Source organism: Paraburkholderia silvatlantica, assembly GCF_003096715.1.
GTDB lineage: Bacteria > Pseudomonadota > Gammaproteobacteria > Burkholderiales > Burkholderiaceae > Paraburkholderia > Paraburkholderia silvatlantica.
On the sequence record NZ_QEOL01000010.1, the window covers coordinates 1 to 115,343 of the forward strand.

The window sequence follows — 115,343 nt, forward strand, 5'->3', positions numbered from 1 at the left end:
GCACGCGTGTTGTAGTGCTTTTCGTAATACAGATAGAAGAGCGCGGTGATGAGGCTGAACAGCACGAACACTTCATAGAGGTTCGAAATGGGTATATGCCCGACGTCCGCGCCGATGAGGTAGGACTCGTACCACCGCACCATCAGGCCGACAAAGCCCATGAGCACCGCCGCCCACGCGAGCTTCGAGCCGATCGAGCCACCCGAGGGCGAGCGAGAGAGCAGGCCGATCCAGTAGAACAGCGTGGCGAGCACGAAGAGCGTGCTCATCCACAGGATGGCCGATTGGCTGGAGAGGAAATACTTCAGGAAAAACGTGCTGTCGGCGCGCTGCAAATCGCCCTGATACAGCTGGATGGTGAATAACGACAGCGGCGCGATCCAGACGATCAATAACCGCGCCGGCTTCCAGCGCCAGCCCAGCACGACAAGCGCCGGCGTCGCGCCGCCGAGCACGAGCTTGTCGTAGTCGTTCATGTACGCGTTGTAGCGCGACAAGGCCAGGCCCGCGCCCGCAACCATGGCAAGGGCAAACAGCCAGTCAAAGGCGTCGAGGCGACTCGGGAACGGGCGCCCGTCGTCCAGCACGCTCCTTTGATCCGCGCCGCGCGTGAGCCGAGGCCGACGCCGTGCCGCTGCTGGAGAGGGCACTGCGGCATCTGGAGAGCATGAGCCTGGTTTCATGGCATTCCCCATTCAGGAAGGACGTAGACGGAATGGCGTAGTGCATCCCGCCGGGCATAAAAAGGGTGCGCGCCCCGGGGGAGACGGCGCACCATGAAAGATGCCCGTTGAGGAGGCGGGCACCGAAGCCGTTGAGCGCAGCCGCGCCAGATTCAATTCCCTGCTCATTGATTGCCTGCCGGGCTGGCAGACACCTCCTCTTCCGGCGGAAACACCTCGACGTACGCCGCCACTGCGCGCATGTCCCGGTCCGACATGTTGGCGCACACGGCCTTCATGGGCGCGCCGCGAGGCCGAGTGTCGGTTTGCTGGAACACCTCGAGCTGTTTCACGACGTAGTCCGCGTGCTGGCCCGCGAGCCGGGGAAACTGATTCATCCCCTCGCCATGCGGTCCGTGGCACGCAATGCACGCCGCAACGCCCTTGTCAGGCAGGCCCGAATGATAGATTGCCTTGCCTTCACTGATGAGCGCGAGATCGCTCGCTTCGCCCAGAACCGCGGATTGCCCCGAGAAATACGTGGCAAGCTCGTCGATCTGTGTGTCGGTCAAATGCGTGAAGCCCCACATGAAACGCTGCGCATTCGGGTCGGTGCGCGAATGGCTCTTGAAGTCCGTCAGTTGATCGACCAGGTATTCCTTTCGCTGCCCGGCGAGCTTCGGAAAGGTAGGCGATACGGAAACGCCGTTCACGCCGTGACAGTTCGAGCACACCTGCAACGCGATGGTCTTGCCCGAAACCATCGGGTTGTCAACCTGCCGCGAATGCTCCAGATCCTGGCAGGCCGACCCGGCCAGCAGCATCCCTATGGAGACGATTTGCGCCATTTTTTTCATGTTGCCAACCTCCTTACTGCCATTTCTGTCGTGCTTGCGATCAGCGCAGAAACGCAGCCGCTTCGGCACGGCGCACCGGAAACAGCGCCCGGGACATCACCATGAAGCGGCCCACAGATAAATGAAGAGCGTGTCGTTGTCTCTCGCGTTACGCCCGGTGCCGTCGTAGTTGGACGTGGCGCCGAAGAACTTCGTGTAGTGCGTGTACTGCAAGCCTATTCGAATACGTTGATTCGGTATCCAGAATATTTCCGGCATCCAGCCCTGCGTGTTGGGGTGGAAGTTCGCACTGCCCGAGTAGGCCGCGCTGTCGGGACTACCTGTCGTATTGAAAAACGAAAGGCTGATGCCGTACTTGGCCTGATAGACGTACGATGCCTTGAGTCTCAGCGAATCGAGATTCCCCGACGTGCTGTCACTGAGCACGAAATTGTTCGGGTCGTGGATGTTCTCACGCACATAGCGCGCCTGTGCTGTGATCGTGTGCGGTTCGAGCAGGTACTCGTACTGCGCGTCCATGCCGTAATCCCGGTAGCGCGTCACGCCCTGCGTAAAGATCGGGAACTGGCTGGAGTCGTTCGGATAGATGTTCACGTTCAACAGGAACGCGCCAACCATCGCGCTATGCGGCCCCCAGTCTCGCGTCAGCGCAATGCGCGCGTACGGGTTGTAGCCGCGCAGATAGGTTTGTGGGTGAGCCGCATTCCCTTGCGCGTTGCCGTGACTCATGAACGACCAGATGCCGTCGGCCGTGCTGTACGCGGTCAGTTCGGCATAGACCGTCTTGTTCCAGTACAGGTATCCGCCGACGCCTGCCACCTGCGACGCCAGACTGCCTTCGATGACGGGCAGGTTGGGGATTTTGGCAACCGGACTGATCGTCGATGAAATGTACGGATAACCCCATGCCGGCGCGGAATTCCAGACGTCCTGCACGGTCGGATTGTTGTGCACCGTCACGCCGAGGATGAGATCGTTCGCCTCCCCGATGATCCGGTCCACAAACCGGAAGTCGGTATTGTCGGATCCCCAGTGGCCTTCCCATTTGTTCGTCACGCCATTCTGATGGTCATAGTTCGTATAGGTGAACTGCGCGAAGGCGCCGATCTTGTCGGTGATCTTGCCGGCGAGGAAAATGCTCGCAAAGTCGAATATAGGCAGACCGTTCTTCGTGTTGATGGGGTTGCCGCTCGAGTCGTTGTTGACCCTCGTCTGGCTCAGATCGCCAATTGCCATGGCTGCGATCGGGATCGTGCGTTCGCCGAGCGTGTAGCCGGTGAGCTTGAACATTCGCCCATATGGCGTGAGTTCCGGAAATTGCCCGCCGGCGTGGCAAGCCACACAACTTTGTCCGGTTTGGCGCGCGAAGATCGGCAGCGCGTATGCGGTGGTCGCCTGCAGCAATACCAGCATTGCGAAGGCGAGTATCCAGCCGCCGCGCAGCAAGCTGTGAAAGGCTGCATGGCCGACAAGGGCTCTTGTCATGGCGGCGTTCACGATGAACCTCTCGAACCTCACGCGATGACTTCATTGTGCAAACGCCCATTCGGGATCGGGATGGGTCAAGGTCCTCCTCTTGGGGTAGGCGTTTCGCTAGATGTCGCAGTGTGTCAATTGCCCGTTTGCCGTTCTCGCACAGCATTGAGCGACGCGGCTTTTTCGAAACGAAGCCGCGCATTTCAATCAATTCGGCATACTATTTAATTGGGTGAGCGTGTGAATGCGTGCGCTTGAGTGATACGCGCCAGCATCACGCAATTGACCTCACGGCACGATCCAGTCCCCATCGGCCACGAGCTTGATGTGATCCGGCCCGGCAAAGCGGACAATATAGCCGCCCTTGGACGCGAATGTCTGTCCCGGCGCCAACGTCAGGCGCGGATAGTACCCCGTCAGGATGCGGCGTTCGAGCATGTCCTGAATGCGCTCCACCAGGTAGTCCCTCACGAACGCATCGACCATATGGCTCAGCGTCTCAGCGAGCAGGCCGCAGGCAAGATAGGTGTCTGCCTGCACCTGGGGCGCCACCATCGGAATCTGCCTGATCGAAAACCAGCCGAACGCATAGTCGACGCGCACGCGCCGCCCTTCCGGCAAATCGAACGGGTACGCGAGGCGCGTGACGTCGCGCCAGTTTGCCGGCAAGGGGATGCTATCCAGCCCGCCCATGAGGCCCGACATGAACACGGTATGCGTCGCTGGAGGGATTCGCGCGAGCGCCGCGACGTCCGGTGGACGCAGCCATAGCACCAGCACGTCCGGCCGCGGTATCCCCTGCATGGCGTGCGCAACGCTCTCGCCGGGGGCAAGCGCGTGCTCCGACACCGCGATGCCGTGCGCCTTCAGTGCGGTGGCAAGCGCTTGCGCGCCGCGCTCGCCGTTGTCTCCGGCGCGATAGACCTGCCAGACGTGCGTTGGCGCACCCGCCTCTTTCGCGCCCGCCTCCTCGACAATGCGCGCCGCAATCAGGCCGCTTTCGAGCAGCACGCCTTTGGAGAAGTACACGGAATAGAAATCGTGATCGGCTTCGACCGGCACTTCCACGTTGGGAAAGAGGCACGGTAGAGCCTCCTGCTCGCAAAAGTCGTGAACCGGCGCCCAGTTCTTGCCTCCGATACCCGACACCACTGCGAACACAGGCTGCTGGGCGAGAAACCGCGTAAGCTGTTCACGCCAGGTGTCCGGCGGACCTTTGAGCTCCCACACGTGCAGTTCCCAGCGGCGATTCACCATGAACATCATCTTGCGCGACGAACGCAACGGCGGCACCGCGCCGAGTGGAAAGACGTTCTTGTCAGCGAAGTAGTGCGTGAGCACGTCGAGCATGCCCGCGCGCTTCACGGGGTCGGCATCGGGCGTGATGATGGTCGCGAAGTGCAGCACGGTATCGGTGATGCCCGGCGGCCTGCGCCGATCGAGGTGTTTCAGATAACCGATCAGCGCCTGCATATCGGTGTCGTTCAGCGCGTACTGCGGCATCAGGCTGCTCAGCGGCTTGCCTTCCGAGTCGATTCCCTCGCGAATGGCGCGCGCGATCGTCGCGTCCGTGTACGGTTCGCGTTCGGCGCGCATCCCTGGAACGTACGGCAAATCGACCTCTTCCGGGTTTTGTGCGCGCGGCTCGACGAGATAGCGCCAGGTGATCGGGGGGATGCTGCTGTTGCCTTCTTTGGAGCCCAGGCCACTGCGGCGATGGCAGTTCATACAGGCCGCGGCTGCGCCTTGCAGGTGCACGCCCCCGTCGTGCATTGCCTCGAGCGGTTCGCCCGAACTCAGGATGCCCTGCTGGTAGAGGGCCTCTCCCGCGCTGCCTGCTGTGGCCTGATGCGTGGCCTGCTGCGCCGCCGGTGCGCAACGCCCTTCGCCCACAGGCACGATCAGCGCGGCGAGCGACAGGGCGAGCGGCGCGCATGGAGCAAACCATCGCGCCGCAAGCGATGGTGCCCATGCGCGGCCTCCTGGCCCGCTTCCCGCGCGCTTCATGGTCAGGGCGACGGATGCCCGGGGCCAGGCAGCGCCGGCGAGGCATCGACATCGATTGAAACCGATTTGTGGTGCATCTGCGGCGGCGCGGGTCTCGTGAAGATTCCATCGTCCAGCGACGGATTGAGCGACACCTTGTCGATCGTCAGCTTGTCCCTCTTGTCGGACGCCACCGCGCCGCTCTCGATCTCGAGCGGTATTTGCAGCCCCTCGACGCTCCTGAAGCCGCTGTAACTCACCAGCACCACGACCGTTTGCCCGAGCGGGGTGCGCACCTGGTGGTCGATCTGTACGTCGAGAAATGTTTTAGCGTCGATCCACACATGGCGGGTCACGCCGGAAGGCAGCTTCGCGGCAAGACGATACGCATCGCGCCCGCCCACTTGATCCATGCCCTCCAGCGTGACGCTGACGCCCTTCGCTGCATGGTCGATCAAGAGCCCGTCGATCACCTGCTCGTCGCGCGCGGACGTCGCCTCATCCATCGAGTACGGCCGCGGCGTGGCGCTGCCCATGCCGTTCGGGCCCAGTTTCCACCCCTGCTTGCCGTCGAATACGCGCACGGACTTCTGGTTGTACACCGTGACCTCGAAGCGGGTCTTGTTCGGGCGCTTCATGGCAAGGACGAAAGGCAGATCGGGTGCGGGCGCATTGGCGCTATCCGCGTGGCCGGACCAGATCATGGTCTGGACTTTACGCCAGGCTTCGAGGCCGCCTCTCGCTTCGACGTTCTTCTCGACGATCTGATCCACGCTCAGATCCTGCGCGGGCATCTGCTCGCCCGCGAACACGGCCGCCGCAACACTGGCGGCGAGCACCCATACTGCGACTGGTTTCATGGCCGTCAACCTCATCGGGGCACCCAGCGGCTAGTGGCTTGCGCTTTGGCGTGGGCTCGGGTGCGCAGCGGCGTTCGCACTTGCATTGGGACGTGTGCCAGTGCTCGCAGCCGGGTGCGTCCCCGGGCTCAAGACCGGGTTCACGCCGACGACCGGCGCCGGGTGCGTCACTTTCGTCACCGTAAGCTGCGGCTTGGCAAAGAGCGTGTCGTCCGCCGGCTGGTTCACCGTGACCTTATCGACGATCAGCTTGTGCGTGCCTCGCGCGCCGACGACAACCGTCTCGAGCGTATGCGGCATGACGAGGCCGCCCTCCTTCCGGTAGTCGCGATAGAAGATGGCGACGTTGTGCATCTTGCCGTCGAGCTTGCGCGCGTCCCCGTCGCTCTTCAGTTCGAGAAAGCTGGACGCATCGATCCATATGCGGCGCGTCGTGTTGTCTTTCATCGTCAGCTTCAGCACATAGGCGCGGTGCCCTTCGACCATTTCCATGCCGAGCACGTCGATGCGCGTGCCCTTCGCCGCGTAGTCCACGAGCGGGCCATCCAGTTCGGCCCACGATGCGGCCGCCCTGGCCTCCGCGGGGCTGTAGGGCTCCACTTCGTTGCGGCCGAGGAACGGCCTGACCTTCCAGCCCTGCGCGCCGTCGTAGACCTGGAATGCCGTCTGGTCGTTGAAGCGGACCTCGATACGGCTCTTGCGCGGGCGCTTGAGCGTCATCGTGAAGGGCAGCTTCGTGTTCTTCGTGCCGCCCGCCTCGAGCTGCCCCGACATCGTCATCGTGTTGACCGCGTGCCACGCCTGCTGGCCGCCGCGCGCCGCGACGTTGCGGTCGACGATCTGTGCCGCGCTCATATGCGCCGCTCCCGCGGTCTGCGCGCTTGCCGCAGAAGACCCCGCAAGCGCTGCCGGAGCGCTTGCCAGAAGCGTCACCACCGACGCGCCCTGGATTGCCAGCGAAAGAAAGCGGTTCATCAGTCATCTCCTCAATATCTACGCCCCAAGAGCGGTTGCGCAATCATTGGACTATCAGCCCGTCAACGTGAAACGACCCCACGAAAACGTCAACGCGCTCTCCGGCCTTGATCACTCCGCCCTTGTTAGAAAACACCATCCAGTACTCCTGACCGGTTTCCAGCGGACCGCTCTGGCGCAGCGCGCCGACCTTGTCCATCACCGGGATCTCGAGCAACGCATGGCTCGTTCGCCCGAACATCACCGCCGTTGCGGTCTTTTCGCCAAGCGGCCGTGCCGCCACCGGGTCCGTCACGCGATAGCTGAAACGGATCAGGTTGCCCGACGCCGTGCGGCGCACGCTCAGGTGGTCGATGCCCTGCGCCAACTCGTAGTAGCCCTTCGCGCGCTGCGGCAGGTTCGCCGGCGAGTAGGGCGACTGCTTCACCGCGGCCGCGGCGGGCTTGTGCGCCGCGCTCGCGCTTTCCTCGGCCGCGGCCGGTTGAAGCCGGGCCACGGCGAGGCAGACACCACTGGCAATCAGCAGCGCCCGCGGCCACCGATGGCAACACCCGCTCATGGCAACGCCCCCAGCGTCTTCGGAGCCAGCGGTGCCGCCGGGGCGGTCGGCAGTGCAGGCGTACCTCCAGCGCCGCCGCTAGTCGCGGCGGCCGGCAAGATCCCCTGCAGCAAGCCGAGCAGCGTCGCCGGATTGTTCACCCCCAGCGCAAGCGGGTACGGCTGCGATGCAAGCACGCCAGGCCGCACGAACTCCACCGCGCCGATGTCGTAGCCACCCAGCTGCGGCCGCGGCGTGCCGAAGATGTCGTGGTTCGGCGAACCCGCCGCGGTGGCGTGGTTGACCGCCGGCGAGGTCCCCGGGATCGTGTAGTTGCCGAGCAGCACGTCGAGTTGCGCTCCTGTGCTCGCCTCGTTGAACAGCGACAGCGGACCGTATGACATGTTGATCCAGTTGTTGCCCTCGTCCGGCGTGGCCGACGGCAGCAGGCTGAACAACGGATTCGGCAGCACCGTGTCCGCAATGCCCGGGGGCACCGTGATGCCGATGCCGCCCGCTTCCGGCGGCACACGCGCACCGTTGCAGTACTGATGCACGACGGCCGGATTCGATCCGCTGTTGTTCGCGTTCGGATAGTCGCCGGCGTCGGTCAGGATCGAGTACCGCGGGTTCATCGTCAGACCGGACCCATGGTTCGAGGCTCCGGTATCGCCGAACGCGCCGATGTCCCAGTAGACCGCCTTCGGGTCGCAGTAGCCGGTGCCGTGTCCGGCCTGATTCAGCGACGGATTCAGCGTGACCACGTTCTGCAGCCCCGCGATGCCCGGATCCAGTCCTCCCACGGTGATGTAGAAGGTGCGGTTCTGCCAGAACAGGTCATTCGTCAGCACCGGGTTCGAGAACGTCGTGCAGCTCGGGTTGCCTGCCGGACACCTCACGTTCGGGCTCGTGAATGCCGCCACCAGGTTCTGCGTATGGCGCGCGGTCTCGAGCCCGGCCGGCTCGTACTGCGATGTCGTGGTCGGCTGGCACGTCGTTTCCGCTCCTGAAGTCGTGCAGTTCGGCGGTCCGACGTTGGCCTGGGTCGCAGCGGACGTATTGAACAGCACGCCGGCCGTAGCGGTCGTGTCGTTGGAGATGACCGTGTTGTTGATGAAGCTCACGGCCACCGCATCCTGCAGCGACACGCCACCGCCAGCCCAACCCGCCACGTTGTTCGCGATGATGTTGTTGGTGACCTTCACGCGATACCACCCGGAGCTGTTGTTCGGACTGCGTTGCACGTCGGTGCCGTTGACGCCCTGCAGACGCAGGCCGCCGCCCTTGCCGCTTTCCGCCGTGTTGCCGACGATCAGGTTGCCGTCGATCGTGATGTCCGGGCCCGCGCCGTCCGAAAGCTGCGGCGCGCAGTCGACGTCCGTGGTCGCGTTTTCGCAGAAGGTGCCGTCGGGCGGCACACCCTGAACGATCAGCCCGCCGCCGTACGTCGGCAGCGTCGGGTTGTTGCTCTGATTGAACAGGATCCAGTTGTGCGACAGGTCGCCGTTGTAGCTGAAGCCGAAGTGCGCGACACCGCCGCCATCTCCACTGCTGATGTTGCCGCAGACCCAGTTGTAGTTGAACCGGTAGTAGTCGGCGCCCGAGCAGAACGTCACCCCTCCGGCCGAAGACGGCGTGGTCGAATTGATCTCGTCGCCGTACGACGCGTTCGACGTGACCTGGTTGTTGTGCACGTTCACGTGGACGTTGTACTGGAACGGCAGCTGGGTCACGTTGTTCGCCGCGATGGTGCCGTCGGGCACTTCGACCTGGCCGATGATGATGCCGCCTGTGAGCGTCCCCGCGTTCGAGAAGACGCGGTTGTTCGACACCTCCGTATAGTGGTTCCAGCCATGCAGGTAGATGCCGCCGCCGCCTTGCGAGCTGTTCGTGAACGACATGCCGTCGATGCGCGACGGGTTGCACAGGAAGTTGCTCGGATAGTTATTGCAGTCCGCAGCACTGTTGGTGAGCGGCGTGCAGATACCATTCGCCACGCAGTTCTGGTCCTGTGTGAGCACACCGCCCACGAGCACGTCCTTCACACCCTTGCCGAGCACGGTGATCGCCGCGCCTTCGTACGCGCCCATCAGCGTCGGCTCGATCAGCGTCTCAGCGAGGTTGCCGTTGAGGTTGAAATCCCAGCCCGAAGTCGGCTCGAACGGGATCCCGTCGATCTTGCGCTGCATCGAGGCAAGGCAACTGTACGCGCCGGTCGGATCGTACGGATTGCTCGCCGAGATCAGCCCGCCGTTCAGCGCGTCGCCGAACAGGCACCCTACCTGCCGGCGCCACGGATCGAGCTTGCCCGACGGATGCGGGTTCGCATCCACCGTCACGGACGTTGCACCCACGCCTTGCAGCCGCACCGGCTTCCACATGAGGAGCATCTCCTTATAGGTGCCCGGCCCGACGACGATCATGTCGCCCGCTGTGGCATGATCGATCGCAGTCTGGATCGCATTGCCCGCCGTGTTCTCGCCGACCACGTAGGTCGGCGCCTTGCCGCCGATCGTAACGGTGACCGCGTCGATCGAACGCTTGCCGCTGGCCGCGGTGACGACGAGCTGGCCGCACTGGGTCGGCGTCGCCACGCCGCGCTGCTGGATCGTGCAGGCCGCATCGGGACCGAGCAGAGGCGGCACGATCACCGTGATCTTCGCGTCGCTCCACGATGTCACCGGCGCCGGGATGCCCGCGATCGTCACGACACCCCGTTGCTGGCCGAAACCGTAGTTGCGCGTGATGAACTTCTGGTTGAACGGCGCCTTGGCGGCACTCGGTCCCGTGTATGCGTGGTTCGGCACCTGCTGCGTGCCGACCGATGTGATCGTCAACGTCTTCAACGGCCCGCTGACCCACGGGCCCGCGCCGCCGTTGCTGCCCGCGGACGTGTTGCCGGGAATCGGGTCGCCCGTCACGGAGGCAATGCCCGGCGTGCCGTCCGGATAGGCGCAGTCCACCTGGTTATACCCGTCCGCGAAGGCCGCGACGGGCACCACCGGCGTATCCATGTACTGCGTCTGACCGGGCATGAAGGGAATCTCGTAGCAGAACTGGCTGTATGCCGGGTTGTAGAGGGGATCCTTGATGGTCTGGCCGGAATGCGCCGGGTCGGGCATGTACGGGTCGTTCATGCAAGCGACCATCATCGTCGGCGCGTAGCCCGTCGGGTTCGGCGGATTGACTTGCCAGGTCGAGTAGGTCAGCCCGTTGAAGATGCCCCACTGGTCCGAATAGGTGCGCGAGATTTCGTTGCCCGCGAAGTCCTTGAACGACACCGGAACGTTCGGTACAGCGAACTTCTCACCGAACTGCGGCGAATACGGATCGAACTCGGAGGAGAAGTCGTCCAGCATGAAGCCGGTGTAGTGCGCGGCCACGTGCGTCGAGCTGAAGATCCAGAACTTCGCGAGCACCGCGCTCTGGTCGGTGAGCTCCACCTCCTTGCGGTCGCACAGATTCCTCGATGCCCCCGCGAACGGCGCGACTTCCTGCGAGCCCGGGAACAGGCTGATGTAGTCCGGCACGATCCGCAGTTCGCCCACACAAGGCCAGAAGCGTTCGATGGACCCGGTGTCGCCTTCGCCGTGTGGGGTCGAGCCAAGATCCGTGGTCGGATTCTGGGCGTTGTTGCGGTTGTAAGTGGCGTTCATCGCGGCCTGGTCGGGCAGGATGAAGATGTCGCCGATCCCGCCGAACTGCTGCGTGACCGGCGCGATGTAGTTATCGCCGATCAGGATGTTCTTGTCCTCCTCCTTCACGAGTTCATAGCCCGGCGGCACGATGATCTCGACCACATACTTGCCCGGCGGCAGCATCTGCGTGCCGTCCTTCGTGGGATTCGCCTGGCAAATCGTGCAGTTGGTGCCGGTCGGCAGGCCGCTATGCGGGTCACGGCTCGTCACGCTCGGGAACTGGTACATGCCGTCGAACGGCGCCGGCTGAACCTGGTTGAACACGTGCATGCCGTCATAGCACTTGAACTGCGAATTGTTCGGCAGCGTCCGCTGCTGCGGGTCGAGCCACATCCTGGTGTTCTGCAGCGTGAAGAAGAACGGATCGCTGGTGCTCTGGCCCGGGCAGTTCATGTTCGGCACGCCGTCCGGACGGAAGCCCTGGGCCCAGTCGTCCCAGCTCGCGGTCTTCGTCGTGTCGACGAGCCTCAGGCTCGTGGAACCGTCCGCGGCGACGCCTTCCTGATACAGGTTCACCGTGACGTTCGGCACGTCGGGCGTCCACTTCGTATGAACCAGCAACGTTGGGTCATCGAACGGGCGCGTCGACGCATAGATGACTTCGCCCCGAATGCCGCCATTCTCGTTCGCCGCGTACTGCGTCTTGCCGAACTCGATGAACGAGCTCTGGCCCGAGAAGCCCTGCCAGCCCATGGTGGTCACCCACGGCGGATCGACCCTGCCGGTCGAAGGATTCGAGCCGGAGCGGTCGTTGCAGTCCGCGTCGTTGCAGTACACCGCGCCCGGCACTCGCAGGTTAGTTGGCAGATGGACCGATTCCAGCGTGTTCGCGTAGTTCGCGGCGATCGTCGATTTGCCGCCTCCCGGCGTGCCGTCGGGCGGACCGCCAGCATCGTAGACAACGTGCACACCGGTCTGCTTGAAGCGGGTCAGGTCGGTATCGACGACGTACCAGTTGAACAACGGGAACTCTTCGTTGAACGACGCATAGCCGTTCATGTCCGTGTTGTTGAAATCCGAATAGCTGCCGTCGCGGAACCGGATGTTGGTCGGCAGCAGCGCGAGGCCGGGCTTGCCCGGATCTCCCACGCCGTTGCCGTTCGTGTCGAGGAACGTGCGCGTGTACAGATTCGTCTGCCACTGCAGCACCGCGATATCGCCGGCATCCGTCACCGTGCCGCCTCCGAGCGTCACGGCCGATGCGAGCCCGTCGACGATCTGGTCGTTCCACTGGTCGAACACCGTGATGCGGGTAATGCCCGCGGGCAGCCCCGTGAAGCTGAACGTGCCGTCCGCGTTGCACTTCGTGAACGCGTAGTCTTCGCCGTCCGGATCGCCCACGCTCACATAGCACTGCGTGAAGCTCAACGGCTTGCGCGACTGGCTGCCGTAGAGATGCTCGTCAGGCGGACGACTATAGTGCAGGTTCGTCACCCGGCCCTTGAGCCCGTTGTTGCAGGTCGAGGTGGCGCACAGCAACGGCAGCCGTGCGTTGATGATCTTCGGGTTCGCAAACCCGATCGAGACATGGAAACCCGCGGGCCCGAACTCCTGGAAGTACGCCGGGCCACCGATCTTGATGAACGAGTCGTGGGCCTTCTGACCGTCCAGCGTGTTCGTCTGCAGCCACTCCTCGCCACGCGCGATACGGTCGGCAGCGGGCGTCGCGATAATGCCGTACCTACCCGGCATCAGGTTGGCGACGATGGCCTGGCCGACGAGCGGCGACAGCGTCTTGCCGTCCGACTCGTATTTCGGGCAGGTCGGAATCATGCCGACAAGGCCGTCCGGGTTCGTCGAAATCGGGCACGCATTGAGGTTGGTGACCGGATCGATCGTGCCCGCCAACGAATTGGACAGCGGCATATTGAACATATCGTAGGTCATCTGTCCGGTCGGGCTGCCGCTGCCGCCGGCGTCGTCCCACAGCTTGATCTCGAAGCCGCCGAGGCCCGGCTCGCGGGCCGAGCCGAACGTGTCGGTGCCGCCGCTCACGTCCACTTCGCCGTTCAGCGGTGCGTCGTCCTCGAACACGAACACCGAAACCTTCGCGGTCGGGAAGGGCGATTCCTCCAGCAACACATTGACCGAAGTCTGTCCGGCCGAGATCGGCGCGCCGCCCATGCCGTTGCCGCACTTGCCCGTGCCCGGCGCGAAATTCGCGACCGTCGGACAGTCTTTGGAAATATCGAACTGCCGTTGCGGACCGGAGGGGTTGGTCGGATCGACCGGCTGCGGAGCGCCGCCGCCGTTCGTGAACGAGTTGTAGGCGTTGCCCGGCAGGATCGAAATGTAATAGCGCTTCTTCGGATCGAGCGCCACCTGCGACGGATCCACCGGCACCTGTTGCGCGGCCGTTGTCCGGCACACGCCGTTGCCGATGTCGCACACAGCCGGTTTGTGGGTCTGGCTCGCCGGATCGTAAACCGTCTGGCCCGCTTCGCACGCGGCGACGCCGACACAGCCCGCGGCCACCACCGGCATGTAGCTCGTGTGGAAATTCGCGCCGAGACTCGGCACCGGCAGCGGCAGCGGCGGACACGTCGCCGGACGCGTAGGCGAGTTCACCTGGCAGGCCGGATCGATCTGGAAGGTACGGTCTTCCTCGATGATCCAGCGGTAGTCGCTGATCTTCACGGGGGTTTTACCCGGCTGCGTGCTGGGTGCATCCAGCACGTTGACGACGAGTCCGCTGCCGCCCTTGAACGTCACCGTCACGGTCGCCGTGTTGCTTGCCGTGTTCTGCGCATTCACCGCCTGGTACTGGAACGTCACGTTGGCGGACGCAGCGCTGCCCATTGGCGCCGTTGCCGGGCTGGCCGTGAACGAGCCGTCCGGATTCAGCGTGACGGAACCGCCCGTCGGCGTGCCGACCAGCGTCGCGGTGAGTTGGAGTCCATTCGGATCGCTGGCGTACGTGAGCACACCGGGCTCCGCGATCTGCAGCCGCGAGGCGATGTTGCTCGTATAGGCGGCATTGCCGGCCGTGGGCGGCCCGGACTGACACCCGTTGCCGGTCGTGCACGCCGTGAGCGTCACCGTCGCCGCGGCGTTCGGATTGCCGTTCGCCTGGTACTGGAAGCTGTCAGCCGTCGTGCCTGCATTCGGCGTGTACACGAACGTGCCGTCTGGGTTGAGCGTCAGCGCGCCGCCAGTGGGCGGGGTCTTCACCTGCACGCCATAGACATTGGAGTCCTTCGCTGCCACGCCTCTCGCCGGGTCGGACACGGTCAGCGTCTTGCCGGGAACGAAGAAGTACGTGGAACCGGTGACCGTCGCACTCGCTACGGCTGCCTGTGACGCCGCAGTAGCGTTGTTGATGCTGATGTAGCCCTGCATGCCGCCATCGCGCGCGTTGTTGGTCGATAGACTCAACTCGCGGTCGAACACCGGCAGCGCGGAGGTGCTTGCCGCCGGCATGTTGACCAGCGCGTCGTAAGTCTTGCCCGCCGCCATGAACACTTCCGACTGGATCCGCGGATTGCCGGGCAGCAAGTTACCGTCCTCGGCGATCAGCGCGAAGCCGGAAACCGGCGAGGTGCCGGTTTGTGCGCCGACCACCGCCGGCACGTGCATGCGCAGACCCGCATTGACAAAGCGAAGCATCACCGGACCGGTAGTCGCGGCGCTCGTCGCAGCGAACGTCGAAGCGCCCGGATTGGTGCGGTCGAACGAGACGCCGTTGATGAGGTAGTAACGCGGATCGTAGTTCACCGTGGGCGGATAGCAGGTGCCGAACGCGGTCGACTTCGAATCGCCACAGCCGCCCGGCTGGCCGGACCAGGCCATGGTTTCGCTAAAGCCCGGGGTCGCCACAGCCGCCGCGACCGCCGTGTTCTGCACCGGATCGATTTCGCTCAGCACGAGCGGCACGTCGGTGTCGTAGCTGACGCCGGGATACGCTTGCGCCGGCGTCGTGCCGTTGGCCGCCGTTCTCACCACCAGCACGCCATACAACCCCATCGGCCCCTGGATCGACGGATGCGTGCCCGACTCGATCAGGTAGGTGCCGGGGTTCAGGTTGTTCCACGAGAGCGGCGTGGTGCTCCCGTGCGCGACTTCAGTCGCGAACGACTGCACGCGGGCCACTTGTGTCGGCGGTGTGAAGGACGCGCCGCCGGGCGCGGCAGCGGCCGTTGGCCACGTGGTCGCGGTCTGCGTGGGGTGCGTCGGGCTCGGCATGCTCGTCGCCGTCGTGCCCAGACCCGCGCCCAGTTGCCCGACGATCACGAGCGAAGTCGGCACAGAGCCCGGCAAGTTGTTCGTGAGATTGATCGTGAGCTGCCCTGGCGGCACCGTGATCACCACGGGCGACCAGTTCGTTCCCGCCCCAGGGTTCGCGGCCGCGCACGCAGCAGGCGCAACTACCGCCGACGAGCACGTGTAGCCCCACATCGGCACGCTCTGCCCGTCAGGCATCACGGCAGTGGTGGCCTTCGCAGTCAGATTGACGGTCGCCTGGGCGCATGCCATTTCGCTTGCGCTCAACAGTACGAAAGCCGCAATCGATACCTTAAGCATACCTAACAGGTTTGCCGTGAGTATGGTGGATCTCATCGCCGTTCTCCCCGCCTCTAATTCGATTCGTCGATCAGGAACGCTTGTGGATCAACGAGCATCATCATCATCATTCCGCCAGGGAAGATGTTGTTCGTGGTGATCTCGCGCTCGTTGTGCGAGTGCCACATGAATGCAAAGCCGGCTTCCGTTTGCGGCGGATTCACCACTGTGCCGCTTGGCGGTGTCGTGCCCGTGGGCGCGGTCGCGCGGATCGTCGCATCCGGTCCCAGATAAGGGCTGCCGCCATACCAGAAGCCGTTGGTCAGCACGTGCGAGTCGGGCAATGTCACCGGGCCGCCGCTCCCCACCTTGCCGAACGGATGCGCTTCGAGCGCCTTGTTGTGATCCGCGCACCACTCGTAGTAGTTCGGCGCTGTGGGGTCTGCCGTGTAGTAGCCGTTTGCATCCGGGATGCAAACGCTGCCGTCGCCGGGATAATGCCCGTACACGTCCCAGTTCAGGCCCTTGCCCGTCCAGTAGAAGATCCCGTCCATCGCAAGGCCCGGCGTCGTGGTGGTCGTGAACAGCAGCGGGCCCGCGACCTTGGTTGCGTCCGTCTTCGCGAGCAGCATGTTGCCGTCGCGCGCGAGCACGCGCACGTGGTTGCCGTGCTCGTGGAACGGATGCTGCCATCGGCCCGTGCCGATAATACGCAGCAGGACCAGCTCGCCGGGGTGCATGTGCGGGTTGCCGTTGTACGGCTGATTCGGATACTGCGCCGCGTAGTTCGGGTCCATGTCGTCCGGCATCGAGCGTCCGTTCACCATGAAGTACGCCGGGTGATAGGGCTCCGTCTCCACGGTCATGCAGCCGGTCGGGCTCGTGCACGCGTTGCCTGCCTGCTGCTCCGCCTGGGCGTGAATGCGCGGATCCACTTCGGAAAACTGAAACAGATATTCGCGGTCGTAGCACGCTGCGCTGTGGTTGTAGGCTGCGGCGGCGTGGCGGAAATCGGGCTGGCCGTCCAGCAGCTTGCGCGTCCCCTGGATCGGGTTGCAGCCGGTCGGCACGGCGAGCGTGCCGGGCGACGAAGTCGGCAGCACGATGATCGCGCCATACAGGCCCATCTCGATCTGCAGATCGCCCTGCGTGCCGCTGTAGTAGGCGTGCGTGCCGGCTGTGGCGGCGACGAAGCTGTAGGTGACCGTGACGGTATGGGACGCCTCGCGCGTGAGCAGCCCCTGCACGCCGGTCGGCGTGCCGGAGCAGACCTTCGTTGTCGGATCGATGGCGCCCATGCAGACGTCGAAACCCGGAAAGAGAATCGACGTATTGCCCGCCGCCGCCGGCAGATTGTTGGTGAGCGTCACCGTGACGATGTCGCCCTGGTTGACGATCAGCGTGGGGCCGGGAATCTGCATGGTGGGACAGTTCGCACCGGCAATATTAGGCGGCGAAAATCCGGCCGGCGCGGTATTGCAGCCGTAGCCCCACGAATAAACGCTATTGCCGTCCGGCTGCGTGATGCGGTTCGCCTCGGCGCGCAGGTCGAAATGCGTGCCCGTGATGCCGGGCGCGGCCGCATGCACCTGCATGCAGAAGAGCGCAGCGAGCGCCGCCACGCCGAACCGTGCAAGCCGTCCGAGGCGCGCGAGGGTCGCGGTTCCTATGCGGTAAGTGATGTGTCCCACGGCTCTTCTCCTAAGTGCAGGACTTTCTGGCCGAGTCCATGGCGGGTCAGCCGTGAACGGTTTTCATCGAGTGCAAGAGGCGTCTCATAGCGTGCAGACCTTCGTCTTCGGGTCCACTGACCTGCAGATGTGCACCTCAGTCATCAGGCCTCCGAAGTTTTCCTGATCGTTCGCCAGATGATCCAGATTCGGCGTGTACAGGTAGAAGACCTGCCCTGACTGATACTTCGTCGTGTCGCTGGCGTCGAGAATCAGATCGAGCGACTCCCCGCCACCGAGCGTGATCGAGTTCGTGTAGTAGGTCATGTCGTTGCCAGCCATGTCCCGCAGCAGCCGTGCATTGACGGCAACCACGTGCATCGGAATGCCTAGCGACGCGAGCGTCTGATATTCGGTGACGTCGAGGTCGGAGATCCGCAGCAGTACCTTGCCCCCGACTGGAATATTGATCAGCGACGGCAGCGGTTGCGAGAAACGCGGCACGCCGTCCGACGCCGGCGTCGAAAGCGGACTCGGATTCACGGTGTCGGGATAGCTGCGGCCATTGAGCATGAAGAACTTGTCTTTCATGTCGGTGAACGGCTCCGGATTGAACGTCATGCCTACGAAGTGGAAGTTCGGATCGAAGCCATGAATCTGCACCGGATACTCGACGTCGTAGGCGGTCGAGCCGTCGCCGTCGTTGTAGGCGTAAAGCGTGGGCGTTCCGCTCAGGTTGTTCGCGTGCAGCACGCCGTTCTGCGCCGGCAGCGGCGTCGAGCACAGAATGTCGGTGCCGCACCGCGTGCGCAGATCCTGTTGCTGCAACACCAGCGACTGGTACAGCGACTGGCCTGCAGGCACCCGGTTCTGGCGCGGCCGCACGAAGATCTGGCCGACCATGCCCATCTGCAGGTGCTCCGGCGGCGTGATGTGGCAGTGCCAGAAGTAGGTGCCCGCATCCGGCGCGAGGTAGTAGTACGTGAAGCTCGCGCCGATGTTGATCGCAACCGACGCGTCCGGCACACCGTCATAGAACGACGAGGCATTCGGATAGCCGTGAAAGTGCACCGTGTGCTTCTCGAACAGGTCGGGACGCATGATCATGCCGACGTTGGTCAGCGTGAGGAAAAACTCGTCGTCCTCGTCGATCGCCATCATCGGCGCGGGCTCGTTGCCGTTCATCACGCCGATATCCATGATCGGCCGCGGGTCCACATGGCCGGTGAGCTGACCGGGCGGAACGGATTCCGGATCGGGCGTGAGACCGACCGCGCCGTTATAGGTCGGATCTGTTCTGGGGTCGCCGACGGTGTTGAACACCGAGGCGAACTGCGTGCCGGGCAGGCCCGCCTTGATATCGGCGAGACCGGACAGCGGCCCGAAAGCGAACAGATAGGTCTGCACGCCATTGGCCATCGTCGCGTAACCGTCGCCACCCGAGATCTGCTGGCACTTGATCGCACCGTTGACGACACCCGTCGATGCCGAAGTCTGGCCTGTGAAGGACGGTCCCGTGTAGGGCGGTTCGCCGGCGCCCGCTGCCAGCGCCGTCGGATGGGATGGCGTGGTCGGTGGGCATTGAACCATGAACGACTGGGAGAATGAGGGAATCGCAAACATCATGCATAGCACTGCTGCCATGCTGTTGCGACACATGCGGATGCTGAACATATGACCTCCGTCCTTGGGGTCAACCAGCGCGTTACGCGCTGTACGGCGCGTTCTACTGCCAATGCGGGCTCATGCAACCGTCACACTGGCCCGTATCAGGATTTTGGATTTGGGCAGCGGGACCTGCGATGGGTCACCTCCCTACACTTGCAGTAGGGCAAACCCAGCGCGTTGTGCAGTCGCGGTCCTGACGAACGATGGAGTGTGTCCTCGCCCACACAAGCGGTGTGTCACGCGGCGCTCGCGCGCTGAAAAGCGGTGCATGGTGCAGCGCAATTGCTTTCATTGATATTTCAATGGCGGCAATGCTTCGGCGCGTTACGGCGAGCGCGAGAGCGACCGGGCGTGGCCCGTTGAATAAATCTGAGGATTGAATCGTCGTTCTTATGTGCTCTTTGGCATATAGGGCGAACTTGCAGATGGGTACAATCCCGCGTATTCACGTCCGGCGCGAAAATGCGAAAACCGCAGACGCTCCCCGATTCCCGCGCTCAAACGGACGACACTCACCTCCTGGTTTCTTTACCGGCGAGGGACTTGGCGTGCCTGGCGTACTTGGCGGCGGGAGTAGGTCATGGATTATCTGGAAAAAAGGGCCGTGCTGAATCTCGTTGAGCGGAAAGATCACGCCCTTGAATTCGTCGGGCGCGACAACGAGAAGCGCACGTATCACCCGGCCATGTCGATGTGGTTGAAGCTGGGGCAGCTTCAGGTGGCGCAACAACTTGTCGAGCCCCTAGACGGAGACCGGCAACCGATACTATCCACTACGCTACACGGCGTGGCACACCTTGACGGGCAGGAGCTCTCGATCATTGGCGCCCCTGAGCAAGCGACGCGCACGCTCCAGGTGTCGTTCGAGGCCCGCGACGTCAGCACGGCTGACCGGCTTGGTTTGCGCGCGCTGGAAGACGAACTGGGTAATTCGTTGTCCGATGTGGCGCTCGGTACTGCCCGCCTGGGTTTCAATTCCGCCGACGACGAAACCGGAGAACTCGAGCAGTGGTGGCTCGCCTGCCACATCCCCCCCGCCTGTCTGCAAGTGCTTGCGCAGGCGATCTCGGAAGGCCAGCTCGGCGCGGTAGAGTTGGGGCTGGCAATGCGCCATATCTACACGGCCGAAAGTCCAGCGGCTAACCCAGCACGCCAGCCTCGGCTCTTTCTCCGGCCCAACGACAGCGACGACACGATCGAATGGCCGAATATCGCAACCGGCTTTGTCACCAACCTTCGGATCGACTTTGCAACGGCATCATTGCGCGGCACAGCGGCGAGTGGCGGCGAGGCCGCGGCGAAGCTCGTTGCGGATGCCGTGAACTCACTGGGACCGACGCTCCTTAATCTGCGGCTCACTGTGAGATGGATTGGCATCCTCATTGCCGTGTTGCTGTTCCTCGAGGTGCTCGAGCGGCTGCAGATCTGATCCAGTGAGTGTCTGGAGATCGCCCGCGATAACCGGCTCGGGCCTAGGGGTCAGAATGGCCCGGAAGGCCCATAGGGCGGAAGGCAGCCAGAGTCGAACTGACCCGGGAGCGGCTGACGCCCCCAACCAGGTTTGAAGCCTGGCCGTACCACCGGATACGAATGCCTTCCTTCGTCAAACCCAACCACCTGCAACCGCACGCACATATCGGTGTGTCTACAACCATTCGCGCATCCGGCTATCGTGCCGCAGCAGATGCGTATTGCGCTGAAAGCGAGTATATCCAACGCGGTCGAAGTACTCCAGAATCTGGATCGCGCGTTTGCGGCCCAATGCCGTGGCGTCGCGAAACGCCGCGGCATTCACCACGCCGCCCTGCTCCCCGGCAATCTGCGCGACAACACGCGCGAGCGCCTGCACCACGTCGCGATCGTAAAAGAGATCGCGCACGACCTGATACACCATACCAAGGCGCGCGAGCTTGCGCAGCAGCGCGCGCACCTTCTCCTCCGGCTGCCGTGTCTCGCGCGCGAGGTCCCGCACCCACGGCGGATCAAAACGCCCTTGCGCGAGCAGCGGCATGAGGCGCGCGGCTAGCGCTTCGTCATCGGCGTCGAGCGTCACCGCATGCGACGGCAAATGCAGCCACGGGCCACTGCGTGCCACGCGCCTCTCGCGCTCGAGCGCTTCAATCGCGGCGCGCCACACCGCATCGCTCACGAGCGGCGCCGCCATGCGGCGCAACCGTGCCGCGTCCGGCCCCTGCTCATCGGGCAAGCGTGCATGAAACTCGGCGAGCGCTTCGACAATGCGCTCGGTGAGCCGCGTCCAGTGCGCTTGTGCGATCACGGCGCCTTCGTCGCCGCGTCCTTGCGGTGCGATGGAAATCGCATCGGCGGGCAAAGCGAGCGCGGCATCGTCGTAACCGGTCAACTGCACCAAGACCGCGCGCGCAATGCCGCGCGGCGCTTCGTCGATTAGCGGTGCCAGGCTCGCTTCGTCGAGCCACGTGCGCAACGCGTCGAGCCATGCACGCCGTTCTGGCGTCCGGCGCCGCCGCGACGGGCCGAACGGATCGAGCACACGCCCGCCACCCACGGTATGGTTCGCCTGCGCGTTACGGACAATGAAGCGGTCTCCCGGCAACGCGTGCAACGGCGCATCGAACACGAGCTGTACGCGGGCAACCGCGCCCGGCGCGAGCGTTTCGCCTTCGAGCAACGCGACGTTCGCAACGCGATGCGTCGTGCCAAGATGCACATGAAGCGGCGCCCAGTGCTGCAACGTGATGCCCGCGTCGTCGAGCAACTGCAGTTCGACGTCGAGACGCACGGCCGGCTCGGCCAGCCGCGTATCGACGATCCAGTCGCCGCGCGCAATCTGCTCCTTGTCGATGCCCGCAAGATTGAGCGCGCAACGCTGACCTGCGTGCCCCGCGTCGCCGGCATGCACCGCGCGATTCTGCGCATGCAGGCCGCGCACGCGCACTGACGTGCCGGCGGGTGCGAGCACGAGCGTGTCACCCGCCTGTACGCGCCCGGCGAATACGGTGCCCGTCACCACCGTCCCCTGGCCCGTCAGCGTAAATACGCGATCCACTGCCAGGCGAAAGAGCCCGTCGTCTCTTCGCGCCCGCCATGTACTCGCGCGCTCGCGCAACCACGCGTCGAGGCGCGCCACGCCTTCGTCATGCGGCCGCGTGGCATGGGTCTCGAATACAGGCGCATCCGCAAGCATCGTGTTGGCAAGCCAGGCAGCGATTCCGGCACGCACGGCGGCAAGCCGCGCCGCATCCACGCGATCGCACTTGGTCAGCGCTATGGCGCCTTGCTGCACGCCCAGCAGTTGCAGAATGGCAAGATGCTCGCGCGTTTGCGGCATCACGCCGTCGTCGGCAGCAATCACGAGCAACGCGAAGTCGATGCCGCACGCACCCGCCGCCATCGTATGGACGAGCTTTTCGTGGCCGGGCACATCAATGAAGCCAAGCACGTCGCCGTTGGCGAGCGGCAGGTACGCGTAGCCCAGTTCGATCGAAATGCCGCGCGCCTTCTCTTCTTTCAGGCGGTCGGTGTCCACGCCGGTCAACGCGCGGACCAGCGTGGTCTTGCCGTGGTCGATGTGCCCCGCCGTGCCGACGATCACAGACGCAGCTCCGCGAATTGCGCCGCGAACGCCGCTTCGTCCGCGGGTTCGAGGCAGCGCAGGTCCAGACGCAGCGCGTCGTCGGCGATGCGGCCGATCACGGGCCGCGGCAGTTCGCGCAAGGCACGCTCGAGCTTGAGCAGCGCACGGCCACTGCCGCCCTTACCCGTATGGCGCACGACCAGCCCGCTGCTCGGCAGCACGTCCACGGGCAGCGCGCCACTGCCGATCTGGCTGAACATCGGCTCGACGCTCGCAGCATACGCTTCGCCTATGGCGCGCTGGAACGCGGGCAGCGCGCGCTCGGCAGCCTCTTGCATTTGCAAGGCCGGCCGTGTGAGAAGGCGCAGCGTAGTGAGCCGCTCCCGCAAGAACTCAGGCGCCTGATAGAGCCGCAACACCGGCTCCAGTGCAGCAAGCGTGAGCTTGCCGACCCGCAACGCGCGTTTGAGCGGATGCTTCTTGATCTTCGCGATGAATTCCTTGCGTCCGACGATCAGCCCTGCCTGCGGGCCGCCGAGCAGCTTGTCGCCGCTGAAGGTCACGAGGTCCGCGCCCGCTTCCACGGTCGCACGCACCGTGGGCTCTGCCGGCAAGCCCCACTGCGCGAGATCGACGAGCGTTCCGCTGCCCAGATCGACCGCTACGGGCAGACCGTGCTGACGCGCCAGCGGCGCGAGTTCATCGAGTTCGACAGTCTTTGTAAAGCCGCTGATCGCGTAGTTGCTGCAATGTACCTTCATCAGGAGCGCGGTGCGCGCGTTGATGGCCGCTTCGTAATCCTTGAGATGCGTGCGGTTCGTCGTGCCGATCTCGCGCAAGCGTGCGCCCGCCCGGCTCATGATGTCGGGAATGCGAAACGCGCCGCCGATCTCGACCAGTTCGCCGCGCGAAACGACGACTTCCTTGCGATTGGCGAGTGCGCTCAACAGCAGCAGCACGGCCGCCGCGTTGTTGTTCACGACGGTCGCGGCTTCGGCTCCCGTCAATTCGCAAATCAGCGAGTCGATCAGGTCGTCGCGGTCCCCGCGCTTGCCGCTGGCGAGATCGAATTCGAGATTTGCGGGTTGCGTGAGCGCCTGCGCCACGGCTTTGACGGCTTCTTCGGGCAGCAGCGCGCGGCCGAGATTCGTATGCAGCACGGTACCCGTGAGATTGAAGACCGGACGCAAGCGGCTCTGCGCGCGCGCGGACAACCGTTGCGTGGTCGCCGCGATGACGCGTTCGAGCGAAAATGGTTCGGCATCCTTGTTTTCATGCGCCAGCACGCCAGTTCGCACATCGCGGCGCCAGCCGTCCTGCGTGGCGCGTATCGCGTCGAGCACCTGGGTGCGTCCATATTGCGCTATCAGCGGCTGCGCTTGCTCCGAGGCAATCACGCGCTCGACCGCCGGCATTTTCGCGAGCAGCGCATGAAGGGCGTGCGCGTCGCGCTCCGCTGCTTGACCCACGGTTGCACTCATGGCGTACGCGGCTCCTTACTGGTCGCCAGGCACTTCGGGCCATAGCAACGGATTCGGGCTCGCGCGACGGTAGCCCGCATCGCTCATCAGCAGATCGAGCGTGAGGCTCGCCAGATCGTCGGCCAGCGGCTCGAAATCGAGCGCCTTCTCCTGATAGCCGATCTTGCGGTACGTATGGCATTCGTCGCACGATTCGGCCTTGAGTGCGGCATTGCCTCCCTCGATGCCGTGATACGCAATGCCCTTGGTCGAATTGCAGTTCGTGCACTTCACGCGCACCACATGCGCCTCGGTACCGCACAGGCCGCATTGTGCAAACCGATAGCCCTGATACACGCCGCCAATGCGCACGATGCTGGCAACGGGCGGCGACCCGCACACGGGGCATACGCCCGGTGCGTCGACATAGGGCACGTCGCGCACGTCGATACGGCTCGCGAGGTCGGTCCACACCACCTGCAGCGCGGCCATGATGAACGGGGCGGTGGCGGGCGCGACTTCTGTGTAGCGCTGTGCGAGAAGCGCATCGGCCTGGGCTTCCAGTTGCCCTTCGGTCATGGCGCGCAAGTCGCCAAGCACTTTGGCGAGCGCAGGCGCGACCGTTCCGGCCGCTTCGACCCGATCGGCGAGACGCAACAGCACGGCGTGCCATTGCGGATCACGCTCGCCGGAGAGCGCGGGCAGTATCGGCATGGAGTGATGCTGCGCGTTCGCAATGGCTTCGCGCGAAGGCATGGATGCGCTGCAATGTTCGAGCGCTTCCTGCTGCGCATCGACGAGCGCCGCCATGAGCCGCACGTAGCCGCCAATGGGATTGTGGTCCGCGAGATGCCGCAGGCGCACGGCGCGCGTACTGAAAAAGGCGACGCGCTCGGGTAGACGAATGCGCGGAATGGCCGAAGGATCGAGCGATTCGATTTGCTGCGGATCGAGAATGCGTTGCGTCACGACGGGTCTGCTCCAGAACGGCTTCACAAAGGAAAAAACCGCCGTGCCCTCACGGGCGCCGGCGGTTTGCCGCTCGCGCCGTCACTGCCTTAGCCACACGGCGCGGCAGGCGGCGCGCAGCCTGTGCGTTACTTGATGCTCTCGCGGAACCAGCGCGGATGATGCTTTCTCGCCCAGCCCCAGGTGACGTAACCGCGCGTCATCGCACCGATCGACCCCTTCACCCATATGGCGGCATAAATATGAATGATGATGCCGCAGATCAGCACGAATGCCGCTATCGCATGCACCAACGAAGAGAGCCGGATAATTTCGATCGGAAAGTAGATCGAAAAATATCGCCGCCAGATCACGATGCCGCTCAAGAGCAACAGCACGAGGCAAACCACCATCGCAAAGAATAACAGCTTCTGGCCCGCATTGTAGCGGCCGATTTCGGGCAGCCTGTCTTCGCGGTTGTTGAGCACGTCGCCCATCTGTTTCATCCACTGGATGTCGTCTTTGTCCAGATAGTTGTGATGCCAGAAGCGCAGCGCAAGGATCAGGAACGAGACGAACATCACCACGCCGATGAACGGGTGGAGAACGCGCGTCCACTGGCCGCCGCCGAGCACCGCGTACAAAAATGCCATGGCCGGGTGAAACATCGCGAGGCCCGATAGCGCGAGCAGAATGAAACAGATTGCAGTGATCCAGTGGTTGCTGCGCTCGTTGGGCGTGTAGCGCTCGATCAATTGCGGTTCATCGTCTTTCATCGCCGCGCTCCTCGGGTGGTTCGCCACGCATGCGCCGCGCCTCATCGCGCGCCGCGGCTTCGTCTTCAGCCGTCACTTCGTTCGGGCCAACCCGCGTGTAATGGAAGAAGCCGGCCAGTGCGGTGAACGCCATGATGGCGAGCCCAATCGGCTTGGCCACGCCCTTCCAGAGCCGCACCATCGGGCTGATGTGCGGATCCTGCGGCAGTCCGGCATAAAGCTGCGGCCGGTCTGCGTGATGCAGCACGTACATCACGTGCGTGCCGCTCACGCCCGGCGGGTCATAAAGCCCGGCGTTCTCGAAGCCGCGCTCCTTGAGGTCCACGATGCGCTCGGCCGCATGCTGCTTCATGTCTTCCTTGGTACCGAAGACGATCGCGCCGGTCGGACAGGTCTTCACGCACGCGGGCTCCTGTCCCACGGCCACGCGGTCCGAGCAGAGCGTGCACTTGTATACGCGGCGCTCGCTCGACATGCGAGGAATATTGAACGGGCAGCCGGTAATGCAATTGCCGCAGCCGATGCAGTTTTCCTGGTGGAAGTCGACGATGCCGTTCGTATACTGCACGATCGCGCCCGGCGCGGGACACGCCTTCAAACAACCCGGGTCTTCGCAATGCATGCAGCCGTCCTTGCGGATCAGCCATTCGAGGTTGCCCTGTTCGTTTTCGTATTCCGTGAAGCGCATCACGGTCCACGAGTGCTCGGTGAGATCGTGCGGATTGTCGTAGACGCCCGTATTGACGCCGATTTCGTCACGCAGATCGTTCCACTCCATGCACGCGGTCTGACACGCCTTGCAGCCGATGCATTTAGACACGTCGATGAGCTTCGCGACCGTGCCGGTAACCGGCTCGCGCACGCCGGGCGGCTCCGAGGTGGTCGCGGAAAGGCGTTTGACGTCAAGTGATTGCCATGCCATGTCGTCGTCCCCCTATGCCTTTTCGACCTTCACGAGGAACGACTTGAACTCGGGCGTCTGCGAATTGCCGTCGCCCACGGGCGGCGTGAGCGTATTCGTCAGATAGCCCGGGTGCGTGAGCCCCTTGAAGCCCCAGTGCAGCGGAACGCCAACCTGATGCACGGTCTTGCCTTCGATGGTCAGCGGTTTGATGCGCTTGGTGACCACCGCCACCGCGACCAGATAGCCACGATTGCTCGACACCTTCACGCGCTCGCCCGCCACCACGCCTACCTCCTTCGCGAGCGCCTCGCCAATCTCGACGAACTGCTGCGGCTGAATGATCGCGTTCAGCCGGGCGTGTTTCGTCCAGAAGTGGAAGTGCTCGGTGAGCCGGTACGTGGTCGCCACATGCGGGAACTGCTGCGCGGTTCCAAACGTCTTGCGGTCGTCGGGGAACACGCGCGCCGCCGGATTGCTCGTGGCGAGCGGGTTGTTCGGGTGGAACGGGTTATAGCCGAGCGGGTTCTCGAACGGTTCGTAATGCTCAGGGAACGGACCTTCGTTCATGCCGTCGCGGGCGAAGAAACGCGCCACGCCCTCGGGGTTCATGATGAACGGCCCCATGCCCTGATCGGGCGCTTCATCGACCTTGTAGTCGGGTATGTCCGCGCCCGTCCATGCGCTGCCGTTCCACGCAATCAGCTTGCGGGTGGGATCGAAGGGCTTGCCCGCCACGTCGCACGAGGCGCGGTTGTACAGCACGCGCCGGTTCGCGGGCCACGCCCAGGCCCAGTTGAGCGTCTGTCCGATGCCCGTGGGGTCGTCGTTGTCGCGCCGGCCCATCTGGTTGCCCGACTGGGTCCACGCGCCGCAGAAGATCCAGCAGCCGCTCGCGGTCGTGCCATCGTCCTTCAACTGGGCGAAGGCCGAGAGCTGCTCGCCCTTCTTCACGAGCACCCTGGTGGGATCTTTCGCGTCGGTCTGATCGGCGAGTGCGCGGCCGTTGTACTCCTTCGCCAGTTCTTCCGGCGTGGGACTCGCAGGATCCGAATACGGCCAGTCGAGCTTGACGATCGGATCTGGCAGCTTGCCGCCGTCCTTCTGATACGCGGCGCGCATGCGCAGGAACAGGCCCGACATGATCTCGAGGTCGCTCTTCGCCTCGCCCGGCGGCTCCGCGCCCTTCCAGTGCCATTGCAGCACACGGCTCGAACTCACGAGCGAGCCGTTTTCTTCCGCAAAGCACGTAGTGGGCAAACGGAACACTTCGGTTTGAATCGAAGTCGGATCGACGTCGTTATAGTCGCCATACTTCTTCCAGAACTCGGCAGTCTCGATGGCGAGCGGGTCCATGATGACGAGCCACTTGAGCTTGCTGAGCGCCGAGACGGTCTTGGCCTTGTTCGGGGAGGACGCCATGACGTTGAAGCCCTGGCAGATATAGCCGTTGACCTTGCCCTGATTCATCAACTCGATGGTCTGCAGCAGGTCGTACGGCTTGTCGAGCTTGGGCAGCCAGTCGTAGCCCCAGTTGTTGTCCTTGGTGGCCGCGTCGCCCCACCACGACTTCATGAAGCTCACGAAGAACGCGCCGTAATGCTGCCAGTAGCTGAGCTGGTTCGGCCGCATGGGCTGCGAGGCGCGCTTCTTGATGTAGTCGTCGTAGTCCTGCTCCGCTTCGAACGGCAGCGTCATGTAGCCCGTGAGCAGGTTCGACATGAGCCCGAGGTCGGTCAGCCCCTGGATGTTCGAGTGGCCGCGCAGCGCGTTCATGCCGCCGCCCGCAATGCCGATGTTGCCGAGCAGGAGCTGCACCATCGCGCCGGTGCGGATATTCTGCGAGCCGATCGAGTGATGGGTCCAGCCGAGCGCATACATGATCGTGGCCGCGCGGCCCGGCACGGCCGTGCTCGCCAGCATTTCGCATACCTTGAGGAATTTGTCCTTCGGCGTGCCGCACACTTTCTCGACCATCTCGGGCGTGTAGCGCGAGTAATGCTGCTTGAGCAACTGGTACACGCAGCGCGGATTCTGCAGCGTGTCGTCGGTCTTCACGAAGCCGTCGTCGCCAAGCTCGTAGTTCCACGACGACTTGTCCGGGTACGAATGCTTTTGCGCATCGTAGCCCGAAAAAATGCCGTCGTTGAATGCGAAGTCTTCGCGCACGATGAACGAGAAGTCCGTGTAGTTCTTCACGTACTCATGCTGGATCTTGTCGTTGGTGAGCAAATAGTTGATCACCGCGCCGAGGAAGGCGATGTCCGTGCCGGTGCGGATCGGCGCGTAGAAGTCCGCGACCGATGCCGTGCGCGTGAAGCGCGGGTCCACCACGATGAGCCGCGCACCACGGTGCGCCTTCGCCTCCGTGACCCACTTGAAGCCGCATGGGTGCGCCTCGGCTGCATTGCCGCCCATCACCAGAATCACGTCCGCATTGCGAATGTCGACCCAATGGTTCGTCATCGCTCCACGGCCAAACGTCGGGGCAAGACCTGCCACCGTCGGGCCGTGTCAGACACGCGCCTGGTTGTCGAATGCGAGCAGGCCCATGCTGCGGGCCACTTTGTGCGTGAGATAGCCGACTTCGTTGCTGCTTGCCGATGCAGCCAGCATGCCCGTGGTCAGCCAGCGGTTCACTGTCTTGCCGTCGGCGGTTTTCTCGACGAAGTTCGCATCGCGATCTTCCTTCATCAGCTTCGCGATACGGTCGAGCGCCTCATCCCACGACATGCGTTTCCACTCGTTCGAGCCGGCCGCCCGGTACTCGGGATATTTGAGGCGGCTCTCGCTATGAATGAAATCGATCAGGCTCGCGCCCTTCGGGCACAGCGTGCCGCGATTGACGGGGTGATCGGGATCGCCCTCGATATGGATGATGCTCGTCGTAGCATTCTTCGCGCCATCGCCGAGACCGTACATGAGGATCCCGCAACCAACCGAGCAGTACGGGCAGGTATTGCGGGTTTCAGTGGTGCGCGCCAGTTTGTATTGTCGGACCTCGGCAAGTGCGTTGTCGGGCGCGAAACCCATCAATGCAAGGCTGGAACCCGCCAGCGACGTTGCCGTGATCTTGAGGAACTGACGCCGGGACATCTGCAGCATGATTCGTCCTCGGCCTGGTTGTGAGTTTTTTCAGTATAAGACGTTTTGGGAGACGGATCGCACTGGATGCTCGCAAGCGCAACGCGCGGGCAGTGCGAGGCCGCCCGGGAACCACGCTTGCTAATATTGACTGGCGAATGCGCCATCTGTGTGACGAAAACGAACCACTGAAGCACCACTCCCGCGGGGCACTCCATCATGTCAACGCTTTCCACCGAACGACTGCAGTCCGCCGCGCGCAAGGAAGCTTCGTGGGTGGTGGGCGCGTTGCGCCAGTTCATCGCCAATCGCTGCCCGTCGCTCGCGGCGAGCATCGCGTTCTACTCGGCGTTTTCGCTCGCGCCCACCCTCGTGATGGTGATTGCCGTGGCCGGCTGGTTCTTCGGCGACGATGCCGCGCGCGGCGAACTCTTCCGCCAGGTCCACAACGTGCTCGGCGACGACGCGGCCGCGGGCATCACCACCATCGTGCAGAACGCGCACCGGGCGGGCGGCAAGGGCGGCGTCGCGGCGATCATCTCGCTCGCCCTGCTCGTGATCGGCGCGTCCGCAACCTTCTCCTCGCTCAATTCCGCGCTGAATATCGTCTGGCCGCCGGACGGGCAGCGTCCCTCCAGCGTGATGGCGCTCGTACGCGTGCGCCTCATTTCGTTCAGCCTCGTGCTGGGGGTCGCGTTCCTGCTGATCGTCTCGCTCGTGCTCGACACGGCCATTACGTTCGTCGGCCAGTGGCTCTGGGGCAATTCTCCTTATGTGATCATCGGCAACCTGATGCAGCTTGGCGTAGGGCTCGTGGTACTGGCCGTCGCATTCGGCGCCCTGCTGCGCTTCCTGCCCGACGCCAACGTGCGCTGGCGCGACGCGATGGTGGGCGGCGTCGTCGCGGCGGTGCTGTTTTCGGCGGGCAAAAAGCTGTTCGCGCTCTATCTCGCGCACGCAGGCATGGCAACGGCCTTCGGCGCAGCCGGCTCGCTCGCCGTGCTGCTCATGTGGCTCTATTTTTCAGCGGCGGTGCTCCTGCTCGGCGCGGAGTTCTCGGCCGCGCGCGGACGCCTGCACGACCCGCGCGGCGCGTGGGGTTTCCTTGAGGAAACGCCGCCCGGCAGCCGCGCCAAGCTGGCCTCGGTGCTCGCCGCCTCCACCATCGTCGCGCGACACGACACGAAGCGTGCGGAACGTCCCGCCGCAGCCCTGGCGCCATCGGCTGCGCCGATCGGAAACGGCGGCGCAGCCGCCACAGCAATGCCCGCGGCCTTGGCGGCCGCCGTTACGGCAGACAGATCGACACTATCGGAAACTCCGCTCGGCGCGATCGGGCGCGCGAGCGCGCATGGCGGCGCGTTCGGGAGGCTGAAATCGGGGCTACAGATCCGCCGTTCGGTCGTGCGCGTGGAGGACAGCGCCACCTACGCGGCCGCGCTCACGCTGGTCCACGCGGGCCGCACGGTCGCCGCCGCCGACCGCTATGTGAAGCGCCATCCCTGGCGTTCGGTGCTGTTCGTCGCGAGCGCGGCGCTCGCCATGACGGCCGCAGGCAGGCGTCGTCACTCCACCGCCGCCACGCCCATTGAAGCTGCTACCGAAGGTCGCAGCAAGGCGAAGAAATAACGGCTGTTTACGGAACTTTTATCAAAAACAACAATAATGCTCGATCAACAATCCAATATTTCCTAAAACGGCATAATGGACGGAGGCCCCGTCTGACAACGGATTCTGGCCGGTGTCAGGTTTTCGCTACAATCTTTATTTTTTCATTTCAGGTCGCCTGGCCTGCTGCGTTATTCTCCAACGCGCAACAACTACACAATCTTTGCGTGGAGAAAACAGAATGAAACGAGTCGCTCTCTCGACCCTCTCGCTGGCCCTCCTGGCCGCAGCCGGCACCGCGCACGCTCAAAGCAGCGTGACCCTCTATGGTGTGATCGACGAATCGATCCAGTGGGCCCACAACACGATGGACGCCAGCGGCAAGAACTCGAATCTGGTCGGCCTCGCCGGCGGCAACCTGTCGGGCAACCGCTGGGGCTTGAAGGGTACGGAAGATCTGGGCGGCGGCCTGAAGGCGATTTTCCAATTGGAAAACGGCTTTGACATCAACAACGGCACGCTCGGTCAGGGTGGCCTGATGTTCGGCCGTCAGGCATACGTCGGCCTGACGCACGAGCAATTTGGCACGGTGACGCTCGGCCGTCAGTACGACCCGCTCGTCGACATGGTTCAGCCGCTGACCGCCGACAACTACTTCGGCAGCACGTTTGCAACGCCGGGTGACGTCGACAACAACGACAACAGCTCGCGTACGAACAGCGGCATCAAGTACGTTTCGCCGGTTCTGCAAGGCTTCCAGTTCGAAGGCATGTATGCACTGGGCGGCGTTGCTGGCGCGACCGGTTCCGGCCAGAGCTGGGGCGGTGCAGCCACGTACGGCATCGGCTCGTTCAATGTTGCCGCAGGCTATTACAAGATGGACAACGGCTCGACGCTGGCGTCCCGCACGACGACGAAGGACGGCGTGAGCTCGGTGGGCTGGGCTTCGGGCGCAACGTCTGGCGCTGTGTTCGACAACCAGATTACGGCAGGCTACGCTTCGGCCAAATCGATCGGCACCGCTTCGATCGCCGCTCAGTACGTCGCAGGTCCGTTCACGTTCGGCGCACGTTACAGCAATGTCCAGTTCAAGTCGGACGGCTACTCGCAGTTTGAATCGACCCAGAAGTACAACATTGCTGCCGGCTTCCTCGGCTATCAGCTGAACCCGGCGCTGCTGCTCGGCCTCGGCTACACCTGGACGCACGGCTCGGGCGACACGTCGAACACCTACAACCAGGTTTCGCTCGGCGCAGACTACAACCTGTCGAAGCGCACCGACCTGTACGCTGTCGCGGCATGGCAGCACGCCAACGGCACGCAGCGCAACCCGGGCGACAGCACGACGCCCAGCACCACGTCGACCGCTGGCGCAGCCATCGGCTCGTACGGCTTCAACTCGGCTTCGAGCTCGCAGACCCTGGTCAGCCTGGGCATCCGCCACAAGTTCTAAGCAACGCTTTACTCCGGGCTTCGGCCCGGCGCCGGGACCGGCTGACGAGCCGTTCCGGCGAAGCGGGCGAGACCAGGCAGCTAAAAACTGCACGCTGCACAAACCAGCCTCGGGCGCATGTCCTGGCTGGTTTTTTTATGCCCATGGGGTTTTTGAAGCGATCCTCCACAGCTGTTCACGCAAGGCCGTCTGTGCGCACGGCCTTGCGCTCTTTACCGGCCTTTTCCACGCGTGAAAAGCTCAGCGCAGCCGTGCCAGCGCGGCTGTTGCATGCCACACGAATGCGTCGCTCAATGCCGTCGCCGCGCGCTGCGTGCTGCGCACGACATGGAGCGCGCTCGACAGCGCAGGCGTAAAGCGCTTCACGCTCACCCGCGCGCTCGCGTGCTGGGCCGTCAACGCGTCGACGAGCGCGATGCCCATTCCCGCTTCCACCATCGCCACGACGGATTGCGCGAGCGCCGCTTCGACGCCGGGCTCGCGCGCCACCCCGCATTCGGCAAAATGCCGGTCGATGGAGAGACGCGCCTCGCTCGCCGCGGCAAACGAAATAAAGCGTTCGCCCCCGCAGTCTTGCGCATGTATCACACGCTTGCGCGCGAGCCGGTGTCCGCGCGGCACGATGCAGCGCAGCGGCCATTCGCCCAGATACTCGAGACGCGCGCCGGGATGCGCGACGGCTTGCGCGGCAAAACCGAGATCGCAACGCTGTGCCGCCACGCGCTCGGCAATCCCGGCGGCTTCGCCAGTCAGCAGTTCGAAATCGACGCCTTCGTGCTCGCTCGCAAACGCCGCGGCCACGCGCGGCAGAAAGTCGGCGCAAAGATCCGCTGAAGCAGCGACACGCACGACACCGCGCCGTTGCGCGCGAATCTGCGCGGCCGCCTGAGCCACGCGCTCGAAACCGAAGAACGCGCGCTCGACTTCGTCTTGCAGCGTATGGGCCTCGACGGTCGGCAGCAAACGCCCCTGGCGCCGCTCGAAAAGCGCGAACCCCACCTTCGCTTCGAAGTCGGCAAGCAAGCGGCTCACCGCGGGCTGCGAAATGCCGAGCACCTGTGCCGCGCGCGTGACCGTGCGCCACTGCATCAACGCGCGAAACGCTTCCACCTGGCGCAAACTGAGGTCGGATACAAGCATAATACTTTGCTATGGATGTATGAATGGCCTGGTCTATACCACCCTACATGACGATAACTATGCCGTCATCCAAGGGATATCATACCGAATATCATCCATAACATTAGAACATAGCTGGTCAACACCATGGTGCATTGCATGCACCAAATGAAAAATCCCCGAGGGCTCGACGCCAACGGGGATTTTTTGGTACTGACGGGTAGCCGCTACCCGAAGGCCGCGGCTTCAAGCGCAATCAGCGCAATCAGGCTGCTGCTGCGTCCTTCAGCTTCTTCAGGGCGCGCGCCTTGATGCGGACCGATGCGGGCTTCGCCGGGAACCAGCGTTCTTCGCCCGTGAACGGATCCTTGCCGAAGCGCTTCTTCTTCGCCGGCACGGCCTGGACGACGATCTTCAGAAGGCCCGACAGCGTGAATTCGCCAGCGCCCTTCTTGTGGACCGAACCGAGGATCGTGTCTTCCAGCGCGGCGAGCACGGCCTTGGCAGCCTTCGGCTCGACGCCTGCACGCTCAGCGACGTGGGTAGCCAGCGAGGCCTTCGTGAAGGTGTCCTTGATCGGCGTCGGTGCGCCGGACGCCTTCACGGCGACCTTCTTAGCTGCGGCCGTCTTGGTGGCGGGCGCTTTCTTTGCGGCAACCTTCTTGGCCGGGGCAGCTGCCTTTTTTGCGGCCACTTTCTTTGCGGAAGTCGGCATGTTTCTCCTACCAGTGTTGGTCAGTGAATCGAAGAAGCACTGCGGAATGCACGTGCTTCAACGGCGGATTCTACATACGCGCAAGCGTTTTGCGTGAAGCTTTTGCATTGTCGTTACGATTTTGTTGCGCGGCGCTGACTCTCGATCACATTTTGACGCCTGTTTACAGGGGTAAACGTGCACCTGGCGCACCCGGATCACTGACGCACGGGGCGCTTCGGCCGGCACGATGCACCGGCCCGTTCGTCAGGAAAACGCCATACGTATCGCGTTTTTGCGTGATTTCGGCTGCCATGCCGGTGTCGCTGCGACGGCAAGATGCAGTCAAAGCGTGCGCAGCAGCGTGGCGAGCGACGTCAGCGCGGCGTCGATACGCTCGGCGTCGACCCCGCCGTAACCGAATAGAAAACCGCTCTGCACGGGCGCTTCGAGATGAAACGGCGCGAGCGGATGCAGGCCGATCGACGCGCGGCGCGCGGCCTGCGCCACGGCCGCGGCATCGAGCGGCGCGACGAGCCGCGCCGCGAGGTGCAACCCCGCCGTGTTTGGCGTGACAGGTTCGAGCCACGGCGCAAGCGGCCCGCATAGATGCGCGAGCAGCACGTCGCGGCGCTGCGCGTAGGTCTGATGCATGCGCCGCAAATGGCGCGCGAAATGGCCGTTGAGCATGAAGTCGGCGAGCGCCGTCTGCGTGAGCACGCAGCCGTGCGCATCGCCAATCTGCCGCGCGCGGGCGAGCGGCGCCGCCAGCGCGGCAGGCGGCACCATGTAGCCCACCCGCAACTCGGGGAACATGGTCTTCGAAAACGTGCCGACGTAGGCCACGAGGCCGGCGTTGTCGAGGCTTTTGAGCGGCTCCATCGAGCGGCCCTCGAAGCGGTATTCGCAGTCGTAGTCGTCTTCGATCACGAGCGCGCCGCTCGCCTGCGCCCATTCGAGCAGCGCGACGCGCCGCTCGAGACTCAGCGGCATGCCGAGCGGAAACTGGTGCGAGGGCGTCACGTAGACGAGCCGCGCCGCCTTAGGCAGCCGTGCGACGACGAGCCCGTCGCGATCCACCGGCACCGGCACGACCTTCGCGCCGAGCGCGGCAAAGACATCGCGCGCGGGCGGATAGCCCGGGTCCTCCACGACGACGACGTCGCCCGGTGTGAGCGTGACGCGCGCGAGCAGATCGAGCGCCTGCTGAGCGCCTTGCGTGACGATCACGTCCTGCCAGTTACCCTGCACCGCCCGGTTGAAAGCGAGATAGCGCGACACCGCAAGGCGCAGCTTCTCCTCGCCCGCCGGATCGCGATACATGCCGTAACCGCGCGCCTGCACGCGCAGCGCGTCGTTGATGCAGCGCCGCCAGATGTCGAACGGAAAACGCGACTTGTCGGTGACGCCGCCCGCGAAGTCGCAGGCGAGCCGCGTGTCGAGGCGCGGCAGCGAACCGTGCAACACCTCGGCTTGCGCCTGCCACCACGGCGTGGCCCGCGCCGCGCGCGGCGCCCCACCGGCACGCGCGATAGCGATGGCGGCGGTGGCCGCGCGTATCTGCGGATTCGGATGACCATGCTCGCGCGCGGGCAGGCGTTCGAGCGTTTCGGCCACGAATGTGCCCGAGCCGCGCCGCGAGTTCAGATAGCCTTCGGCGAGCAGCCGTTCGAATACGTCGAGCGTAGTCTTGCGCGAAACGCCGAGCTGCAAGGCGAGGTCGCGCGTGGACGGCAGGCGGGTGCCCCCGGCCAGGCGGCCATCGACGATGCTGTCGCGCAACTGGCGATAGATCTGGCCCGCGAGGTCGCGGCGGCCCGACACGGTGACGTGGAGTTCCATGATGACGCTGCAGGTAGCGCTCGACGGGGGTGAAAGTGGTCACCCGAAATATTGCCAGAATGGCTATGTGAACGCGCCAGCGTAACGCCTAAAGTGCCCCTGTGGTTACGCAATTCGCAAGTCCAAAGCATCGTTGTCGACCTCGCTGTCGACGACAGCGCCACGATATTCAACTCGACAGGTGAACGCTCATGCAGGCACGTCTGGATTTCTACAAGGCCAGCCCGGAAGGCACGAAGGCCATGATTGCGCTCGAAGAGCGCGCGAGCAAAAGCTCGATCGAAAAGCCACTCGCGGAACTGGTGCGTCTGCGTGCTTCGCAGATCAACGGCTGCGCATATTGCGTGGACATGCACACCGCGGATGCCCGCAAAGGCGGCGAAACCGATCGCCGGCTCGCCACCGTATCGGTGTGGCGCGAGACGCCGTTCTTCACCGAGCGCGAGCGCGCGGCGCTCGAATGGACCGAATCGGTCACGCTGCTCGCGCAAACGCACGTGCCCGACGAGGTTTGGGAACGCGTGAAGCCGCATTTCAGCGATCAGGAGATCGCCGACCTCACGTTGCTGATCATCGCGATCAACGGCTGGAACCGCATCGCGGTCACGTTCCGCAAGCTGCCGGCCTGAGTTCGAAGCAGCCAATCTGAAGCGGTAAACGCGCTGCTTCAGCTGCCGGAAATTAAGCGGCGGCTGCACGCGGCGCGTGTCCTGATCGATGAATGCTTTCCGATTGCGGCTCGCGCGTGCGCCGCTGGCAGTTTTTGCGCGGTTTTTGGCATGGTTGCGGGCCGCGGCGAGAATACAGTGATTTCCGCATCATCGGCACACCGTCGGCCCTTTTCGACAGTCCAACCTTGACCGGGAACACCACATGGCACTGCAGATCGGATTCCTCTCATTTCCGAACGTTCAACAGCTCGACCTGACGGGCCCGTACGACGTACTCGCCTCGATGCCGGACACCCGGGCGCGGCTCATCTGGAAGACGCTCGATCCGGTGCGCTCGAGCACCGGCCTCATGCTCACGCCCGACACGACCTTCGAGGACTGCCCGCCGCTCGACGTGATCTGCGTGCCTGGCGGCAGCGGCGTCTCCCAGCTGATTCCCGACGACGAGACGCTCGCGTTCCTGCGCCGCCAGGCGAGCACCGCGCGCTACGTCACCTCGGTTTGCACGGGTGCGCTCGTGCTCGGCGCGGCCGGGCTGCTGCGCGGGCGCCGCGCGACCACGCACTGGGCCTTCCACGAACTGCTGGAACCGCTCGGCGCGCTGCCCGTGAAAGCGCGCGTGGTGCGCGACGGTAACGTGCTGACCGGCGGCGGCATCACCGCGGGTATCGATTTCGCATTGACGCTCGCCGCCGAGCTGATCGGCGACGAAGCCGCCCAGGCGCTCCAGCTCGAGCTGGAGTACGCACCGGCGCCGCCGTTCGATGCGGGCGACCCCGCCAGCGCGCCGCGTGCGATCGTGCAAAGGTTGCGCGCGCAGACAGCCGCCTCGCTCGCCGAACGCGCGCGCGTAGTCGCGGCGGCAGCCGCGAAGCTCGGCGCCTGAACGCCCGGTGAGGCCGCCGGGGTAGCGGCCGCGGCTACCGGCAAGCCAGGGTCAGCGCTTGCTACCGCCTTTGGCGGGGATCGATTACATTGAGTGACAGTGACGGGCGCGCCGCAGCCGTGTGCGCCGGTCCTCCCATCCCTGGGCAAGTCGTTCAAACCAATCTTTAGGGGAATCAATGCGCTCCATCACCAGCAAGCTGACTCTCGCCGCGGCTAGCGCCGCATTCCTGATCGGCGCTGCCGCGCCGGCGTTCGCACAAACGGAAGCCAGCGCCCCCTCCGCGGCCGCGGCCATGGCCTCGCAACCGCTCACCAAGGAACAGAAGGCGCAAGCCAAGGCCCAGGCCAAAGCGCAGCGCAAGGCCGAACGCAAGGAGGCCCGCGCAAAGAACAACGCCGAGCTGAAGAAGCTGGAAGACGCGGGCTACAAGCCGGCGTTGAACGACCCGAACTATCCGCAGAATCTGCAGGACGCACAGAAGAAAGCTAACGCCGCTGCTGGCGCCAGCCAGTAATTCGCGTCAGCGGCTGTTTTAACCGGCTGTCTTGCCGGTTAAAACAGCCGTCATCATCAACTGCCCGCATCACCCGCAGCATGCTGCAGCGCTGCCCTTCCCCCGCCTGCGCGCTCGCCTGGCCCCGCCGTACACACTAAACGCTTCATCAGTCGAATGGCAGTACCATCCGCGAAGCGAATGCGCCGACTCGTTCGCAAGCTACAACATCGCCGCTTTTCGACGCTGCACGCGCTCGGCCAGATGCCATCGCAAGCCATGCCGCGTGCATGCCCACCATGGAGTCACCGCCGTGAATGCACCCCAGCCAGCCGCCAAAGCGAGCGCCGCGCCGCAGAAAAAGGGCATCCCTGTGGGCCTGATCGCGGGCGTGATCGCGCTCGTCGTCGTGCTGCTTTTGCCCCTGCCCGATAGCCTGCCGCCCGCCGGCCAGCGCATGCTCGCGATCCTCGCGTTCGCCGTGGTCGTGTGGCTCACCGAAGCGGTCTCGTACGAAGCGAGCGCCATCATCATCACCTCGCTCATGGCGTTTCTCGTGGGCACCGCGCCCACCATCGAAAACCCCGCTGTCGATTACGGCACCAACAAAGCCATCAGCATGGCGCTCGCGGGCTTCTCCAATTCCGCGCTCGCACTCGTGGCCGGCGCCCTCTTCATCTCGGCCGCGATGACCGTCACCGGTCTCGACCGGCGCATTGCGCTCGTCACGCTTTCGCTCATCGGCACCACCACGCGGCGCATTTTGATCGGCGCGGTCGCCGTGACCATCGTGCTCTCGCTCGTAGTGCCGAGCGCCACCGCGCGCAGTGCCTGCGTCGTGCCGATCATGGTGGGCGTGATCTCGGCGTTCGGAGTGGACAAGCGCTCGAACATCGCCGCGGGCATCATGATCGTGGTCGCGCAAGCCACGAGCATCTGGAACGTCGGCATCCAGACTGCCGCCGCGCAGAATCTGCTGACCGTGGGCTTCATGGACAAGATGCTCGGCGCACGCGTGACGTGGCTCGACTGGCTCGTCGCGGGCGCGCCCTGGGCGATCGTGATGTCGGCGGCGCTGCTGTTCATCGTCTTGAAGATGCTGCCGCCGGAGGCCGACGCCATCGCGGGCGGCAAGGAAGCCGTCGAAGCCTCGCTGCGCGAACTCGGCCCCATGACAGGCCCGCAAAAGCGCCTGCTCGGAGTTTCCATCGGCCTGCTGCTCTTCTGGGCGACCGAAGGCAAGCTGCATCCGTTCGACACCACCTCGGTCACCTACGTGGGGCTCGTGCTGCTGCTGTTGCCGCGCTTTGGCGTGATGGACTGGAAGACCGTGCAAAGCCGTATTCCGTGGGGCACGGTGATCGTGTTCGGCGTGGGCATCAGCCTCGGCACGGCGCTGCTCACGACGAAGGCGGGCCAATGGCTCGGCGACCTCGTCGCCCATCACACGGGGCTCGACACCGCCACGCCGTTCATGGCCTTCGCGATTCTCTCGGCCTTCCTCATCCTCATCCACCTCGGTTTTGCGAGCGCAACGGCGCTCACGTCCGCGATGCTGCCGATTCTCGTGTCCGTGCTGCAATCCATGCAGGGCGATTTCAACCGGCTCGGCCTCACCATGCTGCTCGGCTACGTCGTGAGCTTCGGCTTCATCCTGCCGATCAACGCGCCGCAAAACATGGTGTGCCTCGCCACCGAAACGTTCACGGCGAAGCAGTTCGCACGCGTGGGCATCGTGCTGACCGTCGTCGGCTACGTGTTGTTGCTGCTGTTCGCCGCGACGTGGTGGCGCTGGCTGGGCTGGATCTGAGCACTGCACCCGAACGCTGCACGGTCAACAAGGAGCCGCTCATGGAAGTCAAGATCGACGACGCACGGCGCTTCGCCACGGCCGTGCTCACGAACGTCTCGGTGCCCGAGGACATCGCCGCCGACGTGGCCGACCACCTGATCGAATCCGACCGCGTGGGCTACGCGAGCCACGGCCTTTCGATCCTGCCGAACTACAAGCGGGTGCTGGCCGCGGGTTTCGTCGCCGCCGACGGCCGCGCCGAGCGCATCGTGGACCGTGGCAGCCTGATCGGCTACGACGGCCACAGCGGCTTCGGCCAGCACGTTGGCAAGACCGTGATGGAAGACGCGATTGCTCGCGCGCGCGGGCATGGCCAGTGCATCGTGACGCTGCGCCACAGCCATCACCTGGGGCGCATGGGCCACTACGGCGAAATGGTCGCGGCGCAGGGCTACGTCCTGCTCGCGTTCACCAACGTGGTGAACCGCGCGCCGACCGTCGCGCCGTTCGGCGGACGCGAGCCTCGGCTCACGACCAACCCGCTGTGCTTCGCGGGCCCGCTGCCGGGCGGGCGGCCGCCCTTCGTCGTGGATATCGCCACGAGCGCCATTGCCGTGAACAAGGCGCGCGTGCTCGCCGAAAACGGCCTGCCGGCGCCCGACGCTTCGATGATCGACGCGAACGGCCAGCCGACCACCGACCCCAACGTGCTGTTCGCCGATCCGCCAGGCGCGCTGCTGCCGTTCGGCCTGCACAAGGGCTATGCACTGGGGCTCGTGGCGGAACTGCTCGCAGGCGTGCTCTCGGGCGGCGGCACGATCCATCCGGACAATCCGCGCAACGGCGTCGCCACCAACAATCTGTTCGCGCTGGTGCTCGATCCGCAGGTGGATTTCAATACGACGTGGCGCTCGCAGGAGGTCGAATCCTTCCTCGACTATTTGCTCAGCTGCCCGCCGCAGGATCCGGCCCTGCCGGTGCAGTACCCTGGCCAGTACGAGGCGGAAAATCGCGCGCGGCACATGCAGACGATCACGCTGCCCGACTCCGTGAGAAAGCCTTTCGCCGATATCGCAAACGAACTGGGCATCGCGCCGCTCGCGGCGGTCTGAAGCTGTCCAACGTGACGCTGTAAACGCAAAAAGCCGCGCGAGCCCTTCGGCACCCGCGCGGCCGTTTCATTCGTTGCGCCTACCTCACACGGCAACCGCGCCCACGTAGTTCTCGGCCATCGCCGTCGCGGCGGCGCGCGACGTGGTGACATGCTCCAGCTCGGCAACCTGCAGGCGCTGCTCGAACGGCGTGGCGTCGTCGAGGCGGTGCATCATGCGCGTCATCCAGTACGAAAAGTGTTCGGCTCGCCAGATGCGGCGCAGCGCCGTTTCGCTATAGCCGTCGAGCAGATCGGTGCGGCCTTCCTTGTAGAACGCCACGAGCGCCGCGGTCAGCACGCGCACGTCCGCCACCGCGAGATTGAGGCCCTTCGCGCCCGTAGGCGGCACGATATGCGCCGCGTCGCCCGCGAGGAAGAGTCGGCCATGCTGCATCGTGGTCGTGACGAAGCTGCGCATGCCCACGATGTTCTTCTGGAAGATCTTGCCTTCCACCACCTGGTGGCCTTCGCGCGAATCGACGCGCGCGTGCAGCTCGGCCCAGATGCGGTCGTCGGACCAGTTATCGACGTTGTCGTTCGGATCGCACTGGAAATACATGCGCTGCACGTTCGGCGAGCGCGTGCTGACGAGCGCGAAGCCGCGATCGTGGCGCGCGTAGATCAGCTCGTCGGACGTGGGCGGCGCCTCGACGAGAATGCCGAACCAGCCGAACGGGAACACGCGCTCGTAGTCCTGACGCAGCGCCGCCGGAATCGCGGCGCGCGACACGCCGTGGAAACCGTCGCAGCCGATCACGTAGTCGCAGTGCAGCTCGTGCTCCTCGCCTTCGTGCGTGAAGCGGATCGACGGCGTGCTGGTCTCGATGCCGTGAATCGACGTGTTCGAGACATGGAAGAAGAGCTTGCCGTCCGCAGCCGCGCGCGCGGCCACGAGGTCCTTGAGCACTTCGTGCTGCGCGTAGACGGTGATGGCTTTGCCCGTGAGACCGGTGAGATCGATGCGGCGGCGCTTGCCTTCGAACGCGAGTTCGAAGCCGTGATGCAGCGCGCCTTCGGCCTTCATGCGAGCGCCGACCCCCGCTTCGGTGAGCACGTCCATCGTGCCCTGCTCGAGCACGCCGGCGCGAATGGTCGATTCGATCTGCTCGCGGCCGCGCAGCTCCAGCACGACCGAGTCGATGCCGCGCAGATGCAGAAGATGGGAAAGAAGCAGGCCCGCGGGCCCGGCGCCGATGATGCCAACCTGAGTGCGCATGAGATGTCTCCTGATGCGGCGTTGCTTGAATTGATTTAGCGCAAGTTTCACCGCTGCACCCGTTATCGCGCAACGCGATATCGAGAATATGGACTATCCCGATTTCGAATAGCGGCGCAGCCGCCACCCGCCTCGCCAGCCCATTGTCCGGAACGGAACTTGCTGATCGACGCGCTTCGTCTGCGCCCAGGCTGGCGCGCCGGCGCGCTCCCCCGCCCATCAAAAACATCAAGGCCATGGCTTTCCCTTTCCGCTCCCGCACGCCCGCATCCGCCGCCGCGTCCCGCCCCGTCCCGTTTGCCGCCACGTTTGCCGCCACGCTCGCCGCTGCGTTGTGCCTCGCCTGGCCGCTCGCGCAAAGCGCCCAGGCCGCCGATGCCGCAGCCTCCGCAAGCGCGCCCGCCAATGCGCAGGAATTACAAACGCCCGCGCAATCGGCAAAGCCGCTTCGCTCTCAAGCGCAGCATGAGGCGGCAAAAGAGAGCCAGCCCGCCACGCCCGCCGATCTCTACGGCCGCCTCTATCACGACGTGCAGCTCGCGCAGATCTTCCCCGACAGCAAGACGTTCGCCGACATGCTGCCCAACGAGCGCCCGAGCCGGATCACGGCGGCCTACGAGCGCTGGCGCCAACAGCACGCGGGGGATCACGACAATGCCGCGCGCAAGGCCGCGCTCGCGCAGTTCGTGAACCAGGACTTCACGGCCCCGGCTCAAACCCAAGACCACTACGTTTCCGATCCGAACCAGGACGTCGTCGGCCACATCGACACGCTGTGGAACGTGCTGAGCCGCCGCCCCGACGCGAAGCCGAATCCGTATTCGTCGCTGCTGCCGCTGCCCTATGCGTACGTCGTGCCGGGCGGCCGCTTCAACGAGATCTACTACTGGGATTCGTACTTCATCATGCTCGGCCTGGAAGCCAGCGGCCGCCACGAACTCGCGCTCGACGAACTGAACAACTTCGCCGCGCTGATCGACCGCTACGGGCACATCGCGAACGGCAATCGCACCTATTACCTGAGCCGCTCGCAGCCGCCGTTTTTCGCGCAGATGGTGAGCCTCGTCGCGGAAAAAGACGGCGACGCCGTCTACGTCCATTACCTGCCTCAACTGCGCAAGGAGTACGACTACTGGATGGCCGGCGCGCAGACGCTCGAGCCCGGCCACGCCGCGCGCCACCTCGTGCGCCTGCCCGACGGCACGCTGCTCAACCGCTACTGGGACGCGCGCAACCGCCCGCGCGACGAGTCGTACCGCGAAGATATCCTCACCGCGCGGGCCACGCCGCAACGCGACGCCTCGGACCTCTGGCGCAACCTGCGGGCGGGCGCGGAAACGGGCTGGGACTACAGCTCGCGCTGGCTCGCCGACGCTCACACGCTTTCGAGCATCGACGTGACCTCGCTCGCGCCGGTGGACCTCAATTCGCTGATGGCGATCCTCGAACGCACGCTTGCGAAGGCCTACGGCCTGAAGGGCGACGCGCGCGAGGCCGAACGGATGACGAAGCGCGCGCAACAACGCGCCGACGCCATCGACCGCGTGCTCTGGGACCCGCAATTGCATGCGTACAGCGACTACGATTTCGCGCACCGCACGCTCACGCACCGGCTCACGGCGGCGACCGTCTATCCGCTCTATGCGGGTGTCGCGACGAAAGCCGAGGCGCAGGAAGTGGCCGCCGCAGTGCGCGCCGGCCTGCTGCGCCCCGGAGGCCTCGCCACCACCCAGGTCGCGACCGGCCAGCAATGGGACGAGCCGAACGGCTGGGCGCCGCTGCAGTATCTCGCCGTCATGGGGCTGCGCCGCTACGGCGAGCAGGACCTGGCGCAGGAAATCGCCACGCGCTGGATCGCCACGAATCTCGCCTGCTACACGCGCACGCACAAGCTCGTCGAGAAGTACGACGTGAGCGCGTCGGCCACGAAGGCATCGGCGGCGGGCGGCGGCGAATATCCGCTGCAGGACGGCTTTGGATGGACCAATGGCGTACTGCGCGTGCTGCTGCAGATGTATCCGCAGACAGGCGCCGTGCAAAGCGCGCCGGCCGCGTCCGGCGCGGCTGCGGCCAGCGCGCCCTGAGGCGGCGGCCGCCGCGGCGCACGCTGGCGGCGCGCGGCGTACACTTCTTGCGCTACCGGCGCGTAGTCATCATGTTGCACGTGTTGCAGGAGGAGCCCCCATGCGCAACGAAACGGCCTTTTTGTTCGACCTCGACGGCACGCTCGTCGACAGCGTGTATCAGCATGTCCTCGCATGGAAGGAAGCGCTCGACGCCGACGGCATCGAGCTTTCGGTGTGGCGCATTCACCGGCGTATCGGCATGAGCGGCGGGCTCTTCATGAACCAGTTGCTGCGCGAGACCCACGAGGCCATCTCGCCCGAGCGCATCGCACGCCTGCAAAAACTACACGCCGACGCCTACCGCCGCCACGCCGATCAGGTGCGCCCGCTGCCCGGCGCCCGCGCGCTGCTCGACGCCCTCAGCGCCGCACAGGTGCCCTGGGCGATCGCCACGAGCGGGCGGCTCGCCACGGCGTCCGTGAACTTGCAGGCGCTCGGCGTGGACCCGTCCGTCACGACCGTGATCACGCGCGACGAAGTGCGCCATGCGAAGCCCGACCCGGATCTTTTCGTCGCCGCGGCGCTGCGGCTGAACGTGCCGATCGAGCGCTGCCTCGTGGTGGGCGACAGCGTCTGGGACATGCTCGCGGCCCAGCGCTGCCGCGCGCTCGGCATCGGCCTGCAGTCGGGCGGCTACGGCACCGGGGAACTGGAGCGCGCGGGCGCGCTGCGCGTGTACGAGGATCCCGCCGATCTGCTCGGCCACCTCGACGAAGTCTGCGCTCGCGATTGAGCAGTTGATTGGCTGATCGAGCGGCCGATCGAGCCGCGGATCGGCCTGATCGCGCACGCTGCCGCACGCGGCGCGAAAATTGCGCAGTTCCCGGCTGTGCAGTGCAGCACCGCCGCTGCGCCGCCATGCCTCTGGCGCGCGTCAGGTACTGCATGTCGCGCGCCAGAGGCGTATGCTGACATAGGTCAATTCGACAACTCACCGGCCGGCTCCCGCCGCCTGCTGCGATGAACGACTCCGCCCCTGCCCCCGGAACTCCCAGCACGCCGCGCGTGACGGTGGTCGTCCTCACGCGCAATCACGTGCGTCAAACCATCGATACCGTCGCGCGCCTGACCGCCCTTCCCGAACACCCCGACGTCATCGTGGCCGACAACGGCTCCACCGATTCCACCGTCTCCCTGCTGGCGTCGCTCTTTCCGCAAGTGCGCATCGTTCAGGCGCTGGGCGACCGCGGCATGGCCGGTTTCAATCGCGCCGTGCTGCTCGCGCGCACCGACTATGTCGCGTGCTGCGACGACAGCACCTGGTTCGCGCCCGGCGCGCTCGCGCGCGCCGCGCAGCGGCTCGACGCTCACACGCAGGTGGCCGTGCTCAACGCGCGCGTGGTGAGCGGCGACGAGCGCGAAATTCACCCTGCCTGCCTGATGCTCGCCGCCACATCGCCGGGCGCGGAAGGCGAGGCCGGCCCGGCGCTCGCGAACTTCATGGCCGGCGCGTGCATTTTCCGCGCGGCCGTGTTCCGCGCGCTCGGCGGCTACGAGGAACGGCTTTCGCACGGCGGCGCCGAGGAGCTTGCAGCGCTCGACATGCTGTCGGCCGGCCACCAGATTGTTTATTGCGAGCAGGCGCTCGCACATCGCGAACCGCTTTACCGCTGGTTCACGCGCGCGCAGCAATGCGCGCTCGCGCGCAACACCGCCTGGGTGGCGTGGATGCGCCTGCCCGCGCGCGATGCGATCGCCGCGACCGGCCGCGCGCTCGCCGTGTTCGCGCGCCAGCGCTCGCTCGGGCCCGCCAGCGTGGCGCTGCTGCGCGGCGCGTTCTGGACGTTGCGCGCACGCCGTGTGGTGCCGCCGCACGTCGTGCTGCTCACCCGCCAGGTACGCCGCGCGGAACGCCACGTGCGCACAGGCATTCCGGCAATGGCCGAAAAGTACGACCGCTCGGGGCAGCGCGCGTGGTAAGCTGCGGCGCCCGCTGCGCGCGGGACGTCCATTCAGGAGGCCGGAGCCTGCCAAACTCGTGAACAGGCCCTATGACAGACCCGAGGACCATGACGACGCCCGACCCCGGCATCGCCCCGCACAACACCGCCGAAAGCCACCACGAACACCGCTTCGAGGCGCTCGTGGAGCCGATCGAGGACTACGCGATCTTCCTGCTCGACACGCGCGGCTACATCGTGAGCTGGAATCGCGGCGCGGCCCGCATCAAGGGCTATGAAGCGCACGAGATCATCGGCCAGCATTTCTCGCGTTTTTACACCGACGAAGCCAACGCGCATCACTGGCCCGATCACGAGCTGGAGCAGGCCGCGCTGCACGGACGCTTCAACGACGAAGGCTGGCGCGTGCGCAAGGACGGCTCGATGTTCTGGGCCAACGTCGTCATCACCGCGATGCGCGAGCGCGACGGCTCGCTCGCCGGCTTCGCCAAGATCACGCGCGACCTCACCGCCGAACGCCGCCAGGTCGAGGCGCTGCGCCTTTCCGAAGAGCGCTTTCGCCTGCTCGTGGAAAGCGCGAGCGACTACGCGATGTTCATGCTCGATCCGCAGGGCCACGTGGTGAGCTGGAACAGCGGCGCGACCAACCTGAAGGGCTACCGCCCGGCCGAGATCGTCGGCCAGCATTTTTCCGTGTTCTATCCGCCCGACGAGGTCGCCGCCGGTCAGCCCGAACGCGAGCTGCGCCGCGCGAGGGACTCGGGCCGGGTCGTGACCGAGGGCTGGCGCGTGCGCAAGGACGGCTCGATGTTCTGGGCCAACGTCACGCTCACCGCCGTGCATGACGGCCACGGCCGCCTCACGGGTTTCGCGAAGGTCACGCGCGACATGACCGAAAGCCGCCGCACCGACGAACTCGAACATTCGAGCGAGCAGATGAAGCAGTTCCTCGCCTTGCTCGCGCACGAACTGCGCAACCCGCTCGCGCCGGTGCGCAACGCGGTGGCGACGATGCGCCTCATGGATGCGCCGAGCCCCGACATCGAGCGCGCGCGCGACATGATCGAGCGCCAGATCGTGCACCTCACGCGGCTCGTGGACGATCTGCTCGACGTCGGGCGCATCACGTCGGGCAAGATCGAGTTGCGCGAGGCGCCGCTCGACCTGCGCGAAGTGGTCGAGCACGCCATCGACGCGGTGCAGCCCTTCACCTCGGCGCGCGGCCAGCACGTGGACGTGCAGATGCGCGACGAGACGCTCACCATGACGGGCGATCACACGCGCCTCGTGCAGGTGCTGCAGAACCTGCTGCACAACGCCTCGAAGTTCTCGCCCGACGGCAGCCGCATCGTCGTGACCGTGCGCGCCGCCGCGCGCGCCGTGCAGATCGAGGTGCGCGACGAAGGCCGCGGCCTGCGGCCCGGCACGCACGAGTCGATCTTCGGCCTCTTCAGCCAGGACCGTGCGGTGCCGGGGCCCACGGAAAACGGGCTCGGCATCGGCCTCATGCTGTGCCGCTCGCTCGTCGAGCTGCATGGCGGCACCATCTCCGCCAGGAGCGACGGGCCGGGCAAAGGCAGCACGTTCACGATCCGCCTGCCGTTCGCGCGCGAAACCGCGAGTGCCCTGCAGCAGCCGCCGCTCACGCCGGACACGGCCAAGCTTGCGGCACTGGCCGAAGCCGGCGTGCCGCCGCTGCGCGTGCTCGTGGTCGACGACAACCGCGATTCGGCCGACAGCCTCGCCATGCTGCTCGAACTCAAAGGGCACGATGTACGCGTGGCCTACAGCGCCGCCCATGCGCGCGAGGAGGTGGACGGCTTCACGCCCGACGCCGCGCTCATCGACATCGCCATGCCCGAGATCGACGGCTATGCGACGCTGCGCGCGTTGCGCGCGCTGCCGCCGCTCAAGCACACGCTGTTCGCGGCGATGACGGGTTTCGGCCAGGCCGCCGATATCGAACTCACGCGCGCGGCGGGCTTCGAGATGCATCTCGTGAAGCCCGTGGACGTGACGCTATTCGACGAGGTGCTCGCGCTCGCGGCGGCACGGCAAGGGCGCCGCCGCGCCTGAGACCGGTTTAAGGCGCCTTAAGGCACGACCGGCACGAACGGCCGGTATTCGACCTTGGGCCCGCGCACGACGACCGCCGTCGATTCCGGCACTTCGGCCCACACCTCGGGCCTGTCGCCGAGCGGCTCGGAGACGAGCAGATACGCATCGTCACCGGCCGCGACGATGCGCGGGTCGTCGGGATACAGTTCGCGCAGATGCCGGAACGCGGTAGTGTGAAAGAGCGAGCGGGAATTACGCTCGCTTGAATAGCGCGCGGCAACGATCTGCTCGCCGTCGCAAGCGCATACGGTCATATTGAGCGCCGGTTCGATGCCGTGCTTTTTCGCCGTGGCCTCCACGAAACCCGCCATGCGTTCGAGCGCCGTTACGGGATCGGTTTCGAGCCCGAACGTCATGGCCAGATAAAACATCGTTTCGGAATCGGTCGATCCTTCGAGCGCGTTAAAGCGCTCCGGATCGATCGCGACGAGCAGGTCGCGGCGCATGAGCGGATAGCTGCGAATGAGCCCGTTGTGCGCGAAGATCCAGCGCCGGTGGCGAAACGGATGGCAGTTCGTTTCCTGCACCGGCGTGTCGGTGGCCGCGCGAATATGCGCAATGAACATGGGCGCACGCACCGCGCGCGCGAGTTCGCGCAGGTTGCGGTCGTTCCAGGCCGGATGCACGCTGCGGTAGCGATACGGAATGTCGTGCGGGTCCTGAAACCAGCCCATTCCGAAGCCATCGCCATTTGTGGTGGTCGCGCCTTTGGTCGAATGCAGACTTTGATCGATCAGCGAATGGCGCGCATGAAACAGCACGGTTTCGAGCTGGACGGGATTCCCGCTATAAGCGAGCCAGCGGCACATGATGGTCTCCTTCGTTTGAGGACGCTTGTGCGCCGGCCCGTTCGAACGCGCCGCTAATTCGCGGCGCGCAGGTCGGCGATCGGCGTGAGAAAGCCGGTCAGGCCAGTCAGTATGATCTGCACCCCGATGCACAGGAGCAGAAACGACGACACGCGCATGGCCACGCGCGTACCTTCCACACCCAGGTACTGCGAAAGCCGTGCTGAGCGGCTATACACGTAATAGATCACGAGCATGACGAGCAGGGAGATCACGAGCGACGCGAAGCTCGAAAGCAGCCAGGCCGAAAGCTTGTGCGTGCGGTTGGCGTTCAGCGCAATGGCCGTGGCGATCGAACCGGGGCCCGTGGTGAGCGGAATCGTCAGCGGGAAAAAGACCTTGCCCGCAGCCGAACTCGGGCTCACGGGCTTAGGTGGAAGATCGACCGAGGGCGGTTCAGGCTCCGGCGCGTTGAGCATTTGCCAGCCGGCCACGGCCACGGCGAGGCCGCCGCCAATACGCAGCGCCTCCATCGAAATGCCGAAGAAATGCAGGATGGGCGTGCCGACAAAAAACGCCGCAACGAGCACGAAGAACGCGTTGACCGCCACGCGTTTGGCAAGCACGCGCCGCTCTTCGTCGGTAAGCGTTGCAGTGCGATCGAGAAAAACAAATGCACCGCTAAAGGGATTGATGATGCTGATAAGTCCGATAAAACCGAACAGGATGTCTGAAATCAGGCTCTCGATCATGGAGTCGATCCGTCAAGGGCATGCGCAAAAAGCGCGCCGGGCTGCGAGAAGTGTAGCCGGATCGGCGTGTGGCGTGCCCGATTGCTGCAAACGCAATGCAAACCCGATGTCCCGGATGCCAAAAAATGGCGCGTTGCACCAATATCTAAAGCAAGTCCTTCAGTATTTTTGACGGCTTTACGGGGCGCGTTCACAAGCATAGAGTGGTTTGCCTCGCACCCCGACGCGACGTTTCTTTTCTTCTCATATAAAAGAGGAGTTGCCATGTCACTGCGGTTGCTCGCTGCCTTGCCCTTTATCGGTATCCTGGTAGGGGTGCCGTTCGTCAATCGCACCGAGCCGCTCGTGCTCGGCATGCCGCTCGTGCTGGCGTGGATCGTCATGTGGGTCGTGCTGGCCGCGGCGATCATGGGGATCGTCTACCGGCTCGATCCGGCCAACCGGCTTTCGGGTGATGCAGATGCGGAGGTGCGGCCATGAGCGCCCTCCTCATCATCGCGGCGATGACCCTCGTCGCGCTCTACCTCGGCATGCGCGCCCGCCGCGGGCACGACATGAATCTCGAGCAGTGGGCCGTGGGCGGCCGCAGCTTCGGCACCGCGTTCGTGTTCCTGCTGATGGCGGGCGAGATCTACACGACCTTCACGTTCCTCGGCGGCAGCGGCTTCGCCTATGGCAAGGGCGCACCCGTCTACTACATCCTGGCTTACGGCACGCTTGCATACATCCTCTCGTACTGGATGCTGCCGCCCGTCTGGCGCTTCGCCAAGCAGCACCGGCTCGTCTCGCAGCCGCACTTCTTCGCGCGCAAGTATCAGAGCCCGGCGCTGGGCGTGCTGGTCGCGTGCGTGGGCGTGCTCGCGCTCGTGCCGTATCTCGTGCTGCAGCTCAAGGGCCTCGGCATCATCGTGACGACAGCCTCCTATGGCGCGATCTCCTCCACGGCGGCGGTCTGGATCGGCGCGGCTGTGGTCACGGCGTACGTGATCGTCTCGGGCGTGCGCGGCTGCGCGTGGAACTCGGTCGTGAAGGACACGATGATTCTCGCCATCGCCGTGTTCCTCGGCATTTACCTGCCGATTCACCACTATGGCAGCCTGAGCGAGATGTTCCGCGCCATCGACGCCGCCAAGCCCGGCTTCCTCACGTTCCCGGCGAGAGGCCAGAGCGTGACGTGGTTCCAGTCCACCGTGCTGCTCACGGCACTGGGCTTCTTCATGTGGCCGCACACCTTCATGTCGGTCTACACCGCGAAAAACGAGCGCATCTTCCGCCGCAACGCGATGATCCTGCCGCTCTATCAGCTCATTTTGCTGTTCGTGTTCTTCTGCGGCTTCGCGGCCGTGCTCAAGGTGCCGGGCCTCAAGGGTTCCGACATCGACCTCTCGCTGTTCCGTCTCGCGCTGCAGACGTTCGACCCGTGGTTCGTGGGCGTGATCGGCGCGGCGGGCGTGCTCACCGCACTCGTGCCGGGCTCGATGATCCTCACCACGGCTTCGACGCTGCTCGCCAACGACGTCTATCGCGGCGCACTCTCGACGAGCGCGGACGACGCGCAAGTCGCGAGGCTCGCGCGCATTTTCGTGCCGGTGATCGCGCTCGTGGCGGTCGGCTTCACGCTCAAGGGCGGCGACACCATCGTCGCGCTGCTGCTGATGGGTTATAACTTCGTCACGCAGCTGTTCCCGGCCATGGTGTGCAGCCTTTCCGCGCGCAATCGCGTGACGAAGCAAGGCGCGTTCTGCGGCATCGTGGCGGGCGTGCTCGTGGTGACCGTCACGACGCTCACGCATGTGAGCGTGGCTCAGCTGATTCCGTTCGCGCCGGATGCGTTCAAGGACATCAACATCGGCTTCCTCGCGCTGTTCGTGAACGTGATCGTGCTCGCCGTGGTGAGCATGGTGACGCAGCCGCGCACGCATGTCGATCATGAGCATGCACAGGCGCATTGACATCAGGTAACGCGGCAACCAGGCGGCCCAATCGGTACGATCCGGTTGGGCCGTTTTCCATTTATGCCGCCTTGCGCGCTTCGGCAATGCGCTGCGGCGCTTCGGGACGCGCATACAGACGCTCGAGATACGCCTGCAAACGCGGGAAGCCTTCCAGCAGTTGCACTTCGTTGGCCCAGTCCATCAGATACACCGTCACGCAGTCGGCGACCGAGAGCTTGTTGCCGACGATGAACTCGCGTCCTTCGAGGTGTTTCTCGAGAATGGCGGCCATCGTCCTGAACTCCTCTCGCGCAAGTTCGATATCGGCGGGACTGCGCTTTTCCGGCGGATAAAGGAACGAGTGCCGCGTGATTCTCCAGAGCGGCTGTTCCAGTTCGGTGACGGCGAACAGGGTCCAGCGATACGCCTGCGCCCGCTCGTCGAGCCCCGCGGGCAACAGCGCCTTCTGCGGATATTTATCCGCGAGATACAGCACGATTGCAGCCGATTCGGGAATCACGCGGTCGCCGTCGATCAACACAGGCACCTTGCCTGCGGGATTGATGCGCAGATATTCGGGCCGCCTGTGCTCGCCTTCGAGCAGATTGACCGAGATGAATTCGAAATCGGCGTCGACCTCCTTGAGGCCCCATAGCGCGCGTTGCGAACGCGTGCCGGCAAAACCGTAGAGTTTCATGACGCGGCTCCGTTCAGACACCGGGAATCGGCAGAACGGGCATCACTTCGACGCCCTCGCCCGGAAAAATCGAGAAATGCGGGTGCCCTTCGAACAGCTTCGCGGCCTCTTCGTGGGATGCGGCACGCAGCACGGTGTAGCCCGTTAGCGCGTTAGACATATCCGCGATGCCGTGCTCGCCAATCGACTTGGTCTTGCCGAGCGGACCGCCCATATCGACGATCGACGCCTTGTGCTTTTCGACCCACGCATGCCAGGCCGCAATGCCCTCTTTTTCCCTGGCATGCCGATCCGCATCGGAAAGCGCTGCCCATTCCTTCATGCGCGCGTTGCCTTTGGTGCCGAGAAAAACCGCGAGAAACAGTTTCTGATCGCTCATGTGTCCTCCGCCTGCTGGTCTGATTACGGATCTGAAAAACGGGTGTGAAAACGGGGCAACGTCGTGTCGCCCATCCGGCCTTGACAGCATAGGTTGATATCAACATAATTGCAACATGGCACGCGCAAAGAAACTTCCCTTCGAAACCACGCTATTGGTGCGCGATTGCTGCCTGTGTCTGCATATGCAGCGGGCGGCACGCAATCTCGCGCGCATTTTCGACGACGTGCTGCGCCCGCTCGATCTTACGAACGGACAGTTTTCGCTGTTGATGTCGCTGAACCGGCCGCATCCGCCGGGCATGAAAGAGGTGGCGTCGCTGCTGGCCATGGACCGCACCACGCTCACGGCCGCGCTCAAGCCGCTGGAGCGGCGCGGCCTCGTGGTCATCGAGCAGGACCCGGAAGACAAGCGCGGCCGTTTGCTGAGCCTCACTGACGAGGGGCATCGATTGCTCAACGCGGCGTTTCCGATCTGGCAGGAAACGCATGAGGAAATCGAAAAGGCGTTCGCCGAAGGCGAGGTCGACAAGCTGCGCGAGCACTTGCGCGCGCTTTCGTAGCCCTACCGCTTCGCCGCCCCATAAAGCTTCGAATCCGCAAACCCCTCCGCCGCGAGCACGCGCCCCACGAGAATGAGCGCCGTACGCTCGATATCCGTGGCCAGCACCTTCTGGGCGATATCCGCGAGCGTGCCCGTCACGCGTTCCTCGTCGGGCCAGCTCGCGCGATAGATCACCGCGACCGGGCAATCTTCGCCGTAGTGCGGCAGCAATTCCTCGACGATGCGCGCGATATGGCGCACGCCCAGGTGAATCGCGAGCGTCGCCTGGTGACGCGCGAGGTCGCCTAGCTGTTCGCCTTCGGGCATCGGCGTTTTCGTGGCGTAGCGCGTGAGAATGAGCGTCTGCGAAATGCCGGGCAGCGTGAGTTCGCTGCCGAGCGCCGCCGCGCATGCAGCGGCCGCAGTCACGCCGGGCACGACTTCATAAGGAATACCGAGCATACGCAGCCGCCGGATCTGCTCGCCGATGGCGCCATAGAGCGACGGGTCGCCCGAATGCACGCGCGCCACGTCGAAGCCCTGGGCATGCGCACTTTCCAGCAACGCGACGATCTCGTCGAGCGTGAGCGGCGCCGTATCCACGACCGTGTGCGCGCGGTGGCCTTCGAGCACCGCGGGCGGCACGAGCGAGCCCGCGTAGAGAATGACGGCGCAGCTGCGCACGAGGCGCTGGCCCTTCACGGTGATCAGTTCAGGATCGCCCGGCCCCGCGCCGATGAAGAAAACTGTCATGCGTGGAAACTCCGCTAAATAGGGTGCGCGAGCGCGTCGATTGCTTCTTGCGCCGACGCGAATTCACGTTGCGCGCCGGGCAGCGGCGGCCGCTGCATCATCACCACGGGCAGGCCCATTTCGCGCGCGACGGCGAGCTTCGCTTCGGTCGCGGCGCCGCCGCTGTTCTTGCTGACCACGACGTCGATGCACGCTTCGGTAAAGAGCGCGCGTTCGCCATCGGCGGTGAATGGCCCGCGCGCGTCGATGATGCGCGCGCGGGCGTGGCCGGGGTGCGCTTCGAGGCAGCGGATCGTCCAGTGCTGCTGCGGCGGCACGTCGTTCAGATGCGCAAGCGGCTCGCGCCCGAGCGTGAAGAGCGGGCGCGCGAACGGCGCGATCGCCTCGACTACGCCGGTCCAGCCGCTCACCATGCGCCAGTCGTCGGCGGGCTGCGCCTGCCACGGCGCACGCCGCAGCGCCCAGTACGGCACGCGTGCCGCCATGCATGCGCGCGCCGCGTTGGCGCTGATCTGCGCGGCATAGGGATGCGTGGCGTCGAAGACGAGTGCGATGTTTGCGTCGGCGAGAAAGCGCGCAAGCCCTTCTGCCCCGCCAAAGCCGCCCACCCGCACCGCGCAGGCAAGATCGGCGGGCACGCGGCCAAGGCCCGCGAGCGAGTACACGTGCTGCGGGCCCAGCGTGCGCGCGATCGCCAGCGCATCGCCCGTGCCGCCGAGCAGCAGGATGCGCGCCGTCATGGCTTGACGGCCTCGTAGAGCGTGACGGGCAAGGCCTGACGCCAGGTGTCGAAGCCGCCCAGCGGCTGCGCCTCGCCGATACCGATGCGCGTGAGCGTGCCGCCGTGCTGCGCGCGCCATGCCACGAGCGCCGCTTCGCTCTGCACCGTCACCGCGTTCGCGACGAGCCGCCCGCCGCTCGCGAGCGCCGCCCAGCACGCGTCCAGCACGCCGGGCGCGGTCACGCCGCCGCCGATGAAGACCGCGTCGGGCGCGGCGAGCCCTGCGAGCGCGTCGGGCGCGCGGCCCGCAACGAGTTGCAGACCCGGCACGCCCAACGCCGCGCGATTGTGCTCGATGAAGCGTTGACGCCCGGCGTGCGCCTCGATCGCGATCGCGCGGCAAGCGGCGTGCGAGCGCATCCACTCGATGCCGATCGAGCCGCTGCCCGCGCCCACGTCCCAGAGCAGCGCGCCGGGCGTCGGCGCGAGACGCGCGAGCGTGAGCGCGCGCACGTCGCGCTTCGTGATCTGGCCGTCGTGGCGATAGGCGTCGTCGGGAAGGCCCGGTGCGAGCGTCCAGCCGCGCGCGAGCGCTTGCGGACGATCGCTTGCGCATTCGAACGCAACGAGATTGAGCGCCGCGGCTTCTTCGACGTGCCACGCATCGGCGCGGCCTTCGATGCGCCGTTCGAGCGGGCCGCCCAGATGCTCGAACACGGCAAGACGCGTGGCGCCGAAGCCCGCTTCGGCGAGCCACGCGGCAAGCGCCGCGGGCGTGCGCCCATCCGCGCTCAGCGCGAGCACACGCGAGCGCGCGTAGAGATGACGGCGCAGCGCATCGAGCGGCCGGCCCACGAGCGAGACCATCGCCGTATCCTGCAAGGCCCACCCCTTGCGCGCCGCCGCGAGCGAAAGCGACGACGGCGCGGGCAGCACGCGCATTTCACCGGGCGCCACGCGGCGCGCGAGCGTCGCGCCCACGCCGAACAGCATGGGGTCGCCGCTCGCGAGCACGCATACGGTCTGATTCGACTCGCGGTACGCAAGCAGCGCCTGCACGCTGAACGGCTGCGGCCACGCTTCGCGCCGCGCACGCACGCGCGAGGGCAGCATCGCGAGATGGCGCTCGCCGCCCGTCACGATGGCCGCGCCGAACAGCGCGCGCCGCGCGTCGCGCCCGAGTCCCGCGTACCCATCGTCGCCGATGCCTACCACCGTCAGCCATGCCTGCGTGCCCTGCATTCGTTCTCCCGATGTTGCCTGCGTTATGGCCTGATTCTCTATGCCGCCGCGCGCCTGCGACCCGATTGCGGGGCGGCGCGAGCATGAAAACGGGCATAATACCGTGTCCGCCGGCGCCGTTAAGGCATTTAAGGGAACACAGCACTCTGTGGCCGCCCCCGCGACTGTGAGCAGCGAGACCGCATCCACCCGAGCCACTGGTATTACCGGGAAGGCCGATGCGGTCCACGACCTGCGAGCCAGGAGACCTGCCGGCCGAATGTTCGCGCGAAGCCATGTCGGGCGGGGTGTACCGATATCGCTGCCGTTTCCCGCCTGCCGTGCGGGCAGCGCGCCGCGCCAGCGTGATGCTTACCCGGTATTGCCTTGAAACACGAAACGAAGCCCGTCTCGCCCGCTGCTGCCCTGGCCGTGCTCCGCCCCTCGGCGTGCCCGGGGCTCGTGCGCGTGGTCCCGGCGCGCGACGGCGGCCTGTGCCGCATCCGTCTGCCTGGCGGCGTGCTGAGCGCCGCGCGTGCGCGCGCCCTCGCCGACGCTGCCTTGACGCACGCGAGCGGCGTGCTCGAACTGACCAATCGCGCGAACGTGCAGATTCGCGGCGTGCGCACGGGCGAGGAAGCCGCGTTGAGCGCCACGCTGATCGGCGCGGGTCTCGGCCCCGCCGGCATCGACGCCGCGAGCCCGGTCGAGCGCATGTGCGCCGCCGACGAGTTGCGCAACGTGATGCTGAGCCCACTTGCGGGCCTCGACCCGAACGCCTGGTGTGACACGACGGAAGTCGCCGCCGCACTCATCGACATGATGCAGCGCGAGCCGCGCTTCGCCGCGCTCTCACCGAAGTTCGCGCTTCAACTGGATGGCGGCGAGTGCATGGCGATGCTCGAGCATGCGCACGACATCTGGCTCGCCGCGCTGCCGCACGGCGCGACGGTGCGCTTCGCAGTGGGCCTCGTGGGATGCCCCACGGCGCAGCCAATCGGCATGCTCGCCGCCGAGGACGTTTGCGCATCGGTGCGTGCGCTGCTGCATGCGTTCCTCGATCTCGCGGGCACGGACGCAACGCGCATGCGCGACGTGCTGGCCGCACATTCGCTCGAGGCGTTGCTGCAACGCGCGCAACAACACGGCGATTTCACGCTGATGCATGACGACGCCGCGCTGCGCACATGGCATCGAGCGGCAAGCCCAGCCGACTTGCGCCTCGGCGCACACGCGCTGCACGCCGACGGCAGGGGCTACGTGGGCGCGCAGCCCGCACTCGGCCGTATCGACGCGCACACGCTGCGCGCCCTCGCCGCGCTCGCGGAAGATTCTGGCAATGCGACGCTGCGCGTGACGCCATGGCAAGGCGTGCTGCTGCCCGACGTGCGCGCGCGCACCATGCCCGCCGCACTCGAACGCCTGCGTGCGCTCGGCCTCGTCGTTTCGCGCACTGATCCACTCGCGCGCCTCATCGCCTGCACGGGTTCGACGGGATGCGCAAAAAGCCGCGCGGACACGAAGGCCGACGCCCAGCGCCTCGCCGCCTTGCTGCCGCCCGGCGCCGAAGCCCACCTCACCGGTTGCGAGCGCTCCTGCGCGGCCGCGCATCGCGCGCCGTTCACGCTGCTCGCCAGCGCCCCGGACCACTACGACCTGTACCAGCGCGACGACACCCAAAGCGGCTTCGGCCAGCGCTTTGGCCGGCTCGTCGCGCGCAACCTGACGATCGAAGCCGCTGCGCCCGCACTCGCGCAGCGGCCCCGGAGTGCCCAAGATGTCTGATTACATTCGCGACGGCCAGGCGATCTATCGCGAGTCGTTCGCGACGATCCGCGCCGAAGCCGACCTTTCGCGCATTCCCGCCGACCTCGAAAAACTCGCCGTGCGCGTGATTCACGCATGCGGCATGGTGGACGTCGTCGCCGACCTCGCGTTTTCCGCTGGCGCGGGCACGGCGGGCCGCAACGCGCTCGCGGGCGGAGCGCCGATTCTCTGCGACGCGAAGATGGTCGCTTATGGCGTGACGCGCGCGCGCCTGCCGGCGAACAACGCCGTGATCTGCACGCTCGACGATCCCGCCGTGCCCACGCTCGCCCGCGAGCTTGGCAACACGCGCTCGGCGGCCGCGCTCGAACTGTGGCGGCCGCACCTTGCGGGCAGCGTCGTGGCAATCGGCAACGCGCCCACCGCGCTCTTTCATCTGCTCGACATGATCGCCGCCGGCGCGCCGCGCCCCGCACTCATCCTCGGCTTTCCCGTCGGCTTTGTCGGCGCAGCCGAGTCCAAGGCGCAGCTTGCGGCCGAGCGTGACGGCGTGCCGTTCGTCGCCGTGCACGGCCGCCGTGGCGGCAGCGCGATGGCCGCCGCCGCCGTCAACGCACTCGCTTCGGAGACCGAATAAATGATCCGCAAAGGACGTCTGCACGGCATTGGGGTCGGCCCGGGCGACCCCGAACTGCTCACGCTCAAGGCGCTGCGCCTGCTCAAGGCGGCGCCCGTGGTCGCGTATTTCGTCGCGAAGGGCAAGAAAGGCAATGCGTTCGGCATTGTCGAAGCCCATCTCGAAGCGCAGCAGGAACGCCTGCCCCTCGTGTATCCCGTGACGACCGAAGCGCTCGAACCGCCGCTCTCGTACGAAGCGATCATCGCCGACTTCTACGACGGCGCGGCGCACATGCTGTCGCGCCATCTCGACGCCGGACGCGACGTGGCCGTGATCTGCGAAGGCGATCCGTTTTTCTATGGCTCGTACATGTATCTGCACGACCGCCTCGCCGCGCGCTACGAGGCTGAAGTCGTGCCGGGCGTGTGCTCGATGCTGGGCGGCGCGGCGGTGCTGGGCGTGCCGCTCGTCTACCGTAACCAGAGCCTCGCCGTGCTTTCGGGCGTGCTGCCCGAGGACGAATTGCGCCGGCGTCTGGCCGATGCGGACGCCGCCGTCATCATGAAGCTGGGCCGCAACTTCGACAAGGTGCGCCGCGTGCTGGGCGAACTGGGCCTCGCGCATCGCGCGCTGTATGTCGAGCGCGCAACGATGGCGAACCAGCGCATCGTCCCGCTCGACGACGTCGATCCGATGGCCTCGCCCTACTTCTCGCTGCTCGTGGTGCCGGGGGTGAAATGGCAGTCGTGACGCCGCCCGCCATCGTCATCCTCGGGCCCGGCGCGCTCGCCACGGCGCGGCGCGTGCAGGCGCGTTACGCGGGCGCACAGATCCATGCGCTGCAAGGCCGCGTGGCAGGCGACATCGCGTTCGGCGAGCTTGGCGCGCATTTGCGCGAATGCTACACGCGCGGCATGCCCATCGTCGCGCTGTGCGCGGCGGGCATCGTGATCCGCTGCCTTGCGCCGCTGCTCGCGAACAAGGGTGCGGAGCCGCCCGTGCTCGCACTCGCCGAAGACGGCAGCGCCGTCGTGCCGCTGCTCGGCGGACTGACCGGCGTGAACGTGATGGCGCGCGAAATTGGCGCCGCACTCACGGTTGCGCCCGCCATCACCACGAGCGGCGAATTGCGCTTCGGCACGTGCCTGCTCAATCCGCCTGCGGGCTATGCGCTTGCGAGCCTCGCGCAAGGCAAGCGCTTCGTCTCCGATTTGCTTGCGGGCGCAACGACTCGCGTCGATGGGCAAGCGCCGTGGCTCGAAAACGTCGATCTGCCGCTCGACGCCTCGGCCCGCCATGCCATACGCGTGAGCGCGCAAGCCTGGAACGGCAGCCCCGATGACCTCGTGATTCATCCGCGCAGCATCGTTGCCGCCGTGGGTGCGCCGCAAGAAGCGCTTGCCGAAAGCGTGCGCCATGCACTCGACGCGCGCGGCCTCGCGCCGCTCGCGCTCGCTGCGCTCGTCGCCCCGACTGCGTACACGTGCGATGCGTCGCTCGCGCAGGCGGCAACGGCACTCGGCGTGCCGCTGCGCTTCGTCGATAGCGGGGAGAACACCGCGCAAGCCACGCTCGCCGCCCTCGACCTCGCGGCAAACGTCGAGCGCTACGCGCCAAACGAAAACGGCGTCGCCCTCGCCTGTGCCGCCACGCCGCTCGACCCGCTCGCGCTGGGCCGCGCGCGCGGCAAGCTCACGGTGCTCGGTCTCGGTCCCGGCCGCGCCGATCTGCTCGCGCCCGCCGCGCGGGCCGCGCTCGACAGCGCCACCGACATCGTCGGCTACGCGACCTATGTGGAGATGGCGGGCCCGTTTCGCGCGGACCAGCAGCGCCACGCCACCGACAACCGCGAAGAACTGCAACGCGCGCGCCACGCGTTCGAGCTGGCGAGCGAGGGGCGGCGCGTGGCCGTGGTCTCGTCGGGCGACCCCGGTGTGTTCGCCATGGCGGCCGCCGTGCTCGAAGCGCTCGAAGGCTCGGACGACGCACGCTGGCATGCCGTCGAGCTGGCGATCGTGCCAGGCGTTTCCGCGGCGCTCGCCACGGCGGCGCAAGTCGGCGCGCCGCTCGGCCACGACTTCTGCATGCTTTCGCTTTCCGACAACCTGAAACCATGGGCGGTGATCGAAAAGCGCCTGCTGCATGCGGCGCAAGCCGATCTCGTGATGGCGTTCTACAACCCCATCTCGCGCGCGCGGCCCTGGCAGCTCGCGCGCGCACTGGACATCGTGCGCAGCGTGCGTGCGCCGCACACGCGCGTGGTGCTGGGGCGCGACGTGGGCCGCCCCGGCGAGACGCTGCGCGCCACGACGCTGGGCGAACTGCGCACGGCGGATGTCGATATGCGCACGATGGTGATCGTCGGGTCGTCGGCGACGCGCGGATTCGCCCGCGCCGACGGCAGCGAGTGGATTTATACGCCGCGCTGGTATCGCGAGGATGCCTAAGGAAAGCCGCGCTCACGCCTTCAGCGTGGGCAGCGAGTCGCGCGGATCGGGCGGCGCGCCCGCGAATTCGCGCGCCTTCACCTGGTTGCGCCCCGCCTGCTTCGCGGCGTAAAGCTCGGCGTCGGCGGCGCGCAGCAGCGCCTGCGCGCCCTCGCTCTTGTGCGGCACGCAGGTGGCGCAGCCAATGCTCACGGTCAGCGTGCCGTATTCGCTGTGCTCGTGCGCGATTCCCAGTGCCGCCACTTGCTGACGCACCCCTTCCGCGATTTTCACGGCGCCATCGAAAGGCGTAGCCGGCAGCACCACGGCGAACTCCTCGCCGCCGTAGCGCGCAACCATGTCCGTTGCGCGCCGGCAGGCCCCGCATATCGCGCGGGCCACGGCGGCGAGCACCTTATCGCCTTCGGCGTGCCCGTAGAAGTCGTTGAACAGCTTGAACCTGTCGATATCGACGAAGAGCACCGAGAGCGGTTCGCCCGCTCGTCTCGCATGCCGCCATTCGGTTTCGATCCGCAGATCGAGTGCGCGCCGGTTGTAGAGACTCGTGAGCGCATCGGTCACCGCGAGACGTTCGAATTCTTTTTGTGTGGCGAGCCGCGTGCGCATCGAAAATGCCAGCAGCCACGACGAAGCGGCAATCAGCGCGCCGAAAATCAACGCCATCGGCGCATAGATCCGCAGGCGGCGGCGCCAGGCGGCGAGCGCGCCGTCCACGGAAGGCGCGACGACCGCGATGAGCGACGTATGCGGCACGCGCTTGAACGTGTAGATGCGCTCGACCTTGTCCTCCTCGCCCGCGGCGATGAACGAGCCAGCGTTGCTGTTGAGCATCGGCTTGATGTAATCCAGCTCCCCGACCCGTGCGCCCACTTCGTAGTCCGAATAAGGGCGATGCGCGAGCATGGTCCCGTCGTCGAGCATGATGAACGCGCTGCCCTTGGGGTCGACGTCGATCCGGTCGAACAGTTGCTGAAAATACGCGAGCCGCAGCGTGAGCAGCACGACGCCGCCAAACGAGCCGTCGTATTCGTTCACGCGGCGCGACAGCGCAATCGAATACTGGCCTTCGCGCGCACGCGAGCGAATCGGGTCCGAAATATACATGCCGACCGAGCGCTCGTGCTGCGCCGTGAAATAGTCCCGGTCTGCGAGATTGACGCCGGGATACGCGCGGCCGTCCCGCGATTCGACGACATGGCCGCTCGCGTCGATGTAGAACGCATCGTCGAGATAGGTGCCGCCCGCCACGCGGCCGAACAGCAGCCTGCGGCGGATGTCGGGCGGCAGGCTTTGCGTGCGCGGATCGCGAGCGCTGTCGGCGGCATCGAGCAGCAGCAGATCGTAGATGCCGAAGTTCGCCTCCAGGTCGTTCGACATCAGCGAAACGAGCGCGGCAGAATTGTGCTGCGTGCTGGCGATGGCCTGCGTGCGCTGCTGCATCAAGCCCAACAGCACGATGACCACGATGGCCGCACCGACTAGCGAGCCCAGCGTGCCGACGATGAACGGATGGCTCCCGACCCACTGCATGAGCGCCCGGCTCCACCGGCGGGGGATTCGCAAACATCGTTTCCAGAGCTCCATGAGGCGTTCCCTCTTGCTCCGCAGTCAGGTTTGCTACGCTTGCCGGCCGATTACCGGTGGCATGCAGTATTCATCATACTGCCGCTCGCGAAATCGCTTTCGATTGGCGGCGCGCACTTAATTTCCCTGCCGCAGCGCCGTAAACCAGGTGAACCCGCGATGTCGATTCGCGACGCAAACGCCCACCGACCACCCTGCGCCGATGACCAACCTGACCACCGAAGCCCAAGCCGAAACCAGCGACGCCGCCACCGTAGTCGAAGCCGCCCCGCTCACGCCGGACGCCCTGCCGGTAGGCGAGCCGCTCGCCTGGCCGGTCGTCGATCGCGACGGCGCCTTGCTGCTCGATGCCGGGTCGGTGCTGGTGGGCGAAGCGGAGCGCGACTTCCTGTTTCAGCACTTCGCGCCGCATCGCGGCGACGTGGAAAGGCCCGGGGTTGCCCCGCAGAGCGCGGCGGCCACGGGCAATGCCGGCGATCCAGCCGCCACCACGCGCGCCATGCACCTGAACATCGGCGCGCTGATGGGCCTGCGCCCGCAAATGACCGCGAGCGGCGCGCCGATGCACCCGTGCCGCCTGATCGGCTTCGCGCCGAACGAGGCGCTCTTCGTGACGACCCCCTATGTCGATGGCCGACCCATCGCCGTCACGCCGGGCGAAAACGTGGAGATCGTCGCGATTGCGAGCCAGGCCGTCTATCGCTTCGTATGCACCGTGCATGCGTTCAGCCAGTCGCCTCTCGACTATCTCGTGCTGTCGAAGCCCGCCAACATCCGCCGTCTGCGCGAACGCCGCTCGATTCGCGTGCGCGCGCAATTTCCCGTGCGCTACGGCATCGGCGAGGAAGGCGCGGGTTATGACGGCGTGGCGCTCGCACGCGGGATCAGCGCGCTCGGGCTTTCGGTGAGCGCCGCGTGGGCGCTCGGCAAGCCTGGTGAGCGGCTGCGCGTGGCATTCCAGCTGCGTTCGGCCGACAACGATACGGCGATCGAAACCACGGCGGTCATCCGCAACGTGCAGGCGGAAGCGGGCGCCCCCGCGCCAGCGACGCTCGGCCTCGAACTCGACCGCCTCACGCCCGCCGAGCAGATGGCGATGAAAGTCTACGTGTTCGATCGTCAGGACGACGTGCTGTACTGGACCGGCAGCACGCGCTAACGCGCGTTCAGGCGAGCAGCGCCTGAGCGTCCAGGCACTCGCCGGCCCAGGCTCGCGCGAGCGCCTCGCAGCGCCCCAGGCGCAGCACCCCAAGTTCGCAATCGATCACCGTGACGTGGTCGGCGTAGCGTGGCCGCGCGGGCCACTGCGTCGTGCGGCCGTCACTGAACAGCCAGAGATGGCGCGCGCGCGCCGGATCGCGGCGCGCGGCGGTTTCGAGCACTTGCGCCGCGCGGCCGATACCTGCTTCGAGCGGCGTTCCGCCGCCCCCGCCGATCGGCTCGATCCAGCGCTCGTTCCACCAGCGCGGCACCGCGGGACCGAAGCGCGTTTCGGCGCCCGCGCCGCCGAAAGCGACCAGCGCCACTTCCACTCGCTCGGCGCGGGCGCGGTCGAACAGCGCGACCAGTAAACCCTTGGCGAGCGCAAGCTGGCCGCGCGCGAGCATGGATGCCGAGCAGTCCAGCACGAAGCAATGCAGCGTGCCGGTACCGGTCTTGCGTTTGGTGAAGCGAAAATGTTGCGACTGCAACGATCCCGCGCGTTTGGCCGCGAGCGTGGGCGGCCAGGCGATGCGATCGCCATGCTTCGCCGCTTGCGTGGGACCGCGTCCCGGGCCTTCTCGCCGTCGAGCGCCGCCCTGTGCGAAGGCGGCGGCCGGTACTCGACGGGTCAGCGTTTTTTTGCGGGCAGCGGGATCACGCCCTTCACCGTCTTCGCAGCGACGGGCTCGGGCGGCATCTCGCCCCAGTCAGAGTCCGATGTTGTTTCGGTGTACTTTTCTTCGCGTGAGGGCGCGGGAGCGGACGCGGGCGGCTGCGGCGCGGTGGAAGACGGCGCATCGGACCGCTGCGGCATGGCACGCCGACGATGCGCGAGCACGCAATCCGCGACCAGATCGACGTGATCCGGGCTCACCGATTCCGCGCCTTCGAACGCGGCCAGCGCACGCGCCGCGCGCAGCATCACGAGGTCGGCGCGCAGCCCGTCGACCGCGGCCTCGATGCAGCGCTGCGCCGCGCGCTCGTGCACGGCATCGCTCCAATCGAGCGTGGCGAGCGCCACGCGCGCCGCCGCGATGCGTGCGCCGAGCGCGCGCTGTTCGCTCTCGCGCGCCGCGCAAAACGCCTGCGGATCGGCGTCGAACGCGAGACGCGCCTTGACGATGCGTTGCCGTTGCGCCGCGTCATAAGGCGTGCCAAGTTCCACCATCAAGCCAAAGCGATCGAGCAGTTGCGGACGCAACTCCCCTTCTTCGGGATTCATCGTGCCCACCAGCACGAAATGCGCGTCGTGCGTGTGCGAGACGCCATCGCGCTCCACGGTGTTCACGCCGCTTGCCGCCGCGTCGAGCAGCACGTCGACGAGCGCGTCGGGCAGCAGGTTCACTTCGTCCACGTAAAGCACGCCGCCGTGCGCACGCGCGAGCAAGCCAGGCGCGAAGCGCACCGTGCTCTCGCGCAACGCCGCTTCGAGGTCTAGCGTGCCGATCAGCTTGTCCTCGCTCGCGCCGAGCGGCAGCGTGACGAACGCGCCTGCCGGCAAGAGCGCCGCGAGCGAGCGCGCCGCCGTGGATTTCGCCGTGCCGCGCGGCCCGCTCACCAGCACGCCGCCGATCGCGGGGTCGATGGCCGCGAGCAGCAGCGCGCGCTGCAACGGCGCCTGGCCGATCAGCGCGGTAAAGGGAAACGCGGGACGCGTGGCCGCAGCGCTCATGGTCCTGATCCTTCCAGATGCTGCCCGGCTTCGAGCAGACGGTGTTCGAGTTGTGCGCGATGCTCGCCCGGCTCCTGCCAGAGACCGCGCTGGATCGCTTCGAGCAGGCGCTCGCACACGGCATGCAGCGCGTGCGGATTGTGGCGCTCCATGAAGGCGCGCGTGTCGTCGTCGTGCACGTAAGCGTTCGCCACGAGCGCGTACTGATGGTCGCCCACCACGCGCGCGGTCGCGTCGTAGCCAAAAAGGTAATCGACGGTCGCCGCCATTTCCGCTGCGCCCTTGTAGCCGTGACGCTTCACGCCGTCGATCCACTTCGGGTTCACCACGCGCGAGCGGATCACACGCGCGATCTCCTCGTGCAGCGGCCGGATGCGCGGCGCGGCAGGGTTGCTATGGTCCGCGTGATAAAGCGCGGGCTGCGCCTGCGAGAAGTGCCGCGCCGCCGCCGCCATGCCACCCTGGAACTGGTAGTAGTCGTTCGAGTCGAGCAGGTCGTGCTCGCGGTTGTCCTGGTTCTGCAGCACCACGTCGAGCGTCGCGAGACGCGCGCGGAACGCATCGCCCGCCTCGTCGCCCGCGCTCTTTTGCGCGTAGGCGTAGCCGCCCCACGCCTGATACGCGTGCGCGAGATCGGCGTCGGTCTGCCACTGGCGCTGGTCGATCATCGACTGCAAGCCCGCGCCGTAAGCGCCGGGGCGCGCGCTGAACACGCGCCAGAGCGCCCGGCGGCGCGCCTCGTCGGCGGCCATGCCGTTCGCCACCAGCGCATCGCGCTCGCGCAGCACGCGTGCGCGCAGCGGGTTCTGGTGCTCCGGCTCGTCGAGATCGGCCACCGCCTGCACGGCGGCGTCGAACAGATGCATCACGTTAGGAAACGCGTCGCGGAAGAAGCCCGATACGCGCAGCGTCACGTCGATACGCGGCCGGTCCAGCGCCTCGACGGGCATGATCTCGAAGTCGGTCACGCGCTGGCTGCCAGCGGCCCATTTCGGCCGCACGCCGATCAGCGCGAACGCCTGGGCGATGTCGTCTCCGCCCGTGCGCATCGTCGCCGTGCCCCAGACCGAAAGCCCCACGGCCCTCGGGTAATCGCCGTGCTCCTGCAGGTGGCGCTCGATGAGCTGCTGCGCCGATTTCATGCCGAGCGCCCACGCCGCTTGTGTCGGGATGGCACGCGTATCGACCGAGTAGAAGTTGCGGCCGGTGGGCAGCACATCGGGACGGCCGCGCGAGGGCGAACCGCTGGGGCCCGGCGGCACGAAGCGGCCTTCGAAGCCACGCCGCAGCTGGCGCATTTCTTCGGGGCCGCAGGCGTCGAGGCGCGGCAGCACGTCGTCGCGCAGGCGCGCGAGCACTTGCGCCGCATGCGGCAGCGATGCGGCCTCCGTATCGCTTCGTTCGCCTGAGCAAATGCCCGCGATCAGCGTGGCGGCGAGCATTTCCAGGCGCTCGCGCGTGTCGCCCGCGTGACGCCATGGCATATCGCTGACAGCGGCTAGCTGCGGTGCACGCGGGCCCTGCCACGGCACAGCCCAATCGACCGTGGCCGGATCGACGAGGTGATCGATACGCAGGTCTCGCGCGAGCGCGTCGATGAGGCCGGCGTTCGCCCCTTGTCCGTCGCCGCATGCATAGCGCCCGAGCGCGAGCAGCGTGTCGCCCCGCTGCTGACCTTGCGGCGATTCGCCGAACGTATGCAGGCCGTCGCGAATCTGCGCTTCCTTCAGCTCGCAAAGGTAGGCGTCGGCGCGCGTGAGCAATTCGTCTTCGCCGGCCTGATCCTGCGGCGCGGCGACGCTCAATTCCTCGTGCAGCCGATGCTCGATGATCGTCGCGAGTATGGTCTTGCGCAGCAGTTTCGCGCGGCGCGGGTCCACCATCAATGCTTCGTAATACTCATCGACCTGACGTTCCAGGTCTTGCAGCGGCCCATAGTTTTCGGCGCGCGTGAGCGGCGGCATCAGGTGGTCGACGATCACGGCCTGGGCGCGGCGTTTGGCCTGGCTCCCCTCGCCCGGATCGTTGACGATGAACGGGTACAGATGCGGCAGCGGCCCGAGCGCCATGTCGGGCCAGCAGCTGTCGCCGAGCGCCACGCTCTTGCCCGGCAGCCACTCCAGGTTGCCGTGCTTGCCCACGTGCGCGATGGCGTCGATGCCGAACGTTTCGCGCAGCCAGAAATAAAACGCGAGATACGCGTGCGGCGGCACGAGTTCGGCGTCGTGGTAGTTCGCGTAGGTATCGTCGCCGCGCGAGCGCGAGGGCTGGATGCCGACGAACACCTGACCACAGCGCCACCCCGCAATCATGAAGCGGCCGCGGCGCACCGTGGGGTCGTCCTCCGGCGCGCCCCAGCGCGCGATCAGCGCGTTCTGCGCCTCGGCGGGCAACTGCGAGAAGCGCGCACGGTAGTCGTCGAGGGAAAGACTCTGCCATGCGGGGCGCAGCGCGCGCGTGTCGGGATCGTTCGTCACGCCCTGCGTGAGGATGCGCATGAGCGCGTCGCCGTCTGCAGGCAAATCGGCTACGCGGTAGCCTTCGTCGCGCAGCATGCGCAGGATGCCCACCACCGAGGCCGGCGTGTCGAGCCCTACGCCGTTGCCAATGCGCCCTTCGCTCATCGGATAGTTCGCGAGCACGAGCGCGAGCTTTTTTTCTTCGTTCGGCAGACTGCGCAGCCGGCACCAGCGGCGCGCGAGTTCGGCAACGAACGCCACACGCTCGAGGTCGGGCCGATAACGCACGACGTCGACCTGCGTCTCCTTGCAGTGGTACGCGAGGCCCTTGAAGCTGATCGCGCGCGTAATGACGCGGCCGTCCACTTCGGGCAGCGCGATATGCATGGCGATATCGCGCGAATTCAGGCCGTGATTGTCCTTGACCCAGTCTTCGCGATTGCCGCCGCTCAGGATCACCTGGAGCACGGGCGCGTCGCCGGCCAGCGCGAGCGGCTCGGGATCGTCCAGCGACGAAGCGGCAAACGCCGTGGTGTTCAGCACGAGCGAGACATCATGCTCGGCCGCCAGTTGATCGAGCACGTCGCGGCTCAAGCTGTCCTTGAGCGACGTGATCGCGAGCGGCAGCGGGTTCATGCCGCGCGCCAGCAGCGCGTCGATGAGCGCATCGAACGCGGCCGTGTTTGCGGCCTGCAAATGCGCCTTGTAAAACAGCAGCGCGACAACCGGCGCGCCGGGTTGCCAGCGCGCGCGCCATTCGTCGATGGTCGCGACGTCGCGCTGCGGGCAATAAAGCGCGGCGGCCGGCAGCGCAACGGGCGGCGCAGGCTCACTGCCCCAATCGAATGCGCGCCACGCGAGCGCGCGCAGGAACGATTCGGCATTGGCCGCGCCGCCTTCGCGCAAGTAACGCCAAAGCAGACGGCAAAACGCGGGCTCGGCGCGGCTCTTCGCGATGAGGTTGGGATCTTCCTGCAAGTCGCCGGAGAACATCGCGAGCAGTTGCCCGCGGCGCTGAGCGAGCGAGACGACCTGTTCGATGCCATATGGCCAGTACGTCTCGCCGCCCAGATGATCGACCACCACCACCCGCGCGTGCTGCAGGACGTCCTCGACGTAGAAGTCCACCGACGCGGGCTGGCGCAGATACGTGACGTTCGCGAGCCGCACGCCCGGAAAACCTGCGGGCAGGCGCGGCACGGCGCTCGCCAGCAGCGCGAGCGTCGTGTCCGCCGAACTGAGCACGACGATCTCGGCGGGCTGCTGGTCGATCCGGATAACGCCCTGGGTGTCGTCGACGAATCCGCCAGGCGTGGTGCGCAGCAAATGCATGGGACGGCCTCGTCTAGCTCGGCGCGTTCACTTCGCGTCCGCGGTCTGCAGGTTCGCCAATGCGCTATCGAAGGCCGCTTGCAGCGTCGCGCCATCGAGGTCTTCGCCGATCAGCACAAAGCGGCTCTCAAGCGGCTGCGCCGCGCTTTCCTGCGCGTTCCAGCGGCGGTCGAAATAGCTGTCGAAGCGGCGGCCCACGCCCTGGACCACGAGACGCATGGGCGCACCGGGCAGCGCGGCGAAACCCTTCACGCGATAGATCGTGTGCGCATCGACGAGTTGCTGCAGCGCTTCGATCACGGTCTCGCGCGAAGCCGCCGCGCCCGACACCACGACCGAATCGAACTCGTCGTGGTGATGATCGGGATCGTCGGCGGAACCGTGATGATCGTGCCGCAAATGAATGCTCTCCTCGGAGGCCGCCTCGAGCCCGAGCAGCGTAGGCAGATCGAGCTTGCCGTGCTGCGCGCGCACGATTTTCACCTGCGGCGGCAGTTCCTCGCGCAGCTCGGCGATGAGCGCGTCCTGGCCCGCAACGTCGAGCAGATCGGTCTTGTTGAGAATGACGAGGTCGGCGGCCGAAAGCTGGTCTTCGAACAGCTCATGCAGCGGCGATTCGTGATCGAGATTCGGGTCGGCGCGGCGCTGCGCGTCCACGGCCTGCGGGTTTTCGGCGAACTGGCCGCTCGCGGCGGCGGGGCCGTCCACCACGGTCACGACCGCGTCGACGGTGAACGCGTTGCGGATCGACGGCCAGTTGAACGCCTGCACGAGCGGCTTGGGCAGCGCGAGACCCGAGGTTTCGATCAGCACGTGATCGACATCGCCGCGGCGTTCGAGCAGTTTCTCCATCACAGGGAAGAACTCTTCCTGCACGGTGCAGCACAGGCAGCCGTTCGCGAGTTCGTAGAGCTGGCCTTGCGTTTCATTGCCGTTTTCGTCGCAGCCAATGCCGCAGCCACGCAAAATTTCGCCGTCGATACCGAGTTCGCCGAACTCGTTGACGATGACCGCGACGCGCAGGCCGCCCGCGTGCTGAAGAATGTGACGCAGCAGCGTGGTTTTACCGCTGCCGAGAAAACCCGTCACGATCGTGACCGGAATCTTGCGCATTTGCATGAAGTGCTCCTTCGGCGCCAGGCCGTATCGAGGGGCATGGTGCGTCGCGCCTGCCGTTCGTGCGGGTGTCGTGCTGCGCTCACGCGCGTATCCGTGGGGACGCCCTCACGCGCAACGATTCAAAAACCTGCAGGGGACGAACGGCCGGAAGCGCACCCGGGCCTCGCCCGGCTGACGCATGAAAATCACGGACCCGGCACCGCATCCCCGCAGCGCGAATCCCACGTATCTGGCCGGTATCCGGACTGACGAAACACCGCTTCGCCTTCCCGCGCGAGCGGCCTTGCGGCCGGCTTGCACAGTGGCTGGACTGCTCAAAGCATGGAAGCGGTTTGCGGCATTCTTGCGAACGCCGCGCTCGTTGTACCGTTGCGGGTGCAGTTCAGGTTGGCCATGCCCGAGGCGGGATGGCTCCCTGATTCCCGTTTAACTGCGCGTGCATGATGAATCGCGCGCGAGCACCAGAGTGCGTGCGAGTGTAGGCGCGGGGGGCCTGCGCGTCAAGGAAGGCGTGGGAAGCCGCAAAAGCGTGTGCTATCGTAGCGCGCATCCGGCGCCGGCCGGAACGCAACGCTTTTGCTCGTTTTGCCCTTGCGGTCACGCCTTCGATCGACGCTCTCGCCGTGAATCCTGCCGAAAATCGCGCCTCGCGCGCAGCCTCAGTCGAAGCCACGCTGGAACCCGCGCAGCGCGTGCCGCCGCTCGCGCTCGGCATCGGCTGCCGGCGCGGCGTGACGCTCGCGCAGGTCGAAGCCGCGGTGCGCGCCGCGCTCGGTGCGTGGCCGCTCGACAGCGTAGCGGCTGTGGCGACGCTCGACGCCAAAGCTGGCGAGCCGGGCTTGCGAGCGTTTTGCGCGGCACATGCGCTGCCGCTGCACACGTACACGCGGGAGCAGCTTGCCGCGACGCCCGCACTTGCGCCGCCCTCCGCGGCCGCGCAAGCGCAGTTCGGCGTGGACGGCGTGTGCGAACCCTGCGCGCGTCTTGCGGCGGGCGGCGCTCCGCTCGTACGCGGCAAGCTGGCGCTCGACGGTGTGACGGTCGCAATCGCAGGCTTGCCGCCAAACCACGCAAACGCGGACGCGAAAGCGCCGCAACCCACCCACTCCCGATGATGAAAACCGATCCCGAATCGCACCAACGCATGACGCAACGCCGCCGCGAGGGCCACGAGAAAAAGCAGGCCGCGGCGACGCACGAAAAAGGCCTGTTGATCGTCAATACCGGCAACGGCAAGGGCAAGAGCACAGCCGCATTCGGCATGGCGGTGCGCATGCTCGGCCATGGCATGAAGCTCGGTGTCGTGCAGTTCATCAAAGGCGCGCTGCACACGGCCGAACGCGACTTCCTCGGCAGCGTTGCGCACTGCGATTTCGTGACGATGGGCGACGGCTACACCTGGAACACGCAGAATCGCGACGGCGACATCGCGACCGCGCGCAAGGGCTGGAGCGAAGCGAAGCGCATGATCGAAAGCGGCGAGTACGCCATGGTGATCCTCGACGAACTCAACACGGTGCTCAAATACGAGTATCTGCCGCTCGACGAAGTGCTCGGCGTGATCGCGTCGCGCGCGCCGCACGTGCACGTGGTCGTGACGGGCCGCCATGCGCCCGACGCGCTGATCGAAGCCGCCGACCTCGTCACGGAAATGCGCCTCGTGAAGCATCCGTATCGCGAGCAAGGCGTGAAAGCGCAAAAGGGCGTGGAGTTTTAAGCGCATGAGCGCAACGGTTGCCTGCCCCGCGCTCTTCATCAGCGCACCCGCATCGGGCCAGGGCAAGACCACGCTCACGGCCGGCCTCGCGCGCCTGCACCGTCGCGCGGGCCGACGCGTGCGCGTCTTCAAGACCGGGCCGGATTTTCTCGACCCGATGATCCTCGCCCGCGCAAGCGGTGCGCCCGTGCTCTCGCTCGACCTGTGGATGGTGGGCAACGAAGCGTGCCGCGCCCTGCTCGCGCAGGCCGCGCGCGAAGCCGACCTGATCCTCATCGAAGGCGTGATGGGCCTGTTCGACGGCACGCCGAGCAGCGCCGATCTCGCGACCGATTTTGGCGTGCCGGTGGCCGCCATCGTCAGCGCGAAGTCGATGGCGCAGACCTTCGGCGCGATCGCGTTCGGTCTCGCGCGCTTTCGGCCGGAAGTGCCGTTTCATGGCGTGCTGGCGAACCGCGTGGGCTCGGCGCGCCACGCGCAGATGCTGCAGGAGGCATTGCCCGCCGAAGTGCGCTGGCTCGGGCAGGTAGCGAGCGAAGCGACGATGGCGCTGCCCGATCGCCATCTCGGCCTGCATCAGGCCGCGGAGATCGACGACCTCGACACGCGCATCGAACGCGCCGCCGACGCGCTTGCGCAAACCGCGCTCGCCGAATTGCCGCCTTCGGTGGAATTCGCCAATCCTTCGCATGACGAAGCGATTGCGCGCGAACTCGAAGGCCGTCATATCGCCATTGCGCGCGACGCCGCGTTCTCGTTTCTCTATCCGGCGAACATTGCATTGCTCGAGACGCTAGGCGCGCACGTGAGTTACTTTTCGCCGCTTGCGAACGAACCTGCGCCCGCGAGCGCCGATGCGATCTTTCTGCCCGGCGGCTATCCCGAGCTGCATGCCGCGCCGCTCGCGCACAGTACGCAGAGCGCGAATTCGTTGCGCGCGCATGTATCGGCGGGCAAACCGCTCGTCGCCGAATGCGGCGGCATGCTCTATCTGCTCGACGCACTGACCGACGTAGACGGCACGCGCACGCCGATGCTCGGTCTGCTGCCCGGCGAGGCGGTCATGCAAAAGCGCTTCGCGGCGCTCGGCATGCAGCAGCTCGACGGCGCGCATGGCGCACTGCGCGGACACACGTTTCACTACTCGCGCGTCGCCACGCCGCTTGCGCCCGCGCTCACGGCACGCCACGCCCAAACCGGCACGCCCGGCGAGGCGCTGTATCGGCACGGCTCGATCACGGCCACCTATATGCACGCTTACTGGCCCTCCAACCCGGCTTTTGCGGCCGCACTCTTCCATGGCACAGCCCTTTGACGAAGCCGAACGCGCGGCGGTCTACCGCGCGATTTACGAGCGCCGCGACATGCGGCACTTCGCGCCGGGCCCGATCGATCCCGCGACGCTCGCGCGTCTGCTCGACGCCGCGCATCACGCGCCGAGCGTAGGCTTCATGCAGCCGTGGCGCATCGTGCGCATCACGGACGCGTCGTTGCGCGAGCAACTGCACGCGACGGTCGAGCGCGAGCGCATCGCGACCGCCGATGCGCTGGGCAAGCGCCGCGACGAGTTCATGAAGCTCAAGGTGGAAGGCATGCGCGATTGCGCCGAGGTGCTCGTGGTCGCGCTGATGGATCGGCGCGAAGCCCATGTCTTCGGCCGCCGCACGCTGCCCGAGATGGACCTCGCCTCCGTGGCGTGCGCGATCCAGAACATGTGGCTCGCGGCGCGCGCCGAAGGACTGGGCATGGGCTGGGTGTCGATCTTCGACGTCGACGAGGTGCGCACCCTGCTCGCCATGCCGCCCGGCGCCAAGCCGGTGGCGATACTGTGCGTGGGCCAGGTCGACACGTTCTATCCGCAGCCGATGCTCGAAATGGAGAAATGGGCCAAACGCAAGCCGCTTGGCGAATGCGTGTTCGAAAACCGCTGGCCTCAGGACGAGGCGGCCAGCGCGCTGCAAGCGGCGCCGGATGCCACGCCCGGCGCCTGACACCGCTCACGCTTCGCGCGCGTAGCAGACGGCCTCGACGTTGTTGCCGTCGGGATCGATCAGGAATGCTGCGTAATAGTCGGGACTGTAGCCGGCACGCACGCCGGGTTCGCCATTGTCTTTCGCGCCTGCGCGCAGGCCCGCTTCATGAAAACCGGCGACCGCCGCGCGGGTCGCCGCCGCAAACGCCACGTGCACGCCGCGCGGCGCCGGCGCGGCGTCGGCGGATACGGCGTGCAGCCAGAGCCGGGGCTCGCCCGGCTGGCCGAGCCCCGCGTAGGTGTCGTCGCGCATGCACACCACGACGCCAAGCGGCGCAAGCAGCGCCTCGTAAAAACGCACGCTGCGTGCGAGATCCTGCACGCGCAATCCAATGTGATCGAACATGAGCGGCTCCCGTGACGTCTCTCGCGCAACCGTTGCGCCAGATTCGGGAGCCAGCATAGCGCCTTCGCATGCGGCGCGGCCTGGGAAAAGTTGCCCTGACCTACAGCGGCCTACTGCGCCCTACTGCGCATCGACGGGTGAGACGGAGAGCACTTCCGGCATGCCCGGCGCCCGATCCGCCGAGCCGGCGCCGGCCGGACGCTTCAGCTTGACGCGCCATTGCGGCGCGCCCGCGTACGGCAGCCGCGCCAGTGCGCCCGCCACGAGGTACGGCACCGCCTCGCGCGGGTCGGCGTTGCGGTCGCGCTTCACGGCGCTCACCTTGTACACCTCGCCGCCCTCGGGCAACGCGAAGAAACGCAGCGTCAGCGTATGCACGTAGGGCCGTCCGAACCACGGCAACGACGGCGCCTCGGCCGGCGTGCAGCCGGCGCCGCAGCCCGCGTCTACGACTTTCACCTCGGCAGGATGCGTATCCCACGCCACCGAGACGAGATAGCGCGCCGCCTCGGGCGCGCCTGCCCTGAAGCCGCGCTGCGCGAGACCGTCGCTCAGCAACGCCTCGTACGGGAGGATCTCGCCCGCCTCGGCCTGGGCGGGCGTTGGCGCAAAACGGTAAGCCACGGGTTGGCTGCTCGCAGCCGCGGCGGGCAGTGCGCCTGTGGCCGCGACGTCGGCGGTCACGCCCGCGCATCCGGCGAGGGCGGCGAGCACCGGCAGGAGACAGATCGACAGCAAGGTCTTCACGCAACACTCCATCGGGTTGCCGCCGGCGTGCAGCCAGCGGCATTCGGGTTATTCATGCGCAGCCGGAGCGGCCCGGTGCGGCTCAAACGGGCGCATCGAACGCGGGCAGCGACATCGTCAGGACGGTACCCTTGCCGGGTTCGCTCTCCAGCTGGACGTCGCCGCCATGGCGCGTCACGACCGTTTTCACGAACGCCATGCCGAGCCCCGCGCCGCTCACCTCGGGCCGCTGTTCCGCGTGAAAGCGCTGGAACGGCTGGAACAGCCGCGCCTGATCTTCGTGCGCGATACCGTAGCCCTGATCGCGAATCGAGCAGACCACGCGCGGCGGAACGTGGTCGTCCAGCGCGACGGTGCAGACGATGCGCGTATCCGCAGGACTGTACTTCACTGCGTTGTTCAGCACGTTCACGAGCGCGCGCGTCATGAGCGAGCGGTCGGCGTTGATCCAGCCCATCTGCTCGCCTTCGAACACCGTGTCGATCTGGATGCGTTTCGCGTGCGCCTGCGGCCACACTTCGTCGCTCGCGTCGATCACCAGCTCCGCGAGGCTCGTGGGCTCGAGCGCATACACCTGCGACTCGGCGCGCGCGAGTTGCACGAAGTCGTCGGCGAGCTCGAGCGAGCGGCGCGCGTAGCGCTCGATGCGCTCCATCACGCCACGCACCGGCTCGGAGCCGAGCGTGCCGCGCTCGCGCTCCGTCTCGACGAGCGCGACGATCGAGGCCTGCGGCGAGCGCATGTCGTGCGACAAGAGGCGCAGCGCGTCCTCGCGCTGGCGTTCGGCGTCGTGCAGCTCCGTCACGTCGACGAGACCCGCGATCCAGCCTACCGCCTGCCCCTGCGCGTTCGTACAGCGCGCGTAGCGCAGCAGGTAGTCGCTGCCGTCGCGCGCGCGCACTTCCACACCGCGCTCCATCAACTCCGCGAACTCGTCGCGCGCCGGGTCGAGCGGCGCAGGCCAATGCGCGTGCGCGAACGCCATCGCGTCGGGCGCCGGGTCGATCGGCTTGACGAGCGCGAGGTCGCCGAACACGTCCTGCATCCGGCGCCCTTGCGCGGCGCTCACCGCGAGGCGCTCGAGATACGCACGCGAAGCCTGATTCGCGATCAGCACGACACCGTGCAGATCGGCCACGAAAATCGGCTCCGGCACGGCATCGAGGCTGTCCCACACGAAGCGGCGCATGTCCTGCAGCCGCTGCGCGGCCTGCGCCATGAGCGCCATTTGCTGGGCGAGCGCGTCGCCGGCGAATTCGCGGCGCGGCGTGGGCGCCTCGGGCAGCAGGTAGGGCTCGTCGGCAAGCTGGCGCAGTTCCTTGCGCAGATAAGCCATCGTCATCTCGAGGCGGCGCCAGCTCCACGCCGGATAGACGATGAGCAGCGCGACGATCGCGGGCACCGGCGGGAGCCAGAGGCGCGCGTGCAGCATGCCCGCGCTCGCACCGAGCGACACGGCGATCAGGAGCGCGAGCAGCAGCAGCGTGCGCAGCGGCGAGAGCACGAGAAAGCCCGCCAGCAGCAGCACGAGCGGCACGAGCGAGGCAAGCACGACCATGAGCGGCGCCACGGGCTGGATGGCGCTGCCGTTGAGCAGCGTGTCGAGCACGATGGCGTGGATGTATAAGCCGGGCAGCGGCCCGAGCGTCCCCGACAGCGGCGTGGCGAAGCGGTCGTAGAGCCCCGAGGCCGTGACGCCGACGATCGCCACGCGCCCGCGCAACTGCTCGGGCGGCACGCGGCCATCGAGCACGTCGGCGAACGAGACCTTGTGGAAGGCCTGCGAATTCGCGCCGAACGGAATCAGGAAACGCGCCTCGCTGCCCGGCGCCGCCGCCTGCAGCACGTCATCGCGCCGCGCGGCGGCGGGCGTGCCGTGCACGAGCTTCACGACGCCGTTGCGCACCGCCCGCCAGACCGGCACCATCAGCTGCGGCCAGCGCTGCTGCGCGTCGCCTTCGAAGAGCGCGACGCTGCGCACGATGCCGTCGCTATCGACTTCGAGGTTGATATGGCCCATGCCGGCGACCGCCTGCGCGAGCGGCGCGACCGGGCGCACGGCCTCGCGGCGACCGGTGTCGTCGGCGGGAGTCAGCAGGATCGGGAGGAATGAAGGGCGCGCGCGCAGCGCCTGCGCAAAGTGCGCGTCGCCGGGCGACGATTCGGTAAACAGCACGTCGTAGACGACGGCCGCCGCGCCCGCTTTCGCGAGCTGATCGACGAGCCGCGCATGCAGCTCGCGCGGCCACGGCCAGCGCCCGAGCGCGGCGACGCTCGCGTTGTCGATCTCCACGAGCACGATGTCGGGCGACACCGGCAGCGTGCGCGCGGAAAGCAAGCGGTCATAGACCAGATGGTCTGCGCCGCTCGTCAGCCGCCAGAGCACGCAGAGCACGACCGCGGCCACGCCCGCGCAGCCCACGCCGGCCCATTCGAACAGGAAGCGTCGCCCGACGGAGCGGCCAAGGCGCGCGGGCGGCCTCACGCTCATGCGCGCCTGCGTCACCAGTCGAGCCTGAACGACTGGACCGGGCTCGCCTTCTGATAATAGTGGCCGTTGTCGAACTGCTCGGCGATCACCGTCCAGTAGTAGACGCCCTTCGGCAGGTCGCGCACGACCGCGTCGCCCGCCGCGATATCGGTACGGTCGATGAGCGGCGCGCGCAGATCGGACGTCGTGCTGAGCACAAAGCGAAAGCGCGTGTTCGGCGCATTGCGGTCGATGAACCAGCGGAACGCGAAGTCGCGCGAGCCTTCGATGCGGCCGGCGCTCGTGCCGAGCGCGACGCGCCGGCGCTCGAACGCATACGACGCCGGCATGCCTTCGAGACCGCGCGCGTCGATGGCGGAAATGCGTACGAAGTAGGTGCCGTCGTCGAGATTGGCAAACGACACGTGCGGATCGGCGCTGCGCTTGTCGCGAATCATGTCGAGCAGGCCCGCGTCGCGGCCGATTTGCACGCGCCAGGCGCTCGCACCCGCTAATGGCGCGATTTCGAAGGCGACGTCTTCGTCGTCCTGCACTTTGGACGGATGCAGCAATTCGGGCGCGTCGAGCAGCGCGACGGGCGCGCCCGCCGGCTGGCCCGTGAGCGTGAGGTTACCGTGATGCGCGGCGACGAGTTGCTCCGAGGCGGCGAGCGGCGTGCCCGGCGCCGGCGGCCGTGCTCGAGCGCCGTGGCGGTTGCGGGCCGGCGAGTCGGCATCCACGCCCACCGCGCCGTCCAGCACCTCCACGGCAGTCGCGCCCTTGTCGCCGTCGTAGCTCACGCGAAACTGCGTGCCGCGCACGCCGGCCACCACGGAAGGCGAGCGGATCTGGAAGCGATCGTCCTTCTTCGTGGCATGCGTGACCTCGCTGCTCACCTCGCCATGACGGAGATCGACGATGCGGTCGGTCGCGCCCGTGAGCGCCGTTTGACGCAGCGTGGCAAGGTCAAGCGAAGTATCGGGCGGCAGCGCGATATGCGAGCCGTCGGCCAGTTCGAGCGTGGCGAAACCGTTGTGGCCGGTCTGCACGCGGTCGCCTTCGACGAGGCTCGAGCCGACCGTGAGCGGCAGGAGCGGGCCGGCGCGGAACGCATGCTGCACGGGACCGTTCGCGGCAACCACCTTCGCGCTCAGGCCGTCCTGGCGCAGCAGCGCGACCGGCACGCGCAGCGTCGTGCCCGGCCGAAGGTGGCGCGGCTCGCTCACATGATTGAGGCTCGCGAGCTTCTTCCAGTCGGCGGGATTGCGCAGGTAACGCGTGGCGATGTCGTAGAGCGAGTCGCCAGAGCGCGCGACGTAGGTGGTCATCTCGGGCGGCTGCGCCGAAGCGTCCTCGCGCGCCGCGACGCCGCGGGGCAGTGCAAGGAACGCAAGCGCGACGGCGAGGAACGGCGCCGCGGTGGCGCGCACCGCACGCGCGCCCCTCACGCGTTGTCCCCCTCGATACGCTCGAGCCGGTAACCGTAGCCGTAGATCGGCGTGAGGCGATAGCCGTTTTCGGGACGCAGGCCGAGCTTCGAGCGCAGCATGGAAACGTGCGTGTCCATCGTGCGCGAAGGAATGTCGTCGGACTGCTTCCAGATCACGTCGAGAATGTGCGCGCGCGACAGCGGGCGGCTCAGGTGCTGAAACAGCAGCAGCGCGAGATCGAACTCCTTCTGCGTGAGCGCGACGCTGCGACCGCTCACCGAAGCCTGGCGCGACTTCAGGTCGAACTCGTACTCGCCGAAGATTTCCTTGAACGCCGGCGTGTGCATCTGATAGGCGCGGCGCAACAGCGAATTGACGCGGGCGATCAGCACCGGCGCCGAGACAGGCTTGACGACATAGTCGTCGGCGCCGGCGTTGAGCATTTGCGCGATGTCGGCCTCGCGGCTGCGGCTCGTCATGAAGAGCACCGGCAGGCGTGTGGAGAGGTTCCGCCGCACCCAGTGCAGCACTTCGTCGCCCGCCATGTCGGGCACGTTCCAGTCGAGCACGAGCAGATCGAACGTCTGCCGCCGAAGCTGCCTGACGAGCTCGCCGCCCTTGGCGAACGCGTGGCAGGCGTGGCCCGCCGCGCTCAAGGCCTGGCAGACGAACTCTGTCTGCGCTGCATCGTCATCCAGTACTGCAACTCTCATAGCACCCCGCAACCAGGTTTGTTCTTCATCGTCCCAGGATGGACTGCCTCCCTGCCGCACCGCGCGCCTACCGGGACCATCGTCTGGCGGGCTCTGGCGCGCGCGCCGGCGCCGCGTCGTCGGCCACCCGCCCTGGCCCTGGCGGCACGCGGAACCCGCCGTGCAGCAAAGCCCGCTACTCTCGCCGCATCTCGAAAAAAATGGGAGCGCGAGGCCACGCTCGACTTCGGGGCACAGATCGCTCTCATGTTAACCGCTCATGGTAGTCGAATTTGCCTTCGTTCGAACCGGCCGCGGCCGCCTCGCCCGCGGCCGGCGGCGAATCCGCGAGCAGCGCGGTCAGCTGGGAGCGCACGTGCTCCCATGCCGCGTGGGCATAGTCGGGCTGCAAGGCCGCGTGCGACTGCGCCGTCACGAACACGCGCAACACCGTGGACGAACACTGTGACAGGCGCCCGGCCGCGCCGAAACGCGAAAGGCGCAGCGCTTCGCTGAGCCATGGGAGTTCGGCCGCGCAGGAATCCGCGTAGGCCTCCATCGCGGCGCGCGCATGGCGGTCGCGCGCGAGGTCGAGCTCGATGCGGTCGAACTCGCGGCCGCCTTCGGGACCGTCCGCGCGCGAGCCCGGTGGAAAACGCATACGGCCGAATCGGAAAAACATGTAGCCCCCGTGAAGACAAGCAGGCAGAGCAGCAGAAGTGTGAAGCGGCCAGGCGATTTTTCGCGGACGCAACAACGCCGCGCCGCTAGCCATGCGCAAAGCGGCAAAAAGGATGCATTCAGAAGTGTGGAAAAAAAATGTGGCGACGGCCGCGTGCTGCGCACTGCGTGGTCTCCGGATTCCGCCCCCGGAGTCGGACCGCCAGCGCAGTCATCGTCGTGCGCGGCGCGAGCCCCGCTGCCAGCGTCACCGCCCGACGCTATCAGCGGGCCGCAGCCGCCTCCCTGCACGACGAGGCACGTGCCGCCATCGCCACGTCCACCTCAAAGCACTGGTTTTCCCAGCGTTATCCGGCGAACTCGGGTTCGCTCTGACTTCCTCTTGCTGACTGCGTCGCCAGGTCCCGAGCGCGCCAGCCCCCGTAGCAGAAATCCGTTGCCAGCGGCGCATGCGCGAAGCTCGCATGACGCTGGCGGCGCGCGGCCGTGCTTGCACTCGCCGCGACGACGTATTCTCACCTGGGCGCCACGAATTTACTGTCAGGGATTGTTAAATCTGTCAGTCCCGGCGATAAGCGCTGATCAACCCGGCGGAGGGCATGCCTTGGGCGCCGGCTCCAGCGAGCCAGCGTAACGCGGCGCGACTCTCAAGCGCCCTAATTGCTGTGCAATCCTAAGTCATTGCCGGAAGACAGCAGCGGCGGGATCCCCGCCATGGAGATCCCGCCGCTGCAGCGAAGCAACACGGTATGCGTCAGTGTTCGGTTTGCCGCTCGCCGCCCCGTTCGCCACCCTGGCTGGGAGCATGGCCGCCCTGAGGCGGCGCGGCCGGCCGCCCCTGCGGCTGTTGAGGTGCGGGCCCCGGCGCACGCATGCCGCCCTGCGGCTGGGGCGGCGGCTGACGGGCATAACCCTGCGCGGGCGGGCCCGCCGGCGGGCGGCCGCCGAACGGCTGCTGCTCGGGAGGGTGCCCCGCCTCGTGGGGACGCATGGTGCCCGGCGGCTCCACGTTGCCGGGCACGCGTGGCGGTTCTGCATTGCCGGGCGGCCGTCCGGCGCCCTGCGGCGGCATGTAGCCCGGCGCACGCGGCGCCTCGGGGTTGCCAGGCGGCCGTTGCGCTCCGGGCGGCGGTGCGCCGTGCATCGGCTCATTGGGCTCCGGCGGGCGCTCGCCGCCGCCAGGCGCGATCGCGGCCGGACGGCCCGGCGCGCCATGCCACGCCGGCGCTGCGGGCGGGCGGCCGCGTTCAGGCGGCGGCACGTGCTCCCAGCGCCGCTGTTCGCCATACCATGGCCGGTCGCGATAGAAGCTGCCCCAGTAGGCGCCGAGCGAGAACGTCACGATCGGCAGTCCGATCGCCGCGCCATAGTTGGTGAGCGGCACGTAGGCGCCCTGATACGGATAACTCAGATAACCGCCGTAGACCCAGCCGCGCAGACCGGGCACAGTGACGTCGCACCACGAAAAGTCGCTCACGCAGCCCATCACGGTGACGGGCTGGCCAGGTCCGAGTTCGGCAACCACGGGATAGTCGCCCGAAGGCCCGGCGTACAGATCCACCGGTTCGCTCGTGTAGGCCGCGGATTGCGCACTGGCGTCGGACGACGCGAGCACGAGGCCGGTTGCGACGCACGCGCTGGCTAGCGCAGGTACGAGCGCGCGCAGGCGCGTGTTGAGGCGCTTGGACATCGTTTCTCCCTGTTCCTGCTCGTTTTGTTTTTCGGTGCGCAATTACCGTGCCCGGCCCACGCTGTTTCGAGGCTACTCGTTCTCCTCGAAGTAATGCCCAAACTTCACTTGCTTGGTGCGGATATAACGTTCGTTTTCCTCGCGCATCGGGATCGCGAGCGCCACGCGCTCGATCACCGGGAGGCCGTGCTGCCTGAGCGTATCGAACTTCTTCGGATTGTTGCTCATCAGGCGCACCGACGACACTTTCAACAGCCGCAGGATCGCCGCCGCCGAATCGTATTCGCGCGCGTCGTCGGGCAGACCGAGGTCGAGATTCGCCTCGACGGTATCGCGGCCCTGCTGCTGCAACTGGTACGCACGGATCTTGTTCGACAGGCCGATGCCCCGGCCTTCGTGGCCACGCAGGTAAAGCAGCACGCCACGGCCTTCGGCCGCGATGTAGCGCAGCGCGAGGTCGAGCTGCTCGCCGCAGTCGCAGCGGTAGGAACCGAACACGTCGCCGGTCAGGCATTCGGAGTGGAGCCGCGTCAGCGTGGGCTCGCCGCTGCCGACGTCGCCCATGACGAGCGCGAGATGCTCGGCGCCGCCGTCCTTCACCCGGTAGACATAGGACTCGAACGTGCCGTAGCGGGTCGGCAGCGTGGCGGTCGCGTCAAGCACGACGCATTCGTTGGCGTTATCGCCGTCCGCACAGGACGACTCAGGAGGCGTAGGCATGATTCTCGAGCAGAAAACTGGCAAAACCGGCAAGGGGCCGGGTTGGGGTTCGGAACCGGAGTTTACCGCCATTTGCTCCGCCCCGCCGCCAGCCCCATAGGAGGCGGCCAGGCCCGTGCCGCATGCCCTCGGCATAAATGGTGCGACCCCGCGCATACCCCAACGACGTACGGCACGCCAGCCGCCTATACTGAAATGGCTTTCCAATGGCTTGACGGGCGATACGCCCGGCTTGCCGCGCCGCGCAATGACTGGACAACCAGAAGGACGAAGAGGGGTCGCCCTATGACAAGCGTTGCACAGGTACTCAAATCGAAGCCGGAACAGGTGGTGTACACGATCGAAGCCTCCGATTCCGTCTACAACGCAATCCGCCTCATGGCCGAAAAGCAGATTGGCGCGCTGCTCGTGACCGACGGTCCAGCGATCGCCGGCATCGTCACCGAGCGTGACTACGCGCGCAAGATCGTGCTGATGGACCGGTCTTCGAAAACGACCGCCGTGCGCGAGATCATGAGCACGCACGTGCGCTTCGTCCAACCGGAGCAGACCACCTACGACTGCATGGCGCTCATGACCGAGCGGCGCATGCGTCACCTGCCCGTCATGGACGGCGGCAAGCTCGTGGGGATGGTGTCGATCGGCGACCTGGTGAAGGAAATCATCGCCGAGCAGAAGTTCACGATCGAGCAACTCGAGCACTACATCACCGGCGGGACTGGCGCCTGACGTAGCGCTCCGGTCTATCCCAAACCGCCAGACGTGAAAAAACGCCCAATCCCGGCGGGGTTGGGCGAAGCCACCTTCCGGCGGCGGAGGTTCCACGCATGAAAAATCGCGCGGCGGTTTGCGCGCGCGGCGTGCGACAAAGGCGGAACGGTGTCCGCCTTCGCCGGTATCGGTTGGAAGCTTTGCTGGCCGGGGCGCTGCAGGGTGCGTATCAGGCGTGTTCGAAGCGCCCGGGCACCGGCTTGCTGCCCGCTTAGTTGCCGAAGTAGACCGACTGCGACGGGCGCACCGTGGCCGGCTGGCCCGACTGCGCCGAACCCGAGGTCGACGGGCCATAACCGCTCGTGTCGGCTGCCGGCGCTTGTTGCGCCAGGCCTTCCTGCCGGCTCACGCGGGCTTCGGCGGCCTGGATGTCGCTCGGGTACGTCGCGTCGTTGGCGGTAGCCGGGTTGTAGCCGGCCTTCTCGAGCTGGATCAATTCGGACTTCACCTCGGCGCGCGTGACCGGACCGTTGCCTTGCACCTGGGCAAACGAAAGGGCCGGAGCAGCCACGAGGGCGGCGACGAATGCAGCCTGGATCAGGGTAGTACGGGACTTCATGTTCATTACCTCCATCACTTGTTTTATGCCGGCGGCGGTGTCTGCTTGCATCGCCGAACCAGTGACTTCAGTCTATTGAGACATGAGATCAGGGTAAACCCGTATTTTGAGAAAATACACTTTCAACCACGGCAACAATGCCGCGCGCATGCGATGTCCCCCGAGCGCCTTGCGGCGCGGCGCTTCCCGCGGATTCCGCCGGGGCGCCCGAGCCAGTCAAAGCGGGGCGACGCTGCCGTCCAGCAGCTTGCGCGGGCCGCTCACGAACCGGCTGCCCAGTTCGTAGAAGCGCAGCGGCCGGTCCATCTCCCGCGAGAGCCCGATGCGCGTCGTCACACCCACGGGCCGCCCAGGTTCGTCCACGCGGCCAATCCAGAGTCCGTGCCCGCGGCACAAGTCGACGCCATCGAAAGCCGCCGCAATGCCGAACGCCTGTGAGAGCCGTCCCGGCCCGCGCGCGAGATCGCGCAGCGGGACGCCGGGGCGCAGCGCCTCCATCGCGGCGATGCCTTCGAGCGGCTCCAGTGCACGAAACAGGATGCCCGCGCCCACGTCCGCGGCTTCGCTCGACATGTTGAACATCCAGGCACTGCCGTAGGTCAGCCGCACGTGGGCATGACCGCGCTCGAGGAACATCGCGGCGTTATAGGGCCGGCGGCCGATGTAGGCGTAGCTCGTGGAGTCGCCCACGGGATACGCTTCGACTTCCACGAGCCGCCCTGCCATGCGGCCGCGCGCGAGGTCGCGCACGAGATATTTGCCGACCATGAAGCGCGCCAGCTCGGCGGTGTCGAGCGGCAGGTCGTCGCGCTGCAGTGGCAGGATCGTCATCGTCATCGAAGCGTTCTCGGGGTGGCCGGCTCGGGCATCGCGGTTTCGCGGACCGGCAGAGTGTAGCGCCGGCCGCGCCCAGCTACTGCCGATCTACTGCCTGACCACGTGCGGTCGGCCATTGCGCTACCATCGTCCGCATATCCGCGCGAACGGTTCGCGCTACCTCATGATCCGGCGCCTGTCGTTCGACGATTCGTCGCGACCCGACAAGCGCCACCGAAGGAGCCGCACGATGAACGAACAAAGCGCGATCCAATTCCTCTCGACCGTGCGCAAGCCCCTGCTTACGCTGCACAAGGCGATTCTCGACCACGAGCGCAAGGAGTACGAACGCGAGTTCGGACCCGTCACGCCGGCGGCCTTCCTGCAGGTGCTCATCAATGGCTCGGGCTTTCGCTGGCTCATGCCGCTCTCGACGGTGATCGCCAACGTCGACGAAACGCTCGACGCCAAGGACGCGGGCCCAGACGATCGCATCGGCGCGGCGCAAGGCGTGGCCGCGCTCTTTTCCGGCGAGGAATCGGCGGAGTTCTACGAGCGTTATCAGGCGTTGCTGCAGGCGAGCCCCGAGATCCTGCATTTGCACGGAACGGTGGCGCCGCTGCTGAACGCCCTGAAGAACTGAGTGCGTTTCAGGCGCGCGGCGCCTTGCGAGGCGCCGCGGCCACCGTTGCCTCGGCTGCCGCGCTGCCGCGCCTGGCGCTGGCGGCGGAAAGGCGCCGCCAAAGCGTCGTCTTGCTGATGCCGAGCATCTCGCACGCACGGTCGCGATCGCCATTGCAGGCGTCGAGGACGGCGCGGATTTCATCGGCTTCGGTATGGAGGCTGCGCTCGCGCAAGGTGAGCGCGCCCTCTCCTGCTGTCCCCGCGGCGTCACGCGCCGCGCGGCGGGACTCGAACACCTCCGGCGCGATCGAGCGCAGGACGTCGGGCGTCAGCACATCCTCTTCCGAATCGGCCAGCTCCACCACCATCCGCTCGACCACGTTCTGCAGCTCGCGCACGTTGCCGGGCCATGCGTGCCGCGCGAGCGCGCCGCTCACGAGCGCAAGCGTGCGCGCGGCGTCTTCGGGCGTGCGGATGCGCACGGCCACGCGCGGCTCGCGGCGCGAGGCCTGGAACAGCAGTTCTGCCGCCAGCAAGACGATATCGGCCCCGCGCTCGCGCAACGGAGGGATGGCGAGATTGAGAATGTTCAGGCGATAGAAGAGATCCGCGCGAAACTCGCCCGCTTCGATCTGCTCGGTGAGCGCGCGGTGCGTGGCGGCGACCACGCGCACGTCCACGCGTGTGGGCTCCGTGGCGCCGAGGCGCACCACCTCGCGCTCCTGCAGCACACGCAGCAGGCGGCTCTGCAAGGGCAACGGCATCTCGCCGATTTCATCGAGAAAGAGCGTGCCGCGGTGCGCCGCCTCGATGAGCCCCACCTTGCCGCCGCGCCGCGCGCCCGTAAACGCGCCCTCCTCGTAGCCGAACAGCTCGCTCTCCAGCAGCGCCTCGGGAAACGCACCGCAATTCATCGCGACGAACGGAAAGTCGCGCCGCGGACTCTCGCGATGAATGCCCTGCGCGATCATCTCCTTGCCGGTGCCGCTTTCACCGCGGATCAGCACCGTGGCGTCCGACTTCGCATAGCGCCGCGCGAGCTGGCGCACGCGCTCGATGCCAGGCGTCGCGCCGCTCAGGTCGTCCAGCCGGTAGCGCGCGACGAACTGCTGCATGCGCTGACGCGAGCGCAGCGTGCGGTCGAGCCGCTCCACCGCGCGCGACTCCTGGAACGTGAGCACGGCGCCCGTCGTCACGCCATTGTCGACGAGCGGCCCGCGGTGCACGACATAACTCACGCCGCGCACCGTCTCGAGCGATTCGCCATCGGCGTCTGGCAGCGCGAAGGCAATGTCGGGCGCGAGCGACGCGAGCGGCTGTCCTGCAGCCGCCGCCGGATCGATGCCGAGCACGGCGGCGAGACGCTGGTTGATCGCCTCCACGCGGCCGCGCGCGTCGAGCGCGACCACCCCGTCGCGCAGATGTTGCAGCACGCTGTCGAGGCGCTGGCGGCGCTGCGTCTCGCGCCAGGTGGCTTGCACGAGATCCAGCGCGTTGTCGAAAGCCGCGCGCACCGAGGGCCGCGAGTAGACGAAAAACGGCACGAGCCCGAGCCGGGCCGCAAGGTCGTTGACGAGGCCCGGCCCCACGACCGCGCCCACGCCGCGATCGCGCAGGTCGAGCACGCAGGCCTCGGCGTCCTGGACCGTGCGGTACTGGCCGAATACCACGTCGATGCCATAGGCGCTGACAAAGCGCCGCACCTCCACGGGCGTCTCGCCATAGGTGACGAGCGCGACGAGATCGGCCTCGCGCCGCGCGCGGGCGAGCGCCTGCATCACGTCGAAGCCGGTAGGCTGCACGAGCACCACGGGCAGGTCGATTCGCGCCTTCAGGTAGGTGCCGTTCGAGCCCGCCGCCACCACCACGTCGGGCCGCTGGTTCGGCCCCGCTGCGGCGATTTCGGCCACCGCTTCCTCGAAGCCGCGCGGCACCACGCGCAGGTCCGCGATCTCGTCGTATTCGCGGGCGATGTCGCGAAACAGGTCGCGCAGGCGGCTGATGCCCATGGCCCACACGCGCGGGCGGATGACGGAAGAAGCGGGAGCGGGAAAGCGGTTCATGATGTCCAACGTTACGGTCCTCGTGTCTGGCGCCCGGCCGAGGCGGCCAGTGCAGCCGAAAGCCGGCCGTCAGCCAGTTTTCGCATTATCGCCCGTCGATTTCATTTTTGAAATTGCAGTTTCATCCCGGAAATCAGGGCCGGCTACCGGCACGCGCGATTGAGGCGCAAAATCAACGGGTTAGCCTCCATGCGCGGAGCTGGCACGCTACCTGCAGTATGGGTCGGCGACTCAATTGGAGACATCCCACATGAACAATCGATTCCCCGCAAGCGCCGGCGCGAAATTCCGCGCAGCCGTGGCCGCCGAACAACCGCTGCAAGTCGTCGGCGCCATCACCGCGTATGCGGCCAGGCTCGCGCAGGCGACCGGCTTCAAGGCCGTTTATCTCTCGGGCGGCGGCGTGGCCGCCAACTCGCTCGGCGTGCCGGACCTCGGCATCAGCACCATGGACGACGTGCTGATCGACGCCCGCCGCATCACCGACGCCGTGGACATTCCGCTGATGGTCGACATCGACACCGGCTGGGGAGGCGCCTTCAACATCGCGCGCACGATCAAGTCGTTCATCAAGGCGGGCGTGGCAGCCGTGCACCTCGAGGACCAGGTGGGCCAGAAGCGCTGCGGCCATCGCCCGAACAAGGAAGTCGTGCCGGCCGGCGAGATGGTGGACCGCGTGAAGGCCGCCGTGGACGCGCGCACCGACGACGGCTTCGTGATCATGGCCCGCACCGACGCGGCCGCCGTGGAAGGCATCGATGCCGCGATCGAGCGCGCCGTGGCCTACGTGGAAGCAGGCGCGGACATGATCTTCCCCGAAGCGATGAAGACGCTCGACGACTACCGCCGTTTCCGCGCCGCCGTGAAGGTGCCGATTCTCGCCAATCTCACGGAATTCGGCTCGACGCCGTTCTTCACGACCGAAGAACTCAGGAGCGCGAACGTGGATATCGCGCTCTACTGCTGCGGCGCGTATCGTGCGATGAACGCCGCCGCGCTGAACTTCTACGAGACCGTCAAGCGCGACGGCACGCAAAAGGCCGCCGTCCCGACGATGCAGTCGCGCGAGGACCTCTACACGTACCTCGGCTATCACGCGTACGAAGACAAGCTCGACGCGCTCTTTGCCGCGAAGAAGTAAATCCGGCCATACCGTTCACCGATACATAGAGAGAGGAAGACACCATGAGCGAAGCAGAAAACACCACGCAAGCCGCCGGCGGTTTCAAGCCGAAGAAGTCCGTTGCGCTCTCGGGCGTGGCGGCGGGCAACACGGCGCTGTGCACCGTGGGCCGCACCGGCAACGACCTGCACTATCGCGGCTACGACATTCTCGATCTCGCCACCGCGTGCGAATTCGAAGAAGTCGCCTACCTGCTCGTGCACGGCAAGCTGCCGAACACGGCCGAACTGGCCGGCTACAAGGCCAGGCTCAAGGCGCTGCGCGGCCTGCCCGCCAACGTGAAGACGGCGCTCGAAGCCGTGCCCGCCTCGGCGCACCCGATGGACGTGATGCGCACGGGCGTCTCGATTCTCGGCACCGTGCTGCCCGAGAAGGACGACCACAACCTGCCGGGCGCGCGCGACATCGCCGACCGCCTGATGGCCTCGCTCGGCTCGATGCTGCTGTACTGGTATCACTTTTCGCACAACGGCAAACGCATCGAAGTCGAAACCGACGACGACTCGATCGGCGGCCACTTCCTGCACCTGCTGCACGGCCGCGTGCCGTCGAAGTCGTGGGTGGACGCGATGCACGTGTCGCTCAACCTGTATGCCGAGCACGAGTTCAACGCCTCGACGTTCACGGGCCGCGTGATCGCGGGCACGGGCTCGGACATCTACTCGGCCATCACGGGCGCGATCGGCGCGCTGCGCGGTCCGAAGCACGGCGGCGCGAACGAAGTCGCGTTCGAGATCCAGTCGCGCTACGAAAACGCCGACGACGCGCAAGCCGATATCCGTGCGCGCGTGGAAAAGAAGGAAGTCGTGATCGGCTTCGGCCACCCGGTGTACACGATCTCGGACCCGCGCAACAAGGTCATCAAGGAAATCGCCAAGAAGCTCTCGAAGGAGCAGTCGAACATGAAGCTGTTCGACATCGCCGAGCGCCTCGAATCGACAATGTGGGAAGTCAAGAAGATGTTCCCGAACCTCGACTGGTTCAGCGCGGTGTCGTATCACATGATGGGCGTGCCGACCGCCATGTTCACGCCGATCTTCGTGATCGCGCGCACGGCCGGATGGAGCGCGCACATCATCGAGCAGCGCATCGACAACAAGATCATCCGCCCGAGCGCGAATTACACGGGTCCGGAGAATCTGAAGTTCACGCCGATCAGCAAGCGCTGACGCGCGCCGGATCAGCCACACCAGCCGCCCGGACGGACTATGACGTTCGGACGACTGGGAGACGGCGGCGCGCGCGTATAGAGTGAGGACATTCGCTCACGGCGCGCGCTGCCGCCGCCAACCCACTCCCTCTTTGGTCCCCCAAGCCGTGAATACCGCCTACCGCAAGTCCCTCGCCGGCACCCGGCTCGATTACTTCGACGCGCGCGAAGCCGTCGAGGCCATCCAGCCCGGCGCCTACGACACGCTGCCGTACACCTCGCGCGTGCTCGCCGAAAACCTCGTGCGCCGCTGCGACCCGGCCACGCTCACCGCGTCGCTCGAGCAACTCATCGAACGCAGGCGCGACCTCGACTTTCCGTGGTTCCCCGCGCGCGTGGTCTGCCACGACATCCTCGGGCAAACCGCGCTCGTCGATCTCGCGGGCCTTCGCGACGCCATTGCCGACCAGGGCGGCGACCCTGCCAAGGTGAATCCGGTCGTGCCCGTGCAGCTGATCGTCGACCACTCGCTCGCCGTGGAATGCGGCGGCTTCGACCCGGACGCGTTCAGGAAGAACCGCGCGATCGAAGACCGACGTAATGAGGACCGCTTCGACTTCATCAACTGGACGAAGAAGGCATTCAAGAACGTCGACGTAATTCCGCCGGGCAACGGCATCATGCACCAGATCAATCTGGAGAAGATGTCGCCCGTGATCCAGGCACGCGAAGGCGTGGCGTTTCCCGACACCTGCGTGGGCACCGACAGCCACACGCCGCATGTGGATGCGCTCGGTGTGATCGCCATCGGCGTGGGCGGCCTCGAAGCCGAGAACGTCATGCTCGGCCGCGCCTCGTGGATGCGCCTGCCCGATATCGTCGGCGTGGAGCTCACGGGCAAGCGCCAGCCCGGCATCACCGCCACCGACATCGTGCTCGCCCTCACCGAATTCCTGCGCAAGGAAAAGGTCGTGGGCGCGTACCTGGAGTTCCGCGGCGAGGGCGCATCGAGCCTCACGCTCGGCGACCGCGCCACGATCTCCAACATGGCCCCCGAATACGGCGCCACCGCTGCGATGTTCTTCATCGACAACCAGACGCTCGACTATCTGCGCCTCACAGGACGCGAAGAAGAGCAGGTCAGGCTCGTCGAAACCTATGCGAAGACCGCGGGCCTCTGGGCCGACACGCTCGCTCACGCGCAATACGAGCGCACGCTCACGTTCGATCTTTCGAGCGTGGTGCGCAACATGGCTGGCCCGTCGAACCCGCACAAGCGTCTGCCCACGTCCGCTCTCGCGGAGCGCGGCATTGCGGGCAAGTGGGAAGAAACGCCGGGCCAGATGCCCGACGGCGCGGTCATCATCGCCGCCATCACGAGCTGCACGAACACGAGCAACCCGCGCAACGTGATCGCCGCCGCCCTGCTGGCGCGCAACGCGAACGCGCGCGGCCTCGCGCGCAAGCCGTGGGTGAAAAGCTCGCTCGCACCGGGTTCCAAGGCCGTCGAGCTTTACCTCGAGGAAGCCAACCTGCTGCCGGATCTGCAAAAACTCGGCTTCGGCATCGTCGCGTTTGCCTGCACCACGTGTAACGGCATGTCGGGCGCGCTCGACCCGAAGATCCAGCAGGAGATCATCGACCGCGACCTGTACGCAACCGCCGTGCTCTCGGGCAACCGCAACTTCGACGGCCGCATTCACCCGTATGCGAAGCAGGCATTCCTCGCCTCGCCGCCGCTCGTCGTCGCGTACGCGATCGCGGGCACGATCCGGTTCGACATCGAGCGCGATCCGCTCGGCACGGACAAGGACGGCAAGCCTGTGTACCTCAAGGACCTCTGGCCGACCGATGAAGAGATCGACGCCATCGTCGCGAAGAGCGTGAAGCCCGAACAGTTCCGCAAGGTGTACGAGCCGATGTTCGCGGTTACGGCGGCAAGCGGCGAAACGACCGACCCGCTCTACGACTGGCGCGCGCAAAGCACGTATATTCGCCGTCCGCCGTACTGGGAAGGCGCGCTGGCCGGTGAGCGCACGTTGAAGGGCCTGCGCCCGCTCGCGGTGCTCGGCGACAACATCACGACGGACCACCTCTCGCCTTCAAACGCCATCCTGCCGAACAGCGCAGCGGGCGAGTACCTCGCGAAAATGGGCCTGCCCGAAGAGGACTTCAACTCGTACGCGACGCACCGCGGCGACCACCTCACGGCACAGCGCGCAACCTTCGCGAACCCCACGCTCATCAACGAGATGGCCGTGGTGGACGGCGCGGTGAAGAAGGGCTCGCTTGCGCGCATCGAGCCGGAAGGCAAGGTCACGCGCATGTGGGAAGCCATCGAAACCTACATGGAACGCAAGCAGCCGCTCATCATCATTGCGGGCGCGGACTACGGCCAGGGCTCGTCGCGCGACTGGGCGGCCAAGGGCGTGCGTCTCGCGGGTGTGGAAGTGATCGTGGCTGAAGGCTTCGAGCGCATTCACCGCACGAACCTGATCGGCATGGGCGTGCTGCCGCTGGAGTTCAAGGCGGGCACGAACCGCACGACGCTCGGCATCGACGGCACGGAAACCTATGACGTGATCGGCGAGCGCACGCCGCGCGCCGATCTCACGCTCGTGATTCGCCGCAGGAACGGCGAGCGCGTGGAGGTGCCGGTTACCTGCCGGCTCGATACGGCCGAAGAAGTGTCGATCTACGAAGCAGGCGGCGTGCTGCAGCGTTTCGCGCAGGACTTCCTCGAATCGTCACAGGCAGCGGCATAAACGGGAAACGGGCGGCGCAGCGGTCGCACGCGCGCCGCCCTTCGTTTCAGGACAACATATGGCACACGTACCCCAGATCAAGATTCCCGCCACCTATATCCGCGGCGGCACCAGCAAAGGCGTGTTCTTCCGCCTCCAGGATCTGCCCGCTTCGGCGCAGCAGCCCGGCGTTGCGCGCGACAAGCTGCTCATGCGCGTGATCGGCAGCCCCGACCCGTACGGCAAGCAGATCGACGGCATGGGCGGGGCGACGTCGAGCACGAGCAAGACCGTGATTCTGGCCAAAAGCAGCAAGCCCGACCACGACGTCGACTACCTGTTCGGCCAGGTCGCCATCGACCGGGCCTTTGTGGACTGGAGCGGCAACTGCGGCAATCTCTCCGCCGCCGTGGGCCCGTTCGCGATCAGCGGCGGCCTCGTCGACCCGAGCCGCGTGCCCGACAACGGCGTGGCGACCGTGCGCATCTGGCAGGCCAACATCGGCAAGACCATCATCGCGCACGTGCCGATGACGAACGGCCACGTGCAGGAGACGGGCGACTTCGAACTGGACGGCGTGACCTTCCCCGCCGCCGAAGTGCAGCTTGAATTCCTCGACCCGGCCGCCGAGGAAGAAGGCGCGGGCGGCGCGATGTTTCCCACCGGCAATCTCGTGGACGACCTCGAAGTACCGGGCGTGGGCACGCTCAAGGCCACGATGATCAATGCGGGCATTCCGACGATCTTCGTGAACGCCGAGGCCATCGGCTACACGGGCACGGAATTGCAGGACGCGATCAACAGCGACGCGCAGGCACTCGAGAAGTTCGAGACGATCCGCGCGCACGGCGCGCTGCGCATGGGACTCATCCAGCACCTCGACGAGATCGCCACGCGCCAGCACACGCCGAAAATCGCTTTCGTGGCAAAGCCCGCGGGCTATACGGCGTCGAGCGGCAAGCAAGTGGAAGCCGGCGATGTAGACCTGCTGGTGCGCGCCATGTCGATGGGCAAGCTCCACCACGCCATGATGGGCACGGCGGCCGTGGCGATCGGCACCGCGGCGGCCATTCCCGGCACGCTCGTGAATCTCGCGGCGGGCGGCGGCGAACGCAGTGCGGTGCGCTTCGGGCATCCGTCGGGCACGCTGCGCGTGGGCGCCGAGGCGCGTCAGGAAAACGGCGAATGGACGGTCACGAAGGCCATCATGAGCCGCAGCGCGCGCGTGCTGATGGAAGGATGGGTGCGGGTGCCGGGGGACGCGTTTTAAGGTGCGCTTTCAAGAAGTGCGCGGTTTGCGGTGATGAAAAAACCGCCCTGACGTTGCGATGCGTCAGGGCGGTTTTGCTTTAGCACAATGTTTTTCCAACTAGACAACAGGACCGGCCTTGGAAACATCGAAATTCGCATCATTTGATGCTAAATTCTATGCCTGCACATTGAGAGGTAACTGCCATGCGCACCACCATCGCTCTCGACGACGACTTGATCGCCAAAGCCCAGGCCTATACCGGTCTGGAAGAAAAGACGGCGCTCGTGCGCGAAGCCCTCAAAGCCCTTATCCAACGCGAGGCCGCGAGACGGCTGGCGAACCTTGGCGGCAGTCAGCCCGGCATCGTGGCCGCGCCGCGCCGCCGGACGGATGCCGAATGATTCTGGTCGACACCTCGATCTGGATCGACCATTTCAACGCCGCCGATCCCCTATTGATGGGCCTGCTCGTAGACGAGCGCGTGCTTACGCACGCTTACGTGATCGGGGAAATCTCGCTTGGCAGCCTGCGCGAGCGCGATGTCGTCCTCGGCGCGTTGCGCGACTTGCCAGCCGTACCCATCGCCACGCCGGAAGAAACGTTCTACCTGATCGAGCAAGCAAACCTGTCCAGACGCGGCATCGGCTACGTCGACACGAGTCTGCTTGCTTCGGCCCGCCTGCAACCGGGCGTCACGATCTGGACCCGTGACAAGCGGCTTGGAAAGGTTGCCGGCGAACTCGGTCTCGCCGCGCAGATCTGACACCCGGAACGCGCCGCCTTCAGCCCTGCGGCGGCGACGGCAAATACGGCATCGGGTCCACCGGCTTGCCATCGCGGCGCACCTCGAACAGCACCGCCACGCGGTCATTGTTCTCGCTGCCCATCTCGGCGATCTGCTGGCCCTGATGCACCATGTCGCCGGTCTTCACGAGCAGACGGCGGTTGTGCGAGTAAGCCGTGAGGAAGTCCTTGTTGTGCTGGACGATGATCAGGCTACCGTATTCGTTCAGGCCCGTGCCCGCGTACATGACTTTGCCGTCTGCTGCGGCGATCACGGGGTCGCCGGCCTTGCCCGCGATCTCGATGCCGCGCGTCGCGCCCGGCGCGAACGGTTCGACCACGCGGCCATGCGCGGGCCAAACGAGCGCCACGCTGTTGGCGTGGCGCGCCATTTCGGCGGCAACCTGGCGGCTTCCTGCCGTATTCGCGGCTGCGCTCGCGGTGGAGTTCGCCGTTGCGCCGCCAGCTGGCGGCGCGGCCACCTGAACAGTGATCGTCTGCTTCGAAACCAGCTTGATCGACTGGCCTGCGCGTAGATGACCGTTCGGCTTCAGGTGATTCCAGGCGGCCAGATCCCTGACCGAAACACTGTGCTTTTGCGCGATGCGCTGCAACGTGTCGCCGCGGCGCACGCGCACGTACGTCGTTTTCGTGACGACGCGCGTGACGGACGCACTCGCCGCCTGTTGTTGTGCGCTGCTGGCATCGGCGCTCGCCGCGTCGGAGGCCGGGATCGCCGTTGCCGCCGTGTCGGGCTGCGGCTGTTGTTGCGGTTGCTGCTGGTTCATGCTGGCGCAGCCGCCCAGCAGGGCCGCCAGCCCCAATGCGGCCCAAAACCCCTTGAGACCGCGTTGGCCGATACGATCGTCTTCGAACATTGTTCTCTCCTGCGGTGCTTGCAGCCGCGCGATGCAGCGAGGTGGATGCCCGGGACGGTCTGCCGCGGATGCCGCGCTCCCGCCCCCTCATGACACTCCGGCTCGCCTGCGCCGGCCGCTTCGATCTGCGTCTAAATTGACCGCATCTCGAACCATAAACATTCAACGCACGCGATCGTCGATTTAACGAACGAGCGTGCCATCTCAAATTCGATCCGGCATTGTAAAGCGCAACGCCACGAAATCAGCCCAGGGAGAACACTTTGAAACAAATGTTAATTAGCCGAATTCCTGCTCCGTGGAGGCAAGGGCAACGCGCCAGAAGCAACTGCCCCAAATCCGCGTCACGGCGACGTTCGCCGCGGCGGTATGATCGCGCCCCTTCCCTGCCATATCGGCACACGCCCCCAGAAACTTGAACGGCACACCGACGGCGCCCGCTGAAAGGTATTTGAAATTACGTTAACATCGGCGATGTCAACGTAAACCCGCATATGGCGGGAACCCTCGCGTATTCCTCAGGTCTTTTTCTGCGTTTGTCGTGCGGCCGCCCCGGTAACCACTTTCACGGTTTCCCGCGCGAGGCGCCGCGCGCACCTCGCGCGAATTCCTGATTTTTCATGCAGGTACTTTCAGCATCTGCCTGCCCGCCGGCCCGTTTTGCATCGTCGGCTGCTTCAAGCGCCCCATGCCGGCCCGGCCTGCTGCCCCAACATGTCAAAGTCATCCAACCGTCTAGTCGAACTCGATTTCTTCCGCGGCCTCGTCCTGCTGATCATCGTCGTCGATCACATCGGCGGCAGCATCGTCTCGCGCGTCACGCTGCACGCCTACGCGCTGTGCGACGCGGCCGAGGTCTTCGTCTTCCTCGGCGGCTTCGCCACGGCCACAGCATGGGCCGCGCTGTGCGCACGCCGCACCGAGGCCGCGGCGCGGCAGCGCTTCATCAGGCGCGCGTTCGAGATCTACCGCGCGTTCGTCGTGACGGCGCTGTTGATGCTGCTCGTCACGGCGATTCTCGTTGCGTGCAACGTCGATGCGCCCAACCTCGCCACCACCGATCTCGACGATCTCACGCTCGCGCCCGCGGCCGCGTTGCGCGACATCGTGCTGCTGCGCCGCCAGCCGTATCTGGCCGGCGTGCTGCCGATGTATGCGTGCTTCGCCCTCGCCGCCCCGCTCGCATTGCCGCTCGCGCGCACGCGGCCGGGGCTGCTGCTGGCCGTGAGCCTCGCGCTCTGGGGCGTTGCGCCGTACCTGGCGCCGTGGTTGCCGCACGTCGAAGACGTGCAATGGGATTTCAACCCGTTCGGCTGGCAGTTGATGTTCGTGCTCGGCGTGATCGCGCACGCGCAGCCCGTGTTCCAGCGGGTGAGCGCGCACCGTTTCGGCACGCTCGTGACCCTCGCTGCACTCGCCGTCGTGGCAGGCGCCGCGATCTATCGCCTGCAGCTCGGCAACGTCGCGCTCGACGGCGACTTCAAGCGCAACCTCGCATGGTTTCGCGTGCTCAACTTCCTTGGCATCGCGTGGCTCACGGCGCATGTCATCCGCCTCGGCTGGGCGAAGCGCGTGGCGCATGCGCTGCCCTGGGTGGGCCTCGTCGGCCGCAAGGGGATGCTCTCGTTCGTGGCCGGCGCCGTGATTTCGCTCACGGTCGACTCGGTGCTCTACTGGTACACCGACGGCTATCTGAACGTGCCGCTCGGCCTCTGCGCCGACGCCGTCGCGATCACCACGCTGCTGCTCGTCGCGCGCGCGTCCGACCCGCTCAGGCGGCTGCTGCCTTCGCGCGCCAAAGCTTCCGCCTGAAGCGACGGCGCGGCTTCCCAGGCCATGCCGCGCGCAGGCACGCCGATCACGGCTTCCGGTGCGCACGAGCGGCTGCTAGCATGATGACCCCGCGCCGCCGGCGCGCCACCGCCCACGATGTCCCTGCCATGCGCAGACTCCTTCGCACCGCGCTGCTCCCGCTCGCTCTTTCTTGCGCGGCGTTCGTCATGCCGGCGGCGCCCGCCGCGGCGAGCACGGTCGTCGTCCGCACGTTCCACGCCGCGGCGCTCAACCGCGACTGGCCCTACGTGGTGTACCTGCCGAACGGCTATCGCGCCGACCAGGGCCGCTACCCGGTGCTCTATCTCCTGCATGGCAACAACGGCGAGCCGATGGACTGGGTCACGCAAGGCCAGCTCCAGATCGCCGCCGACACGCTGATCGCCCGTCACGAGATCCCGCCCGTGGTGATCGTGATGCCGCAAGGCGGCACGGACTGGTACGTCGACCGCAAGGAGAAGATGGAGACGGCGTTTTTCCAGGATCTGCTGCCCGAGATCGAGTCGCACTTCGCGGTGGACGACGCGCGCGACGGCCGCGCAATCGGCGGTGTCTCGATGGGCGGGTTCGGCGCGCTGCGCTACACGCTGAAGCACCCCGACATGTTCTGCGGCGCGCTGCTGCTTTCCCCGGCAGTCTATGCGGGCGACCCGCCGCCGGGTTCGGCGGCGCGTCACGTGGGGGTGTTCGGCGACCCTCAGTTCGATGCGCAGATCTGGCGCACACTCAACTATCCGGCGCTATGGAAGCCGTATTTCGCGCGGCCCTGGCGCGTGCCGTTCTTCATCGCCGCCGGCGACGACGACCTCGTGATCCAGGCCGAGTCGTCACTGCTCTACACGCGGCTGCGCGAGGCGGGCAACCCGGCGGCGCTGCGCATCGTGGACGGCGGCCACGTGTGGCCTGTGTGGCGCGAATTGCTGCCCGCCGCGCTCAAGTACACGCTCGCCTGCTTCCGTTGAGCGAGGCGCGCGGCGCGCCTCGCCGCGACCCGGGCGTCACTCCGCCCAGTTCACCCAAAGCACCATCAGCACGGTCATGAGCGCCGGGCCGATGAAGATGCCGATCAGCCCGAAGGTCGTCGCCCCGCCCAGAATGCCGAACAGCACGAGCAGAAACGGCAGGCGCGTGGAATTGCCGATCAGCACGGGCCGCACGAAATGCTCGGCGACGAACACAACCACGAATCCCCACACCGCAAGCGCAGCCGCCGCGATCAGCGAACCCTGGATGACGAGCCACAGCGCCGCGCCGCAGAACACGATGGGCGCGCAAAACGGCAACATGGCCGCGATGGCGGTGACCGTGCCGAGCAGCGCTGCATGCGGTACGCCGGTCGCGATATAGGCGGCGGCCAGCAGCACGCCCTCGCCCAGCCCCACGACCACGAGCCCCGTGACCGTGGCGCGCACGGCGGCGGCCATGCGCTGCAGAAGCTGTGCGCCGTCGGCGCCGAAGGCGCGGCGCGCGCCGCGCATCACCGTCGCCGAAAGACGCGGACCGGCCCGGAAGATCACGAACAGCGTGACGAGCATGAAGCCGAACGTCATCGTGGCGTGGGCGGCGCGCGCACCGAAGTGGCGGCCGAACGAGGTGATGGTGTCGCCGTGCAGGCTCTTCATCGCCGGGGACGCCTTGAGCGGCTGGGCGAGATTGGCCTGCCACCAGTCGCTCACCTGGCGGCTGCCGACCGGCAGATGCGCAACGAAGTCGGGTACTGGCACGCCGTTCTCCTGGGCGTCGCGCAGCCAGAGGTAAAGCTCGTGAGCCTCGCCGCCGGCCTGAATGGCCGTGACGGCGATCGGCAGGAGCACGAGCAGGCCGATTGCGGCAGTGAGCAGCGTGGCGATCAGCGTCTTGCGGCCCTTGAACCATGCGCGGCGCTCGATCGCCTGATAGGTGGGCCACAGGACGATGGCAAAGACGCTCGCCCAGGCCACGGCGGGCAGGAACTCGCGCACGATCCACAGCGCCAGCAAGACGAGCGTCGCGTAGAGCACCGCAGAGGTGACGCGCTGGATTTTCTGCTCGTTTGCGGAGTTCGGAGCAGGCGGACGATGAATCATGTAACCTCGTGAAAATTCAAAAAACAGGTGCTCGGGTTTTGTGGCTGCGCAGCCGAAGGGCAAGCAGCCAACGCGATGCAGCAAATCAATCCAGCCGGGCCAGTCTTCCCTCAGATTCACATCGGCCCCGGCCGTTCCGTCCCCACCCTGGAACGCCCTCCAGGCGCCCGCTTTGGGGCCGCTCGATGTCGCGCCAAGTACAACAGTGCGTTGCACAAATCGGAGATGTCGACCCCCAATCCGCCGCAAACCCCCACTCCTTCGTTGATCGCAACGTGTCGCAGGGCGATTGTTGCTGATAATGGAATGGTGTTTCAACGGCGACAGAATGGCACTTGTCAGCGCGCAGGACTACATTCGCGGCACCACACTTACGGAGCCGACAATGAAGAAAAAAGCGTGTCTCTCGCTTGACGGAGCCAACGGTGAGCGCATCGAAATACTCGAGCAGACGGATACGGCGCTGGTGATCCGCTGGGTCGAACCCGGTCGCTGCCATTATGGCGAACAGCGCTGGCGCCGCCGCTCGGCGCATTCTTCGGGCACCTGCGCCGTGTCGCGCCGCAAGATCCGCCGCGGCGACGCCGTGTTCAAGCCGGCCGAACGTCCCGCGCCGCTGAACGCCTCGGTCATGATCGCCGCCGAAGTGTTCGGCGCCCTCATCGGCGCCGAACTGCCGAAATAAACACGCCAACGTCGCCGAGGCGCCCTCAGCGAGGCGCGAGCGAGATCGCCCGCGCGGCATGGCGCGGCGCGACGCCCGCCGAGGCGGCACACAACGCCGCCACGCGCGCGAGCACATCGGCGTCGAAGGCCGCCGCGCGCGGGCCCGAGCGGTCCACATGCAGGAGCAATTGCTCGCTCGCCGAGACGGGCGAGGCGAGCGCATCGTCGAGATCGCCCGCGAACATCTCCAGATACAGGCGCACACGTTTCGCGTCGTGCTCGATCACCCGGACGTCGACGCGCACCGGCGCGCCCTCCTTGATCTCGTGGAGATAGTTCAGGTGCGCTTCCAGCGTGTACATCGACCGCCCGCGCGCCTCGCGCGCAGCCGCGTCGAGCCCGATGGCATCGAGCAGCGTGTCGGTCGCATAGCTGTAGATCAGCATGTAGAACGCGTCGCGCAGATGGCCGTTGTAATCGACCCACTCTGCCCGCACCGTGTCGCGGTAGACCACGGGCGCCGTTTCGTTCGTCATCCAGTCTCCTCCCCCGTCTCCACATTCGGTGCCCGCACACAGGCGCGAGCAGTGTAACCGCAGACCCGCGTCGTCCGCCTCGACGCCGGCAGGCTCCGGCGCCGCCGCATGCGTGCTCGCGCCGCCGTGCACGCGGCGCGCCGCTGCGGTAAGGTTGAACGGTCGCGGCACAGCCGCGGCGCAGTAGACCCCGTTCCAACGCCCTTCAACCGCCGCCTCCCGCGCGGCGCTCCGCGAGGCCCGGCCATGGCAGAAAACACGCCCCCGCTTCCGTTTCCCCCGCAGCAGTTCTCCCTCGACGTGATGCTCGAGAAGTACGCCAAAGGCGACGAGCAGACCGCCGACGACATCTACCGCCGCGTCGCGCGCGGCGTCGCGCAGGTCGAGCCGCCCGCGCTGCGCGCCGAGGTCGAGGCGCGCTTCGTCGACAATCTGCGCCACGGCGCGCTGGGCGCGGGGCGGATCATGAGCGCGGCGGGCGCCGGCATCGAAGCCACGCTGATCAACTGCTTCGTGCAGCCTGTGGGCGACAGCATCCAGGGCGTGGACGGCGAAGGGCGCCCCGGCATCTACGTCGCGCTGCTGCAGGCCGCCGAAACCATGCGGCGCGGCGGCGGCGTGGGCTACAACTTTTCGGCGATCCGCCCGCGCGGCGCGCACGTGAAGTCGACGGGATCGAGCGCATCGGGGCCGTGCAGCTACATCGACGTGTTCGACGCCTCGTGCCGCACCGTGGAAAGCGCGGGCGCACGGCGCGGCGCGCAGATGGCCGTGCTCGACTGCGATCACCCCGACCTGCCCGAATTCATCGAGGCCAAGCATTCGAAGGGGCGCTGGAACAACTTCAACGTCTCGGTCGCGGTGACTGACGAATTCATGCGCGCCGTGGAAAACGACGCGCCCTGGCAGCTCGTGCACCGCGCCGAGCCCTCGCCCGCGCTGCGCGCCTCGGGCGACCTGCAGCGCCGCGACGACGGCCTGTGGGTCTACGCCGAAACGCGCGCCCGCGCGCTGTGGGATGCGATCATGCGCTCGACCTACGACGTGGCCGAGCCGGGCGTGGTGTTCATCTCGCGCATGAACGAGGACAACAACCTGCGCGCGCTCGAATCCATCCGCGCGACCAACCCGTGCGGCGAGCAGCCTTTGCCCGCCTACGGTTGCTGCAACCTCGGACCGCTCGACCTCACGCGCTTCGTGATCGACCCGTTCGCGCAAATGCGCGGCGGCAAGGCGGATTTCGACTGGAATCAACTCGCCGAACGCACGGGCACCCAGGTACGCTTTCTCGACGACGTGCTCGACGCCACGCTCTGGCCGCTGCCCGAGCAGCAGGCGGAGGCGGCGGCCAAGCGGCGTATCGGCGTGGGCTTCACGGGACTCGGCGACACGCTCGTGATGCTCGGCATCCGCTACAACTCGCCCGAAGGCTGCGAATTCGGCGCGCGCGTGGGGCGCACGATGCGCGACGCCGCCTATCGCGCCTCCGTCGAACTCGCGCGCGAGCGCGGCGCGTTTGCGCTCTTCGACGCGAGGACCTACCTCGAAGAAGGCACCTTTGCCTCGCGCCTGCCCGACGACCTCAAGGCCGAGATCCGCGCGCACGGCATCCGCAACAGCCATCTGCTTTCCATCGCGCCCACGGGCACGGTGAGCCTCGCGTTCGCCGACAACGTCTCGAACGGCATCGAGCCCGCGTTCTCGTGGACCTACCAGCGCACGCGCCGCATGGCCGACGGCAGCCGCGAAACGTTCAACGTCGAAGACCACGCGTGGCGTGTGTTCCGCGAGTTGGGCGGCGACGTGAGCGCACTGCCCGCCTGCTTCGTGAGCGCGCTGGAAATGAGCGCGCAGGATCACGTGGCGATGATGGCGGCCGTGCAGCCGTATGTCGACACGTCGATCTCGAAGACCGTCAACGTGCCAGCCGACTATCCGTTCGAAGACTTCGAAAACCTCTATCTCGACGCATGGCGGCGCGGCCTCAAGGGACTCGCGACCTACCGCCCCAACGAGACGCTCGGCGCGGTGCTGCAAACGCTGCCCCCCGATGCGACGGCGACGGCCGACGATGCGCTCGGCGACGCCCTGCTCGACCCGCTGCGCGTGGCGATCGACCATCGGCCCAAGGGCGAGTTGCCCGCCGTGATCGAGAAGATCGAGTACATCACGCAGACGGGCAAGGTGTCGCTCTACGTGGCGGTGTCATTTCTCGAAGTGACGGGCCAGGTGGGCGGCGAAGCCGTGACGATCGAGCGGCCTATCGAATTCTTCATTCCCGTGGGCCAGCGCGACGAGCAGCAGCAATGGATCACGGCAACCATGCGTTCGCTCTCGCTCGCGGCGCGAGGCGGTTTCGTCGCGCGCAATCTGCAGGATTTGCGCAAGGTGTCGTGGGATCGCGGCCAGGTGCGCTATGGCGAGACGCAGCGTCTGGACGGCCGGCGCATTCCGCTGTGGCACGACTCCGAGGTCGCGGCCATCGCCTATGCGATCCAGCAGATCCTGCATCGGCGCGGCTTTCTCGATGCCGAGGGACGTCAGGTGCCGTCACGCCTCCTCGCGCAGCGGCGTGACGGTGCGCTGGCCGCGCAATTCACCGGCAACGCGCGGGCCGGCGCGGAACAACCCGGCGACCCGGTGCTGGAGGGCGACAACGCGCTGCCCGCCGATACCCAGCACGCGTTTGCTCACGCGATGCTCGGCCGCAAGTGCGGGTCGTGCGGGGCGAATGCGGTGATCCGCAAAGACGGGTGCGACTTCTGCACGGCGTGTGGGGAGATTGGGACTTGCGGTTGAGATTGGGCGCTCTGGCCCGGGGCTGCGGTGTGAGCCGCCGCGTAAAATGAAATATCCGCCGCATAAAATGAAATGCCCAACCGCATAAAATGAACTATTGCATTTCGTGTAATGTTCAAGCGAATGTCCGTCCCGCGCCCGCCTGCTACGCAGGCGGGCGCTTTTAAATCGGCTTCCATCTCATCCGTTGTCACCGTTGCCGCCCATGCGACCGCAGATGCCACGCACCGTGCTTGGTTAGGCTTTTCAGGATTGGTGAGCTGTGCCAACCCTGATCAGAGGATCGGCCCGAGGCGATATCCCGCGGTCTCCCGAGATGCCTCGCGCGTCATGGTCAAACCGTCATCTGCACGATTTTCCTGAACGGGATCGTGTCCCATGTGGACTCCCGACAACGCCGTCGCCGGACAAAGTGGCTGCGCTGTGATCCGAGGAGAGCGTCGCCCGGTCTGGATGCATCGGGGCTCTACTGGAAGGTCAAGGCCGGATCTCTGGAGATGGCTTCTGCGATGCCCGCGAGCGACACGCTGCGCGTCTGGTTCTCGACTGCACCTCGGCTCACTGGCTAAGACATCTCTTGGGCAAAACGCTCGTAATTGATGAAAGATCCCGCTGCTGATCGCGGGAGCTGCTTGGTCGCGAGTCCATGCTGACATCCGCAGGTTATCGCCAGGCCGACCTCTCCCAGTTGCGCGAAATCAAGCTGAGCAGCTTCACGCTGCGATCCTCAAACGATGCGCCACAGCCAGAGCAGCAGTTCACACGTTGAGAAGATTGAGCTGCCCGCCGCCCACTTTTCACAGTGAAAAGTGGGCGTGAGTCATGGGTATACCGTTCTCTTCTTCGTATTTCACTCGTCTTTTGCGTCCGACTCCAATGCATCTCGAACGGCGAGGCTGTATTCGAGCATTGCGATGGTACGATCCATTTCCTGAAGCAACATCCAGCTCAGAAAATTCATAAAATAGAAGGCCGGGATGATAAATACCAAGATTCGAATAAGATTTTCAGAGTGCGACCATAAGGTACTTGCCACGCCTACGAAAGTCGCAATAGCCGGAAACAGTCCCACTTTATCTATCGCACCAGCAAGCAACGCACCGCGCCTTTCGAACGAATTTCGCGCATGTTTGTACTGTGCCAGCTCAAAAGCCACGGCGTTGCGGTTGCAGGCCAGCAACATGTTTACCAGCGGCAAGTCTGTCTGAGAGTCGCCTTTGGCTGCAGAAAGCAACGATGAATAGGGAGCTTTCCGCAGCCGATTCAAAAAGGGTAGCGCTCCACCGATTCCGATAAACGATGCCGCTATCAAAAGCAACCCAAGCAAGGCACTGGCTGCAAAAAATGCGTCGCGGACAGTGTCCCTTTCGGTTATCCAGCTCAACAATACAAGCACGAGAAGTGCGGCGAGTATTGCGATCGCATGCTCCCTCAACGCGGTCGCGGCATTTTCGAACCACCGCTCCGCATCAGTCCTGTCCCCCTCGGGTCTTTTGCGCGTGGTCATCTTCGCCACGATCTCTCGTACTTCTGCGACATCCTCTTCCCGGACGAACGGATATTTGCCTCGTTCCACGAATACTCCTCTTTTGGTTCTCAACGGCCAGTCGTGACAAGACGGGGGCTCCAACCGCCACTGCATGAATGTGCTCCATTCCCGGGAGCCTGTTCCACGTAGGTTGGGGAGACCTTATACCGCCCTCGTCGCGGCGACCAAAGCTGGCAAGAGAGCTATGCAGGCTCCGTTTGATAGCAGTCGAGCGGCTGTGACGAGGACGGCTCATACCGTTACATCGGCAAAAAGTAGTGCCGGCGACTTCAGTGTGTTTGCCCCTATTGGCGGAGTAGACATTGATGACCATGCACCTTGCATGTCCCACTAAACGTCCCCGAGTCAGATAACCCACCTCCGTGCACTTCCCCACACCCGCTCACGTCCATCCCGTTGGCTCGCCCGTCATTGGCAGCGGCACTGCGCACCGGCCCGCAAACTCAGTCTCTTGAATGATGCTGAGCATTGATGCGCGCGCATTCAGAGCCGCACTCAACAACGTTGCGCAGCCGGACTTCTCGACGGGTTTCTTTGTCCCCACCGGGGCGCAAGTTACGCGAGGTTTCGACTTCTCTGTCAAGGGGCAGATTGCCCCGGGCCTTAGAGTCACGGCCGGCTATACCTATTCCGACCCACAGGTGCCGAATTCGTTTAGCAGTCAAATTGCACGGCATACGGGGAATGTCTGGCTGTATTACGACGTACAGGGAGAGCGTTTCCACGGATTGGGAGGCGGTGTCGGGGTAACCGCCAGTAGCCGCGTGCAATACGTCGATACGACCGGTTTGCTGTCGCCTGCAGGCACCACTTTTACCGTACCCGGACAAGCGCAGACTGATATGACGCTTTGCCGCCCCCGACGATCTGCCAATCGGCGTTGTCACCTCGCTTTTCGGCGGATCATGCGTCGTGTGGCTGGTACGTACCGAGATGGATAGTTCGGCGACCTGTCCGCGCGGCAGAGTAGTGAAAGTCAAAAAGGGCAACTACGCACAGCCGTCAAGTCCCGCCTTGATAATGTCTGCAGGCAACTGTTTGCCGATGAAGACGATCCTGGTTTCCCGGATGTCATTGGGCGACCACGCCTTACCGAAATCGGCGCCGAAGATCATATGGACCCCGTGGAAGACCAGGCGCCGGTCCAGTCCTGCGATATTTAACACACCCTTATAGCGCAGCATCGACGCACCGTATATAGACACGATCGTGCCGAAGAATGCATCGAGCTTCTCCTGATCGAGAGGCGTCGTATTGCGATACACGAACGACATAACGTCGTCGTCGTGCGTGTGTGTCACGTCTTCGAGAAAGTATGGCTCGATTTCGATGATTGCATCAAGGTCGAAGCTTCGGATATCCAGAAGTTGGGAGACATCGGTCGTACCAAAATGTGAGTCCTTATGGGCGCACGAGGATTCATCTGCCTCAATCGCTGCATCAGTGCGTACGTTTGCGCCTCCCCCACCAGGTCCGCCTTCGATACGAGTATGCGATCGGCGAAGCCGACCTGCTCCTGCGCTTCGTGGTGCTCGTCGAGCTGGCTTGCGCCATGACACGCTGTAGTTCGGCGGCTGAGTGCATGGAAAACCTCTGGTGGTAAAGTTGTCGAAAATGGTATGTTATAACATTGCATTAATGTTGCGCTAGGACGAATGGACCGTGTTCTCCTCTCGGATTTAGGAAGCCTTGAAGCCTCGGCCGTTGGCTGTTTAGTCACCACATTGACAATGCCCGTCGGATTCATCATCCCGGTGAGAACGGCGTCTGCCCCTTTGATGACCTCCACTTGCTCGACCGCGGCAATCGGCAAGCCGAGCGAATTCGCACCTTCCGACGGGGTCCTTTGATGACTCGCACCCCGCAACTTGAGGCCCCGTCCACTTTTACGCATCCTCTTGTCTGAGCCAAACAGTCATCAAAGAAGCGGCGCTAAAACTTCCGCTGACGTACGACGGCCGAGCCGCAACTCGGCCGCCCCTGGTTGACCTTCAGGCTTCGCTTTCAGCGAGCTTGTCCAACGAAGCGATCGCGCCTTCATTTGCCAGCAGCGCGCGCTTGCGGACATAGCGCATGATGCTGGTCGCGCCGTAACGGGACCCGCCCATGCCCGACTTCTTGAACGCGGTTTTCTCGCCGTCGAACATCATCACGCGCGGCAGTTCCGTGTCGTTGATGCTGACGCCACCCGCCTCCATCTTCGTCGCGAAGTCACCCGCAGTGTGCGTGTCCGGACCGAACACTGCGCCGCTCAGACCAAACATCGAGTCGTTCATCAAACGCTCGGCTTCGGCGTCGTCGTGAAAACGCATGACGGGCACGACCGGGCCGAACGTCTCTTCGGTCATCAGGGTCATCGTGTGGTCGACGTTCGTCACGATGGTCGGGTCGAGCCACACGGCGCCATTGCTCAGCTCGCTCTTGCCGCCGAGCACGATCGAAGCGCCCTTGCTCACGGCATCGTCAAGTTGGGCATCGATTGTCGCCGCCTGCTTTTCGAAGATCATCGGGCCGTAGTGACCGCCATCGCCGGCCGCGACGCTGCGCTTCAACGCAGCGGCCTGCCGGCTCAGCTCCGCGACCAGCGCGTCGTATAGCGAGTCATGCGCATACACCCGTTCGATCGCGTAGCATACCTGCCCTGAGTTATACAGTGCGCTGCGCAGAATGCAGGTCGCCGCGCGCTCGACATCGGAGCCTGCGAGCACAACTGCCGCGTCCTTGCCGCCCAGTTCGAGGAACGCCGGAATAAACGCTTGCGCCGCAGCCGCCGCGATCTTCTGGCCTGTCGGCACGCTGCCCGTGAACACCACGGCATCCGATTGCGTGACGATTGCCGCGCCCGTTTGCGCGCCGCCTGTCACGAGCGTGATGATATTCGCGAGTTCTGGCACCGCCGCGATAGTCCGGCGCAGCGGCTCAATGAAGCGCGGCGTCACTTCGCTCGGCTTGATGACGACAGCGGCGCCCGCGACCAGCGCGGGAATCGCATCGATGAACGATAAGACGAGCGGGAAATTCCACGGACTGATGACGCCGACCACCGGATAGGCTGCATACGTGACCTTGAACACGATGTCCGGATGCGCGTCAAGCTTGCGGAACGGCGTAGCGAGCACGTTCGGCGCGTGCTCGCAGAAACCGTGAATGAAGTGGATCACCGCCCCCAGTTCTTCCGCTGAAATACGGTGGCGCGCCGTATCGACGGAAAGCGCTGCGACTACGTCGGCACCATTCTTTTCAAGTTCGTCGGCCCAGGCGAGCAAGGCCTTCGTGCGATACGCGAGGCCGCCCTGCGCCCATGCGTGTTGTGCTTCGCGAGCAGCGGATACAGCGGCGCCGATGCGCGCTGCGTCCATGTCGTCGATCTGATAGTCGAGCTCGCCGGTGCGAGGGTTGCGAACTGCGATAGACGTCATCGTGTTTCCTTTCGTTGCGTGGTGTTGCCCGCGGAGGCGGGACATTCGGGCATCGCAGGTCATGTGACGAACACACGACCTGTTTGACGATGACCGATGCTAGCAACGCAAAAGAAACGCGAACATCATGCGCCGGGCGATCCTGCCGAATTCCTACATCAAAATGCGTCGCGCAAATCCAGGCTGCGCATCAGCGTTGTTCGGGCGGCGTCTTGTCCGCGATGTCACTGACGGCTTGTCGCGCGATTTCGCGCACGCGGTCTTTGCCGTTCTGCTCATCGGCGTCGCTCAAAGTTGCCGGCCTGCGGTCGATCGGACTGGCGAGACGACGCGCGTCTTTCGGCGCAAAACCGAAGTAGTCGCGAAATGCCGCGGTAAAACTGGTCTGGTGCTGATACCCCACCGCGAGCGCCACCTGACCCACCGGCTGACGTTCGTCCACCAGTAGATGCAGCGCATGGTTCATGCGACAACGATGCCCGTAGTCGAAGATCGTCATGCCGTAGAGAAACTTGAACCCGCGTTTCAGCTTGGATGCGTTGGTGCCTACCACGCGCGCCAATTCGGGAATGGTAGGCGCGCGCCGCAAATCTTCCACGATCAATTCGCGCGCCTTCTCGATTAGACGCAGATCACGCGCCGAAAGCGTTTCGCCCGGTTTGTCGGCATTCAGATGCGCGAGCCACATCTCGATGCACGCACACAGAATCTCCGTGCACTTGCCTTCGAGATACAGCATCTGCCGCGCGCCACGGTACGGCGATGCAAGCAGCTGTTCAGCAATATGCAGCGCTTCGACGCTGAACGGCATCTGGCGGTTATAGATCTGGTCGAAGCCAACTGTGGCCAGTTCCGCGCGGATGCGATCCGCTTCGCCGCCGAGCGACCGCAGGAGCCGGTCGAAGTACCGCTGCGTGACATAGAGGCCGACTGACTGCCAAGGCCCTGGCCCACACGTGACCTGGTAGCGCACGTCCGCGCCTTGCCGGCATACCAGCAGATTGGGCGCGTTCACCTGCAGATTGCCGGTGTCGGAAAAGTCCACGCTCGCAGGGCCTGACAACGAGAAGTGAAATTCGACGAAGGACTCGGGCAGCACGCTTTCCGAGCGGCTATGCGCGTAATTACAGTCCGACACGACAATGAAGATTTCGTCGCGAATGCTCGCCATGCGCCACGCACCCTCTTGCGCATCGCCCGGTACCGGCACGATAGCGCCGTAGAGCCCGAATTCGGACACGCTGATGCAGTCCGGCCGGGTGCGCAGCGCGTCGAACGCTTCAGTGAGTCGCGATTGCGGCCCAGCAAGCGACGTGCGAAAAAGACCCAAGGGCGTTGCGGAAATCGTCGGCATATCGGGCTCCAAAGTCAGATAAGCAGGTGAGCTGACCCCGCGATTCAGCGAACAATCCAGGGAACGAGCCGACGAATCGCAGACCCCATCATTATTGACCCGCCAAAATAAGTCTGCCCTTAGTGACTCTCCCTAGCCGACAGCGCAAAGCGCCGACGCTGAAAATAAAAAACCGCTTTGCCTAGATCGACGCCCCGATAGCTCACGTGCCCTCGAATTGGCACAGGTATAAGTAGCCGATGCTGGCAACCCGCATGCGGCATCGGCCGCGACGAGCGATTACCCACGATTACCCAAGACTACCGACGAGATTTACCCCACGATGAGACATTACCTCTCCCGACTGCGGGCACGCGACGAACTCCTGACCGTGACGCGCGAAGTCGATCCGCGCTACGAAGTGGCCGCTGTCGCGCGCCGCCTGCAGCAGGAAACCACGCGGCCCGTGCTGTTCGAGAACGTGCGCGGCAGCCGTCTGCCCGTCCTGCTGAACCTCTATACCGATCACGACCGGCTGCGCGAGATCATTCGCTGCGAAGAGGAAGAGACATTCTGCGCGCGCCTCACGCGCGCGATTACACTCGCGGCGGAACTCGACACGCCATTTGAACGCGTCGCGCCGCCCGCGGACTGGATAACCGGCAAGCTCTCTGACCTGCCGATTCTCACACATCACGAGCGCGATGGTGCACCGTACATCACAGCAGGCGTGTTCCTCGCGAAAGACCCGGACAGCGGCCGCAGCAACCTGTCGTTCCATCGCTCAATGGTGGTGTCGGACGACGAACTGCGCATCCGACTCGGCAGCAGCCATGATCTCGCACAGTTCCAGTTGCGCGCGGAAGCGCGCGGCGAAGCCCTGGAAGCCGTGATCCTGCTCGGCGCCGATCCCGAAATTTTCATGAGCGCGTGTGTGTCGTTGCCGCCGGACGCCGACGAACTGAGGCTCGCCGCCACGATGCGCGGCGGCCCCATCGCCGTGCGCCCCGCTTTCACAGTCGGTCTCGACGTGCCGGCTTCGGCGGAGATCGTCATCGAAGGGCGCATTCTGCCGAACGTGAAACGACCGGAAGGCCCGTTCGGCGAGTTCATGGGTTACTACGTCGAGGTGGGCGACAACCACGTGTTCGAAGTCACGCACGTCGGCTGGCGTGAAGGCGCGGTCTACCAAGGGCTCATCTGTGGGTCCGACGAGGACCTGCGTCCGCTCGAAGCTGCCACCGCCGCGCGCATCTACAAGGCGATCACCGGCCAGGTGCGCGGCGTGCTCGACGTGAGTTGCCGACCTACGGTGATGAACACCATCATTAAGCTCGACAAGCAATACGAAGGGCACGCGCAGCATGCTCTGCTGGCCGCACTCGGCTCGCACCTCGACTACAACAAGCTCGTGGTCGTGGTCGACAAAGACGTCGATATCTACAACATGGACGAGGTGATGTGGGCGTTCCTCACACGTGGCCGCGCCGACACGCGCACGATGGTGGTTCACGACGTGCCGGGCTTCTATCGCGACCCGCATAAGGACCATTGGGGCCGCCTCGCGCTCGACGCAACGAAGCCGTGGGGACGCGAAGCCGAGTTCGAGCGCAAGTCGATTCCAGGCGTGCAGCAAATCGTACTCGACGACTATCTGCCGCATTTTTCGCGTTCAATGTCATGAGCACCGGCACTTCCGCTCTCCATGAAGAAGTGCGTGCGCAGGAAAAGCGCGTCGTCGTCGCGATCACCGGGGCGACCGGCGCGGTCTACGGCGTGCGGCTACTCGAAGCGCTGCGCGCATCGGGTGTCGTCACCCACCTGGTCGTCTCGCGCGCGGGCTGGATGACCCTCGCCGATGAAACCGGATTGGATCGCGCCGCGCTGCGCGACGCGGCAGACGTCTGTCACGATCAGAACGAAGTCGGCGCAAGCATCGCCAGCGGGTCGTTCCAGCACGACGGCATGGTGGTCGCGCCATGTTCCATGAAAACGCTGGCCGCGGTCGCGTATGGATTCGACGACAATCTCGTCGCACGCGCAGCGAGCGTCACGCTGAAAGAGCGGCGCAAGCTCGTGCTGCTGGCGCGCGAGACGCCTCTGACGCTCGCGCATCTGCGCAACATGACGCTCGTCACCGAGATGGGCGCCGTCGTCATGCCGCCGATGCCCGCGTTCTATGCGAAGCCGGACGGCATCGACGCGATGATCGATTACACGGTGATGCGGGTGCTCGACCAGTTGGGCATCGCGTCGGACAAACCGTACGCGCGCTGGCAGGGACTCGCGGCGTCGCTCGCGGCACGCTGATCACATGCACAACGGGCTCGCAAGCGGGTGCCACAAATAAAAAGGCCCAGACATAGCGTTCTGGGCCTTCTGCTTTATTGCCGGTAATCTCCGCGTTCCACCGTTCCGGTGCGGCGAACATGTCGCGCCGGAATGAGGTTAGGCGCTTGCAGCCACCGCCTTCGACTTCCTGCTGTTGCTACCGCGCTTCTTGCGCGCCGCCATCGAAAGTAGCGTGACCAGTACAAAGAGCGCCGTGACGAGCTTGAGATCGGAGGGCTGGAAGCCAATTGCGAGCACAACCGAGATCAACTGGAAGTAGATAATCGAACCGAGGATCGGCGCGAGCACCTGGCGCAGCATCGAACGGTTGCCCACCACCGCTTCACCGAGCAGCAGCGCGGCCAGGCCGTTCACGAGCACGCCAAAGCCCATGTTGACGTCGGCGAAACCCTGGTTCTGCGCGAGCATCGCACCACCGAGCGCAGCGAACAGATTCGCGAGACCTAGGCCCACCAGCGTATAGACTTTCACGTTGATGCCCTGTGCTTTGGCCATCGAAGGGCTGGAGCCGATGGCACGCATTGCGAGCCCGTGCTGCGTGCCGAGGAACCACAGCACGCCCACGCCAACCACCGTGTCGATCACGACCAGCATGACAATGCGCGGCAAGTAACCGCCGCCTGCATCGGGCAGCCACGAGAAAACGCTGGAGTACGCGAACAGCGCCGAATTCGGCTGACCCATCACGCGAATATTCACTGAATACAGCATCGACAACACCAGAATGCCGCACAGCAGTGTGTTGATCTTCGCCTTTTCGTGAATATAGCCCGTAAGCACCCCCGCGACGAAACCGGCGAGCGCACCGCCAAGCAGCGCCATGACCGGATCGAAGCCGATCATCAGCAGCTTCGCGCACACACATGCGCCGAACGGAAATGCGCCTTCGCCCGTCATGTCCGAGAAGTTCAGAATGCGGAACGGTATCATGATGGCCACGGCAATCAACGCATACGTCAACCCCTGCATCATGCCGACCGGCACCAGACCGATAAAACCACTGATCAGATTCATGCGTTCACCGTGTGTGCCATTGCTGGCTCTTCATTGAAGGTTGCCATGAGCTTTTCCATCGTCATGGCGCGCTTCGCGTCGCCCGTCAAATCGCCGACGATACGCCCGTCGCGCATCATCACGAGGCGGTTGCCATAGTCCAGCGCGTGCTGCATATTGTGCGTGACCATCAGCGTGGTGAGGCCAGCTTCGCGCACCACCTGTTCAGTGACGCGCATCACGATCGCGGCAGTGCGCGGATCGAGCGCCGCGGTGTGCTCGTCTAGCAGCAACAGTTGTGGACGCTGCAGCACCGCCATCAGCAACGAAAGCGCCTGACGCTGTCCGCCCGAGAGCAGCGAGGCCTTGGCCTTCATGCGTTTTTCCAGGCCCAGATCGAACGAGGCCATCCGCTCGCGGAACGCCTCCGATTGCACCCGCGTCAGACCTCGTCCAAATCCACGCTTGAGGCCACGCAGATTCGCGACCGCCAGATTTTCCTCGAGGCTAAGCGCCGTGGCCGTGCCAATCGACGGATCCTGGAACACGCGCGAGATGTACTTCGCGCGCTCATGTGTAGGCAGCGACGTGATCGCGGTGCCGTCGATGGTGATGACGCCCGAGTCGGGCATCACTTCGCCAGCCAGCATGTTCAGAAATGTGGATTTGCCGGCGCCGTTGCCGCCCACCACGACGGCGAAGTCACCCGCCTGTAACTTGAGCGACACGTCGGTCAGCGCGATCCGCTCGTCGACGGTGCCGGGATGGAAGGTCTTGCTTATCTGCTCCACCGACAGCATCGGTATGTGTTTCTCGCGCATGGTCATCACTTTGGCTGACGGATGGTCTTTCAGTCGATGAAGCATTTGCAGTCCTTGAACGACGCGGGCACGGTCAGGCCGATCTTCGTAAACTGGTTGCGGCTGATCTGGGTAACGTAATCCGCTTTGGCGGGGAGCATGACGGGCATCGCGCTGGTCTTGTCGCCCTTTAGTACGCGTACGGCCACGCGAGCCGCGTTCGCGCCGACCGACTGCAACGAGACGGCGTAGGAAGCCGTCGCCATGCCTTTCTTGATCGCCTCAGTTTCGGAACTGATCACGGGCACCTTCATGCGCTGCATGCTCGCCGCCACGGCGGGTATCGCTGATTGCACAAGATTCGAACCGGTGATGTACACGAAGCCGACGCCGTTGAGCATCTGTGCGCGCTGCGTGATGTCGTTCACGCTATCCACGCTGACCGGCTTGAATTCAAGGCCAGCGCGTTTCGCGGCGGCTTCGAGCGCGTGCGTCGTGACCACGTCGTTTGCTTCACCGGGGTTGTACAGCGTGCCGAACGACTTGACGCCCGGCAGCAGTTTCTTCGCGAAGGCCAGCACGGCGTCGAAGTCCTGCAGGTCGGACGAGCCGTTGAAGCGGTCGCTGCCGTGCTGCCAGTTCGGCGTGAGGCCGGCGGCGACCGGATCGGTCACTTCGGTGAAGACGAGCGGAATTGCCGGGTTGGCCACCGCCGAGCGTGCCACCTGCGAAACAGAGGTCGTGACGGTCAGGATCAGCGCCGGGTTCTTCGCGAGAATCTGCGAAAACATTTGCGGCATCAGCGCCTGCGTGAAGTTCGCGTCGCTGTACACATAATTGACGTTCTTGCCCTCTACGTAGCCCTCGTGCGCCATCTCGTCCTTGAAGCCCTGAATCGTCATGGCCAGCGAAGGGTGTGGCCCGAGATTGGCAATGCCGATCGTGGCGGGCGTGCCCGGCTGCGCGAGT

At 65.8% G+C, this 115,343-nt stretch carries 92 protein-coding genes, 1 tRNA gene, 1 pseudogene and 2 riboswitches (1 of these 96 running past the window's edge); of the genes and pseudogenes, 39 read left to right on the top strand and 55 right to left on the bottom strand.

Annotation, left to right across the window (positions count from 1 at the left end):
- The 10 genes and pseudogenes from C7411_RS15030 to C7411_RS15075 all read right to left on the bottom strand — a co-directional run.
- A pseudogene (locus C7411_RS15030) lies at positions 1-683 on the bottom strand (c-type cytochrome biogenesis protein CcsB); the annotation flags it as partial.
- 164 nt (positions 684-847) lie between these two features.
- Positions 848-1,588 (bottom strand): c-type cytochrome, encoded by a 741-nt coding sequence (locus C7411_RS15035; RefSeq protein WP_243413168.1) that lies wholly within the window; start codon positions 1,586-1,588, stop codon positions 848-850.
- 27 nt (positions 1,589-1,615) lie between these two features.
- Positions 1,616-3,004: a cytochrome C gene (locus C7411_RS15040; RefSeq protein ID WP_110385234.1), complete on the bottom strand. Its 1,389-nt coding sequence runs from the start codon at positions 3,002-3,004 to the stop codon at positions 1,616-1,618.
- A 279-nt stretch (positions 3,005-3,283) separates the two neighbouring features.
- Positions 3,284-5,002 carry a c-type cytochrome gene (locus C7411_RS15045; protein ID WP_110385078.1) on the bottom strand — a complete coding sequence of 573 codons (1,719 nt, stop codon included), beginning with the start codon at positions 5,000-5,002 and terminating at the stop codon, positions 3,284-3,286.
- A 2-nt stretch (positions 5,003-5,004) separates the two neighbouring features.
- Complete coding sequence (locus C7411_RS15050) at positions 5,005-5,841, bottom strand: LolA-like protein (protein ID WP_110385079.1); 837 nt, start codon at positions 5,839-5,841, stop codon at positions 5,005-5,007.
- Between the two features lie 30 nt (positions 5,842-5,871).
- The gene (locus C7411_RS15055) at positions 5,872-6,816 is read right to left on the bottom strand and encodes a LolA-like protein (RefSeq protein WP_243413169.1); all 945 of its coding nucleotides are present in this window, start codon (positions 6,814-6,816) and stop codon (positions 5,872-5,874) included.
- A gap of 43 nt (positions 6,817-6,859) precedes the next feature.
- Positions 6,860-7,312, bottom strand: coding sequence for a hypothetical protein (locus tag C7411_RS15060; protein ID WP_243413170.1), 453 nt, complete (start codon positions 7,310-7,312; stop codon positions 6,860-6,862).
- A gap of 59 nt (positions 7,313-7,371) precedes the next feature.
- Positions 7,372-15,609, bottom strand: coding sequence for an Ig-like domain-containing protein (locus C7411_RS15065; RefSeq protein ID WP_110385081.1), 8,238 nt, complete (start codon positions 15,607-15,609; stop codon positions 7,372-7,374).
- Positions 15,610-15,626: 17 nt separating this feature from the next.
- Positions 15,627-17,243 carry a multicopper oxidase family protein gene (locus C7411_RS15070; RefSeq protein ID WP_373682590.1) on the bottom strand — a complete coding sequence of 539 codons (1,617 nt, stop codon included), beginning with the start codon at positions 17,241-17,243 and terminating at the stop codon, positions 15,627-15,629.
- An 84-nt stretch (positions 17,244-17,327) separates the two neighbouring features.
- A complete protein-coding gene (locus C7411_RS15075; protein ID WP_110385082.1) occupies positions 17,328-18,896 on the bottom strand; it encodes a multicopper oxidase domain-containing protein in 1,569 nt (522 codons plus the stop codon).
- A gap of 574 nt (positions 18,897-19,470) precedes the next feature.
- Between C7411_RS15075 and C7411_RS15080 the strand changes: the two genes are divergently transcribed.
- Complete coding sequence (locus tag C7411_RS15080; RefSeq protein WP_110385083.1) at positions 19,471-20,319, top strand: hypothetical protein; 849 nt, start codon at positions 19,471-19,473, stop codon at positions 20,317-20,319.
- 77 nt (positions 20,320-20,396) lie between these two features.
- Here C7411_RS15080 and C7411_RS15085 read toward each other — a convergent pair.
- From C7411_RS15085 to fdnG, 7 genes are all read right to left on the bottom strand, one after another.
- A tRNA-Sec gene (locus tag C7411_RS15085) sits at positions 20,397-20,489 on the bottom strand.
- Positions 20,490-20,535: 46 nt separating this feature from the next.
- Positions 20,536-22,464 carry a selenocysteine-specific translation elongation factor gene (gene selB / locus C7411_RS15090; protein WP_110385084.1) on the bottom strand — a complete coding sequence of 643 codons (1,929 nt, stop codon included), beginning with the start codon at positions 22,462-22,464 and terminating at the stop codon, positions 20,536-20,538.
- Complete coding sequence (selA, locus tag C7411_RS15095) at positions 22,461-23,927, bottom strand: L-seryl-tRNA(Sec) selenium transferase (protein WP_110385085.1); 1,467 nt, start codon at positions 23,925-23,927, stop codon at positions 22,461-22,463. The genes selB and selA overlap by 4 nt, the downstream gene beginning before the upstream one ends.
- Positions 23,928-23,942: 15 nt before the next feature.
- A complete protein-coding gene (gene fdhE / locus C7411_RS15100; RefSeq protein ID WP_110385086.1) occupies positions 23,943-24,875 on the bottom strand; it encodes a formate dehydrogenase accessory protein FdhE in 933 nt (310 codons plus the stop codon).
- Between the two features lie 128 nt (positions 24,876-25,003).
- Positions 25,004-25,630, bottom strand: coding sequence for a formate dehydrogenase subunit gamma (locus C7411_RS15105; protein ID WP_110385087.1), 627 nt, complete (start codon positions 25,628-25,630; stop codon positions 25,004-25,006).
- Complete coding sequence (gene fdxH / locus C7411_RS15110) at positions 25,617-26,552, bottom strand: formate dehydrogenase subunit beta (protein ID WP_110385088.1); 936 nt, start codon at positions 26,550-26,552, stop codon at positions 25,617-25,619. Before fdxH ends, C7411_RS15105 begins: the two co-directional genes overlap by 14 nt.
- Positions 26,553-26,564: 12 nt before the next feature.
- Positions 26,565-29,636 carry a formate dehydrogenase-N subunit alpha gene (fdnG, locus tag C7411_RS15115; protein ID WP_110385089.1) on the bottom strand — a complete coding sequence of 1,024 codons (3,072 nt, stop codon included), beginning with the start codon at positions 29,634-29,636 and terminating at the stop codon, positions 26,565-26,567.
- Positions 29,637-29,834: 198 nt separating this feature from the next.
- Between fdnG and C7411_RS15120 the strand changes: the two genes are divergently transcribed.
- Both C7411_RS15120 and C7411_RS15125 read left to right on the top strand, forming a co-directional pair.
- On the top strand, positions 29,835-31,244 hold the full coding sequence (locus C7411_RS15120) for a YihY/virulence factor BrkB family protein (protein ID WP_110385090.1): 1,410 nt from the start codon (positions 29,835-29,837) through the stop codon (positions 31,242-31,244).
- Positions 31,245-31,464: 220 nt separating this feature from the next.
- A complete protein-coding gene (locus tag C7411_RS15125; RefSeq protein WP_110385091.1) occupies positions 31,465-32,676 on the top strand; it encodes a porin in 1,212 nt (403 codons plus the stop codon).
- Between the two features lie 240 nt (positions 32,677-32,916).
- Here C7411_RS15125 and C7411_RS15130 read toward each other — a convergent pair whose 3' ends face one another.
- The 3 genes from C7411_RS15130 to pdxR form a co-directional block, all read right to left on the bottom strand.
- Positions 32,917-33,816, bottom strand: a complete 900-nt coding sequence (locus C7411_RS15130) for a LysR substrate-binding domain-containing protein (RefSeq protein ID WP_110385092.1) — start codon at positions 33,814-33,816, stop codon at positions 32,917-32,919.
- 244 nt (positions 33,817-34,060) lie between these two features.
- The gene (locus tag C7411_RS15135; protein WP_028205533.1) at positions 34,061-34,510 is read right to left on the bottom strand and encodes an HU family DNA-binding protein; all 450 of its coding nucleotides are present in this window, start codon (positions 34,508-34,510) and stop codon (positions 34,061-34,063) included.
- A gap of 324 nt (positions 34,511-34,834) precedes the next feature.
- The gene (gene pdxR, locus C7411_RS15145) at positions 34,835-36,331 is read right to left on the bottom strand and encodes a MocR-like pyridoxine biosynthesis transcription factor PdxR (protein ID WP_110385093.1); all 1,497 of its coding nucleotides are present in this window, start codon (positions 36,329-36,331) and stop codon (positions 34,835-34,837) included.
- A 191-nt stretch (positions 36,332-36,522) separates the two neighbouring features.
- On the opposite strand from pdxR, the gene C7411_RS15150 reads away from it, so the two are divergent.
- The 5 genes from C7411_RS15150 (at position 36,523) to C7411_RS15170 (ending at position 41,288) form a co-directional block, all read left to right on the top strand.
- The gene (locus tag C7411_RS15150; protein ID WP_110385094.1) at positions 36,523-36,960 is read left to right on the top strand and encodes a carboxymuconolactone decarboxylase family protein; all 438 of its coding nucleotides are present in this window, start codon (positions 36,523-36,525) and stop codon (positions 36,958-36,960) included.
- A 244-nt stretch (positions 36,961-37,204) separates the two neighbouring features.
- Positions 37,205-37,888 carry a DJ-1/PfpI family protein gene (locus C7411_RS15155; RefSeq protein WP_110385095.1) on the top strand — a complete coding sequence of 228 codons (684 nt, stop codon included), beginning with the start codon at positions 37,205-37,207 and terminating at the stop codon, positions 37,886-37,888.
- A gap of 178 nt (positions 37,889-38,066) precedes the next feature.
- Positions 38,067-38,405: a DUF4148 domain-containing protein gene (locus C7411_RS15160; RefSeq protein ID WP_110385096.1), complete on the top strand. Its 339-nt coding sequence runs from the start codon at positions 38,067-38,069 to the stop codon at positions 38,403-38,405.
- A 292-nt stretch (positions 38,406-38,697) separates the two neighbouring features.
- Complete coding sequence (locus C7411_RS15165; protein WP_110385097.1) at positions 38,698-40,194, top strand: DASS family sodium-coupled anion symporter; 1,497 nt, start codon at positions 38,698-38,700, stop codon at positions 40,192-40,194.
- A 41-nt stretch (positions 40,195-40,235) separates the two neighbouring features.
- On the top strand, positions 40,236-41,288 hold the full coding sequence (locus tag C7411_RS15170; protein WP_110385098.1) for an Ldh family oxidoreductase: 1,053 nt from the start codon (positions 40,236-40,238) through the stop codon (positions 41,286-41,288).
- Positions 41,289-41,372: 84 nt separating this feature from the next.
- On the opposite strand, the gene C7411_RS15175 is transcribed toward C7411_RS15170, so the two are convergent.
- On the bottom strand, positions 41,373-42,545 hold the full coding sequence (locus C7411_RS15175) for a 4-hydroxybenzoate 3-monooxygenase (protein ID WP_110385099.1): 1,173 nt from the start codon (positions 42,543-42,545) through the stop codon (positions 41,373-41,375).
- Positions 42,546-42,781: 236 nt separating this feature from the next.
- Here C7411_RS15175 and treF point away from each other — a divergent pair, with 236 nt between their 5' ends.
- The 4 genes from treF (at position 42,782) to C7411_RS15195 (ending at position 48,648) form a co-directional block, all read left to right on the top strand.
- On the top strand, positions 42,782-44,629 hold the full coding sequence (gene treF / locus C7411_RS15180) for an alpha,alpha-trehalase TreF (protein WP_110385100.1): 1,848 nt from the start codon (positions 42,782-42,784) through the stop codon (positions 44,627-44,629).
- A gap of 100 nt (positions 44,630-44,729) precedes the next feature.
- On the top strand, positions 44,730-45,404 hold the full coding sequence (locus tag C7411_RS15185) for an HAD family hydrolase (RefSeq protein WP_042265358.1): 675 nt from the start codon (positions 44,730-44,732) through the stop codon (positions 45,402-45,404).
- Positions 45,405-45,631: 227 nt separating this feature from the next.
- On the top strand, positions 45,632-46,591 hold the full coding sequence (locus C7411_RS15190; RefSeq protein WP_110385101.1) for a glycosyltransferase family 2 protein: 960 nt from the start codon (positions 45,632-45,634) through the stop codon (positions 46,589-46,591).
- Positions 46,592-46,680: 89 nt separating this feature from the next.
- Entirely contained in the window at positions 46,681-48,648 is a 1,968-nt protein-coding gene (locus C7411_RS15195; protein WP_243413171.1) for a PAS domain-containing hybrid sensor histidine kinase/response regulator, read from the top strand.
- 17 nt (positions 48,649-48,665) lie between these two features.
- On the opposite strand, the gene C7411_RS15200 is transcribed toward C7411_RS15195, so the two are convergent.
- Together C7411_RS15200 and C7411_RS15205 are read right to left on the bottom strand one after the other, a co-directional pair.
- Positions 48,666-49,499 (bottom strand): class II glutamine amidotransferase, encoded by an 834-nt coding sequence (locus C7411_RS15200; RefSeq protein ID WP_110385103.1) that lies wholly within the window; start codon positions 49,497-49,499, stop codon positions 48,666-48,668.
- Positions 49,500-49,552: 53 nt separating this feature from the next.
- Entirely contained in the window at positions 49,553-50,230 is a 678-nt protein-coding gene (locus tag C7411_RS15205) for a MarC family protein (protein WP_110385104.1), read from the bottom strand.
- 264 nt (positions 50,231-50,494) lie between these two features.
- On the opposite strand from C7411_RS15205, the gene C7411_RS15210 reads away from it, so the two are divergent.
- Positions 50,495-50,710 carry a DUF3311 domain-containing protein gene (locus C7411_RS15210; protein ID WP_110385105.1) on the top strand — a complete coding sequence of 72 codons (216 nt, stop codon included), beginning with the start codon at positions 50,495-50,497 and terminating at the stop codon, positions 50,708-50,710.
- Positions 50,707-52,182 carry a sodium:solute symporter family protein gene (locus tag C7411_RS15215; protein ID WP_110385106.1) on the top strand — a complete coding sequence of 492 codons (1,476 nt, stop codon included), beginning with the start codon at positions 50,707-50,709 and terminating at the stop codon, positions 52,180-52,182. Before C7411_RS15210 ends, C7411_RS15215 begins: the two co-directional genes overlap by 4 nt.
- Before the next feature lie 61 nt (positions 52,183-52,243).
- On the opposite strand, the gene C7411_RS15220 is transcribed toward C7411_RS15215, so the two are convergent.
- The gene (locus C7411_RS15220; protein ID WP_110385107.1) at positions 52,244-52,861 is read right to left on the bottom strand and encodes a glutathione S-transferase family protein; all 618 of its coding nucleotides are present in this window, start codon (positions 52,859-52,861) and stop codon (positions 52,244-52,246) included.
- A 13-nt stretch (positions 52,862-52,874) separates the two neighbouring features.
- On the bottom strand, positions 52,875-53,240 hold the full coding sequence (locus C7411_RS15225; RefSeq protein ID WP_110385108.1) for a YciI family protein: 366 nt from the start codon (positions 53,238-53,240) through the stop codon (positions 52,875-52,877).
- Between the two features lie 115 nt (positions 53,241-53,355).
- On the opposite strand from C7411_RS15225, the gene C7411_RS15230 reads away from it, so the two are divergent.
- Complete coding sequence (locus C7411_RS15230; protein ID WP_110385109.1) at positions 53,356-53,802, top strand: MarR family winged helix-turn-helix transcriptional regulator; 447 nt, start codon at positions 53,356-53,358, stop codon at positions 53,800-53,802.
- 2 nt (positions 53,803-53,804) lie between these two features.
- Here C7411_RS15230 and cobM read toward each other — a convergent pair whose 3' ends face one another.
- Genes cobM through cbiE form a run of 3 tightly spaced genes read right to left on the bottom strand, consistent with a single transcriptional unit; the run spans position 53,805 to position 56,499 of the window.
- The gene (gene cobM / locus C7411_RS15235) at positions 53,805-54,536 is read right to left on the bottom strand and encodes a precorrin-4 C(11)-methyltransferase (protein ID WP_110385110.1); all 732 of its coding nucleotides are present in this window, start codon (positions 54,534-54,536) and stop codon (positions 53,805-53,807) included.
- Between the two features lie 14 nt (positions 54,537-54,550).
- Positions 54,551-55,276 carry a cobalt-precorrin-6A reductase gene (locus tag C7411_RS15240; protein WP_110385111.1) on the bottom strand — a complete coding sequence of 242 codons (726 nt, stop codon included), beginning with the start codon at positions 55,274-55,276 and terminating at the stop codon, positions 54,551-54,553.
- Positions 55,273-56,499 carry a precorrin-6y C5,15-methyltransferase (decarboxylating) subunit CbiE gene (gene cbiE / locus C7411_RS15245; protein ID WP_110385112.1) on the bottom strand — a complete coding sequence of 409 codons (1,227 nt, stop codon included), beginning with the start codon at positions 56,497-56,499 and terminating at the stop codon, positions 55,273-55,275. The genes C7411_RS15240 and cbiE overlap by 4 nt, the downstream gene beginning before the upstream one ends.
- Before the next feature lie 94 nt (positions 56,500-56,593).
- Positions 56,594-56,768: riboswitch (cobalamin riboswitch) on the top strand.
- Positions 56,769-56,865: 97 nt separating this feature from the next.
- On the opposite strand from cbiE, the gene cobG reads away from it, so the two are divergent.
- The 4 genes from cobG to cobJ are packed head-to-tail and all read left to right on the top strand — an operon-like array spanning position 56,866 to position 61,311.
- Complete coding sequence (gene cobG / locus C7411_RS15250; RefSeq protein WP_221206959.1) at positions 56,866-58,263, top strand: precorrin-3B synthase; 1,398 nt, start codon at positions 56,866-56,868, stop codon at positions 58,261-58,263.
- On the top strand, positions 58,256-58,882 hold the full coding sequence (locus C7411_RS15255; RefSeq protein WP_110385114.1) for a precorrin-8X methylmutase: 627 nt from the start codon (positions 58,256-58,258) through the stop codon (positions 58,880-58,882). Before cobG ends, C7411_RS15255 begins: the two co-directional genes overlap by 8 nt.
- Positions 58,883-59,614 carry a precorrin-2 C(20)-methyltransferase gene (locus C7411_RS15260; protein WP_110385115.1) on the top strand — a complete coding sequence of 244 codons (732 nt, stop codon included), beginning with the start codon at positions 58,883-58,885 and terminating at the stop codon, positions 59,612-59,614.
- Positions 59,602-61,311: a precorrin-3B C(17)-methyltransferase gene (gene cobJ / locus C7411_RS15265; protein WP_110385116.1), complete on the top strand. Its 1,710-nt coding sequence runs from the start codon at positions 59,602-59,604 to the stop codon at positions 61,309-61,311. Before C7411_RS15260 ends, cobJ begins: the two co-directional genes overlap by 13 nt.
- A gap of 12 nt (positions 61,312-61,323) precedes the next feature.
- On the opposite strand, the gene C7411_RS15270 is transcribed toward cobJ, so the two are convergent.
- Complete coding sequence (locus C7411_RS15270) at positions 61,324-62,841, bottom strand: sensor domain-containing diguanylate cyclase (protein WP_165822815.1); 1,518 nt, start codon at positions 62,839-62,841, stop codon at positions 61,324-61,326.
- A gap of 256 nt (positions 62,842-63,097) precedes the next feature.
- Here C7411_RS15270 and C7411_RS15275 point away from each other — a divergent pair, with 256 nt between their 5' ends.
- A complete protein-coding gene (locus tag C7411_RS15275) occupies positions 63,098-64,054 on the top strand; it encodes a flagellar brake protein (protein WP_110385118.1) in 957 nt (318 codons plus the stop codon).
- 7 nt (positions 64,055-64,061) lie between these two features.
- On the opposite strand, the gene C7411_RS15280 is transcribed toward C7411_RS15275, so the two are convergent.
- The 4 genes from C7411_RS15280 to cobW all read right to left on the bottom strand — a co-directional run bounded on the left by C7411_RS15280 (position 64,062) and on the right by cobW (position 70,674).
- A complete protein-coding gene (locus tag C7411_RS15280) occupies positions 64,062-64,586 on the bottom strand; it encodes a vWA domain-containing protein (RefSeq protein ID WP_260175854.1) in 525 nt (174 codons plus the stop codon).
- Positions 64,587-64,726: 140 nt separating this feature from the next.
- Entirely contained in the window at positions 64,727-65,770 is a 1,044-nt protein-coding gene (locus C7411_RS15285; RefSeq protein WP_110385120.1) for a magnesium chelatase ATPase subunit I, read from the bottom strand.
- Positions 65,767-69,561, bottom strand: a complete 3,795-nt coding sequence (gene cobN / locus C7411_RS15290; RefSeq protein WP_110385121.1) for a cobaltochelatase subunit CobN — start codon at positions 69,559-69,561, stop codon at positions 65,767-65,769. The genes C7411_RS15285 and cobN overlap by 4 nt, the downstream gene beginning before the upstream one ends.
- A gap of 27 nt (positions 69,562-69,588) precedes the next feature.
- Positions 69,589-70,674, bottom strand: a complete 1,086-nt coding sequence (gene cobW, locus C7411_RS15295; protein ID WP_279306245.1) for a cobalamin biosynthesis protein CobW — start codon at positions 70,672-70,674, stop codon at positions 69,589-69,591.
- 221 nt (positions 70,675-70,895) lie between these two features.
- A riboswitch (cobalamin riboswitch) is annotated at positions 70,896-71,161 on the bottom strand.
- A gap of 142 nt (positions 71,162-71,303) precedes the next feature.
- Here cobW and C7411_RS15300 point away from each other — a divergent pair.
- The 4 genes from C7411_RS15300 to bluB are packed head-to-tail and all read left to right on the top strand — an operon-like array spanning position 71,304 to position 74,388.
- Positions 71,304-71,795, top strand: coding sequence for a cobalamin biosynthesis protein (locus C7411_RS15300; RefSeq protein ID WP_243413172.1), 492 nt, complete (start codon positions 71,304-71,306; stop codon positions 71,793-71,795).
- A complete protein-coding gene (gene cobO / locus C7411_RS15305) occupies positions 71,795-72,397 on the top strand; it encodes a cob(I)yrinic acid a,c-diamide adenosyltransferase (RefSeq protein ID WP_110385237.1) in 603 nt (200 codons plus the stop codon). The genes C7411_RS15300 and cobO overlap by 1 nt, the downstream gene beginning before the upstream one ends.
- Positions 72,398-72,401: 4 nt before the next feature.
- Positions 72,402-73,712, top strand: coding sequence for a cobyrinic acid a,c-diamide synthase CobB (locus tag C7411_RS15310; protein ID WP_110385123.1), 1,311 nt, complete (start codon positions 72,402-72,404; stop codon positions 73,710-73,712).
- Complete coding sequence (bluB, locus tag C7411_RS15315) at positions 73,696-74,388, top strand: 5,6-dimethylbenzimidazole synthase (protein WP_110385124.1); 693 nt, start codon at positions 73,696-73,698, stop codon at positions 74,386-74,388. Before C7411_RS15310 ends, bluB begins: the two co-directional genes overlap by 17 nt.
- 6 nt (positions 74,389-74,394) lie before the next feature.
- Here the strand turns inward: bluB and C7411_RS15320 are convergent, their stop codons facing one another.
- From C7411_RS15320 to ribA, 8 genes are all read right to left on the bottom strand, one after another.
- Complete coding sequence (locus C7411_RS15320; RefSeq protein ID WP_110385125.1) at positions 74,395-74,775, bottom strand: VOC family protein; 381 nt, start codon at positions 74,773-74,775, stop codon at positions 74,395-74,397.
- A gap of 120 nt (positions 74,776-74,895) precedes the next feature.
- Complete coding sequence (locus C7411_RS15325; protein ID WP_165822816.1) at positions 74,896-75,522, bottom strand: DUF4136 domain-containing protein; 627 nt, start codon at positions 75,520-75,522, stop codon at positions 74,896-74,898.
- Between the two features lie 82 nt (positions 75,523-75,604).
- Positions 75,605-78,013 carry a CHASE2 domain-containing protein gene (locus C7411_RS15330; RefSeq protein WP_110385238.1) on the bottom strand — a complete coding sequence of 803 codons (2,409 nt, stop codon included), beginning with the start codon at positions 78,011-78,013 and terminating at the stop codon, positions 75,605-75,607.
- Between the two features lie 11 nt (positions 78,014-78,024).
- The gene (locus tag C7411_RS15335) at positions 78,025-79,440 is read right to left on the bottom strand and encodes a FecR family protein (RefSeq protein ID WP_243413173.1); all 1,416 of its coding nucleotides are present in this window, start codon (positions 79,438-79,440) and stop codon (positions 78,025-78,027) included.
- On the bottom strand, positions 79,437-80,135 hold the full coding sequence (locus tag C7411_RS15340; RefSeq protein WP_110385127.1) for a response regulator transcription factor: 699 nt from the start codon (positions 80,133-80,135) through the stop codon (positions 79,437-79,439). The genes C7411_RS15335 and C7411_RS15340 overlap by 4 nt, the downstream gene beginning before the upstream one ends.
- 244 nt (positions 80,136-80,379) lie before the next feature.
- Positions 80,380-80,775: a peptidase gene (locus C7411_RS15345; protein ID WP_243413174.1), complete on the bottom strand. Its 396-nt coding sequence runs from the start codon at positions 80,773-80,775 to the stop codon at positions 80,380-80,382.
- Between the two features lie 774 nt (positions 80,776-81,549).
- Positions 81,550-82,485 (bottom strand): SH3 domain-containing protein, encoded by a 936-nt coding sequence (locus C7411_RS15350; RefSeq protein ID WP_110385240.1) that lies wholly within the window; start codon positions 82,483-82,485, stop codon positions 81,550-81,552.
- A gap of 72 nt (positions 82,486-82,557) precedes the next feature.
- A complete protein-coding gene (gene ribA / locus C7411_RS15355) occupies positions 82,558-83,205 on the bottom strand; it encodes a GTP cyclohydrolase II (RefSeq protein ID WP_110385128.1) in 648 nt (215 codons plus the stop codon).
- Between the two features lie 285 nt (positions 83,206-83,490).
- Here ribA and C7411_RS15360 point away from each other — a divergent pair, with 285 nt between their 5' ends.
- Complete coding sequence (locus tag C7411_RS15360) at positions 83,491-83,934, top strand: CBS domain-containing protein (protein WP_110385129.1); 444 nt, start codon at positions 83,491-83,493, stop codon at positions 83,932-83,934.
- A gap of 253 nt (positions 83,935-84,187) precedes the next feature.
- Here C7411_RS15360 and C7411_RS15365 read toward each other — a convergent pair whose 3' ends face one another.
- Complete coding sequence (locus C7411_RS15365) at positions 84,188-84,541, bottom strand: DUF4148 domain-containing protein (protein WP_373682591.1); 354 nt, start codon at positions 84,539-84,541, stop codon at positions 84,188-84,190.
- Positions 84,542-84,751: 210 nt separating this feature from the next.
- Positions 84,752-85,372, bottom strand: a complete 621-nt coding sequence (locus tag C7411_RS15370) for a DNA-3-methyladenine glycosylase (protein ID WP_110385130.1) — start codon at positions 85,370-85,372, stop codon at positions 84,752-84,754.
- A 229-nt stretch (positions 85,373-85,601) separates the two neighbouring features.
- Between C7411_RS15370 and C7411_RS15375 the strand changes: the two genes are divergently transcribed.
- Positions 85,602-85,994 carry a thioredoxin domain-containing protein gene (locus C7411_RS15375; RefSeq protein ID WP_110385242.1) on the top strand — a complete coding sequence of 131 codons (393 nt, stop codon included), beginning with the start codon at positions 85,602-85,604 and terminating at the stop codon, positions 85,992-85,994.
- Positions 85,995-86,001: 7 nt separating this feature from the next.
- On the opposite strand, the gene prpR is transcribed toward C7411_RS15375, so the two are convergent.
- A complete protein-coding gene (gene prpR, locus C7411_RS15380; protein WP_110385243.1) occupies positions 86,002-88,038 on the bottom strand; it encodes a propionate catabolism operon regulatory protein PrpR in 2,037 nt (678 codons plus the stop codon).
- A gap of 250 nt (positions 88,039-88,288) precedes the next feature.
- Here prpR and prpB point away from each other — a divergent pair, with 250 nt between their 5' ends.
- The 6 genes from prpB to C7411_RS15410 all read left to right on the top strand — a co-directional run bounded on the left by prpB (position 88,289) and on the right by C7411_RS15410 (position 95,130).
- Complete coding sequence (prpB, locus tag C7411_RS15385) at positions 88,289-89,179, top strand: methylisocitrate lyase (protein WP_110385131.1); 891 nt, start codon at positions 88,289-88,291, stop codon at positions 89,177-89,179.
- A gap of 44 nt (positions 89,180-89,223) precedes the next feature.
- Positions 89,224-90,390, top strand: coding sequence for a bifunctional 2-methylcitrate synthase/citrate synthase (gene prpC, locus C7411_RS15390; RefSeq protein WP_110385132.1), 1,167 nt, complete (start codon positions 89,224-89,226; stop codon positions 90,388-90,390).
- 148 nt (positions 90,391-90,538) lie between these two features.
- Entirely contained in the window at positions 90,539-93,136 is a 2,598-nt protein-coding gene (acnD, locus tag C7411_RS15395; protein ID WP_110385244.1) for a Fe/S-dependent 2-methylisocitrate dehydratase AcnD, read from the top strand.
- A gap of 58 nt (positions 93,137-93,194) precedes the next feature.
- Positions 93,195-94,385, top strand: coding sequence for a 2-methylaconitate cis-trans isomerase PrpF (gene prpF / locus C7411_RS15400; RefSeq protein WP_110385133.1), 1,191 nt, complete (start codon positions 93,195-93,197; stop codon positions 94,383-94,385).
- A 185-nt stretch (positions 94,386-94,570) separates the two neighbouring features.
- On the top strand, positions 94,571-94,768 hold the full coding sequence (locus C7411_RS15405; protein WP_110385134.1) for a type II toxin-antitoxin system VapB family antitoxin: 198 nt from the start codon (positions 94,571-94,573) through the stop codon (positions 94,766-94,768).
- Positions 94,765-95,130 (top strand): type II toxin-antitoxin system VapC family toxin, encoded by a 366-nt coding sequence (locus tag C7411_RS15410; protein ID WP_110385135.1) that lies wholly within the window; start codon positions 94,765-94,767, stop codon positions 95,128-95,130. Before C7411_RS15405 ends, C7411_RS15410 begins: the two co-directional genes overlap by 4 nt.
- Positions 95,131-95,149: 19 nt before the next feature.
- Here C7411_RS15410 and C7411_RS15415 read toward each other — a convergent pair whose 3' ends face one another.
- Positions 95,150-96,028 (bottom strand): peptidoglycan DD-metalloendopeptidase family protein, encoded by an 879-nt coding sequence (locus tag C7411_RS15415; protein ID WP_110385136.1) that lies wholly within the window; start codon positions 96,026-96,028, stop codon positions 95,150-95,152.
- Between the two features lie 714 nt (positions 96,029-96,742).
- Between C7411_RS15415 and C7411_RS15420 the strand changes: the two genes are divergently transcribed.
- Both C7411_RS15420 and C7411_RS15425 read left to right on the top strand, forming a co-directional pair.
- Positions 96,743-97,840 carry an OpgC domain-containing protein gene (locus C7411_RS15420; protein WP_110385137.1) on the top strand — a complete coding sequence of 366 codons (1,098 nt, stop codon included), beginning with the start codon at positions 96,743-96,745 and terminating at the stop codon, positions 97,838-97,840.
- A gap of 128 nt (positions 97,841-97,968) precedes the next feature.
- Entirely contained in the window at positions 97,969-98,823 is an 855-nt protein-coding gene (locus C7411_RS15425) for an alpha/beta hydrolase (RefSeq protein WP_110385138.1), read from the top strand.
- A gap of 36 nt (positions 98,824-98,859) precedes the next feature.
- Here the strand turns inward: C7411_RS15425 and C7411_RS15430 are convergent, their stop codons facing one another.
- Positions 98,860-99,927, bottom strand: coding sequence for an AI-2E family transporter (locus C7411_RS15430; RefSeq protein ID WP_110385139.1), 1,068 nt, complete (start codon positions 99,925-99,927; stop codon positions 98,860-98,862).
- 385 nt (positions 99,928-100,312) lie between these two features.
- Here C7411_RS15430 and C7411_RS15435 point away from each other — a divergent pair, with 385 nt between their 5' ends.
- Positions 100,313-100,612 carry a DUF3331 domain-containing protein gene (locus C7411_RS15435; protein WP_069266348.1) on the top strand — a complete coding sequence of 100 codons (300 nt, stop codon included), beginning with the start codon at positions 100,313-100,315 and terminating at the stop codon, positions 100,610-100,612.
- Positions 100,613-100,637: 25 nt separating this feature from the next.
- Here the strand turns inward: C7411_RS15435 and C7411_RS15440 are convergent, their stop codons facing one another.
- Positions 100,638-101,129: a thioesterase family protein gene (locus tag C7411_RS15440; RefSeq protein ID WP_110385140.1), complete on the bottom strand. Its 492-nt coding sequence runs from the start codon at positions 101,127-101,129 to the stop codon at positions 100,638-100,640.
- 246 nt (positions 101,130-101,375) lie between these two features.
- On the opposite strand from C7411_RS15440, the gene C7411_RS15445 reads away from it, so the two are divergent.
- On the top strand, positions 101,376-103,928 hold the full coding sequence (locus tag C7411_RS15445; RefSeq protein WP_110385141.1) for an adenosylcobalamin-dependent ribonucleoside-diphosphate reductase: 2,553 nt from the start codon (positions 101,376-101,378) through the stop codon (positions 103,926-103,928).
- Positions 103,929-104,778: 850 nt separating this feature from the next.
- On the opposite strand, the gene C7411_RS15450 is transcribed toward C7411_RS15445, so the two are convergent.
- Entirely contained in the window at positions 104,779-105,504 is a 726-nt protein-coding gene (locus tag C7411_RS15450) for a hypothetical protein (RefSeq protein ID WP_133253660.1), read from the bottom strand.
- Positions 105,505-105,935: 431 nt separating this feature from the next.
- Between C7411_RS15450 and C7411_RS38905 the strand changes: the two genes are divergently transcribed.
- Positions 105,936-106,418, top strand: a complete 483-nt coding sequence (locus tag C7411_RS38905; protein WP_373682593.1) for a TonB-dependent receptor domain-containing protein — start codon at positions 105,936-105,938, stop codon at positions 106,416-106,418.
- Between the two features lie 48 nt (positions 106,419-106,466).
- Here the strand turns inward: C7411_RS38905 and C7411_RS38150 are convergent, their stop codons facing one another.
- From C7411_RS38150 to C7411_RS15470, 4 genes are all read right to left on the bottom strand, one after another.
- Positions 106,467-106,751, bottom strand: a complete 285-nt coding sequence (locus C7411_RS38150) for a GTP-binding protein (protein WP_243413175.1) — start codon at positions 106,749-106,751, stop codon at positions 106,467-106,469.
- A gap of 23 nt (positions 106,752-106,774) precedes the next feature.
- On the bottom strand, positions 106,775-107,371 hold the full coding sequence (locus tag C7411_RS38745) for a GTP-binding protein (RefSeq protein ID WP_309147580.1): 597 nt from the start codon (positions 107,369-107,371) through the stop codon (positions 106,775-106,777).
- 97 nt (positions 107,372-107,468) lie between these two features.
- Positions 107,469-108,896 (bottom strand): aldehyde dehydrogenase family protein, encoded by a 1,428-nt coding sequence (locus C7411_RS15465; RefSeq protein ID WP_110385144.1) that lies wholly within the window; start codon positions 108,894-108,896, stop codon positions 107,469-107,471.
- A gap of 190 nt (positions 108,897-109,086) precedes the next feature.
- The gene (locus C7411_RS15470) at positions 109,087-110,250 is read right to left on the bottom strand and encodes a helix-turn-helix transcriptional regulator (RefSeq protein WP_110385145.1); all 1,164 of its coding nucleotides are present in this window, start codon (positions 110,248-110,250) and stop codon (positions 109,087-109,089) included.
- A 322-nt stretch (positions 110,251-110,572) separates the two neighbouring features.
- Here C7411_RS15470 and C7411_RS15475 point away from each other — a divergent pair, with 322 nt between their 5' ends.
- Together C7411_RS15475 and C7411_RS15480 are read left to right on the top strand one after the other, a co-directional pair.
- Positions 110,573-111,913 carry a UbiD family decarboxylase gene (locus C7411_RS15475; protein WP_110385146.1) on the top strand — a complete coding sequence of 447 codons (1,341 nt, stop codon included), beginning with the start codon at positions 110,573-110,575 and terminating at the stop codon, positions 111,911-111,913.
- The gene (locus C7411_RS15480) at positions 111,910-112,539 is read left to right on the top strand and encodes a UbiX family flavin prenyltransferase (protein WP_110385147.1); all 630 of its coding nucleotides are present in this window, start codon (positions 111,910-111,912) and stop codon (positions 112,537-112,539) included. Before C7411_RS15475 ends, C7411_RS15480 begins: the two co-directional genes overlap by 4 nt.
- 138 nt (positions 112,540-112,677) lie before the next feature.
- On the opposite strand, the gene C7411_RS15485 is transcribed toward C7411_RS15480, so the two are convergent.
- The 3 genes in view from C7411_RS15485 to C7411_RS15495 are tightly spaced (at most 50 nt apart) and all read right to left on the bottom strand, a layout consistent with a single transcriptional unit that may run on beyond the window.
- Positions 112,678-113,595, bottom strand: coding sequence for an ABC transporter permease (locus tag C7411_RS15485; protein ID WP_110385148.1), 918 nt, complete (start codon positions 113,593-113,595; stop codon positions 112,678-112,680).
- The gene (locus C7411_RS15490; RefSeq protein WP_110385245.1) at positions 113,592-114,374 is read right to left on the bottom strand and encodes an ABC transporter ATP-binding protein; all 783 of its coding nucleotides are present in this window, start codon (positions 114,372-114,374) and stop codon (positions 113,592-113,594) included. The genes C7411_RS15485 and C7411_RS15490 overlap by 4 nt, the downstream gene beginning before the upstream one ends.
- A 50-nt stretch (positions 114,375-114,424) precedes the next feature.
- Positions 114,425-115,343, bottom strand: the 3' portion of a protein-coding gene (locus tag C7411_RS15495; RefSeq protein WP_110385149.1) for an ABC transporter substrate-binding protein. 113 nt of this gene lie beyond the right edge of the window; the window shows 919 of its 1,032 coding nt (coding positions 114-1,032); its start codon lies off the right edge, out of view — the gene reads right to left on this strand; its stop codon occupies positions 114,425-114,427.

What these genes read in the sequence shown, in the direction of transcription:
- C7411_RS15465 (WP_110385144.1), bottom strand. Translation starts at nt 108,896, where the DNA reads ATGACGTCTATCGCAGTTCGCAACCCTCGCACCGGCGAGCTCGACTAT.
- C7411_RS15270 (WP_165822815.1), bottom strand. Translation starts at nt 62,841, where the DNA reads ATGCAGTGGGTCGGGAGCCATCCGTTCATCGTCGGCACGCTGGGCTCG.
- C7411_RS15415 (WP_110385136.1), bottom strand. Translation starts at nt 96,028, where the DNA reads ATGTTCGAAGACGATCGTATCGGCCAACGCGGTCTCAAGGGGTTTTGG.
- C7411_RS15340 (WP_110385127.1), bottom strand. Translation starts at nt 80,135, where the DNA reads ATGAGAGTTGCAGTACTGGATGACGATGCAGCGCAGACAGAGTTCGTC.
- selA (WP_110385085.1), bottom strand. Translation starts at nt 23,927, where the DNA reads ATGAGTGCAACCGTGGGTCAAGCAGCGGAGCGCGACGCGCACGCCCTT.
- C7411_RS15050 (WP_110385079.1), bottom strand. Translation starts at nt 5,841, where the DNA reads ATGAAACCAGTCGCAGTATGGGTGCTCGCCGCCAGTGTTGCGGCGGCC.
- C7411_RS15080 (WP_110385083.1), top strand. Translation starts at nt 19,471, where the DNA reads ATGGATTATCTGGAAAAAAGGGCCGTGCTGAATCTCGTTGAGCGGAAA.
- C7411_RS15345 (WP_243413174.1), bottom strand. Translation starts at nt 80,775, where the DNA reads ATGCGTTTTCCACCGGGCTCGCGCGCGGACGGTCCCGAAGGCGGCCGC.
- C7411_RS15045 (WP_110385078.1), bottom strand. Translation starts at nt 5,002, where the DNA reads ATGAAGCGCGCGGGAAGCGGGCCAGGAGGCCGCGCATGGGCACCATCG.
- C7411_RS15120 (WP_110385090.1), top strand. Translation starts at nt 29,835, where the DNA reads ATGTCAACGCTTTCCACCGAACGACTGCAGTCCGCCGCGCGCAAGGAA.
- C7411_RS15105 (WP_110385087.1), bottom strand. Translation starts at nt 25,630, where the DNA reads ATGAAAGACGATGAACCGCAATTGATCGAGCGCTACACGCCCAACGAG.
- C7411_RS38745 (WP_309147580.1), bottom strand. Translation starts at nt 107,371, where the DNA reads ATGCGTAAAAGTGGACGGGGCCTCAAGTTGCGGGGTGCGAGTCATCAA.
- C7411_RS15260 (WP_110385115.1), top strand. Translation starts at nt 58,883, where the DNA reads ATGATCCGCAAAGGACGTCTGCACGGCATTGGGGTCGGCCCGGGCGAC.
- C7411_RS15130 (WP_110385092.1), bottom strand. Translation starts at nt 33,816, where the DNA reads ATGCTTGTATCCGACCTCAGTTTGCGCCAGGTGGAAGCGTTTCGCGCG.
- C7411_RS15310 (WP_110385123.1), top strand. Translation starts at nt 72,402, where the DNA reads ATGAGCGCAACGGTTGCCTGCCCCGCGCTCTTCATCAGCGCACCCGCA.
- C7411_RS15420 (WP_110385137.1), top strand. Translation starts at nt 96,743, where the DNA reads ATGTCAAAGTCATCCAACCGTCTAGTCGAACTCGATTTCTTCCGCGGC.
- C7411_RS15330 (WP_110385238.1), bottom strand. Translation starts at nt 78,013, where the DNA reads ATGAGCGTGAGGCCGCCCGCGCGCCTTGGCCGCTCCGTCGGGCGACGC.
- C7411_RS15195 (WP_243413171.1), top strand. Translation starts at nt 46,681, where the DNA reads ATGACGACGCCCGACCCCGGCATCGCCCCGCACAACACCGCCGAAAGC.
- C7411_RS15480 (WP_110385147.1), top strand. Translation starts at nt 111,910, where the DNA reads ATGAGCACCGGCACTTCCGCTCTCCATGAAGAAGTGCGTGCGCAGGAA.
- C7411_RS15370 (WP_110385130.1), bottom strand. Translation starts at nt 85,372, where the DNA reads ATGACGATGACGATCCTGCCACTGCAGCGCGACGACCTGCCGCTCGAC.
- C7411_RS15170 (WP_110385098.1), top strand. Translation starts at nt 40,236, where the DNA reads ATGGAAGTCAAGATCGACGACGCACGGCGCTTCGCCACGGCCGTGCTC.
- C7411_RS15285 (WP_110385120.1), bottom strand. Translation starts at nt 65,770, where the DNA reads ATGAGCGCTGCGGCCACGCGTCCCGCGTTTCCCTTTACCGCGCTGATC.
- cobN (WP_110385121.1), bottom strand. Translation starts at nt 69,561, where the DNA reads ATGCATTTGCTGCGCACCACGCCTGGCGGATTCGTCGACGACACCCAG.
- ribA (WP_110385128.1), bottom strand. Translation starts at nt 83,205, where the DNA reads ATGCCTACGCCTCCTGAGTCGTCCTGTGCGGACGGCGATAACGCCAAC.
- cobJ (WP_110385116.1), top strand. Translation starts at nt 59,602, where the DNA reads ATGGCAGTCGTGACGCCGCCCGCCATCGTCATCCTCGGGCCCGGCGCG.
- C7411_RS15445 (WP_110385141.1), top strand. Translation starts at nt 101,376, where the DNA reads ATGGCAGAAAACACGCCCCCGCTTCCGTTTCCCCCGCAGCAGTTCTCC.
- C7411_RS15160 (WP_110385096.1), top strand. Translation starts at nt 38,067, where the DNA reads ATGCGCTCCATCACCAGCAAGCTGACTCTCGCCGCGGCTAGCGCCGCA.
- C7411_RS15205 (WP_110385104.1), bottom strand. Translation starts at nt 50,230, where the DNA reads ATGATCGAGAGCCTGATTTCAGACATCCTGTTCGGTTTTATCGGACTT.
- C7411_RS15155 (WP_110385095.1), top strand. Translation starts at nt 37,205, where the DNA reads ATGGCACTGCAGATCGGATTCCTCTCATTTCCGAACGTTCAACAGCTC.
- C7411_RS15240 (WP_110385111.1), bottom strand. Translation starts at nt 55,276, where the DNA reads ATGACGGCGCGCATCCTGCTGCTCGGCGGCACGGGCGATGCGCTGGCG.
- C7411_RS15490 (WP_110385245.1), bottom strand. Translation starts at nt 114,374, where the DNA reads ATGCTGTCGGTGGAGCAGATAAGCAAGACCTTCCATCCCGGCACCGTC.
- prpB (WP_110385131.1), top strand. Translation starts at nt 88,289, where the DNA reads ATGAACAATCGATTCCCCGCAAGCGCCGGCGCGAAATTCCGCGCAGCC.
- C7411_RS15150 (WP_110385094.1), top strand. Translation starts at nt 36,523, where the DNA reads ATGCAGGCACGTCTGGATTTCTACAAGGCCAGCCCGGAAGGCACGAAG.
- C7411_RS15175 (WP_110385099.1), bottom strand. Translation starts at nt 42,545, where the DNA reads ATGCGCACTCAGGTTGGCATCATCGGCGCCGGGCCCGCGGGCCTGCTT.
- C7411_RS15225 (WP_110385108.1), bottom strand. Translation starts at nt 53,240, where the DNA reads ATGAGCGATCAGAAACTGTTTCTCGCGGTTTTTCTCGGCACCAAAGGC.
- cobW (WP_279306245.1), bottom strand. Translation starts at nt 70,674, where the DNA reads ATGCGCAAGATTCCGGTCACGATCGTGACGGGTTTTCTCGGCAGCGGT.
- C7411_RS15125 (WP_110385091.1), top strand. Translation starts at nt 31,465, where the DNA reads ATGAAACGAGTCGCTCTCTCGACCCTCTCGCTGGCCCTCCTGGCCGCA.
- C7411_RS15190 (WP_110385101.1), top strand. Translation starts at nt 45,632, where the DNA reads ATGAACGACTCCGCCCCTGCCCCCGGAACTCCCAGCACGCCGCGCGTG.
- C7411_RS15075 (WP_110385082.1), bottom strand. Translation starts at nt 18,896, where the DNA reads ATGTTCAGCATCCGCATGTGTCGCAACAGCATGGCAGCAGTGCTATGC.
- prpC (WP_110385132.1), top strand. Translation starts at nt 89,224, where the DNA reads ATGAGCGAAGCAGAAAACACCACGCAAGCCGCCGGCGGTTTCAAGCCG.
- C7411_RS15210 (WP_110385105.1), top strand. Translation starts at nt 50,495, where the DNA reads ATGTCACTGCGGTTGCTCGCTGCCTTGCCCTTTATCGGTATCCTGGTA.
- C7411_RS15440 (WP_110385140.1), bottom strand. Translation starts at nt 101,129, where the DNA reads ATGACGAACGAAACGGCGCCCGTGGTCTACCGCGACACGGTGCGGGCA.
- C7411_RS38150 (WP_243413175.1), bottom strand. Translation starts at nt 106,751, where the DNA reads ATGTCGTTCGTGTATCGCAATACGACGCCTCTCGATCAGGAGAAGCTC.
- C7411_RS15365 (WP_373682591.1), bottom strand. Translation starts at nt 84,541, where the DNA reads ATGAACATGAAGTCCCGTACTACCCTGATCCAGGCTGCATTCGTCGCC.
- pdxR (WP_110385093.1), bottom strand. Translation starts at nt 36,331, where the DNA reads ATGGAACTCCACGTCACCGTGTCGGGCCGCCGCGACCTCGCGGGCCAG.
- C7411_RS15065 (WP_110385081.1), bottom strand. Translation starts at nt 15,609, where the DNA reads ATGAGATCCACCATACTCACGGCAAACCTGTTAGGTATGCTTAAGGTA.
- C7411_RS15220 (WP_110385107.1), bottom strand. Translation starts at nt 52,861, where the DNA reads ATGAAACTCTACGGTTTTGCCGGCACGCGTTCGCAACGCGCGCTATGG.
- C7411_RS15055 (WP_243413169.1), bottom strand. Translation starts at nt 6,816, where the DNA reads ATGAACCGCTTTCTTTCGCTGGCAATCCAGGGCGCGTCGGTGGTGACG.
- treF (WP_110385100.1), top strand. Translation starts at nt 42,782, where the DNA reads ATGGCTTTCCCTTTCCGCTCCCGCACGCCCGCATCCGCCGCCGCGTCC.
- C7411_RS15375 (WP_110385242.1), top strand. Translation starts at nt 85,602, where the DNA reads ATGAACGAACAAAGCGCGATCCAATTCCTCTCGACCGTGCGCAAGCCC.
- C7411_RS15475 (WP_110385146.1), top strand. Translation starts at nt 110,573, where the DNA reads ATGAGACATTACCTCTCCCGACTGCGGGCACGCGACGAACTCCTGACC.
- C7411_RS15350 (WP_110385240.1), bottom strand. Translation starts at nt 82,485, where the DNA reads ATGTCCAAGCGCCTCAACACGCGCCTGCGCGCGCTCGTACCTGCGCTA.
- prpF (WP_110385133.1), top strand. Translation starts at nt 93,195, where the DNA reads ATGGCACACGTACCCCAGATCAAGATTCCCGCCACCTATATCCGCGGC.
- C7411_RS38905 (WP_373682593.1), top strand. Translation starts at nt 105,936, where the DNA reads ATGCTGAGCATTGATGCGCGCGCATTCAGAGCCGCACTCAACAACGTT.
- C7411_RS15185 (WP_042265358.1), top strand. Translation starts at nt 44,730, where the DNA reads ATGCGCAACGAAACGGCCTTTTTGTTCGACCTCGACGGCACGCTCGTC.
- C7411_RS15425 (WP_110385138.1), top strand. Translation starts at nt 97,969, where the DNA reads ATGCGCAGACTCCTTCGCACCGCGCTGCTCCCGCTCGCTCTTTCTTGC.
- bluB (WP_110385124.1), top strand. Translation starts at nt 73,696, where the DNA reads ATGGCACAGCCCTTTGACGAAGCCGAACGCGCGGCGGTCTACCGCGCG.
- C7411_RS15200 (WP_110385103.1), bottom strand. Translation starts at nt 49,499, where the DNA reads ATGTGCCGCTGGCTCGCTTATAGCGGGAATCCCGTCCAGCTCGAAACC.
- C7411_RS15435 (WP_069266348.1), top strand. Translation starts at nt 100,313, where the DNA reads ATGAAGAAAAAAGCGTGTCTCTCGCTTGACGGAGCCAACGGTGAGCGC.
- C7411_RS15410 (WP_110385135.1), top strand. Translation starts at nt 94,765, where the DNA reads ATGATTCTGGTCGACACCTCGATCTGGATCGACCATTTCAACGCCGCC.
- C7411_RS15040 (WP_110385234.1), bottom strand. Translation starts at nt 3,004, where the DNA reads ATGACAAGAGCCCTTGTCGGCCATGCAGCCTTTCACAGCTTGCTGCGC.
- C7411_RS15485 (WP_110385148.1), bottom strand. Translation starts at nt 113,595, where the DNA reads ATGAATCTGATCAGTGGTTTTATCGGTCTGGTGCCGGTCGGCATGATG.
- cobM (WP_110385110.1), bottom strand. Translation starts at nt 54,536, where the DNA reads ATGACAGTTTTCTTCATCGGCGCGGGGCCGGGCGATCCTGAACTGATC.
- C7411_RS15275 (WP_110385118.1), top strand. Translation starts at nt 63,098, where the DNA reads ATGACCAACCTGACCACCGAAGCCCAAGCCGAAACCAGCGACGCCGCC.
- C7411_RS15470 (WP_110385145.1), bottom strand. Translation starts at nt 110,250, where the DNA reads ATGCCGACGATTTCCGCAACGCCCTTGGGTCTTTTTCGCACGTCGCTT.
- C7411_RS15215 (WP_110385106.1), top strand. Translation starts at nt 50,707, where the DNA reads ATGAGCGCCCTCCTCATCATCGCGGCGATGACCCTCGTCGCGCTCTAC.
- C7411_RS15255 (WP_110385114.1), top strand. Translation starts at nt 58,256, where the DNA reads ATGTCTGATTACATTCGCGACGGCCAGGCGATCTATCGCGAGTCGTTC.
- C7411_RS15230 (WP_110385109.1), top strand. Translation starts at nt 53,356, where the DNA reads ATGGCACGCGCAAAGAAACTTCCCTTCGAAACCACGCTATTGGTGCGC.
- C7411_RS15135 (WP_028205533.1), bottom strand. Translation starts at nt 34,510, where the DNA reads ATGCCGACTTCCGCAAAGAAAGTGGCCGCAAAAAAGGCAGCTGCCCCG.
- cbiE (WP_110385112.1), bottom strand. Translation starts at nt 56,499, where the DNA reads ATGCAGGGCACGCAGGCATGGCTGACGGTGGTAGGCATCGGCGACGAT.
- prpR (WP_110385243.1), bottom strand. Translation starts at nt 88,038, where the DNA reads ATGAACCGCTTTCCCGCTCCCGCTTCTTCCGTCATCCGCCCGCGCGTG.
- fdxH (WP_110385088.1), bottom strand. Translation starts at nt 26,552, where the DNA reads ATGGCATGGCAATCACTTGACGTCAAACGCCTTTCCGCGACCACCTCG.
- C7411_RS15360 (WP_110385129.1), top strand. Translation starts at nt 83,491, where the DNA reads ATGACAAGCGTTGCACAGGTACTCAAATCGAAGCCGGAACAGGTGGTG.
- C7411_RS15430 (WP_110385139.1), bottom strand. Translation starts at nt 99,927, where the DNA reads ATGATTCATCGTCCGCCTGCTCCGAACTCCGCAAACGAGCAGAAAATC.
- C7411_RS15405 (WP_110385134.1), top strand. Translation starts at nt 94,571, where the DNA reads ATGCGCACCACCATCGCTCTCGACGACGACTTGATCGCCAAAGCCCAG.
- cobO (WP_110385237.1), top strand. Translation starts at nt 71,795, where the DNA reads ATGAAAACCGATCCCGAATCGCACCAACGCATGACGCAACGCCGCCGC.
- C7411_RS15320 (WP_110385125.1), bottom strand. Translation starts at nt 74,775, where the DNA reads ATGTTCGATCACATTGGATTGCGCGTGCAGGATCTCGCACGCAGCGTG.